Origin of the sequence: Mesorhizobium sp. B2-4-7 (assembly GCF_006442685.1) — a bacterium.
Classification (GTDB): domain Bacteria; phylum Pseudomonadota; class Alphaproteobacteria; order Rhizobiales; family Rhizobiaceae; genus Mesorhizobium.
The window spans coordinates 313,175-428,517 of the sequence record NZ_VFVH01000003.1 but is presented as its reverse complement, the minus strand read 5'-3'; the positions used below and the strand labels follow the sequence as shown (position 1 = coordinate 428,517).

The window sequence follows — 115,343 nt, the reverse complement described above, 5'->3', positions numbered from 1 at the left end:
CCCAGCGCCCCGAAAACGCTTTCGGCACTGACGATCACGGCGGCGTGGCTGGCCGGCGTGAAGCGCAGGGCAACCGTCTGTATGCCGAAGGCTATCGCGGTGGAGAAGACGCCGAGTATCGCCAATTCCGGACCGGCTGCGAATGCGGCGGCCAGCGACAGGTTGCCTTGCAGTGCCCCAAGCGGCAGGGCGAAGACTGCGGCGCCGAGGAATTGTGCGGCGGCGGCGGTGAACGGCCGCGCATGGGCCTGCATGTGCCGGCCGAGCTCGACCGCCCAGAGCGCATAGCAGGCAGCCGACAGGATGGCGGTGAGATCGCCGCTGCCGAGGCCGCCGATCCCATCCGACAAAAGCAGGGCTCCGACCAGGGTCAGCCCGGCAGCGATCGTGAGGCCCGCTGTCGGACGCTCGCCGACGAGCAACCAGGCGGCCAGAGGTGTCATTACGGTTGCCGTGCTCACCAGAAAGCTTGCATTGGTGACCGAGGCTCCGACATAGCAAAGCTGCTGAAGCGTGATGGAGATGGCGAACAGCGCGCCCACCCTGGCCAGGCTCGGAAAATAGCCCGCCCCGATCGCCACTCGCCTTTCGGTCAAGACAAAGGGCAGCACCAGCAGCCCGCCGATCAGGCAACGCAGACTTACCGCGCTCATGGCGTCGAGATGGACCAGCACCGTCTTTTGCGAGACGTTGCCGAAGCCCCACAATGCGGCTGCAAGGAGCAGCAGCAAATTGGCTCTTGTTCTGGACACGCGCCCCCCTTGAACCAAGCATTGCGTTGACTTGGCCGCCTAATTTAGCGAAGTCTAAATGACCCGCCGTCACGGGGGCGCTTGAAGCGCGGTGACGGACGATTGCGGAACGTTAGATTTGCGTTAGAATTTCGTCAGGCTGAGGCAGCAGATGCAAAGTGACGACGGCGGCGCTGCAAATAGAATCTCACTCTTCGGCGGCTTCCGTATTGAAACAACTGGCCCGCTTCGACTGGTCGGGAAACGCGGCCCGGCAATCGTTGCTTATCTGGCCCGATGTCCGGGCATGGCAGCAACGCGGGAGAAACTGGCTGACCTGCTATGGGGCGACAGCGATGGCGAACATTCGCGCAACAGTCTTCGCCAAACCCTCAGCGTCCTGCGCCGCGATCTCTCGGGTGTCGATCTTATCCATTCCACCGGAGAGTTGATCCGCCTCAGGCCAGAGGCGTTTCGGGTCGATGTGGAGGAGTTCGAGACGGGTCTATCGGCCCGCTCCGCGCAGGAACTCGAAAAGGCCCTGGCGAACTACACCGGCCCGTTCCTCGACGGGCTCCATGTGGGAAGCAATGGCTTCGACGACTGGGTCGCGTCGGAACGCGACAGGTTGCTCGGTCGTGCGCTTGAATCGTTCGAGAAACTGGCTCGCCTCGTCGACGCTGAAGCGGGCCTCGTCCTGGCCGATCGCGTCCTGGCTATGGATCCGGCGCGGGAAGAATCCTATCGGCTCAAGATGGAATTGCTCCTTGCTTGTGGTCAACGCGACAAGGCGCTCAGGACATACGAGGCTTGCAGAAGCATGCTGAAGAAGGAGTTCGGCGTCGAAGCCGGCCCAGAGACGCGGGCACTATGGCAGTCCCTGCTGCTTATTTCCGACACGGCGCCACACGCGCCGTCGGCAAGTGGTGTTGCGGCCAGCCATCGCCTCGGACACCCCTCCATTGGCGTTGCCGACTTCACCAATCTGACCGGAAAACAAGGCGACAATTTTTTCTCCAAGGGACTGGTCCAGGACATCACGACAGCCCTTTCCGAGGTGGCCGACTATGTCGTGCTCTCCGCTGTTCCCCCGACAGATAAGGTCGGCCCGCGCCAGGAAGGTAAAGCGCCGGGAGCGCTACGCCCACAATATGTGCTCAGCGGCAGCATCCAGAGATCCGGCAATGGGCTGAGGGTGAACATCCAGCTTGTCGATGCCGTCGGCGGTCATCATGTCTGGGCCCAGAAGTTCGACGGCCACTCCGAGAATGCGCTCGAATTCCAGGACAGGATCGCCCAGTCCGTCGTTCTGGCGGTGATCCTCGAACTTCAACTGACCAACTGGAAGGTCCGCGACAAGAGTCCGCCTGGTCCCCCTGAAGTGCGCAGGTTGGTGAACGAGGCGCTCATGAAATATTTTGAGATGACCCACGACTCGCTGCTGGTCGGGATGGAACTTGCGACGAAGGCGCTCTCGACAGGGCCCGACAACGCCCGTGCGAAGCGGACGCTCTCGATCATGATTTCCATGGGCATCGCGTTTGGCGCGCTGCCCCGCGAGCAGGGCAATATCGAGTATACGCTGGCGCTCGCCGAGGCCGCGGTGCGGGCGGTGCCGGACGATGAAATTGCCCGGTGCATCTTGTCATTCGCTCTCGAAAGTTGCGGTCGTATCGACGAGGCGATCGTCGAATGCCGGCACGCGATCAGCCTCAACCCAAATTATCCGAGCGGCCACGGCGACATTGCGATGCTCTTCGCGCTGCGCGGACAGGTCAGCGAAGCCGTGCGCGAGGCGAACGAGGCGATCCGGCTGGGAACCCATGATGTCATCGACTACTGGCGTCACCACGGGCTCGTTATGGCGTTGTTTGCCGGCGGAGACGATCAACGGGCGCTCGAGGTCGCGCGCAAGGTGGTCAGGACAAAGCCGGGCTTCGTTCGTGGCGCGCTTTATTGGGCCGCAGCCGCGGCCGCAACCGGCAATCGCGATGAAGCGTCGCGGGCCATCCATCATTGCCTGTCACAACTTCCGCATCTCAATCTGAGCAATGTCTGCCCTGGCTTTGTGCCGCGCTATGTGAAGGATCATCACCATTCCCGGTTCCTTGAAATGCTGTCGAGGGCCGGTCTTCCCCCGTCCTGAAGCCCCTCGCGTTCGAACGGATTCGGGCGAGACGCTTTCTGCCGGTCGTTCTCCCAAAACCGGAAGCCACTTTTTAAGCGACATGCGTTGTTGAAAATCTGGCTACGCGGCTGGATACAGAGAACCCTGACCTTGCTCCCTCCCCCCGCAAGCCTGCCACAAGCTTGTTGAGGCATGGTCTGGCCAAGGAAAACCGATAAAAAGGCGGACTTTCTTGGCGATCTCTCCACCCAGCGACATCGTGATGGATGTTGCCCGAGCAGCCGAGCCGGCGGATCTCGCGGCCGCGCGCGCCGCGCTGACCAGGCATGCGGGCGGCGTTGCCGGCAGCTTTTCGGTCGATGCCGCTTCGGCCGGGACGATGCTGTCGCGCGCCACCGCCGACCAGGCCGTGGCGGCCGATCCATCCAAGAAGTTCAAGAAATTCGAAGCCATGGTGCTCCAGACCTTCATCCAGAACATGATGCCCAAGGACACCGAGGGCGTGTACGGCAAGGGCCTGGCCGGCGACATGTGGAAATCGCAGCTCGCCGAGCGCGTCGCCGACGTCATGGCCGAGCGCGGCGGCATCGGCATCGCCAAATCGCTGCTCGCCGACCATTATCTCGAAGGCAAGCGCAAGGTGCCGATCGGCCCGGTCTCCGGCGGGTCTGAAAAGACCGAGATCGACCGGCAGAGCCGTCTGTCCACCTCGCTCGTCCAGGAACTGCAGCGCAAGGCCGCCAGGTCCATGACCGGCGATGAAACGACCACAAAGACAGACATCAAGATCTAGACTGGGAAACGCCATGGCCGACTTTTCGGAATTCACCGCCAACCTGCCGGCGCGCACGGCCACATCGGAAGCCCCGGTCGCACTCGCGCGGCCCGGAAACCTTGCCGCCATCATCGGCCGCATCGAGGAAGTCGTCGAGCAAGAAACGGCCGGGCTGCGCAGCGACACCGGCTACGACCTCAAGGCATCGAACGCGCGCAAGAGCCGCTATCTCTATGAACTGACCCGTGCCATGCGCGGCGGCAGCGAAGCCGAGTTCCTCGAACAGCACCGCGAAGGTCTTGTCCGGCTTCGCCAGAAGCTGGCGAAGAACGAGGCGGCGATCCTGGCGCATCTGAGCGCCGTCAACGAGGTCGCAGGCCTGTTGCGCACCGCCATCCAGCGTGCCGAAACCGACGGCACTTATTCCGCCGGCGAGTTCGGCCGGGCGCGCGGTTAGCGCGCGGTGGTCGCCGGCTCGGGTGCCTGAATGGTTAAGGTCATCGCCATCGCGGTATGGATCTGCGTCGCCACGCTCGGCGCGGTGTTCTATTCGTTCCAGGCCGCCGGCGAACGCGGCGTCGGCGAAAAGCCGAAGCCGATGCTGGGCGGACTGGACTACGTCAAGACCGAGGTCATCTCGGTGCCGCTGATCCGCAACGCCAGGATCGACGGTTATTTCCTGACCAAGTTGGTCTACACGGTCGAACCCGAGCAGATCAAGAAACTGTCGATCCCGGCCGAGGCGCTGATCACCGATCAGGTCTATTCCTACCTCTATTCCAATCCGCAGATCGACTTCACCAAGAAGGAGACGATCGACCTCGACGCCTTCCGCGCCGCAATCCGCGATACCGTCAACACACGCGTCGGCGCCACACTGGTGCATGAGGTTCTGGTCGATCAGGTCAATTTCCTGAGCAAGGATGAGATACGCGACAACTGGCTGCGCCGCCGGCAGGAAGCCGGCGCCACGGCGTCCGAGATGACCAAGGCCTTCAAGTCGCATTGAGCCCCCGGCATGCCACTGGCCAAGCGCGGTGATCCGGTCCCTCGCCGGTGCGGCGATAGGAACCAGGCCCTGCAATTCGCGTTGACGTAAACGTCAATCCAAAGCTATATGCGGCAGCGACCGTGGCCGCGAAAAAATGCATGGCTCTCGGGCGGATCATGCCGTGGCGCGACAGATGCAACCAGATAAGCAGATGCAACCGAACAGGCAGATGCAACCAGACAGGAGAATAGCGTGAGCGTTCAGGAGATTGCCGACAAGATCAGGTCGCGCGTGGCCAGCAGCGGGTTCGATCGTTCCGTGAAATTCGACACCGGCGGCGACGGCGTCATCGTCATCGACGGCGCCGATGTCTCGACCACCGATGGCCCCGCCGACTGCACCATCAAGCTCTCGCTCGACGATCTGGACTCGCTGATATCGGGCGATCTCAACCCGACCATGGCGTTCATGACCGGCAAGATAAAGGTCGAAGGCGACATGTCTGTCGCCATGGCGCTCAGCCAGTTGATCGGCTGAGACAGAAGACCGCCGAGACTGTTCTCGGGACGAAAACGCCGCCGTTTCGGGCGGCGTTTTTCGTTCGTTTGGGGCTCAGCGCCTCAGGCCGCCAGCGTCGGCGCCTTCAGCTTGCGCCCCGCGGCCTTCAGCGTGCCATGGACGCCGTCGAGCGCGCCCTCCACCAGTTCCACCGCGAGCAGCCGATGCCGCTCATACGGGCCCGGCATGGCCAGCGAACCGGTCTTTGCGGCTGAGAAGCCGAAGCGGCCGTAATAGGGCGCGTCGCCGACCAGCAGGATCGCCGCGTGGCCGAGACGCGCGGCTTCGGCGACCGCATGGCGCATCAGCGCCGAGCCGATGCCGGCACTCTTGAGCGAAGGGGCGACCGCCAGGGGCCCAAGCAACAGTGCTGCCGGACCGCCCTCGCCCAGCGTGACGTCCCAGAGCCGCACCGTGCCCATCACGGCGCCCGATGCGTCGCGCGCGACGAAAGCCAGGCCTTCGGAGGGCCGCCGGCCCCGCCGCAGCTTCTCCGACGACTTCGTCTTGCGCTTCGGCCCCATGGCGGCATCGAGCAACGCCTCCCGCGCCACGATGTCATCAGGCGTTTCGGCAACGATGGCGAAAGCACGGGCACTCTCCCCCCTCGAGGGGGAGATGTCGCCGAAGGCGACAGAGGGGGTCGCCGCGCGTGAAGCGCTAGCCTCATGCGGTCCAAGAGACGTCGAGGCGGCTGAGACAAACCCCTCCGGCCACTTCGTGACCATCTCCACCTCAAAGGGGGAGATGTCGCGCGCAGCGCCTTCGACAACGAAATTTGCAATGTCCATTTCCGCGATCCCTTCACGAGCGGAGACTGTTCCACAGGCGAGCCCGGATGGGCGACAAACGCCCACCTGGGATGATCTGACGGTTCTTTCGAACCGTCAGATCACGTAGGATCGGAGAGGCTCGAAGCCGTTGAAGGCGACCGCCGAATAGGTGGTCGTGTAGGCCCCGGTGCCTTCGATCAGCACCTCGTCGCCGATGGTCAGCGACAGAGGCAGCGGATAGGGCGTCTTCTCATACATCACGTCCGCCGAATCGCAGGTCGGGCCGGCGAGCACGCAAGGCGCGGTTTCCGAGCCGTCATGCGCGGTCACCAGGGGATAGCGGATCGCCTCGTCCATCGTCTCGGCCAGGCCGCCGAATTTGCCGATGTCGAGGAACACCCAGCGCACATTGTCGTTGTCCGCCTTCTTCGAGATCAGCACGACTTCCGACTTGATGACGCCGGCATTGCCGACCATGCCGCGGCCCGGCTCGATGATGGTCTCGGGAATGGCGTTGCCGAAATGCTTGCGCAGCGCCGAGAAGATGGCCTGGCCGTAAGCCTGGGCCGCCGGCACGTCGCGCAGGTAGCGCGTCGGGAAGCCGCCGCCCATATTGACCATCTTCAAGACGATGCCTTCCTCGGCGAGCGTCGAAAACACGGTCTTGGCGTCGGCCAGCGCGCGATCCCAGGCCGCCAGGTCGGTCTGCTGCGAGCCGACATGGAACGACACGCCATAGGCGTCGAGCCCGAGCGCCTTGGCATGGCGCAGCACGTCGACAGCCATCGCCGGCACGCAGCCGAACTTGCGCGACAGCGGCCATTCGGCGCCCTCGCCATCGGTCAGCACGCGACAGAACACGCGGGCGCCTGGAGCGGCGCGGGCGATCTTCTCGACCTCCTCGACGCAGTCGACGGCGAACAGCTTGATGCCGAGCTGGTAGGCGCGCGCGATGTCGCGCTCCTTCTTGATGGTGTTGCCGAAGGAGATGCGGTCCGCCGGCGCACCGGCGTCCATCGCCATCTCGACTTCGGCAACGGAAGCGGTGTCGAAGGACGAGCCCATCGCAGCAAGGAGGCGCAGGATTTCCGGCGCCGGGTTTGCTTTCACCGCATAGTAGATCCTGGAATCGGGCAGCGCCTTCTCGAAGGCGCGGAAATTGTCGCGCACGACATCAAGGTCGACGACGAGGCAAGGACCGGTCGGACGTCGGGTGGCGAGGAAGTCGAGGATGCGCTGCGTGGCCATCGGGTTTCTCCATCACGCCTTTCGGCGCGCACAAGGGTGCGGACGCGGGCTGTCGGCCTCGCGAACACGCGGTGGACAAAGGCGGGACGGAAATCCATGGAACCAGCCGGTGGAGACCCCGGAACCATGAAACGCCGTCTCGCGGCGATGAACCTTGGCCTTGCCCGGCTTCGGTTCGCTTTGTCTGCCTTGGCTTGGACTGGGAGAACCCCGTTCCGCACTGCCGGCAATGATGGTGTGCCTCTTCAGTAACCCCGGTCTTTGGACAACCGGCAGAGAACCAGAAAGGCCCGCACCGTCGTTGCTTCAAGGTGTCCTCGGTCTGGCGGTTGGCCGCTAAACCGACTGGAGGGGTTGGCTCCAGTTACCTTACCGATTTCCCTCACCATTCAGAGGGTCGGCGGACACCCACAGGCACGTGCGACTTTGGGCAAGCGCGATATAGGGGCAGAGAGATTCACAATCAATAAAAATCGTATCGCAGGTTGTAAAAATTCCGGCATCGAACAATGTTGGTTTCACCGTATCCGGATATCGAACGATGACAGGCACGCACGCCCCTCTCGACGCCCTTCGGCACCCTCGCAAGCTATCGGTGGTCGGGCCTGTCGCTGGCCCTTCCGGCGGCGACATTGCCCTGATACGGCTCGGCCGAAATCTCGATGCCGCACGAAAGGCCTGATTCATGGACACACTGACCCGCATGCGCGCCTTCATCGACGTGGTCGAGGCCGAGGGCTTTTCGGCGGCGGCGCGCAAGATCGGCCGCTCCAAGGCGCTGCTGTCGAAATATGTGCGCGAGCTGGAGGACGAGCTCGGCGCGCTGCTGCTCAACCGCACCACCCGCCAGTTCTCGATGACCGAGGCCGGCCACACCTATTATCGCCGCGCCTCCGAGATCGTGCGCGAGGTCGACAGTCTTGCCGACGCCGTGCGCGAATCCTCCGGCGATGTGCGCGGCAGGATCAAGCTGTCTGCGCCGCGCACCTTCGCCGACGCGCCGATCGGCCAGTCGCTGATCGACTTCGCCAAGCAATATCCCGACATCGTGCTCGACATCCAGCTGGACGACCGCTTCGTCGACCTCGTCGAGGAAGGCTTCGATCTCGCGGTGCGCATCTCGCGCCTGGAGAACTCGTCGCTGATCGCCAGGCGTCTGGCGCCGTTCTCGACGCGGCTGTGCGCATCTCCCGAACTCATCGCAAAACATGGCATGCCGGTACGGGCGCAGGATCTCGGCCGCATGCCCTGCATCGTCGACACCAATGGCCGCGGCCTGAACAACTGGCAATTCAAGGGAGACGGCGAGGATACGGTGAGCGTCTCGGTCTCCGGCCCGATCGAAGTCAACAGCCCGATGGCGGCGCGGGCTGCTGCCCTGTCGGGGTTGGGATTTGCCATCCTGCCGGATTTCATCGCCGTGCCGGATATTGCGAGCGGCCGGCTGGTGACGGTTCTGGATGACCGCACCCTGTCGGGCGCCGGCATTTTCGCCGTCTATCCGCACCGGCGCTATTTGCCCGCCAAGGTGCGTGTCTTCGTCGATTTCCTGGTCCAGTGGTTCAGGACGCGCGAAACCGCATGACCGCCTTCAATTGCGGCGCGGTCCCATTTTCGCCCCCTTTCTGGTAACTGTCGACTTCTCTCCGAAGCCAAGGGAATCGCGACCGCGAATGCATCTAAGACGGCACGCAATCATGCTGGCTTCGGCCCTGGCGGCGACATTGGCCGCCGTTGGACCGGCAGAGGTGCATCCGCACGTTTTCGCCGAGGCCCGCCTCGACGTGATCCTCTCCCCGGATCACCAAAGCGTGAAAGCGCTGCGCCATCTCTGGCGCTTCGACGATCTGTTTTCCAGTACTGTCATGATGGAGTTCGACAAGAATTCCGACCTGAAGCTTGACGACAAGGAGTTGAAGGAGGTCGCCGACACGGTCCACGCCTCGCTGGCCGAATTCAACTACTTCCAACTCGTCACCCAGGACGGCAAAGACGTGCCGATGACACCGCCGCCGCATCTGATGGCCAATTTCGACAACGACCAGCTGATCATCCTGTTCGAGTCCGAACCGAAGGCGCCGATCAAGCTCGCCGGCAAGATCGATATCGGCGTCTACGATCCGACCTTCTACACGGCGATCGATTTCACCGAGGACGCCAACATCACGGTCGAGGGCCTGCCCCCGAACTGCACCGACAAGGTGGTCCGCCCCGACCCGGATGAGGCCATCAAGGAAAACCAGAAGACCCTGACGGACGCCTTCTTCAACGACCCGACAGGCACCGACATGAGCAAGATTTTTGCCACCAAGCTCGAACTGACCTGTCAGCCAGAAGGATGAACCCGGTGATGAGACCATCCCTGCGTTTGGCATTCGGCCTGTTGGCCATCAGCTTCGCGATGGTGCATTTCGCCGGCTCGGCTCATGCCCAGAGCTCGCTCGGCATCGGCGTCAACGATGGCATGGCGCCGACCACCGGCCCGTTCGCCCACATCCTGATGTGGATCAATCTGCGGCAGCAGGAATTCTATCGCGCGCTCGCCACGGCGATGAAGGCGATGCGCCAGGACAACAGCAAGCTCTGGGTGCTCATCGGCCTGTCCTTCGCCTACGGCATTTTCCACGCCGCCGGCCCCGGCCACGGCAAGGCGGTGATCTCGTCCTACATGGTCGCCAACGAAGTGGCGCTGCGGCGTGGCATCCTGTTGTCGTTCGTCTCGGCCCTGCTGCAGGGCCTGACCGCGGTCGCGGTCATGGCAGTCGCCTATTTCGTCCTGCGCGGCACCGCCGTCTCGATGACCGACGCGGCCTGGTTCATGGAGATCATGAGCTTCGTCTTCGTCACCCTGTTCGGCGCCTGGCTGCTGTGGCGCAAGCTCGGCCCCTCCGTCCTGCGCCTGTTCGGCAGAGGTCCCGCCTACAGCCTGTCGGCGGCTCACGCGGGGCATTCCCATGCGGGCCATTCGCATGCCGGTCATACAGGTCACACGGGCCATTCGCATGCCGCTCACAGCCATTCGGCGAACGCGCTGCATGGGCATGAACATCACGACCATGGGGATGACCATTCGCACGATCACCATGACCACGGCGCGCATGACCATCACCACGATCATGGCGCGCACGATCACGCGCACGCGGCGGGCGAGGTCTGCGAGACCTGCGGCCACTCGCATGCGCCAGATCCGGCGCTGCTGTCCGGCGACCGCTTCGACTGGCGCACCGCCTGGACGGCGGTGGCCGCGGTCGGTATCCGCCCCTGCTCCGGCGCGCTGATCGTGCTCAGCTTCGCCCTGCTCAATGGCCTGTGGCTCGGCGGCCTGCTGTCGGTGCTGGCGATGTCGATCGGCACCGCCATAACCGTCTCGGCGCTGGCCACGATCGCGGTGACCGCAAAGAACTGGGCGGTGTATTTCGCCGGCGACGGCCGCATGGGCAACCGCATCCATTCGATCGTCGAGATCGGCGGCGCCGCCTTCGTGTTCCTGTTCGGACTGCTGCTGCTGTCGGCGAGCCTGACGGGTGGCGTTTGACCCGGAAGTAGCGCCCCAAGGTGTGTTGAGATTCAGGTCAGGCCGTGCCGAGAACGGTTGATATCGAGAACCGGAGCGGAGCGTACTTAAAGTACGTGAGCACCGGAAGCGCAGGTATCAGCCGTTCGCAGGCCGGCATCACCTGAATATCAATACACCTTGCCGCCGAGTTCATCCTCGATATGAGCGCGGATAATCTCGTCAAAGCTCTTCTCGGCACTGAAGCCGAGTTCCCTTGACCGCCGCGCCTCGAACCGCGTCGGCCAGCCCTTGACGATCGCCCAGATCGTCTCGTCCGGCTCCTCGCGGATCAGGCTCACCGCCTTCGGCCCGGCGATGCGTTCCAGCGCCTCGATCTGCTCGCCGACGGTGACGGCGACGCCTGGCATCGTCAGGTTGCGGCGCGGCCCGACGGCGGCGCCGTCGATCCCGGCCGCATGGATCAGGAAATTCACCGCCGAGCGTGGGCTGGCGTGGGTATGGACGACGGTGCGCGGCACCGGCAGGATCGCCTCCTGACCGTTCAGCGGCTCGCGGATGATGCCGGAGAAGAAGCCGGAGGCCGCCTTGTTCGGCTTGCCCGGCCGCACGCAGATGGTCGGCAGCCGGATGCCGATGCCGTCGAAGAAGCCGCGCCTGGAATAGTCGGCCAGCAGCGCCTCGCTCATCTGCTTCTGCGTGCCGTAGGAGGTCAGCGGCGTAGTGTGGAATTCATCGGGAATGACGTCCGGGAACGGCGCGCCGAACACCGCGATCGACGAGGTGAACACGACGCGCGGCGCAAACCCAGCCAGGCGGACGGCATCGAACAAGGCGCGCGTGCCGTCGAGATTGACGCGGTAGCCGAGATCGAAATTGGCTTCCGCCTCGCCCGATACGATGCCGGCGAGATGGAACACGACGTCGGGCCGCGACGCGACCAGCCTCTCGGCGGCGCCCGCCTCGGCGAGATCGCCGGTATGGCTGTGGATGCTGACGCCATCGATGGCCGGCGCCTGTGGCGGTACGATGTCGTGCAGGTCGAGCGCGGAGATCTTCTGGCCGCGCAGCCTGCCGTCCTTTGCCAGCCGTGCAATGAGCTTGCGGCCGACCATGCCGGCGGCGCCCGTGATCAGAATGCGCATGTCGAACTTCCCTTATTTGCTCTGATTTTTGCGTTGGCTGCGCGCGCGCAGCCAGAACACCAAGAAAAACGCCAGCACGAACGCGGTGCCGAAGATGCCGGCGAGCACGGTCGAAAGGCCGCCGAGGGCCAGCATGATGTTTGGCAGGAAATAAACGGCAATGCCGAACAGCAGCATGATCGACAGCGCGGCGATGGCGGCGTTCTTGGTATCGCGATCCATTATGCTGTCCCGGCGTGGCCAGGGGTCGTCGAGCTCGGATTCAAGGCGCTTGGGTTCCCTGCGTCAGTGATGGTGGCCATGATGCAAAGCCGCGTCATGCCCCTGGTGGTGATCATGGTCATGACCATGGTCGTGCTCGTCGCCGTCGTCGGCGCACTGGCCGAATTCAGGTTCCACCGTGGCATGGCTGATGCCATGCTCCGACGCAAGCCGCTTCTTGATCGCGCTGACCGCCTTGTGCGCGTCCACGCCCTCGTTGAGGCAGGCATGCAGCGTCGCCATGCTGCTGGTGCCGTCGATCGACCAGATATGCATGTGGTGCACCTCGCGCACCCCCTGGACCGTCGTCGCGATGTCGCTGGCGATCAGGTCCCGGTCGAGGCTCGGCGGCACCCCTTCGAGCAGGACGTGGGCGGCCGCGCGCATCAGCGACCATGCCGTGGACAGGATCAGCAGCGAGACCAGCACCGACAGGATCGGATCGATCGGGGTCCAGCCGGTGGCCAGAATGACGATCGCCGCCACGATTGCCGCGGCCGAGCCGAGCAGGTCGCCGAGCACATGCAGGATGGCGCCGCGCATGTTGAGGCTCTCACGGTCGCCGCCATGCAGCACCAGGAAGGAGCCGATGTTGACCAGCAGGCCGAGGATCGCCACCACCAGCATCGGCCCGCCCAGCACCGGCGCCGGCGTCTGCAGGCGCTCCCACGCCTCGTAGACGATCCACAGCGCGATGACGAAGATGGCGATGCCGTTGGTGTAGGCCACCAGCGTCTTGACCCGGCCGAAGCCATAGGTCAGGCGGACGGTCGCCGGCCGGTCCGCAAGATGAAACGCATACCAGGCCAGGCCGAGCGCAATGGCGTCGGCAAGCATGTGGCCGGCATCGGCCAGCAGCGCCAGAGAGCCGGTGAAGAGGCCGCCAAGCGCCTCCGCCACCATGAAGCCCGCCGTCAGGCAGGCCGCGATCAAAACGCGCTTCTTGTCGGTCGAGCCATGACTATGCGCGCTGTGGCCGTGCCCGCTGTAGCCGTGCCCGCTGTGGTCGTGCCGGCTGCCGTCGTGCCGGCTGTCGTCGTCACTGTGCGCCAATGGCAAACTCCCATGCCCGGATTCAGCTCAGGCGCCGAATTCCGCGCGAAAATCCTCGAGCCGTCGTTTCTGCTGGCCGGCACCGTCGAAATTGGCCGGATCGAGCCACGCCTCGTAGGCTTTGCGCAAGGCCGGCCATTCCTTATCGATGATCGAATACCATGCGGTGTCGCGGTTTTCACCCTTGACGATCAGGTGCTGGCGGAAAATGCCCTCGAACTTGAAGCCGAACCGTTCCGCGGCGCGCTTCGACGGCTCGTTGCGGTTGTTGCATTTCCATTCGTAGCGGCGATAGCCGAGCTCGTCGAAAATGTATTTCATGAACAGGAACTGCGCTTCCGTCGCCGCCGGCTTGCGCGCGATGAGCGGCCCCCAATAGATGTTGCCGATCTCGATGACGCCATAGGCTGGATCGATGCGCATCAACGTCTGGCGCCCGGCGACCTTGCCGCTCGCTTTGTCGATGACGGCGAAGAACAGCGGATCCTCGCTCGCCTCCACCTTGTCCAGCCAGGGTTGGAAGGCGGCGCGGGTTTCCGGCGGATAGTCGGGCAGCCAGGCGAAGCGGCCATCGACGTCGGCCACGGAAGACGCTTCATAGAGGCCATCGCCGTGCTTGGCGGCGCTCAGCGGCTCAAGCCTGACATAGCGGCCCTCCAGCACCTTGCGCTCCGGGCGCGGACGCGGTTGCCAGTTCTTGAGATTTTCCGACACCGAAAGCTCCAATCCGTTTGACTTTTGCGGGCCGAAGCTCACAAAAACGCAACCGCATAGCAAGAACCACACGGACGGGAAAAATGCTCCACACGATTTCGGCCTTCGATCGTCTCGGCGAGGAAAACGCCTTCGCCGTGCTCGCGAGGGCCACGGCACTCGCCCAGCAAGGCCGCGACATCGTCAATCTCGGCATCGGCCAGCCCGACTTCAAGACGCCGCAGCACATTGTCGAGGCGGCGATCAAGGCGCTGCGCGACGGCCACCACGGCTACACGCCGGCGAACGGCCTGTTGGCGACGCGCGAGGCGGTGGTGCGCCGCACGCTGACCACGACCGGGGTCGAGGTATCGCCCGAGGCGGTGATGATCCTGCCCGGCGGCAAGCCGACCATGTTCGCCGCCATCCTGATGTTCGGCGAGCCCGGCGCCGAGATCCTCTATCCCGATCCCGGCTTTCCCATCTATCGCTCTATGATCGAGTTCACCGGTGCGGCACCCATCCCCGTGCCGATGCGCGAGGAGAACGGCTTTGCCTTCTCGGCCGAGGAGACGCTGGCGCTGATCACCTCTAAGACGCGGCTCCTGATCCTCAACTCGCCGGCCAACCCGACCGGCGGCGTCACACCGCGCGCCGAGATCGAGAAGTTGGTCAAGGGACTGGAGGCACATCCGCGGGTGGCCATCCTTTCCGACGAAATCTACGACGTGATGACCTATGATGGCGAAAAACACTGCTCGCTGCTCGAGTTTCCCGAAATCCGCGACCGGCTGATCGTGCTCAACGGCTGGTCGAAGACCTGGGCGATGACCGGTTGGCGCATGGGCTGGTCGATCTGGCCGAACGGCGACAAGGGTGCCCATCTCTACGACAAAGTGCGCAAACTGGCGGTCAATTGCTGGTCCTGCGTCAACGCGCCGAGCCAGTTTGCCGGCATCGCGGCCATCGACGGGCCACAGGACGACGTCGACAAGATGATGCGCGCCTTCGACCGCCGCAGGAAGATCGTGGTCGAGGGACTGAACGCCCTGCCAAAAATATCCTGCATCACGCCCAAGGGCGCCTTCTATGCCTTCCCCAACGTGTCGAAGACCGGCTGGAAGGCGAAGCAACTGGCCTCGGCCCTGCTTGACGACGCCGGCGTGGCACTGATCGGCGGCCCCGATTTCGGCATTCTCGGCGAGGGCTATGTCAGGCTCTCCTACGCCAATTCCGAGGAGAACATTTTGCGCGCGCTGGACAGGATCGGAGCGTTCCTGGCCAAGTGAGGCCTCCGGCGTTCGCCGCGAGCCCGCATCGATTGCCGCTGGCGGCATGGCAATGTCATGATGCGTCGGGAGGCGCATGGCCAAAGACTGTGCCTGCGTGCGGGGAGCCGCTACGATCGTTGGATCAGGATCGAAATGGGGTGCCTCGATGTTTTATGCAATTCTTGCCTATCACGTGGAAGACGCGATCAAGGCACTGACGCCGCAGGAAGATGCGGCACTGATGACCGACCTGCTCAATATCCACGACGGGCTCTATGCGAACGGCAGCCTCGGCCCCTCGGCGCGGCTTGGAGCGACCCAGTCGGCCTGCACCTTGCGCGGACCCGGCGACGGGATCGTCATCGACGGCCCCTTCGCCGAGACCAAGGAACAGCTTCTCGGCCTCTATGTCGTCGATTGCGCCAAGCGCGATGACGCGATCGCCATCGCGCGCGATCTGCGCCGCGTCAACCCGACCGCCGTCTACGAGATCCGCCCGATCGCGCTCTATCTGCCGGGCGTGGCGCTGGCAGGCACCTAAAGCAACTCCAGAAAGCGCGTAGAGGTTTCCCGGGAAAAGCGCGTAGCGCTTTCCCTTGGGAATTGCGCAAAAATAAAGGCTTGGTCAGCCTCTGCCCACGAACGGCATCTTGGTCGCCATCACGGTCATGAACAGCACATTGGCCTCGAGCGGCAGGCTGGCCATGTGGACGACGGCGTCGGCCACGTGCTGGACGTCCATCACCGCTTCGGCGGCAATGGAGCCGTTGGCCTGTGGCACGCCGACCGTCATCGGTTGCGCCATGTCGGTCAGCGCATTGCCGATGTCGATCTGGCCGCAGGCGATGTCGTAGGGGCGGCCGTCGAGCGCCAGCGTCTTGGTCAGCCCGGTGATGGCATGCTTGGTCGCGGTATAGGGCACCGATCCCGGGCGCGGCGCGTAGGCCGAGATGGAGCCGTTGTTGATGATGCGGCCGCCCATCGGTTTCTGCTTGCGCATGGCGCGGAAGGCCGCGCGGGCGCACAGGAACGAACCGGTGAGATTTACGCCCACAATATCGTTCCACACCTCGACCGGGATCTCGTCGATCGGCGCCGACTTGTAGCCCATGCCGGCATTGTTGAAGAGCAGGTCGACGCGGCCGAACGCCTCCGCCACCGTCTCGAACAAATCATCGACCTCGCCGGGCTTGCTGATGTCGCAGGCGACAGCCAGTGCCTTGGCATCCGTCTGCCCGGCCGCGGCGATCGCCTCGTCCAGCAGCGCCTTCCGGCGTCCGCAGAACACGGTGTTCCAGCCGGCTTTGAGCAGCGCGGTGGCGACGCTCTTGCCGATGCCCGTGCCGGCGCCGGTGACGATGGCGGTTTTTTCGGTCATGGCAGATATCCTCCGGCTGCGCCGCGTTTTGCTCGACTGATTTTCAGGTGGTCCAGGGACAAAAGGCATCGCAAATGACGGCGGCGATGGCAAGCGGGACACTGGTATCCAGGGCAACGAATCCAAGCTGACAGGTCTCTTCGGGCCTTCGACCCCGCGCTGTCGAGGGAGCATTGAACGGAAAACCCGCCTGCGGCGAGTCCCTGGCGCAACTCAGCACCATAACCAAATATCTACCATAGTTGCCGTCACCCCGTCAAGGAAAAAATTCCTATCAAGGGTTCGGAGCCTGGCCGGGTACCGAAAAGCGCAATTCGTTTTTGGGAGAAGCACGGAGGGCCGACAAAAAGGGCGGTCATTGGCGACCGCCCTGATCTGGACCGGACTTGGGAGGAGGAAAGCCGATCCGACTGTCTAGAATCATGCGCTTCCTGGGTTAACGAGAGGTTAACGCCACGAAGGCCCGCCTGTTCCGTTTTGGCCTACCAGCGTGGATTGGGTGAGGTCCCGGCCTTGGCAGCCGGCACTTTGACCGCCGAAACCGTTGCCTCGACATGGTCGATCAGCGCATCCGGCAGGCCGAGCCGGCCCGCGAGCAGATCGAGATAGCCGCGCTCGGCGCGTGTGTCGGGATCGATTGTAAGGCGCGACGCGGTGTAGAGCTCAAGCTTCTGCGCGTCGGTCTTGGCGCCGGCCACCAGCGTGTCGAGGTCGAGCGGGTTCTCCAGCTCCGCCATCAGGAATTTTTCCGCATCGGAACCGATCCCCGCGAGGCTCAGCTTGCCGGCGATCTTCTTGCGCTCCTCATCGTCGACATGGCCGTCGGCCTTGGCCGCCGAGATCATCGCCCGCACCAGGGTCAGCGTGAATTCGTCCTCGCCCTGCGGCGCTTGCGACGGGTGGAACGCAGTGTCCTTCGGCGGCGGCAGCAATTCCGGTTCGCCGGCCGCCGGCGCCTGCTCGGGTGCATTGCCGGCCTTGTAGTTCTGGTAGGCCTTGTAGGCGAGGCCACCGATCGCTGCCAACCCACCGAGCTTGACGGCGGCACCGGTGACCTGGCGCCCGGCGCCGGTTCCAAGCAGCACCGCGGCCAGCGCGCCCGCCGCAAGAGGATTGTCCTTGGCCATCTGCACCGCCTGTCCGGCCTTGTCGCGGACCGTGCCGCCGGTGCCGGGAATCTGCGAGCCGAGCAGATCGTCGAGAAGCTTCTTGGGATCGAACATCAATGCCTCCAGGATTGCCCGGCCGAACGGGCAGGTTTCGAACGCCGAAGACGTAGGTCCCTAAACCTGGCATTGCAATGACGGGCGGCCGCTTTGCCCCGGCCCAGGCGCCTTGATCAGGACCCGATATGCGGTCCCCTGCCCCGCGCCTGCGCCAGCTCGACCTGCCGCTGGCGCTCGGCATAGCGCTGGCGGTCGTCGTCCGACCGAGCGTCGAAACAATGCGGGCAAGAAACGCCGGCGGCAAATTTCGGCGATGTCAGCTCGTCCAAGGTCAGCGGATGGCGGCAGGCGCGGCACAGCTTGGCGTCGCCCTCGGCGAGGCCGTGCGACACCGAAACCCGTTCGTCGAAGACGAAGCATTCGCCTTGCCACAGGCTTTCCTCGGCCGGCACTTCTTCGAGATATTTCAGGATGCCGCCCTTGAGATGGAACACCTCCTCAAGGCCGAGCGACCTGACATAGGCCGTCGCCTTTTCGCAACGTATGCCGCCGGTGCAGAACATGGCGATCTTGCGGCCTTCCAGCTCCGCGCGGTGCTCTTCCACCCAGGCCGGGAATTCGCGAAAGCTCGCGGTCGCCGGATCGATGGCGCCCTTGAAGGTGCCGATCGACACTTCGTAGGCGTTGCGCGTGTCGATGACGATCGTGTCGGGTTGCGAAATCAGCGCGTTCCAGTCGGCCGGCGCGACATAGGTGCCGGCACTCTTCGCCGGGTCAATGTCTTCGACACCCATGGTGACGATCTCGCGTTTCAGCCGCACCTTCATGCGGTGGAAGGGCATTTGCGCGGCGCTGCTGTATTTCACCTCGAGGCCGGACAGCCCGTCGATGGCTTCGAGATGTTCGATCAGTTCGGCAATCGCCGCATCGCTGCCGGCGACCGTGCCGTTGATGCCTTCATGCGCCAGAAGCAGCGTACCCCTGATGCCGCGCCCACAGCAGAAGGCAGCCAGCGGCGCCCGCAGCGCCTGGAAGGCGTCGAGCCGGGCAAATTTGTAGAGCGCGGCGACGCGGACAGGCTGGGATGGCGCGGACGGTGTCATTGCCAGAGCAACTAGACGCTCGTAAAAGCCGTTTCAAGGTGAAACGGGTTGGACGGCCTGCCATGGCCCTGTTCCGGAAGAGCCCGTAAGCTACCCGGCGTGCGTGACATCACGACACGCCCGGTTGCGTGGACAGGAAAATACCCGTCTGCTAATCGGTTGAATTGACAACGATATGGAGAAGAAGATGCCCAGCAAGACCGAAAAACTCCTGTCGTTGCTCAACGGTCAGCCGGTCATCCCGGTGTTGAAGATCGCTGATGTTGCCAATGCGGTGCCGTTGGCCCGCGCCCTGGCGCGCGGCGGCCTGCCGGCGATCGAGATCACGCTCAGGACCGCGGATGCGCTGGAAGCGATCCGGCGCGTGGCCGGCGAGGTCGAGGAAGCCATCGTCGGTGCCGGCACCATTCTGGATGCCCGCCAGTTCGATGAGGCGGCCGCCGCCGGCTCGCAATTCATCGTCAGCCCGGGCATAACCCGCGAGCTTCTGGCAGGCGCCGCCGACAGCGAGGTTCCGCTGCTGCCCGGCGCCATCACCCCCGGCGAGATCATGGCCGCGCGCGAAGCCGGGCTGCGCTTCCTGAAGTTCTTCCCGGCCGAGCAGTCCGGCGGCATCGCCTCGCTGAAGGCATTCGCCTCGCCGCTCGCCGACGTGAAATTCTGCCCGACCGGCGGTATCACCGGCAAGAACGCGGCCGACTATCTCAGCCTGCCCAATGTCATCTGCGTCGGCGGCTCCTGGGTCGCCCCCGACGACATGGTCAAGGCCGGCAGGTGGGACGAAATCGAAGCTCTCGCACGCGCCGCGAGCAAGCTCGCCGGATAAGCGCTTTCGCGTTCACCAGCGCAGCGGGCCATTCTCGTCGAAATAGCCGGCGGTCGGACCATCGGCATCGAGCGTCGCCAGGCGCACGATGATCTCGGCTGCCTGCTGCACCGTGCGACCGCCCCTGTGCCCGTTGAGATCGGTCGCGGTGTAGCCGGGAGCAGCGGCATTCACCTTGATGCCGCGCGGCGCGAGCTCCCTGGCGAACGCCACCGTGATGGCGTTGAGCGCCGTCTTGGAGCTGCCATAGCCCATTATGTTGGGCGACTGGTTTTCGCCTGTTGCGTCCTGCGCGCGGGCGATCGAGCCGATATAGCTGCTCACCATGACGATGCGGCCGGCGGGCGATGCCAGCAGAAGCGGCAGGAATGCCTGGGTGACGCGGACCGGGCCGAAGACGTTGACATCATAGGTGGCCTTGATGTCGGCGATATTCTCCCGGCTCGGCGGCAACTCATACCGCCCGTTCGAGCCGAGCGCGTCGACATATCCAGGAGCAATGCCGGCATTGTTGACCAGCACGTCGAGGCTGGCTACCCGCGCCGCGACGGTCCTGGCGGCGGCCGCCACGCTTTCGTCATCGACGACGTCGAGTTCGAGCCACTCGACGTCGAGCCCTTCGCTGCGCAGCGCCTGTGCCGCTGCGGTGCCGCGTGCGGCGTCGCGGGCGCCGAGCCAGACCTTGAATCCCGTTGCCGCCAGGCGCCGTGCGGTCTCCAGGCCGATGCCCTTGTTGGCGCCGGTCACCAGTGCGCGCTTCGATGTCGTCATATCCAAATCTCCTTTGTGGAGGCCTGACGCCTGTCGCCTGGAAGTGGCCCGGTCCGGGAGAACGACATGCATAAAACAAAGGCCCAAGACGCGTCGCCAAACGCGACGCGCCTTAGAGATGGCGGATTGCGGCCCGCCTCGCGCGCCGAAAACTCTCTTGCTCTTGCCTGATCCTCTCACCTGGTTGCGCGGCCCACGCGGATCGGCAATGCTGAAACGATGAGAGAGGCGCTGCTGGAATTGATCGCCATCGCCGGCCGCCATGCGCATGGGCGGCGGACAAGGACGGCGATCCCTCGCGTTACGATCGGCCGCAGCGAGGTCCCGACGCCGCCGATGCCCGAGCTTTGTCAGCCGACGGCGCTGTTCGTGCTGCAAGGCACGAAATCGGTGCTGATCGGCGAGCGCACGCTTCGTTATCAAGCCGGCAGCTATTTCGTCTACGCGGTCGAGACACCCGCCACCAGCCAGCTGATCGAGGCGAGTATCGCGCATCCCTATGTGGCCATCGGTTTCGCCCTCGATGTCAAGGCGATCGCAGCCCTGCTCATCGAGCACGAGCCGGCCGTCGGTGGCGACGATTTCATGACCTACCTGGCCAATGACGACCTGCTCGACGCGTGGCGCCGGATGCTGCGGCTGCTCGACAGGCCCGCCGAGATTCCCGTGCTCGCTCCCCTGCTCGAGCGCGAGATATTGTTTCGCCTGTTGCAAGGCCCGCAAGGCGCGAAGTTGCGCCAGCTCGCCGGCGCCGACAGCCGCTTGTCACAGATCCGCCGGGCGACCGCCTGGATCCGGGCTCACTATGACGAGCCTATCGAGGTGCGGCGGTTGGCCGAGCTCGCCAATATGAGCAGCGCTGCGTTTCATCGCCACTTCAAGGCGGCGACGGCGATGAGCCCGATCCAGTACCAGAAGCAGGTCCGCCTGCTGGAGGCCCGCCACCTGCTGCTGGCCCAGCCGGGAAACGCCGCGCGGGTTGCCTTTACCGTGGGCTATGAAAGCGCTTCGCAGTTCAGCCGGGAGTATGCGCGTCAGTTCGGGTTGCCGCCTGCACGCGATGCCGCGCGGCTTCTGGCGCGGGGCGAAGCGGCCGCGCTGGACATCGACTGAACCATCCCGGGCGGCACGAAAAAGCCCGGCCGGCTTGCGCCGATCGGGCTAGTCTGGTGCCATGATAGTCAGTGGTGTCTTGGCGGTCAGTTGCAGACCCTGACCTTCTCGACCGCCTTGTGGCGATGCTTCCAATGCGTGACCATCTTGGTCCGGCAGTGATGCTTGCCATTTTTGATGATCACGGTTTCGGCTTGCGAGGGAGCAAAAGCCGCCGATGCCGCCACCAGCGCCAGGACGGATGCCAACAGGATCTTCTTCATGAATATTCCCGGGGTTGGAACGCAGCCATTCTAGCCGGGAAACAGGCAGCTTTTACCTTTTCACGAGAAGTTCAGGCACCCGTGATCCCGCGGGGCCGGGGCCGGCTTCATGCATGCCGGTTGTGCCCGCACACAGCCGGCTGACAACGAAAAGCCGCGCCGGTTGCCCGGCGCGGCTTTCGGAATGCCCGGTCTTTACTTCGTCTGGAAGCGCGCGACGGACAGGAATTTTACGGCATTGCCGGTGAAACGGTTGGCATCCGCCATCTGGTCGCCCTGCTGGAAGCCGGCCGTGTAGACCTCGCTCGGCGGCGTGTGGACCACGTTGTAGGCGTAGCCCGGCGCCGTCGTGGCGCTCGAAACCGTCGCGACATTCTCGCCGCTGGTCAGCGCCCAGCGGGCGGCCTGCGGTGCGGCGGCAACCACGATGGCCTTGGGACCGGGTTTCAGGTCGCGGGCGGTGGCTCTGGCCTCCTTGCGGGTCGTCTTCACGCCGGCGCCGATCGCGGCGACCGGATCGGAACCGGCAGCGCGGGCGACGACGGCCTCGCGCGGCGATGCGGCATCGACGCCGGACGGGTCGTTGAAAGCCGAACGAGGCTCGGACAACGACGCAACCCGATAATAGTCAGCCTGCACGGGAAGCGCCTCGGCCTCGTCGAGCACGGCCTTGACCGCATCGGGCTTGACCGCATCGGGCTTGGCCGCATCGATATTGGTCATATCCGGCCGCGCGCTCGGCAGCACCGAGAAGGCATCGGTCGCGGTCTTGCCACGCTCGGCCGTCTCGGCCAGCGCCATCAGCACATCCTTGCTGGGCGCAGGCGCCAGCACCGCCGGCAACGTGTGTTCGGGGCGCCATGTCGGCAAAGGTATGTTGTTGGCGGCAACCTGCGCTGCATCGGCGGCGACCGCCGAGGGATCAGCCTTGCCGAAAGGCATATTCGCCGGCGTCTGCACGGTTGCCACGGTCTGTTCGGTGCTGGCCGTCGCATCCGCCATGCCGAAGGGAACATTTTCAGGCGGCTGCGCGCCGACATCGACTTTCGGCCGCGGCGCGAAATCGGGCAGCGGGATGCTGCGTGCCGGCAACGCCGCGATGATCGTCTCGGGCGTATCCTTTTCCGGCTCCGGGGCCTCCTCGGCGACCTGCGGGATCTCGGCGCGCTTGGCGTTCTCGGGCGCCACGATCGCGATCCCCGGCAGGGTGTCGCTCTTGGCGGTGCTCGCCGGTGCCGGCTTCACGCTTCTCGGCTTGGGCGCCGGCTCCGCGGATGCGACATCGGCGCTGTCGTCGGCCTCGTCGTCGCCGCCGCCGAAAAAGGCAGCCAGCAGTCCGCCGGACCTCTTGGAACCGCCGCCGGCGCTGGCCAGCTCGATGGCGGCGCCGCCGGAACCCTTGCGTGCCTTGTATGAGGCAAGCGCCTGCTCAAAGCCGGGCAGCGGCCGGCCGTCGCTCGGCACGTGCAGCGTCTTGCCGTTCGGGAACAGGCTCACCAGCTCCTGTCGGCTGATGCCGGGCCAATGGCGCACATTGCCGACGTCCATGTGGACGAACGGCGAACCGGATCTCGGATAGTAGCCGACGCCGCCGCCCTGCATCTTGAGCCCGATATTGCGCAGCTTCTTCAGCGGCACGCCCGGAATGTAGAAGTCCATCGCCTTGCCGAGCATGTGCTGGCTCTTCTCGGCGACGCCCTTGCTGCGGCTGCGCAGCATCGAGTTCGTCGACGGCGAGCGATAGCCGCAAACCACCTGGATATAGTCGGTGGCGCCGCTTTCCCGATAGGCTTCCCAGACCAGGTCCAGCAGGCGCGGGTCCATCTTGGTCGGCTCGTTGCGGCGCCAGTCGCGCAGGATGATGTTGATCTTCCTCAGCCCGGCCTGATCGTAACGGCCGTTGCGCTTGTAGACGATCTCCGCCTTCTCGTGCGTGTGGAGGTGGTAGAGCTTCAGAGAACGGACTTCGGCGCTGGCGCCGGTTGCGGCAGCGGCAAGAAAACCAAATGCGACAATCATGGCCGCCAGCCACTTCGGCCAGACGCTCAAATGATAGTGCCGCCCGTTTGTGTGTCGTTCGATTCTGTTCAAATCAAAAGGCCTTGCAGGCTGCCGTTTGTCCCCGGATTTGCCCAAACGGACGTGTCGTTGTCACATCCGAATATCGATCCTAATGGTTAATCATCGCTTATTGAAGCCGAAATGCGGTAAGACCGTGGCGATATCCCGCCAAAAATTGTCCACAAGGTTTCTTGGTAAACCGCTGGTTTAGATCATGATTCCTCGTTTGGCCGAAACACGATCTGTTACCGTTAGCCTTAATGCGTGAACGGGACCGTCGGGGACGTCGCCATCGGCGCGCCACACTCCGGTCCAGTCAATGCACCGGCGACATGATGGCAGCGCAAGCTGGTCCCGGCCTTGCGTGACCGCACTCGGGCCGACCGCTCTCAGGCCGAACATCGGGCGGCTGTGCGCGATAGCGCCCTCAGGAAGCGAGCCGGTCGAGCCTGCCGGTTTCCGGATCGATGCCGTATTCCTTGAGCTTGCGGTAAAGCGTCGAGCGGCCGATGCCGAGGCGGCGGGCGACTTCGCTCATCTGGCCGTTGTAGTGATCGATGGCGAGCTTGATCATCTCCAGTTCGACATCCGCCAGCGCGCGCACATTGCCGCGCTCGTCGAGCGCGCGCAGCGTGCCGAAGCGTGGCTGAAGCCGCGTCGGCGATTCGGGTTCGGCAACCGAAACGCCCTCGCCGGCCAGCGCCGGCTCATCGCGCGGTTCTACGGCCAAAGCCGGGCCGGTCGGCGCGATGTCCACATCGAGACGGACCGTGCCCTCCACCTGGGCGCGGATTTGCGGGAAATCCTCGACGCCGAGCACATCGCCTTCGCACAGCACCGAGGCGCGGAAGACGGCATTTTCCAGCTGCCGGATGTTGCCGGGCCAGTCATAGGCCTGGAGCACGGCGAGCGCCGCCGCCGAAATGCCCCGCAGGCGATGGCGCGGGTCTGCCGGAGCCACCTTCTCCATGAAATGTGCGACCAGATCGGGAATGTCGTCGCGGCGGTCGCGCAAGGGCGGCACATAGATCGGATAGACGTTGAGCCGGTAGAACAGGTCCTCGCGGAACTTGCCGTCCTTGACCTGCTGCAGGAGATTGCGGTGCGTCGCCGAAATCAGCCTGATGTCGACCCGGACCGTGGCGCGGCCGCCGACCGGATCGACCTCGCCATCCTGGACGGCGCGCAGCAGCTTGACCTGCACGTCGAGCGGCAGGTCGCCTATCTCGTCCAGAAACAGCGTGCCCGAATGCGCTTCGACGAATTTGCCGGTGTGCTTCTCCGTGGCTCCGGTGAACGAGCCCTTCTCATGGCCGAACAGGATCGATTCGACCAGATTGTCGGGAATGGCGCCGCAATTGACGGTGACGAAAGGTTTCGAGCGGCGGTCGCCGCTGCCTTGTATGGCGCGCGCCACCAGTTCCTTGCCGACGCCGGATTCGCCCTCGATCAGGATCGGGATGTTGGATGCCGCCGCTTTCTGGCCGAGGCGGATCACCTTGTCCATGGCGGGACTGTGCGTGATCATGTCCCTGAAGGTCAGCAGCCCGCCGCGCCGGCGCGACGTGCGCTTGACCTCGCCTTCGACAGCCTCAACCTTGAGCGCGTTGGCGATCGAGGCCTGCAGCCTGTCGGGAGAGGCCGGCTTGACGACGAAGTCGAAGGCGCCGTGGCGCATCGCCGAAACCACGGTCTCGATGCCGCCCTGGGCGGTCTGCACGATGACCGGGATGGTGATGCCGCGCTCGCGCATCGCCTTGAGCACGCCGATGCCATCGAGATCGGGCATGACCAGGTCAAGGATGACCACCGACACGTCGCGGGCGCCGGGTCCGTCGAGGGCGTCGAGGCCGGCAGCGCCCCCGTCGACCACGATTGCGGTGTGGCCGAACCGCGTCACCGCCGCCTCGAGCAGCCGGCGCTGCACGGGATCGTCATCGACTATGAGTATGGAACCTGTCATGACTGTCTTGAGCCGCCCGCCTGATATCCCCATGGACCATCTTGGCACAGGGTTCTAAATAAGGTTTCAAAAAACCCGGTGAACGAATTCCTTAGGATTTGACCGGCTTCTCCGTTCTCCTTGATTCTGGCCCTGGGCCGGCCACTCGATTCAAAGAAGGTATTGTCGATGCGCGTGATGTTTGATCGGCGGCCTGCGGCGCCAGCTTCCGGTCAGGGCGCCGCCGAGCTTGGCGATCTGCCGGAATGGAATCTTGCCGACCTCTATGCGGGCATGGAGGCGCCGGAGCTGAAGCGCGACATCGCCAAAGCCGCCGCCGATGCGGTCGCCTTCGAGAGCCGCTGGAAGGGCACGCTGTCCGCCGAGGCCGAGCGCGGCAGCGCAGGCAGGCTGGGCGAAGCGCTTGTCGCCTATGAGGCCCTGGAAGAGCTGATCGGCCGTATCGTCTCCTATGCCGGCCTCATCTACGCCGGCAACACCGCCGATCCGCAGCGCGCCAAGCTCTATGGCGACATCCAGGAGAAGATGACCGACGCCAGCGCGCATCTTCTGTTCTTCGCGCTCGAACTGAACCTGATCGACGACGCGGCGATCGAGGGCGCGCTCGCCGCCGACCCCGCCTTCGGTCACTACCGGCCCTGGGTGCTCGATCTGCGCCTGGACAAGCCCTATCAGCTCGAGGATCGCGTCGAGCAGCTCTTCCACGAAAAATCGATCACCGGGCGCGGTGCCTGGAACCGGCTGTTCGACGAGACGATGACGGACTTGCGCTTCGACGTCGACGGCGAGGAGCTGACGTTGGAACCGGCCCTGAACCGATTGCAGGATGCCGACGGCGAGGTGCGGCGCCGCGCCTCCGAGGCGCTCGCCCAGACCTTCCGGAGGAATTTGCGCACCTTCACGCTGGTCACCAACACGCTGGCCAAGGACAAGGAAATCTCGGACCGCTGGCGCGGCTTCGAGGACATCGCCGATTCACGCCATCTCGCCAACCGCGTCGAGCGCGGTGTGGTCGATGCGCTGGCTTCGGCGGTGCGCGAGGCCTATCCGCGCCTGTCACACCGCTATTACCGGATGAAGGCGCGCTGGCTGGGCATGGAGGTGATGAACCACTGGGACCGCAACGCGCCGCTGCCGGAGACGCCGCAGGCGGTGATCGGCTGGGACGAGGCCAGGAACACGGTGCTGTCCGCCTATCAGCGCTTCTCGCCCGAGATGGCCGAGATCGCGCGGACTTTCTTCGACCGCAACTGGATCGACGCGCCGGTGCGCCCAGGCAAATCCCCCGGCGCCTTCGCCCATCCGACCGTGCCTTCGGCGCACCCCTACGTGCTGCTCAACTACATGGGCAAGCCGCGCGATGTGATGACGCTGGCGCATGAGCTTGGCCATGGCGTGCACCAGGTGCTGGCCGGCGGCCAGGGCGCGCTGATGGCCTCGACGCCGCTGACGCTGGCCGAGACGGCGTCCGTTTTCGGCGAGATGCTGACCTTCCGCTCGTTGCTCGAGCAGACCACCGACAGGCGCGAGCGCAAGGCCATGCTCGCCCAGAAGGTCGAGGACATGATCAACACGGTCGTGCGCCAGATCGCCTTCTACGAGTTCGAGCGCAAGGTGCATGCGGAGCGCCGCAACGGCGAACTGACATCCGACAGGCTCGGCCAATTCTGGCTGGAGGTGCAGGCGGAAAGTCTGGGCCCGGCGATAAAGTTGCGCGACGGCTACGAAGTGTTCTGGACCTACATCCCGCACTTCATCCATTCGCCCTTCTACGTCTACGCCTATGCGTTCGGCGACTGTCTGGTGAACTCGCTCTACGCGGTCTACCAGAACGCCGAGCGCGGCTTCCAGGACAAGTATTTCGAGATGCTGCGCGCCGGCGGCACCAAGCATCATTCGCAGCTTCTGGCGCCTTTCGGCCTCGATGCCACCGATCCCGCCTTCTGGCAGATCGGGCTTGGCGTGATCAGCGGCTTGATCGACGAGCTGGAAGCGCTCGACAACTGAGGCGTCTTCTGTACGTCGTCCCCACCTGCTCAGAACAGTTTAGCCGGAATGCATATTGGGCCCACACTATTCTTGGTCTAAATATCTGTTCTTGAATAACTCTCTTTCGTAGTTTTCCCATAGCTTTCCGTAAGCTCTATGATAGCCTCCCCGCCAAGCTCAGCCGGAGCATACGGGTCGGGCGGGGAAGTCTCAGCCGACCGCGGCGTTCCGGTGCACGCGACGACGGCCATTGGCCATGGCTTGCAAAGCCGACGCCGACGGCTCGACTGAGGCCGGCTGTTCGGCAGGCGGTCGAACCATCATCGAGTAGTCCTTCGCCGAAGGTCATTAAGTCCAATGCCGCGGCAGACGGATCTGACTGGAGAGAGAGACAATGGGCACTTTTTTCTACATGCTCCTGGCGTTCCTTGTGGGTGTGCTGGTTGGCTGGTTCATCTGGGGACGCCTGCGCGGTGAGTTCGACAGCTTGCGCGGCGACCTCGACCGCACACGCAGCGAGCGCGACCGGCTGCGGGCCGACAGCGATCGCCTGACCGGCGAGTTGGATGCCTGTGGGCGCACCCGCGCCGACCTCGAGCGCCGGCTGCGCGAGGCCTCGACCGGCTCCGGTCCGGCAAAAGCGGCGACCCCGGCGCCGGCCGCCTTGATGTCGACGCCCACCCCTGCCAAATCCGCTCCGGCGGCCAAGCCGGCGCCCAGGAAGCCGGCTGCGGCCAAGGCCGCTTCCAGCGCCGCGAAGACCGGCGCGCCGAAGGCCGCTGCCGCCAAGGCGGCACCCAAGGCCAGCGCGGCGCCCAGGAAGGCGGCACCGGCGAAGGCCGCGCCGGCCAAGGTGGCTTCCGGCAAACCCGACAATCTGCGCCGGCTGATCGGTATCGGCCCGGTCAACGAGAAGCTGCTCAGGGCACAAGGCGTCACCAGCTTTGCCCAGATCGCCGCCTGGACAGCCGCTGATATCAAGCGGATCGAGGACGTCATGAATTTCGACGGCCGTATCGCGCGCGAGCGCTGGATCGAGCAAGCCAAGCTGCTCGCCGCCGGCAACGAGGCGGAATTCGCCAGGCAGTTTCCGTCGGCCGGAACCGCCAGCAACACCTGAGCGACAGGGCAGATCCGACGATTGCGGCCGGCGGCGCGAACGAAGCGTCGCCGGTTTGTTTTTGGCCGCAGGTCTGTCCACAGGTCGGGCCAAAGGTGGGGCCAGAGGTCGGCTTTAAGTGGCAAGGTGCCGCTCCCTCGATTGCGCGCGGCTGGCCCCCCATATAGAGCCATCATTGGCTTCATCGATCCACGCGCCGAGTTCCATGCCCCTGCCCGCCGCAATTTTCCGCAATGACGAAAGCGCGCGCCAGCTCGTTTTCGATCGACCGGACGACATCATCACGGCGCACGAGGCCCGGGATTTCTCGGCCGCGCTGCAGGCGGCCCAGGCCGCGCATGACGCCGGCAAATGGCTTGCCGGCTATTTCTCATACGAGGCGGGCTACCTGCTGGAGCCGAAGCTGGTTCCGTTGCTGCCGGCCGGGCGCCGCGCCCCGCTGGTCTGCCTGGGCGTCTTTGACGCGCCGGTGCAAGAGCCGGTGCCGCCCCGCAAGGCGGCGGCGACCAACGGCCCGATCTTCGATGCAAGGGCGACATGGTCGTTCGAGGACTACGAGAAGCGGTTCTCGCGGCTGCACCGGCACATCAGGCAAGGCGACTGCTACCAGGGCAACCTGACCTTTCCGGTGCATGCGCAATGGTCGGGCGATCCGCTCGCCGCCTTCGACGCGCTGACCGAACGCCAGCCGGTGAAATATGGTGCCCTGGTTTCGCTTGGCGATCCGGTCGTGCTGTCGCGCTCACCCGAACTGTTCTTCGAGATCGACGCGCAGGGCATGGTCGAGACGCATCCGATGAAGGGCACGGCGCCGCGTGGTGCGACGGAAGCCGACGACGAGCGCCAGAAAACCTTCCTGCGCAATGACGAGAAGAACCAGGCCGAGAACCGGATGATCGTCGACCTGCTTCGCAACGACATCTCGCTGATCAGCGAGGTCGGTACGCTGGAAGTGCCAGAGCTGTTCCGCATCGAGACCTATCCGACCGTCCACCAGATGGTAAGCGACGTCAGGGCGAAGCTGCTGCCGGGCCTCACGATCCGCCAGATTTTTGCAGCGCTGTTTCCCTGCGGCTCCATTACCGGCGCGCCGAAAATCCGCGCCATGGAGATCCTGCATGACCTTGAAGGCACGCCCCGCGATGTCTATTGCGGCGCCATCGGCTGGATCGCGCCCGGCGGCACGATGCGCTTTTCCGTGGCGATCCGCACAATCTCGCTCTTTCCCGGCGGCGAGGCCGTCTACAATGTCGGCGGCGGCATCGTCTTCGATTCAACCGCGCAGGAGGAGTATCAGGAGTGTCTCTTGAAAGCCCGCTTCGCGACGGGAACGCCGCCGGTTTCGAATTGATCGAGACCATGCGCTGGGAGCCGCCCATGGGCTTCCTGCGCTTCGAGCGGCATCTCGCGCGCCTCTATGGTTCGGCGGCCGAACTCGGTTTTGCCTGCGACCCGCAAAGGATCGGCGACGTGTTGGGCAAGGCTGTCGATGGCGCGCGCAACGCCTTGCGCACGCGCCTGGCTTTGGCGCGCAGTGGCGACGCGGCCGCCTCGGTCCAGCCCTATGAGCAGCTCGCCGCCGATAAGGTCTGGACGCTGCGGCTGGCGCGCACGAGGCTCGATTCGAACGATATGCTGCTGCGCCACAAGACCAGCCGCCGGCAGGTCTACACGCATGCCCGCGCCGAATATCTCATCACCCAGGCCGACGAAGTGCTGTTGGTCAACGAGCGTGGCGAGATGTGCGAGGGCACCATCACCAATGTCTTCGCCGATTTCGGCGACGGCATGCTTTTGACGCCCCGCCTCGATTGCGGGCTGCTGCCTGGCGTATTGCGCGGCGCGTTTCTGGATGAAGGCCGCGCCCGCGAGGCGATCTACAGCTTTGACGACTTGAAATCCGCCAGGGCGCTCTATGTCGGCAATTCGCTGCGCGGCTTGATCCCGGCAAAACTGATCTGAAGCATGACATCCCTGCCCACCCACACGCCATATGATGGCTCGTCCAAGCTGTTTACCATCGGGCTGAAGCCGCTTGCCCTGGCCGACTGGATCGAAGTCGACGAACATCTCCTGCCGTTCCTCGCCGAGAAGCAGCGGCTCTATGCCGAAATGCCCGGCACCGTGTTCGTCGAGGAAGACGGCACGCGCGATGCCCAGCGCGAAGTGCTCGACCTGCTCGAAGCGCACTTGCCGCGGGCATTTCCCGAGACCCATCGGCGTGCCAGTGGTGGGGTCGAGGTGATCGGCGCCGCCGGCAATCCCGAGGGCGACTTCGCCAAGGCGCCGCTTGTCGCGGCCTCGCTGCTCGTCCAGGAAGACCTGATCCTGATGCGCCGCGGCGAAGACGGCTGGCGGCTCGCCGCCGGCTCGCTCTGCTTTCCCTCGTCCTGGTCGCTGCTCGAAAAATTCGGCAAGCCGTTGCAGCAGATCCATGCGCCTGTGCCGGGTTTTGGCCCTGGCACGCGGCCGGCCGAGCTGATCAACCGCATGTTCGACGGCCTCCAGGGCCAGGCCGTGGAGCGCTACAACTGGTCGATTCAATCGGGCGATGCGCTCTACCACCCGCTGTCCAATGTCGAGCGAATCGAGCGCGCCGCCAGCCGCCCGTCGCGATTTGCCGATGGCGACGCCAATGCCCACGCCTTCATCCGCGTCGAGCGGCAGACGCTTCGAAAACTGCCCGTCTCGGGCGACATCCTGTTCACCATCCGCATTCATCTCGACCCGCTGGCGGCGTTGGCGCATCACCCCGACCGGGCGACGCTGGCTCCGGCTTTCGCTGCCCAACTCGAAGCGCTCGACATCGCCCAGCTCGATTACAAGGGCTTGACATCAGACCGCGACCGGCTGGTCGGCGTCCTTAACCAAATGGCGAACGCCGCCTGACCGGCGGTTGGCGCTTTTCACTGGTTTATGACAATGATCTGTGATGTAGCGCATGCCCGTTGGGCGAGAATGCCCGGGTTTGCACCTGTCTGAAGGAGTGCTCGATAAAATGGCGAATGAAAACTGGCCCGTTTACGGTGAGATCACCGGCCCTGTGGTGATGATCGGCTTCGGCTCGATCGGACGGGGCACGCTGCCGCTGATCGAGCGCCATTTCAAGTTCGACAAATCGCGCATGACGGTCATCGACCCGCTCGGCACCGACCGCGCGCTGCTCGACGAGCGCGGCATCACCTTCATGCAGGATGCGGTGACCGAGAAGAATTACAAGAAGCTCCTGACCCCGCTTCTGACCAATGGCGGCGGCCAGGGTTTTTGCGTCAACCTGTCGGTCGACACCGGCTCGGTGGATCTGATGCGACTCTGCCGCAAGCTCGGCGTGCTCTACATCGACACGGTCGTCGAGCCATGGCTCGGTTTCTATTTCGATGCCGAGGCCGACAATGCCAGCCGCACCAACTATGCGTTGCGCGAGTCGCTGCTCAAGGAAAAGCACGACAAGCCCGGCGGCGCGACCGCGGTCTCCACCTGCGGCGCCAATCCAGGCATGGTCTCGTGGTTCGTCAAGCAGGCATTGGTCAACCTGGCCACCGATCTCGGCCTCGAGTTTTCGGAACCCGCGCAGGAAGACCGCGAGGGCTGGGCGAAGCTCATGAGGAAGGCGGGCGTCAAAGGCATCCACATCGCCGAGCGCGACACCCAGCGCACCAAGAAGCCGAAGCCGATGGACGTGTTCTGGAACACCTGGTCGGTCGAGGGCTTCATCTCCGAGGGCCTGCAGCCCGCCGAACTCGGCTGGGGCACGCATGAGAAATGGATGCCCAAGAACGGCAAGAAACACAAACATGGTTCCAAGGCCGCAATCTATCTGGAGCAGCCCGGCGCCAACACGCGCGTGCGCTCGTGGTGCCCGACGCCAGGTGCCCAATACGGCTTCCTGGTGACCCACAACGAGGCGATCTCGATCGCCGACTTCTTCACCGTGCGGTCCAAAAAGGGCAAGGTTCAGTACCGCCCGACCTGCCACTACGCCTATCATCCCTGCAACGACGCGGTGCTGTCGCTGCATGAAATGTTCGGCGCTGCCGGCAAGGCGCAACCGGTACACCATGTGCTGGACGAAAACGAACTGGTCGACGGCGTAGACGAGCTCGGCGTGCTGCTCTACGGCCATGACAAGAACGCCTACTGGTACGGCTCGCAACTGTCGCTCGCCGAAGCGCGCAAGCTGGCGCCTTACCAGAACGCCACCGGCATGCAGGTCACCTCGGCGGTTCTGGCCGGCATGGTCTGGGCGCTGGAGAACCCCGAGGCCGGCATCGTCGAGGCCGACGAGATGAACTACAAGCGCTGTCTGGACGTGCAGTCGCAATATCTCGGACCGGTGAAGGGCTATTATACCGACTGGACGCCGCTCGATAATCGGCCCGGCCTGTTTCCGGAGGACCTCGACCGGAACGACCCGTGGCAATTCCGCAACATCCTGGTGCGATAGCGTCGCGCCAAGCATGCCTCACTGCCTTGCAATCGCCCGGAAATCGGGCGATTGAAGGATGCGGACGGGAGCAAGCCGCGTCCATCTGGACGCATGAACTACGCTCTTGAAACTTGGATGCATGCACCGTGCTTTCCGAAAGTCGTTTTCCGATTTCGGGCCGACGGGCGAGGAGAGGATTTTTACATGACCATTGCGCGCAAGATTCTTTCGATGAGTGTTGCGGCGGCCACGATGGTGGGGCTGGCCGCTTGTGCAACCAGCGGTCCCGACGAGCCGTCGATAGGGGCCGCGCCGAAGGGCGTCGAAGGCTCCTGGATCGACGCCAAGGGCACCGGTCTTTCGACCTTTGCCGGCGGAACCTTCACCACGGTGGCGACCGACACCGGCCAGAAGTTGTCCGACGGCACCTATACGATGACCGGCGCCACATCGGTCGAGATCCACGGAACCTCGCTGATCCGGCAGACGCCGGTGAGCTTCAATTGCCTGCTGGTGTCCACCAGCCAGCTCAACTGCACCAGCGGCTCCGGCCAGAACTTCGTGTTGACCCGGCGGGCCTGAACCACCAGGCATTCAAACCTCCAAAGGACGGCGGCCAATGGCCGCCGTCCTTTTTTGTGCCCAGCAGGGATCAACGGGATTTTGCCCCGATTTCCCCTTGCATGCTCCGGAACGCGATGGGAACATGGCTGAAAAAGCCGGCTGTTATAGACCGGTCAAGCAAGAGCGTTAAACGGCTCTGATCAGCCTATCCGGGAGACGAAGATGAAGAAGCTTGCCGCCATTGCCGCCCTTTCCGCGTCGACGCTGGGCCTGTCGGCCGGCGCATCTTTTGCCGACTACACGCTGAATATCCTGCACATCAACGACTGGCACAGCCGCATCGAAAGCAACAACAAATACGAATCCACCTGCTCGGCGGACGAGGAGACAAAGGGCGAATGCGTCGGCGGTGCCGGCCGGCTGGTCACGGCGATCGCGCAGGAGCGCAAGAAGCTGGAAGGCCAGAACGTGCTGTTGCTCAGCGCCGGCGACAATTTCCAGGGTTCGCTGTTCTACACGACTTACAAGGGCAAGGCCGAAGGCGAGTTCCTCAACGACATGAAGTTCGATGCCATGGCGCTCGGCAACCATGAATTCGACGACGGCGAAACGGCATTGGCGCCGTTCCTCGACATGATCAAGTTCCCCGTGCTCGGCGCCAATGTGAAAGCCAACGCGCAGTCCAAGCTCGGTGACCGCGTCAAGCCGTCCATCGTCGTCGAGGTCGGCGGCCAGAAGATCGGCATTATCGGCGCCGTCACCAACGATACGCCCGAACTCGCCACTCCCGGCCCCAACATCGCCATCGAGGACGACGTCAAGTCGATCACGGCCGAGGTCGAGAAGTTGAAGGGAGAGGGCGTCAACAAGATCATTGCCGTGACCCATATCGGCTACAACAGGGAGCGCGATGTCATAGCGAAGATCCCGGGCGTCGACGTGGTCGTCGGCGGCCACAGCCATACGCTTTTGTCCAACACCGATCCGAAGGCGGCAGGCCCCTATCCGACCATGGTCGACAATCCGGACGGCTACAAGGTGCCGGTCGTGCAGGCGGCGTCCTATTCGAAATATCTCGGCGAGTTCAAGGTCGTGTTCGACGACAATGGCGTCGTCAAGTCGGCGGGCGGCGACCCGATCCTCCTCGACAAGTCGATCACGCCCGATCCCGCCGTGCTCGCCCGCATAAAGGAGCTCGGCGCGCCGATCGAAGCGCTTAAGAACAAGGAAGTGGCCGAGACGACCGACGTCATCGACGGCAGCCGCGAGAGCTGCCGCGCCCGCGAATGCGCGATGGGCAATCTCGTCTCCGACGCCATCCTCGACCACGTCAAGGGACAGGGCGTCGAGATCGTCATCTCCAATGGCGGCGGCCTGCGCGCCTCGATCGACAAGGGCACCGTCACCATGGGCGAGGTGCTGACCGTGCTGCCCTTCCAGAACACGCTGGCGACCTTCCAGATCTCGGGCAAGGACCTCGTTGCCGGGCTCGAAAGCGGTCTCAGCCAGGTCGAGGACGGCGCCGGCCGCTTCCCGCAGGTGGCCGGCCTGAAATACGCCTTCGACAAATCCGCCCCGGCCAATGCCGGCCGCGTCAAGTCTGTCGAGGTGATGGAGAACGGCGCCTGGACGCCGCTCAATCCCGACAAGGACTATCTGGTCGCCACCAACAACTATGTCCGCCAGGGCGGCGACGGCTACAAGGTTTTCGCCGAAAAGGCCAAGAACGCCTATGATTACGGCCCCGGCCTCGAACAGGTGGTCGCCGACTATCTCGGCGCGCACCGGCCCTACACGCCCAAGCTCGACGGCCGCATCACCGAGATCGCCGCGACGACAGCGGCCGCGCCTGCGGCGGAGCCCGCCAAGCCAGCCGAAGCAATGCCCGATCTGCCTGCCAACTCCGGCGATATCGCCAACACGCCGCCGGCCGTGTCGACCGAGGCCGCGCCTGCGCCCGCACCGGCAACGCCTGCCGCTCCGGCAACGCCAGCACCTGCGGAACCGGCAAAGCCTGCCGAAGCCGCCCCTGCCCCGGCAACACCCGCGCCGGCTGAGCCGGCAAAGCCCGCCGAGGCCGCACCGGCCGAAACCAGCCATGTCATCGTCGCCGGCGATACCTATTGGGACCTGGCAAAGAAGGCCTATGGCGACGGCACCAGGTGGAAAGTCATTTCCGAAGCCAACAAGGGCTACGAGCCGCGCCGGCTTCCGGTCGGCGCCACCTTGACCATACCGCCGAGGTAACCGCCTTCGCCTTTGCGCGCAGGGACACCCGCCCGAAACAGGGCGGGCGTCCTGTTTTTGGTAAGGTGCGGCCAGACGCTGCATTGAAAAGCAGCGCGGCGTCGCTACTTTCGCGCCGTGTTCGGAGACCCGCAATGCCGCCTTCCATCCCTGTCGACGCCAAGCCCGCGAGGACCGTGGGACCGAGACCGGCCGGACATTCGCCGGCCAAGGCGGGCAAGGTCGGCGTCATGCTGGTCAATCTCGGCACGCCGGACGGCACCGATTTCAGGCCGATGTGGCGCTATCTCCGCGAATTCCTGTCCGACCCGCGCGTCATCGAACTCAACAAGGCGATCTGGTATCCGATCCTCTACGGCCTCGTGCTGACCACGCGACCGAAGAAGTCGGGCGCCAACTATGCCAGGATCTGGAATCGCGAGAACAACGAGTCGCCGCTGCGCACCTATACCCGCGCCCAGGCCGAGAAGCTGACCGTGGCATTGCGCGACCTGCCCGACGTGGTCGTCGGCTGGGCGATGCGCTACGGCAATCCCTCGACCGCGAGCGTCGCCGAAAGCCTGGTCGCGCAGGGCTGCGACCGCATCCTGACCTTTCCGCTCTATCCGCAATATTCGGCCACCACCACGGCGACTGCCAATGACCAGTTGTTCCGGGCGCTGATGAAGATGCGTGCGGCGCCTGCCGTCCGCAGCGTGCCGCCCTACTATGCCGAACCGGTCTATATCGAGGCGCTCGCCCATTCGATCGAACGGCATCTGGCCAGCCTCGATTTCGAACCGGAGGTGGTCATCACCTCCTATCACGGCATCCCGAAACCCTATTCCGACAGAGGCGATCCTTACCGCGAGCATTGCCTCGAGACGACACGGCTGCTGCGCGAGAGGCTCGGCTGGGACGAGAAGAAGCTGATCACCACCTTCCAGTCGCGTTTCGGCGCACAGGAATGGCTGCAGCCCTACACCGACAAGACGGTGGAGAAACTGGCCAAGGACGGCGTGAAATCGATTGCCATCGTCAACCCCGGCTTTTCCGTCGACTGCATCGAAACGTTGGACGAGATCGGCCGCGAGGCGGCGGAAACCTTCCATCATGCCGGCGGCGGAAGATTCGCGCACATCCCCTGCCTCAACGACAGTCCCGAAGGCATGGCGGTGATCGAGGCGATGGTGCGGCGCGAACTGTCCGGCTGGATCTGAAACCGGGAACAATGGACGTTCCGGGGCGTTGAGGCGCGCCCTCCGGAGACCATCGATGCCCCGCAAGCTCGACCTCAGAAGCGGCCGGCCAGTCTGGTCCGCCTATCGGGCACCCGCTGTCCCGACAAGCGCTCTGACCCGTGACGCCAAGGCCGATGTGCTGGTGATAGGCATGGGCATCAGCGGCGCCATGATCGCAGAAGCGCTGACGGCGGACGGCCATTCGGTGGTCTGCATCGACCGGCGCGGCCCGCTGAGAGGGTCGACGTCGGCGACCACCGCCCTGGTGCAGTTCGAGATCGACCAGCCGCTGACGGCACTCGGCAGGATGATCGGCAAGGCCTCGGCGGAACAGGCCTGGCGGCGCTCGCGTCTGGCCGTTTCCAACCTTGCCGGCCGCATAGCCGAGCTCTCCATCAACTGCCGCCTGAGCCGCGCCCCCTCCCTCTATCTGGCCGGTACCGTGCTCGGCCCATCGCAGTTGCGTGACGAGACCGAGGCGCGGCGACAGGCGGGCATCGCCGCGACCTATCTCGCCCCTGCGCCGCTGGCTGCGCGATTCGGCATCGAGCGCGACGGCGCCATCCTCAGCCATGGCAACATCGCGCTCGATCCGCGCAAACTGACCGCCGGATTGCTGCTGAAAGCGCTGGAGCGCAAGGCGCGCCTCTACGCCCCGGTCGAGGCGACCACGATCGAAGACAGCGCCAAGGAGGTCGTCGTCGCCACCAGGGGCGGCCCCACAATCACCGCGCAGCACGTCCTGCTCGCGACCGGCTACGAGTTGACCGACATCGTGCCGGCAGCCGCCCACCGCGTCATCTCGACATGGGCCATCGCCACACGCTCGCAGCCGCGAAAGATCTGGCCGGACGCGGCCCTCATCTGGGAAGCGTCGGACCCCTATCTTTATGCAAGGGCGACAGCCGACGGCAGGGTGATCTGCGGCGGCGAAGACGAGGATTTTATCGACAAGGAACGGCGTGACGCGTTGATCGCCGGCAAGAGCCTGAGACTGGCCAGGAAGCTCGGCCGCCTGTTCCCGGATCTGGACACCAGGCCCGATTTTGCCTGGACCGGCTCCTTCGGCACCACAACCACCGGCCTGCCCTATATCGGCGCCATCCCTGGGCATCCGCGCATCCAGGCCGTGATGGGCTATGGCGGCAACGGCATCGCCTTCTCGCAAATCGCATCCGAAATCGTTTCTGCCGCCATCGCCGGATCGGAAGATACGGACGCAAGCCTGTTCGCCTTCAGCCACCGGCAGCAGCGACACAAACAATCCCTCATCACCTGATTGTAACGTTGTTGAAACACACTTAAGTGTTTGCTGAAGCCGGCTGCGGGAGAATGGCTCCCATGGCTTGCCTCTTGAGGGAGAGCCAAATGGATTTCAGTGGTTTCGATATCGCGATTATTGTTCTGGTCGCTCTTGTCGTGCTGGTGCTGTTCAAAGGCATAAAGACAATCCCGCAAGGCTACAATTATACGGTCGAACGCTTTGGCCGTTACACGAAAACGCTGTCGCCAGGCCTCAACCTCATCGTGCCGTTCATCGATCGCATCGGCGCCAAGTTGAACATGATGGAGCAGGTGCTCGATGTCCCGAGCCAGGAGATCATCACCCGCGACAACGCCATCGTCGGCGTCGACGGCATCGCCTTTTTCCAGATCCTCAACGCGGCGCAGGCGGCCTACCAGGTTTCCGGCCTGCAGAACGCCATCCTCAACCTGACCATGACCAACATCCGCACCGTGATGGGCTCGATGGACCTCGACGAGCTGCTGTCGAACCGCGACGCGATCAACGAGCGCCTGCTGCGCGTGGTCGACGAAGCGGCCCATCCCTGGGGCATCAAGATCACCCGCGTCGAGATCAAGGACATCAATCCGCCCGCCAACCTGATCGAATCGATGGGCCGGCAGATGACGGCCGAACGCAACAAACGCGCGCAGATCCTTGCCGCCGAGGGCCTCAAGCAGTCGCAGATCCTCGAGGCCGAAGGCCGCAAGGAAGCCGCCTTCCGCGATGCCGAGGCACGCGAACGCTCCGCCGAAGCGGAAGCCCGCGCCACGCAAGTGGTGTCGGAAGCGATCTCCAAGGGAGATGTGCAGGCGCTCAACTACTTCGTCGCCCAGAAATACACCGAAGCGCTGGGCAAGATCGGTTCGGCCACCAACAGCAAGATCGTGCTGATGCCTTTCGAAGCGTCGTCGCTGATCGGCTCGCTGGGCGGCATCGGCGAGATCGCCAGGGAAGTGTTCAAGGGCGACGGGCCGTCCGGCACGCAGCGGCAGGTCTCACGACCTCCGGTCGTCAGGCCGAGCGACAACTAATGCCTTTGTGAGTGGATCAAAACCATGATCGACCGCATCGTTTCCGAACTCGGCCCGTGGAACTGGATGGTTCTGGGCTTCGTGCTTTTGGCGATGGAAATCATCGCACCGGGCATCTTCATGTTGTGGACCGGCATCGCCGCGCTGATCGTGGGCGCGGTATCGCTGCTGGTCTGGGATGCGGCCAGCTGGACCTGGCAGGTCCAAGTGCTCGTCTTCCTCGCGCTGTCGCTGGTCTCGGCATTGGTCGGCAAGAAACTCATCGGCGGACGCGACGAGCCGACCGACCAGCCGCTGCTCAACCGCCGTGGGGCGCAGATGATCGGCAGGATGGCGACGCTGGCCGAGCCGATCCGCGACGGCCGCGGCCGCATCAAGCTCGGCGACACGCTGTGGCGCGTCTCTGGCCCTGACCTGCCGGCCGGCACCCAGGTGCGCGTCACCGGAGCCGCCGACACCGATCTCGAACTGACCGTCGAGCGAGTGTGAAACCGGCTCCGCGCTAGCGCAATTCCAGGAAAAGTGTGTACGGTTTTCCGTCCGGAATTGTGCAGAAACAAAGAGATAGAGCAGTTCGCCGTTTCCGTGAAACGGTGAACTGCCCTACGCAGCGCCGATGCGCAAAAGATCGTGCAGGTGGACGAGCCCGACGGGCTTGTTGCCCTCCACCACCATCAGGCTGGTGATGGCTGAATTGTTGATCGTCTGCAGTGCGGTCGCCACCAGCGTGTCCGGCGCCGCGGTCTTGGGAGATCTCGTCATCACCTGATCGACGGTCATCGCCGTCAGGTTGCTGCCTATGTGACGCCTGATGTCGCCATCGGTGACGATGCCGATCAGCGCGCCGTCGGCGGCGGTGACCGCCACGCAGCCGAAGCCCTTGCGCGACAACTCCAGGATCGCGTCCTGCATGCCGGTGCCCGAAACGACCAGCGGCAATCTCTCGCCGACATGCATGATCTCGCGGATCTGCATCAGGTTGGCGCCGAGCTGGCCGCCGGGATGGAAGGTGCGGAAATGATCGGGCGTGAAACCCCGCGCCTCGAGCAGGGCGATCGCCAGTGCGTCGCCCATCACCAGTTGCAGCAGTGCCGATGTCGTCGGCGCCAGGCCATGCGGGCAGGCTTCCGGCGCACGCGGCAGCAAAAGCACGACATCGGCGGCGCGCGCCAGCGCCGATGTCTCACCGGACGTGATTGCAATGAGCGGGATGGAGAAGCGCCTGGAATAGGCGACGATGCCCATCATCTCCTTGCTTTCGCCCGACCATGACATGGCGATGATGGCATCGTCCCTGGCGATCATGCCGAGATCGCCGTGATTGGCTTCAGCGGGGTGGACGAAAAAGGCCGGCGTTCCGGTCGAGGCCAGGGTCGCGGCGATCTTCGAGCCGATATGGCCGCTTTTGCCGACGCCGGTGACGATGACCCGGCCTTCGATCCTCGAGATCATGTCGACCGCTTCGGCAAAGGGCTTCGCCAGCCCGTTTTCGAGCGCCTCGGCCAGCGCTGCCACTCCCGCCTGTTCGGTCGCCACCGTTCTTAGCGCCGAAGCGATCGAGGCCTGTCTGTCCAACGGCTTCTTGTCGAGGGATCGCGCATCCATGGCCGATGCGATTAGCGCTTTGTGCCGCGCCTGTCCAACGGAAATGCCTCCCCCGACCGTCTAGGAGAGCGGTTCGAATGAACGAAGCGCAAGGTCACGAATGTCGAGGCCTGGAACAATGAGCGCTTGGAAAAGCAATCGCCCCCCGCCTCAACCCTCCGTTAACCATCCCCATTTACGGTTCGGTAAGTATGGCGCGCGCTCGCGCCGCGCAAGCAGTGGTGGCGATGTCCGGGGCCCAGTCAGAAAAGACGAGAAGGCGAAAGAGCAAGGCTGCCTGCGCCTTGCTGCTGGCGACCAGCATCTTCGGCCTGCCGCGACCGACGCTGTCCTTCGCCCAGGAAACGGAGCTGCGCGGCGAGGTCTCGGAATCGGCGATCCTGTCCGACCAGCAGCGCAAAGCGAGACTGGCCGCCATAGCCGGTCAGGGTCAACAGCAGCCAGCGAATGCCGCCGGTCAGGACGACACGCCGTCGCGCACCTATCTGCCCGCCAGCGCCGGCGCTGCTCCTGACGATAGCGGTGCCGCCTCGCCCACTGGCAGCATCTTCGACCCGCCGGCGGCCGGTGACGACGTGACCGCCGACAATCCGCCTCCGCCCAAACCACGCCGGCCATCGGCCACCGGGCAGGCCAATGCGGACAAGGCCGCCGACAGGGCGAAGACAAAGAAAAAGAACACCACCGCGACGACCGACGCGACCACGACCGCCAGCACGGCCGACGATGCCGACGCCACCGTCACCGGCACCGGCACCGGCACCGACCAGGAGACCGCCAACCGCCGCGCCGTCACGATCGACAGCGTCGACCGGCAGCAGCTCGATCCGGGCGCCGAACGCACCGCTTCCATCGAAGGGCAGAAGAAGAAAATCGAGGACGATCCGTTCGCCGCTCCAGGCATCAAATGGGGCTCCTTCGTCATAAGGCCGACGCTGGAGCAGGGCCTGACCGCCACCTCGAACGGCGATTCCAGCAGTGCCGGCAAAGCGGCGCTGCTGTCCGAGACGGCACTGCGCTTTTCCGCCGCCTCCGACTGGCGCGAGAACTCCGCGACCATTGATGGTTATGGCCTCTTCCGCGAGACCGTCTCGGGCTACCCGGTTCACAATGAGCAAGGCCGCATCGAAGGCCAGCTCAATGTCGACCTCGACAACGAGCAACGCGCCGTCGCCAAGCTCGGTTACGAGGCCGTGCCGGAATCGGCCTCGTCGCCCGACGCCATTGCAGGCGTCAGCAAGCAACCGCTGCGCCAGACCATCGACGGCAGCCTCGGCATCGAAAAGGACGTCGGCAAGGCGCAATACACTTTGACCGGCGCGGTCTCGCACGACTTCTATGGCGATGCCAAGCTTTCTGACGACACCTCGCTGTCGCAGAAGGATCGTAACTCCACGCTTTATACGGCGACCTTGCGCACCGGCTACGAAATCTCCCCTGCCCTTACGCCTTTCACCGAAATCGAGCTCGGGCGCAGGGCCTATGATCAACGCTTCGACAATGAAGGTTTCGAGCGTTCATCAACGCGGCTTGGTGCCCGCGCCGGCCTCGAGCTCGACATGGGCGAGAAGCTCGCCGGCGAGTTCTCGGCCGGCTGGCTGCGGGAAGCGATCGACGACGACCGCCTGGGGGCGATCGCGGGTGCCACCGTGGACGCCGACCTGAAATGGTCGCCCGAACGCGGCACCACGATCGGCCTGACCGGGCGGACCACGGTCGAGCCCACGACCACCGCAGGTGAAAGCGGCGACATCCTCTATTCCGGCCGCCTCACGGCCGAACGCCAGATCCGCGCCAACCTGACCGGCAATGCCGCGCTGGGCCTGGACTGGCGCGATTATATCGGCATAGACGGCCATGACAGGGTGCTGAGCGCCGAAGCCGGGCTGACATGGTGGCTGAACCGCTATGCCGGCCTCACCACCCGCGCCAGGACCGAGAAGCTCACCAGCAACCTGCCTGGCCGCGACTACACCGCCAACAGCATCTATCTCGGCTTGAAGGTGCAGCGGTAAGCGCGGGCCGCTAAGCTGCGTGCCGCATCCGAGACATCGGCCAGACAGCGCCTCCCTTAAAGCGCCGCCACAACGTCCTCCGAAGGCGCCATCTCGTCGAGAAGCCTGCGGATAACGCCGGCCATGCTCTGGTTCATGTCGTTGCGCCAGAGCGCGAAGGCCACATTGGCCTCGACGAACCCTTCCGGCGATCCGCAATCGAAGGTGCGGCCCTGAAAGTGGTAGCCGTAGAAGGGCTGCTGCTTCTCCAGCTTCAGCATTGCGTCCGTGAGCTGGATCTCGTTTCCGGCGCCCTTCTCCTGGCCTTCGAGGATTTTGAAAATCTCGGGCTGCAATATGTAGCGGCCATTGATGTAGAGATTGGAGGGCGCGGTGCCGGTCTTCGGCTTTTCCACCATCTCGGTGATGCGGAAGCCATGATGGGTGGCTTCGCCCCGGCCGACGATGCCGTATTTATGGGTCTCGGCGGGATCGCATTCCTGAACCGCGATGATGTTGTTGCCGGTCTCGGCATAGAGGTCGACCATGTCCCTCATGCAGCTCTTTTCCGACTGCATGATCATGTCGGGCAACAACAGCGCGAACGGCTCGTCGCCGACCAGTTCGCGCGCGCACCAGACGGCATGGCCAAGTCCGAGCGGCACCTGCTGGCGAGTGAAGCTGGTCTGTCCCGGCCCGGGCTGCAGCCGCTGCAGCCTGGCGAGCTGGTCGTCCTTGCCGCGCTGGGCGAGCGTGTCATAGAGCTCGAACTGGATATCGAAGTGATCCTCGATGACCGCCTTGTTGCGCCCGGTGACGAAGATGAAATGCTCGATGCCTGCCTCGCGCGCCTCGTCCACCACGTATTGGATGACGGGCCGGTCGACGACGGTAAGCATTTCCTTGGGGACGGCCTTGGTGGCCGGGAGAAACCGCGTGCCGAGACCTGCGACCGGGAAAACTGCCTTGCGAACTCTCTTCATGCCTTCAATTATCCGTTTGCAGGCCGGCTCCGCAATCCCGCGCCGCGACATTTTCACGCCGGAATTCAGGATTATCGGGCGAATGAAGGGAAACTTGCACCGGTAGAAGCATCGAGGCGCCTTTTCGTTCCAGGGGCGGCCTATGGTAAACCAATTCCTAACCTGGTTCGGCGATGAATGGTCTTTCCCAAGACGGAGAAGGAGGAAAAGATGTCCGTTCGCAATGCCGCAAAGCGTTTAACGAGCGTCATGACGGCCGCCAGCCTCTCGCTCGCCATGCTGATGCCTGCCGGGCCGGCCTTCGCCGATGCCGGCTTCCGGCAATGGGTCGCCGGCTTCCGCGCCACCGCGGTGCAGGGGGGCGTTTCCGGCGCCGTCTATGACCGCGCCTTCAGGGGCATCGACGAACCCGATCCGGTGGTGCTGGAAAAAGCCCGAACCCAGCCGGAATTCACCGCGCCCGCCTGGGATTATTTCGACAACCGCGTCCACGACCAGTCGGTCGCGGTCGGCCAGCAGATGGCCAGGAAATGGAAGCCGTGGCTGGACAGGATCGAGGCGAGGTTCGGCGTTGACCGCAACGTCCTGCTGGCCATCTGGTCGATGGAATCCAACTATGGCGAGATCCTCAAGCGCGACGACATCATGCGCAATGTCGTCCGCTCGCTGGCGACCCTGGCCTATGGCGATCAGAAGCGGTCGAAATATGCCCGCACGCAACTGGTCGCCGCACTGAAGATCCTCCAGACCGGCGACATCGACGAGAGCCACCTCATGGGTTCCTGGGCGGGCGCCATGGGCCAGACCCAGTTCATCCCGACCAGCTACCAGCACTATGCCGTGGACATGGACGGCAACGGCAAGCGCGACATCTGGAATTCCATTCCCGATGCGCTGGCGACATCAGCCAATCTGCTCAAGAAGAATGGCTGGCAGGCCGGCAAGACCTGGGGCTACGAGGTGGCCTTGCCGGCCGGCAAGCTGCCCGCAGGCTCCAGGACGCTGGCGCAATGGCAGGCGCTCGGCGTGGTCAGGGCGAGCGGCAAGCCGTTCAGGAACCTCAGCGACAAGGCGACGTTGAAAGTACCGGATGGCCGCGGCGGCCCCGCTTTCCTGATGATCAGGAATTTCTCGGTCATCAAGGCCTACAACAATGCCGACAAATACGCGCTCGCCGTTGGCCTTCTTGCGGACGAGATCGCCGGTTCCAGCGGCCTCGTACAGGATTGGAAACGGCCTTTCACCAAGCTGACGTTCGAGGAAAGGCAGGAATTGCAGAAGCGGCTTTCCCAGCACGGCCTTTATGATGGCAAATTCGACGGCAAGATCGGCGACGGGTCGAAGTCGGCCATCATGGCCTATCAGGCAAAGGTCGGCTTGACCCAGGACGGCTATCCGAGCATGGAAGTGCTCAAATGGCTCAGGCAAAAATAGGGCCTGTCATGAACTGAGGAGGAGCGATTGGCTTGGGCTGCGCGCATCGGGACGTTCGTTCCCCGCATGCTGGTGCTGTTCCTGGCCGTCGCCGTGCTCGCCGTCGCCATGGCAGGCGCCTTCCATGCGCCCGCCATGGCGCAGGAGCAGCAAGGCCGCGGCTGGTCATTGCGTGACCTTCTGTTCCCGCGCCGCAGCGAGCGGATCGAGCCGCCGCTGGACATCCAGAAACCAAGGCCCAGGCCCAAGGCAAAAAAGCCGCGCGCGCCGCGTCCGCCCGCGGAACCGGAAATCCCGATCGCCGAGAAGGCGCCGGACGCCCGGGTCGTCCTGGTGGTCGGCGATTTCATGGCGGCCGGGCTCGCCGAAGGTCTCGACACCGCCTTTGCCGAGAATACCGGCGTCAGGATCGTCGTTCGCTCCAATGGCTCGTCGGGCTTCGTGCGCGATGATTTCTACAATTGGCCAGAACAGATCAAGTCATTGGTAGAGACAGAAAAACCCGCCGCCGTGGTCGTGATGCTGGGTTCCAACGACCGCCAGCCGATGAAGGTGGGGGATGTGCGCGAGCAGCCCCGTTCCGAGACCTGGACCAAGGAATACGAGCGTCGCACCGAAGCGTTCGGCAAGGCCATCGCCACGACCAAGGTACCTTTCCTGTGGGTCGGCATGCCGGCGTTCAGGGTTTCGAAGATGACATCCGACATGCTCGCCTTCAACGACATCTACCGTCAGGTGGCCGAAAGCCATGGCGGCGAATTTGTCGATATCTGGGATGGATTCGTCGATGAGAACGGCGCCTTCGTCACCAGTGGCCCCGACATCAACGGCCAGCCCGTGCGGCTGCGCTCCGATGACGGCATCAACATGTCGAAGGCCGGCAAGCGCAAGCTCGCCTTCTATACCGAAAAGCCGTTGATGAAGGTCCTGGGCCTGGCCGCGCCGGGAAGCGTCGCCCCGACCGCTGCTCCTGCCGGCGCGCCGGTCGAGGCGCCGGCGCCGGCCGCCGCTCCCATCGTCATTGACCGCACCGCGCCGATGCTGCTCAGCGATCCGGCGCTCGACGGCGGCACGGAACTGCTCGGCGCCGGACCGCCCGCGAAGGCCAACCCGGGCCTGCCCGGCGAAAAACTGGTAGTCGAGGGCAAGGCGCCGGTGGCTTCGCCCGGCCGCGCCGACGATTTCGCCTGGCCGCCGAAGACAAATCCGGCAGCCGCGGCCGCCAGGGCTGGCACGACGACGGCCATCACTCCTTAGCAACGCGGAGGGCCCGAAACCGTTTTCGGAACTCGCTGCTGCGAGCCATAGGATGGCGTTTTCGAGAACCGGAGCGAGCGTACTTTTTGGGTACGGGAGCACCGGAAGCGCAGAAAACGCCTTATGGCCGCAGCAGTAGAGTTTCCAAACGGGCTCAGCGGGGCAGGACGCTCGAACCCATCAATGCCTCGTCGATCGAACGCGCCGCCTGCCGACCCTCGCGGATCGCCCAGACCACCAGCGACTGGCCGCGGCGCACGTCACCCGCGGCATAGAGCCTGTCGACGCTGGTCCGGTAGTCGCGGTCATTGGCCTCGACATTGCGGGAGCGTCGGCTGTCGGTGACGATCTTCATATCCCCTTCGAGCTCCGACACCACGCCGGCCATGGCCGGCCCGGCAAAGCCGATGGCGATGAAGGCGAGATCGGCGCGGATGACGAACTCGGTGCCGACGATCGGTCGGCGCTTATCGTCGACCTCGCAGCATTTGACACCGGTCAGCTGGCCTTCCTCGCCGATGAATTCGAGTGTCGCCACCTGGAATTCGCGCTCGGCGCCCTCGGCCTGCGAGGAGGAGGTGCGCATCTTGGTCGCCCAGTAGGGCCAGACGGCGAGCTTGTCTTCCTTCTCCGGCGGCTGCGGACGGATGTCGAGCTGCGTGACGCGCACGGCGCCTTGGCGGAAGGCGGTGCCGACGCAGTCGGAAGCGGTATCGCCGCCGCCGACGACGACGACATGCTGGCCGCTGGCGATGATCGGGTGCGACGGCCACGCCACCGACTGGATCGGCTCGCCGCCGACACGCCGGTTCTGCTGCACGAGATAGGGCATCGCGTCATAGACGCCGCCGAGATCGTCGCCGGGGATATTGGCCGCGCGCGGGGTCTCGGATCCGCCGCAATAGAGCACCGCGTCATGCTCGGCGAGCAGTTCGGCCACGGGCTTGTCGATGCCGACATTGACGCCGCAATGGAAGGTCACGCCTTCGCCCTGCATCTGCTCGATGCGACGATCGATATAGTGCTTCTCGATCTTGAAGTCCGGAATGCCGTAGCGCATCAGCCCGCCTGGCCGGCTTTCGCGCTCGTAGACATGGACATCATGGCCGGCGCGGCCGAGCTGCTGGGCGGCGGCCATGCCGGCCGGGCCGGAGCCGATGACGGCGACGCGCTTGCCCGTCTTCCTCTCCGGCGGATAGGGCCTGATATGGCCGGTCTCGTAGGCCTTGTCGGCGATCGCCTGCTCGACCGTCTTGATGGCCACCGGAATGTCCTCGAGGTTCAGCGTGCAGGCTTCCTCGCAAGGCGCGGGGCAGATGCGGCCGGTGAATTCGGGGAAATTGTTGGTCGAATGCAGGTTGCGGATCGCATTGTCCCAGTCCCTGTTATAGACGAGGTCGTTCCAGTCCGGGATCTGGTTGTGGATCGGGCAGCCGGTCGGCCCGTGACAGAACGGGATGCCGCAGTCCATGCAGCGCGCGGCCTGTTTCTCGACCTCCTTGTCCGACATCGGCAGCGTAAACTCGCGGAAATGCCGGATGCGGTCGGAGGCCGGCTGATACTTGTGCACCTGCCGGTCGATCTCGAGAAAGCCTGTTACCTTGCCCATAGTCCAGTTCCTGCTGTCCAGATGGTGCGGTTTTCGCCGCACCCGTTAACCTCTTCAGGCAGCCGTGGCAACCTTCCGCGAGAGGTCAAATTATCAGTGACATGGAGCCGGGAAGCCTGGGCTTCCCGGCCTTTGCGAAGATCTATTCGGCCGCCACGCTCATGCGCATGCGTTCCATCTCGATCAGCGCGCGGCGGTATTCGACCGGCATGATCTTGCGGAATTTCGGCCGGAACGCCGCCCAATTGTCGAGGATCTCGCGGCCGCGCACCGAACCCGTATAGTGCACGTGGTTCGAGATCAGCTGATAGAGCCGCTCCTCGTCATGGCTGGTCATGTCACCCGAGACGTCGACGCGGCCCTTGTGGTCGAGGTCGCCGCCATGATGCAGCAGCTTTTCCATCAGGTCGTCTTCTTCCGGCACCGGCTCCAGCTCGACCATGGCCATGTTGCAGCGCTCGGCGAAATCGCCCGCCTCGTCCAGCACATAGGCAACGCCGCCCGACATGCCGGCGGCGAAGTTGCGGCCGGTCTTGCCGATGACGACGACGATGCCGCCGGTCATGTATTCGCAGCCATGGTCGCCGACGCCCTCGACGACGGTGACGACGCCCGAGTTGCGCACCGCGAAGCGCTCGCCGGCGACACCGGCGAAATAGGCCTCGCCTTCGGTAGCGCCATAGAGCACCGTGTTGCCGACGATGATGGACTCGGCCGCGACGATCTTGGCTTCATCCGGCGGCCGGATGACGATGCGGCCGCCCGACAGGCCCTTGCCGACATAGTCGTTGCCGGCGCCGACCAGCTCGAAGGAGATGCCGCGCGCCAGGAAGGCGCCGAAGGACTGGCCGGCGGTGCCGGTCAGCTTCACCTGGATCGTATCCTCGCGCAGGCCCTTGTGCCTGAAGCGCTTGGCCACCTCGCCCGACAGCATGGCGCCCGCCGAACGATCGACATTGCGGATGTCGACCTCGATCTTGACCGGCTGCTTGGCCTCCAGTGCCGGCTTGGCCAGCTCGATCAGCTTGCGGTCGAGCACGTCGTCGATCGGGTGCTTCTGCCGCTCGGTCCAGTGCACCGCCTCATGTGGCGCATCGGGCTTGTAGAACATCCTCGAGAAGTCGAGCCCGCGCGCCTTCCAATGCTGGATCACGTCGCGCTTTTCCAGGAGATCGGCGTCGCCGATGATCTGGTCGATATGGGTGAAGCCCATTTCGGCAAGCAGTCCGCGCACCTCTTCAGCGACATAGAAGAAGAAGTTGATGACGTGCTCGGGCGTGCCCTTGAAGCGCTTGCGCAGCACCGGATCCTGCGTCGCCACGCCGACCGGGCAGGTGTTGAGATGGCATTTGCGCATCATGATGCAGCCGGCCGCGATCAGCGGCGCGGTCGAGAAGCCGAACTCGTCGGCGCCGAGCAGCGCGCCGATGATGACGTCGCGGCCTGTGCGCAATCCGCCATCGACCTGCAGCGCCACGCGCGACCTGAGACCGTTGAGCACCAGCGTCTGGTGCGTCTCGGCAAGGCCCATCTCCCACGGGCTGCCGGCATGCTTGAGCGATGTCAGCGGCGAGGCACCCGTGCCGCCATCGTAACCCGAGATGGTGATGTGGTCGGCGCGCGCCTTGGCGACGCCCGCCGCGACCGTGCCGACCCCGACCTCCGACACCAGCTTGACCGAAATGTCGGCCGCCGGGTTGACGTTCTTCAGATCGTAGATCAGCTGCGCCAGATCCTCGATCGAATAGATGTCGTGATGCGGCGGCGGCGAGATCAGGCCGACGCCGGGCGTCGAGTGCCGGACCTTGGCGATGGTGGCGTCGACCTTGTGGCCGGGCAACTGGCCGCCCTCGCCGGGCTTGGCGCCTTGCGCCACCTTGATCTGCATGACGTCGGAGTTGACGAGATATTCGGCCGTCACGCCGAACCGTCCGGAAGCGATCTGCTTGATCGCCGAACGTTCGGGGTTCTTGCCGCCGCCGGGCAGCGGCAGATAGCGGTCTGCCTCTTCGCCGCCCTCGCCAGTGTTCGACTTGCCGCCGATGGCGTTCATGGCGCGCGCCAGCGTCGTATGCGCTTCCCTGGAGATCGAGCCGAACGACATCGCGCCGGTCGAGAAACGCTTGACTATCTCGGCCGCCGGCATGACGTCGTCGAGACGGACCTTCTTGCGGCCGGTATCTTCCGCCAGCTTGATCTTGAACAGGCCACGAATGGTCTGCGCGCGCGCCGTCTCGCTGTCGATCTGCGCGGAATACTCCTTGAAGGTCTCCCAGGACCCCTGGCGCACGGCGTGCTGCAAGGTGGCGACCGCGTCGGGCGACCACATATGCGCCTCGCCACGCATGCGGAACAGGTATTCGCCGCCCACATCCAGGCTGTTGCGCAGCACCGGATCGTTGCCGAAACCATCCGTATGACGCCTGAACGTCTCCTCGGCGATCTCGTCCAGCCCGACGCCTTCGATCAGCGTGGCGGTGCCGGTGAAATACTTCTCCACGAAATCGGTCTTCAGCCCGATCGCGTCGAAGATCTGCGCGCCACAATAGGACTGGTAGGTCGAGATGCCCATCTTCGACATCACCTTGAGGATGCCCTTGCCGATCGACTTGATGTAGCGCGACACGACTTCGTAGGCGTCGACCTCTTCCGGCAATTCGCCGCGCTTGTGCATGTCGAGCAGCGTGTCGAAGGCGAGATAGGGATTGATCGCTTCGGCGCCGTAGCCGGCAAGACAGCAGAAATGATGCACTTCGCGCGGCTCGCCGGATTCCACGACGAGCCCGACCGAAGTACGCAGCCCCTTGCGGATCAGATGATGATGCACCGCGGCCGTGGCCAGAAGCGCGGGAATGGCGATGCGGTCCGGCCCGAGCTGGCGGTCGGACAGGATGATGATGTTGTAGCCGCCGGCGACCGCCGCTTCCGCCCGCTCGCACAGCCGATCGATGGCGCCCTGCATGCCGGCCGCGCCCTCGATCGAGGCATAGGTGATGTCGATCGTCTTGGTGTCGAACCGATCCTCGGTGTGGCCGATGGAGCGGATCTTTTCGAGATCGCCATTGGTCAGGATCGGCTGGCGCACTTCCAGCCGCTTGCGGCGCGAACTGCCGACCAGGTCGAAAATGTTGGGCCGCGGGCCGATGAAGGACACCAGGCTCATCACCAGTTCCTCGCGGATCGGATCGATCGGCGGATTGGTGACCTGGGCGAAGTTCTGCTTGAAATAGGTGTAGAGCAGCTTCGATCTGTCCGACATTGCCGAGATCGGCGTGTCGGTGCCCATCGAACCGACGGCTTCCTGGCCTGTGGTGGCCATCGGCGACATCAAGAGCTTGGTGTCTTCCTGGGTGTAGCCGAACGCCTGCTGGCGGTCGAGCAGGCTGACATCCTTGCGCAGCGCGCGCGGCTCGACCGGCTTCAGGTCCTCCAGGATGAGCTGCGTATTGGCGAGCCAGGTCTTGTAGGGATGCCTGGTGGCGATCTCCGACTTGATCTCCTCGTCGGAAACGATGCGGCCCTTGGCAAGATCGATCAAGAGCATGCGGCCGGGCTGCAGCCGCCACTTCTGGACGATCTTTTCCTCCGGCACAGGCAGCGCGCCGGCCTCCGACGCCATGATGACCCGGTCGTCGTCGGTGACGATGTAGCGCGCTGGCCGCAAGCCGTTGCGGTCGAGCGTGGCGCCGATCTGGCGCCCGTCGGTGAAGGCGACCGCGGCGGGCCCGTCCCACGGCTCCATCAGCGCCGCGTGGTATTCGTAGAAGGCCTTGCGGTCGGCGTCCATGAGCTTGTTGCCGGCCCAGGCTTCCGGGATCAGCATCATCATGGCGTGGCTGAGGCTGTATCCGCCCTGGAACAGGAACTCGAGCGCATTGTCGAAACATGCGGTGTCGGACTGGCCCTCATAGGAGATCGGCCAGAGCTTGGAGATGTTGTTGCCGAACAGCTCCGAATCCACCGACGCCTGGCGCGCCGCCATCCAGTTGTTGTTGCCGCGCACGGTGTTGATCTCGCCATTGTGCGCGACCATGCGATAGGGATGCGCCAGCTTCCACGAGGGGAAGGTGTTGGTGGAGAAGCGCTGGTGGACCAGGATCAGCGCCGTTTCGAAGCGCGGATCGGACAGGTCCTTGTAATAGGCTCCGACCTGATAGGCCAGGAACATGCCCTTGTAGACGATGGTGCGCGCCGACAGCGACACGCAGTAGGCGCCGATGTCCTTGTTGTCGTTCTCGGCGTAGATGCGGCCCGATATGACCTTGCGCAGCAGATAGAGCCTGGCCTCGTACTCCTCGTCGTCGGGAATGTCGGCCGTGCGGCCGATGAAGACCTGCCGGTGGAACGGCTCGGATGCCACGATATCCGGAGCCTTGGAAAGCGACGAATTGTCGACCGGCACGTCACGGAAGCCGAGCAGCGGCAGCCCCTCGGACTGCGCCGATTCGGCAATGATGTCCTCGACATGGGCGCGCAGCGCAGCATCCTGCGGCATGAACCAATGGCCGACGCCATACTGCCCCGCCGGCGGCAGCTCGACGCCCTGCGCGGCCATCTCCTCGCGGAAGAAGCCGTCGGGAATCTGCACCAGCACGCCCGCGCCGTCGCCCATCAGCGGATCGGCGCCGACGGCGCCGCGATGCGTCAGGTTTTCGAGCATGGAAAGCCCGTCCTCGACGATCGTGTGCGACTTCGCGCCCTTCATGTTGACGATGAAGCCGACACCGCAGGCATCGTGCTCGTTGCGCGGATCATAAAGGCCCTGGGCGGTCAAACCGGTGCGGCGGGTATTGGCCAGGGTTTTGACGGCTGCCGCTTTCGTCTGCGCGGCCTTGCCGTTCGTCGCAGCGTGCGTCAATTCCGTCATCGTCCTGTCCTCCATTCCGCGTCCTTGCGGGCGCTGGTTTGCCTCGGGAAGCGCATTGCTTCCCCTTCATCCTTACGGCACGTCTTGCGAAATCCTTGCCGAACCATGCGGCTCGCCGCGCGGTTCGCATCCGGTATCGTACAGGCCAGAGCACGGCCGTCCACCTGTCGCTCGCGGCAAAAGCCGGAGAGGCTTAGAATACGCCAATCCAGCCTGTTTTGCGCGACAAAATAAGACAGCACTACTGTCCTAAATTTTTATGGCAGAAAAGCCGGGCGCATACAAGACCGATTCACAAAAAACTTCCGCGTTCCGCGACACAAAGTTTCGTGAAATACCCGCTAAACGCAAGCTTCGGTCCCTGTCGGTTTTCGGCAGCTCGCTGGCTTTACCCGTTTTCTGGCGTCTGGCCCTTGCGAGCCAGCCATGAAACCGGTCAAGGTTGCAGCGATTTTCCCAGCACAGGCAGATGCATGTTCTTCGCTTCCGACAATTGGGCAGGCGCCCACCCCAACATCGCCTCCGGCCTCTCGGCCCACGCCGGCGGCTTTTCCACTGCCTATGGCGATGGCGCGCTCGACCAGGCCGTCTGCCAGCGCTTCAGCGAAATCTTCGAACGCGAGGTTGCGGTGTTCTTCGTGGCCACCGGCACCGCCGCCAATTCGCTGGCGCTGACCGCCTACAACAAGCCCGGCGGCATTTCCTTCGCTCATCGCGAATCGCATGTCATCGAAGATGAGTGCGGCGCACCGGAATATTTCTCCGGCGGCTCGCGGCTGCATGCCGTCGATGGCGCGCTGGGCCGGATCGATCCGCACAATCTGGAAACGGCGATCGGCCGTTTCGCCGGCGAGGTGGTCCATTGGGGCCGGCCGATGGCGGTCTCGATCACCCAGTCGACGGAGGTCGGCACGGTCTACGGCCTGCATGACATCGCCGCGATCTCGGCCATCGCGCGGCAACATTCCGTGCCATTGCATATGGACGGCGCCCGCTTTGCCAATGCACTGGTCGCGCTCGACACGACGCCCGCCGAAATGACCTGGAAAAGTGGCGTCGACATACTGTCTTTCGGCGGCACCAAGAACGGCTGCTGGTGCGCCGAGGCGATCGTGCTGTTCGATCTCGAGCGTGCCCGGGAATTGGCCTTCCTGCGCAAGCGCGCCGCCCAGCTGTTTTCCAAATCGCGCTTTATCGCGGCACAGTTCGAGGCTTATTTCCGCGACGGCCTGTGGCTCGACACCGCCAGGCACGCCAATGCCATGGCTGCCCGCCTTGCCGCGGCGATCGAGGATTCCGAGACGGCGAAACTGGCTTGGCTGCCGCAAGCGAACGAGGTTTTCGCGGTGATGAAAAAGGCTGAAGCCGACAGGCTGCAGGCGGCGGGTGCTGTTTTCTACGACTGGCACAAGCCGCATGGCTTCGAAGGCCATATCGGCGAGGACGAATTGCTCTATCGCTTCGTCACCAGTTTTGCGACGACGTCAGAGGAAGTCGACCGCTTTGGCCATTTGATCGCCGGGTAATTGCTGTTCCCGGCAAATAAAAAAGAAGCGGCGCCTTTCGGCGCCGCTTCCGTCTCGGGAGGAGACTTAGGGATTACGCAGCGGTCTTGGCCTCGATCTGCTTGGCCTTGGCCGGAGCCGACGTGATCGCGATCTTGCGCGGCTTCAGTTCCTCGGGGATGTTGCGCTTCAGGTCGACAAAGAGCAGGCCGTTCTTCAGCGTGGCGCCCACGACCTCGACGTGGTCGGCAAGCTGGAAGCGGCGCTCGAAGGCCCTGGAGGCAATGCCGCGATAGAGCAGTTCGGAACCCTCGCCGGTGCCCTCATCCTTGCGCTCGCCTTTCACGGTCAGCACATTGCGGTGGGCCTCGATCGAGATCTCCTCGTCCGAGAAGCCGGCGACAGCCATCGAGATGCGGTAGGCATCCTCACCGGTGCGCTCGATATTGTAGGGCGGATAGGTCTGCGCGCCATCGGGCTGCGCAAGGGAATCAAGCATGGTGAAGAGACGGTCGAAGCCGACGGTCGAGCGATAGAGCGGGGAAAAATCAACGTGACGCATGGTGTGTTCTCCTGTTGAGCAACAAGGTTTGCGTTTGGCCGGTGCGAAACCCGTGAGCGGCGTTCCGGTTTGACCAGCGGCCCCGACATTGGCGGCCGCAATCCACATTTGGGGAGCGGGCAAAGCCATTTCAAGATTTTGCCTCCCGGCAAAAATCGAGGATGAACGGCAGATGAACCGGCGCTTTTGCGCGCGTTCAGACAGCCGCCGCTAGACTGCTCTCGACATCAAGGACAAGCGGCGCCGGATTTGCATGGACCGGGCGCCGCGACGAGGCCGAACCGGGTGCAACGTCCCTTCCTCCCGGATCGACAGGGGCCGGAAGCGCGCTCATAGCGGCTTCCGGCCTTCCCTGTTGCCGATCCGACGCTCCCGGAATTCCTTTGCTTTTGGCCCATGGACGGCTATCAACCTTGGCGAGGCCGGCCACGACAGGCAGGCATGCGAGACGCCGAGCACGAAGCGCCGAATGACGGATCTCCCTTTTCACGAAACTCCCCTTTTTCATGAAACTGAGGGCAACCCGCGACCGGAAAACGCCACCGGCGGCTTTTTCACCGCACGCGACGGCAAGAAGATACGCTATGGCCTGTTCGCCGCGGTCGCCCGCCCGATGAAGGGCACCGTGGTGCTGCTGTCCGGCCGCAACGAGTGCATCGAGAAATATTTCGAAACCATTCGCGATCTTGCGGCGCGCGGTTTTGGCGTCGCCACGCTTGACTGGCGCGGCCAAGGCGACTCCGACCGGCTGATCCGCGATCGCCAGCGCGGCTATATCAGGTCCTTCCGCGACCACACGGCCGACCTTGAACAGTTCTTCGAGGAGATCGTGCTGCCGGACTGCCGCGGGCCGTACTACATCCTTGCCCATTCGGCCGGCGCCGTGATCACGCTGCTTGCTTCGCCCTCCATGGTCAACCGCGTGCGGCGCATGGTGCTGATCGCGCCGTTCTTCACCTTGCCCGACCTGCCCGTCTCGATCCGGACGGTCCGCCGCGTCTGTTCGCTGTTTTGTGCCCTGGGCCTTGGCCGGCTTTACGCCGCCTGGGGGCCGCGGCCGAAGGTTACCGCTCCCTTCGACACCAACAAGGTAACGACGGATCCGGAACGCTACCGCCGCAACACCAAGATCTACGAGGATCACCCGCAACTGGCGCTTGGCGGCCCGACGATCCGCTGGCTGAGAGCGGCTGCCGAAGCCGCGGAAGCGGTAAGCGATCCCGAATTCATGGCCCGCATCCGGGTCCCCCTGCTGGTCATCGCCGCCGGTGCCGATCAGGTCGTCTCGACCAAGGCCGTGGAAGCCTATGCCAGGCGTCTGCGCCTCGGCTCGCTGCTCATGATCGACGGCGCGCGTCACGAGATCCTGCAGGAGGCCGACATCTACCGCGAGCAATTCCTCGCCGCCTTCGACGCTTTCATTCCCGGCAGCGACGACCCGACGGCCTGAGGGCGCGTATTGCCGAGCCGGCGCCGGTTCCGGCTCATGCTTGGCGAAAACTCCATGATCCGGTTGGTCCCCAGGTCGCTCGCTATCCGCTGACAACGCCCGTTCCCAGCGCCCGCGTCTTGCGCGATCAATGTCGGACGATGATCGCGCCGACGCCTCGGCAATTCTAACGGCTACGCCTGCCTCCTGCTCAACCGGAGGCAACTTGACGCCAGTTCCCGTTCGGGGCCCGAGCGCTAGTTACCGTCCGCAGAGGTCAGTCGACGGATCGGGAGGAGCGGCCATGAACGCATCGGACACGCTGCCACGCCAGGGGCATCGCCTGCTGCAGCTCGGCATCGCCCTCCTGCTGTTTTCGTCAGTCGAAGGGTTCGCCATCCCATACCTCGCCGCACCGCGGCTCGGATTGTCGGTTCACACGCTCGGTGCCTTGCAAGGCGTCCTGCTGCTGGTTTTGGGTCTCGTCTGGTCCAGGCTCAATCTCGGCGTCGCGATGTCGCGGATTGCGTTCTGGTTCCTGATCTATTCAGCCTTGGCCATCCTGGCAGCCTATGTGATGGCCAGCCTCTGGGGAGCCGGCAACGAGACGATGCCGCTGGCGGCAGGAGCCGCGCATGGAAGCGCCTTTCAGGAGTACGCGATCAAAGCCATCGCCTATTCGTCCGCGCCGACCGGCCTCATCGCTTTCGCGCTCATTCTATGGGGCCTGCGTCTCTCGGACGCCTAAAGCGCATCGCGGCGAAACGGATGCTCAGCCGCGCAGGGCCGCCATCGCCGCCGCATGGAGTTCGGGCGTCGCCGCCGCCAATATGTCGCCGCCATTCTCGGCCGGCCCGCCGTCGAAGGTAGTGACCACGCCGCCCGCCTTCTCGATGATGGGGATCAGCGCCACGATGTCATAGGGCTTCAGTCCGGGATCGGCGACGATGTCGACGCTTCCCGCGGCGACCATGGCGAAGGCGTAGCAGTCGGTGCCATAGCGAGCGAGTTGTACCTGCTTCTCGAACTGGTCGTAGCGCAGGCGTGCCTCGCCCTGGAACAGCGCCGGCGTCGTGGTGAACAGCGTTGCTTCAGCAAGGCTCGTCGTCTTGCGTGTGACCAGTTTGCGCGGCCCGCCCGGCCCCTCATAATGGGAGCCGGAGGCGTTGGCGTAGAAGAGCTCGCCGGTGAAGGGCTGCGACATCAATCCGGCAACGGCATCGCCCTCCACCGTCAATCCGACCAGCGTCCCCCACACCGGCAGGCCGGAGATGAAAGCGCGCGTGCCGTCGATCGGATCGATTACCCAGACATGCCTGCTGGAAATATTCTCGCTTCCGTGTTCCTCGCCGAGAATGCCATGGTCCGGATATTGCGCCGATATCAGCGCCCGGATGGCGCGCTCGGCTTCGCGATCGGCTTCGGTGACCGGATCGAAGCTGCCCTTTTCCTTGTTGGCGACCGCGCCCTGGCTGCGGAAGCGCGGCAAGGTTTCCGCCGCCGCCGCTTGCGCGATGCGGCGCATGAAATCGATGCTGATGTCCAACTGATTCTCCCGCATTGCAGCATGGCCGAGCCCACGTGTGCCGCCAGTTCCGCGCCAAGACAAGGGTGTTCCAGGATTTTTCGCCGCGCCGACTGTTGCCAGAATAACACGCCGGCGCCACCGAAGCGCAATTTCCACATCACTCTGAATTAAAAAAGCCGGTAGGTCGCTTGACATTTGTGCAGCGCACCATACCCTTGATCTCGGACAGGGTTTCCTGTCCATGCCCTCCTTGGGCGTTTCCTCCCTAGACTTCGACCGTATCGTGCGAACGATGCGGTCTTTTTTTCGCCGCCAGTTCCAATCCCCGCCAATCCCGATCCATGTCGCCCAGAACTATGCGGCGGTTGTGGATGGCGCCATCAATGAAACCGGGCTCTGTTCACTCCGCGGCCAGCGGCAGATCCATGAAATGGTGGTCGGGCATGGCCATCAGGTCGGCCGAAAATCGCGCCAGGTCGTCGGCCAGCGCATCGAAGCCCGCCGCTTTCTCGAATGTCCGCTCATTCATATAGAGCCCGCGATTGACCTCGATCTGCAGCGCATGGAGATGGCGCGCCGGGCGACCGTAGTGTTCGGTGATGAAGCCGCCGGCATAGGGCTTGTTGTGGGCGACGGTATAGCCCATGGCGTTGAGCAGGCCGATTGCGGTCTCGGTCAATGCCGCGGTGGCCGAGATGCCGAAGCGGTCACCGATGATGAAATCGGGCCGCAGGCCGTTGTCGCCGACGCGGATGCTCGCCGGCATCGAGTGACAGTCGATCAGCACGGCAAAGCCGAAACGCGCGTGGGTTCGCGTCAACAGCCGTTTCAGCGTCTCATGATAGGGTTTGTAGACCGCCTCGATGCGGGCGACCGCTTCGGCCAGCGGAAGGCGGCCGGAGTAGATGTCGAGGCCTTCACCGACCAGCTTCGGAACGGTGCCGAGCCCGCCGGCCACGCGCGCGGAACGGATGTTGCAGAAGGACGGCACCGGCTCGGCGAACATGCGCGGATCGAGTTCCCACGGCTCGCGGTTGACGTCGAGATAGGCACGCGGGAAATTTGCCGCGAGCATCGGCGCGCCAAGCGCCACCGCGCCGCCGAACAGCTCGTCGACATAGCAGTCCTCGGACCGGCGAATGGCGTTGCGGTCCAGCCTCGCCATGGCGAGGAAGCGCTCCGGATAATGTCGCCCGCTGTGGGGTGAGTTGAAGAGGAAGGGGACGCGCTGCTCGGCGCCCGACCGGATTTCGAAGGGGGGAACGACCGAAAAATCCTCGGCTGCCGTCTTCAATTTGAACGAACCCGAAAACACCAATGCATCATAGGATGAAAGTGCCACCTTGAGGGCCGCATGTCCAGCATTTCAGCGCCGGCACCGCCTTTCCGAATGCGGATTATGCTGCGCCTCGTTCACTTGATGTTTACCCTCGCCTCCTCATATACAGGATGGTTAACGGCCCTGCTTTTCGGCAGAGTTCGGGCGGGTGATTCGGACGGGATATCATGGCACGCATTCTTCTGGCGGAAGACGACGACGATATGCGTCGCTTCCTCGTCAAGGCGCTGGAGCGCGCCGGTTACCAGGTCAGCGACTTCGACAACGGCGCCAGTGCCTATGAGCGGCTGCGCGAGGAACCGTTCTCGCTGCTTTTGACCGATATCGTCATGCCGGAGATGGACGGCATCGAGCTGGCCCGCCGCGCCACCGAGATCGATCCCGACCTCAAGGTCATGTTCATCACCGGTTTCGCCGCCGTTGCGCTGAACCCGGATTCCAAGGCGCCGAAAGACGCCAAGGTGCTGTCGAAGCCGTTCCATCTGCGCGACCTCGTCAACGAGGTCGAGAAGATGCTGCAGGCGGCCTGAGCCGTTTTTGCCCAAGGCATCGGCGACTATCGGCCGGTGCGGCAAAACGGAGCCTTCTTTCCCCTTTCCTGCTATTGACGCGCCGGATCAAAAATGGTGTATGCGCGGCTTCGGATGGGCGTGTAGCTCAGCGGGAGAGCACTGCATTGACATTGCAGGGGTCACAGGTTCAATCCCTGTCACGCCCACCATCCTTTCAAAGACTTAGTCTCTTGTGCCGATTGGCACAGAACGGCACAAAACGCCCACTGAGCTCCTGAATGGTGCCCTTGAGTATTCCGATGCGGCCGATCCGTGACAGCTTGTGTGTTACGCCCGATATGGCGGGGTCAAGAAAAAAGCCGAACGGAACAACCAGCGCCGTGAGAAGTTAGCCGGCACGCTTCCCTCCGCCCTCCGTCGGCTCAATAGCCCCGTTTGCGCTCGCGGGGCGGGGTTTCTGCGTTTTGGGCATCTACCTCCAATTGCCGACCGAATCGCTCTTTCGGGTGACTTTCTTAAAGGAGTGAACTGTTCAAATCTGGAGTCTCTCTAAGCGGGAGGAACGGATGGGCAGCGATTTCGAGGCCGCACGACGACACCTGAAGCGCGCGCGTCAGTGCCTTCATGGCGATGATCACGTGAGCAGAGAAACGGTTGAGAGAATCGATGAAATGATCATAGCCCTGGCCGCGGAGGAGTGCTCTTCGTTTGGCTCCCTCTTCCCCTTCGGCCATCGAACGACGCGGAACTCTGAGGCCGCCTCGTCCAAGGCATAGCTCTACCTGCCGAAGGCAAACACTCGCGGTCCGTCGAGGCCCCGCTGGCTCCGTCCGGCCGGCTCTTCTGTAGACTTGATGAAAAGGCCGGAGCCAACAACCGCTCCGGCCCTGTTCCGTCGTCAGTCATTGCAGCTGTCGTCGGCCTTTGCCGCCGCGGTCTTGCCGCCATGCTGCTGCGCCTCGATATCCTGCTGCGATGTTGCGAGATTCTTGTCACCGCCGCCTTCCGCCCCCGCCAACGGCATTGTGCTGCCATCCTTGGCGGCCGGTTTGCCGGCACTATCCTTGGCCTTCGGAGTTTCCAAGGGCGCGTGGGTACCATCTTTCGAAATACCGGCTGTCTGTTGGGTGTCGGCGCCCGTGTTGGCAGCCGACTTGTCCGGACATGCCGCGATTGCAGAGCCCGCAGAAAACGACACCGCAAGCGCGATTACCAAAGCCATTTTCATCATGCTCGTCCTTCTGTTTGAGTGCCCTGCGGGTGAAACTAACGGCGCTTTTCTTTGTTCCGGGCCGGGCCGTATGTCGTCATCGACGCACCACAACCGGCACGTTGATGCCACGGCGACGGCGCCAGATACTCCACGGAAGCGTTCGCCGACTCCCTTGTTATGCGGCCGAAGGGATACTCACCAGGAGTGAATGATGGAACGTCTTCTTCTCGCTTCCGTCGTAATGATTCTTTCCGGCGGCCTTGCCCTGGCGCAATCGACCAATACGACGTCGAGCGGCTCCTCCTCCACGACGACAACGATGCCGACGGATCAGAACACGGACTCGACCACGACCAAGTCGACCAACTCCAACTCCGCCAAGGATTGCGCACCGGGCCAACAGACAGGCAGCGCCAAGGAGTCAGCTCCCGGTCAGCAGGATACCAGCGCCAAGTCCGCGGCCCCTGGCCAGATGGAAATGACGACGGAAGGTTGCTGACCGCATTGCCGCTGATGTCTCGACTCGCAACCTTGGCCTCCAGGTGCCTCGCGTCAGTTGGAACCACCTGCTGGGCTGATAGCCCGTCGGCTTCGGCCGGCGGGCGTCCAATGAATGCGGCTGTGGACTCGGTGACCCCCTACGCAAACGTGACCAAGTTCTCTGAAAAGTGACTGACGATTGTTCGCCTCGACGCGATAACGTTCCTCGACATCAGGAGGAACGCCTTGAAGCTCAATTCGCAGCAGAAGAAAACCGTCCTTGCCTCATTCCTGGGCTGGACGCTCGACGCTTTCGATTTCTTCCTTCTGACATTCCTGCTCACCGACATTGCGTCTGAATTCCAGACCGACGTCCCGGCGGTGTCAAAGGCGCTTTTCCTGACCCTTGCGACGCGCTTCATTGGCGCGTTCTTCTTCGGCACGTTGGCAGACAAATTCGGGCGCAAGCCCATCCTGATGCTCAACATCGTCAGTTATTCCGTGATCGGCGCTTTGGCCGCCTTCTCGCCCAATCTCGGCATATTCCTGGCGCTGCGCGCACTGTTCGGCATCGCCATGGGCGGCGAATGGGGACTTGGCTCCTCGCTTGCCATGGAATCCATCCCGCCCAGCGCCCGCGGCATGGTCTCGGGCATCCTGCAATGCGGCTATCCGGCCGGCTACCTCCTGGCGGCGGTCGTCTATGGCCTGCTCTATCACCAGACGATCGGCGGCTACACGATCGGCTGGCGCGCCATGTTCCTGCTCAGTTTCATCCCGGCCCTGATCGTCCTTTTCATCCGCTCGCATGTTCCGGAATCGCCGGCCTTCGTCGAGGCGCGGAAGACCGCGAGGCCCGGCATGCTGGAGACACTGCAAAAGCACTGGGGCGTCGCCCTCTATGCGGTCGTGCTGATGATGTTCTTCAACTTCTTCAGCCACGGCACGCAGGATCTCTACCCGACATTCCTGAAGAAGCAGCATGGTTTCGACCCGCACACGGTGAGCTGGATCACCATCGTCGCCAACATCGGCGCCATCGTCGGCGGTCTGGCGTTCGGGGCGCTGTCCGAGAAGATCGGCCGCGTCAATGCGATCACGCTCGCCTGCCTGATTGCCTTGCCGTCCATCCCGCTATGGGCCTACAGCTCGACGCCCTTCATGCTGGCCATCGGCGCCTTCGTCATGCAGGTCGCGGTCCAGGGCGCCTGGGGCGTCATTCCGGTGCACCTCAACGAGCTCTCGCCCGGCGCGGTGCGCGCGACCCTGCCCGGCTTCATCTACCAGGCCGGCAATCTCGCGGCCTCCTATGGCGGTCCCTATCAGGCGGGCATAGCCGAGGCTCCCGGAGGCAGCTATGGCTACGCGTTGGCGCTGTTCGCCGGCGTGGTCGCCGTCTGCATCATCATCGTCATCCGCTTCAGTCCGGAACGGCGCGGCCAGGTGATGACCGTGCTGGACCACGACGTCAGCCGAGTCTGAGCGCCACGACGCCGGCGACGATGCTGAGCGCGGCGGCGCCGCGCCAGCCTGTCATCTTCTCGCCGAGCGCGAACACCGAGATCACCATGGCGAACAGGATGGAGGTCTCGCGCAGCGATGCCACCGAGGCGATCGGCGCCTTGGTCATAGCCCACATGACGATCCAGTAGGCAGCGCCGCTGAGCACGCCGGTGAACAGCCCCGCTTTCCAGTCGCGCGCCAGCACCGGCAAGGCCCGCGGGCCACGGAAGATCAGGCACAGCACCAGCGCTCCAAGCGCATCGCACACGAACAGCCAGGCGGCATAGCTCTGCGCCGTGGCCGCCAGCCGCGCCCCGCTGCCGTCGGACAGTGTGTAGCTGGCGATGAAGATCGAGGTCCCCAGCGCAAAGCCCACCGCGCGCAGGTTCAATCGTTCCAGATGCGCGCCGCCGCGAAACGACATCACCAGCGTGCCGGCCGACAGCAAAAGAATACCCAGAATCGCGAGCGGCGCCGGCACTTCGGCGACCACGAACATACCGCCAAGCGCCGCCAGCAAGGGCGCGGTGCCGCGCGCCAGAGGATAGGTCTGGGCGAAGTCGCCGGCCTGGTAAGCGCCGATCAGGAAGGTCCGGTAGCCCATGTGGAAGACGACGGAGGCAATGATATAGAGCCAGACCTCCGCCCTCGGCACCTCGACGAAGGGAAGTGCGAAAAGCGCGGCAAATCCCATGCCAAGCGTCATCAGGGTGATCGACAGGAAGCGGTCGAGATGGACCTTGACCAGCGCATTCCAGATCGCGTGCATGGCGGCTGCGGCAAGCACCGCGAAGAAGACGAAAAGCGTCATTTGGGGCTCATCCGCCTCCGGGGCCGGCGGGCGTTTCGAGATCGATGTCGATCCTGACCGGAAAATGATCGGAAGCCACTTCGCCAATGTCCGAGCTGACCGAGCGCACACGACCGGCAAACAGGCCGCCGACGAAGCAATGATCGAGCCGGCGCTTTGCCAGCCTGCCGTCGATGATCTTCTCATGCGTGTGGAAGTCATCCGCCGGTTCAATCGCCACGGCAGCGGCATCGACGAACCCATCCAGATAGGCGGCACCGCGATGATAGGGCGTGCCGCCGACGATGCGGCGGTATTCGGCGCTGCCCGGCTCCATGTTGAAATCGCCCATCCAGATCGCCGCCAGCGGGTTCTCCGGCTCTGGCTCGCCATTGCTCCAATTGCGCGCCGGCTCGTCGTCGGCGCCGCTCCACGGCCCCCCATCGGAGGGCGCCCGGCGATGCTCGGCAAGCAGATAGTCGATCTGCTCGAGCCGTTCTTCAGCCGCGACATGGGCGAGATGCAATGAAAGCACCCGCACCGGACCCGCCGGCGTGCGGATCATGCATTCGAGCGCCGCGTTGCGGGTGTTGAGCGGCCGCAGTGTGCGGCGCATCGGCAGCGCATGCAGCCGCGACCAGACGATCGGCAGCTTCGACAGCACCATGGTGCCGAACTGCCGGCGCCGGTTGACGATGCGGCCGTCGCGCTGTTCGCTGGCGTCCATGTCGAAGGCCGGGCCGTAGACCCAGTGATAGTCCGGCAGCAGCCGCGAAAGCAGCTCTGGCTGGTCGTCGAAATTGCTGCGCTGCCAGTGCCGCTCGACCTCCTGCAAGGCGATGACATCGGCGCCGGCAACAATGCGCGCGGCGCGCGCCGGATCGTAGAGGCCGTCGCTGCCGAACCCGTATTGGATATTGTAGCTGACCAGCTTCATTGCTCATCCGGCTCAGTTTGGTGACGGCAGTACCGTTTCGACGGCGACCTTGCAATGGACCGCCGCGGCGGCCCGGCTGGGCCACGACGCAAAAGCCCCTCGCCTCGCCTAGGTCGTCAGCGGCTGGAACCGTCCCGCCGGGGAAGCCGCCAGCTCCGACCAGTCGATTTCTTCCTCCAGCCGGTGATAGGCCTCGTCACCGATCGTCCCGTTGCGGCGAAGTTCTTCCAGCGCGTCGCGCTGGCGCTTGATGGCATAGAGCCGCAGCCGGTCGTACTCGGTTGCTGCCTGGGCGTCGTCGGGGTTCTTGGCGACCTTGCGCTGTGCGGCATACTGCTCGCGCACCGCCGCCGCCGCGGTCGAGGTCTTGCCGCTCAATATGTCGAGGGCCGCCTGCATGATGGCGACACGGGCCTGCGCGACCTCGCGGTCTATGGTCTCGTCCGGTTCGAGACGAAGCAGGCGCAGCAACGGCTTCAGGCTCATGCCTTGCAGGACAAGCGTGCCCAGCACCACGCAAAAGGCGGTGAGCACGATCGGATCGCGGCCGGGGAAGTTCGCCGGCAATGCGAAGGCAGCCGCCAGCGTCACCAGGCCGCGCATGCCGCACCAGCCGATCAGCACCCCGCCGCGAAACGACGGCACCTCTTGCCGCTGCTCTGCATTGCCGAAGCGGGCAAGCCCTCGGATCACGGCGCCGCAGCCCAGCACCCAGGCAAGGCGGGAAACGATGACGACGGCCAGGATCGTCCCTGCAAACAGGAACGCCTCGGACTGTCCCTGCTCGGCCAGGCGACCGACGATCAGCCGCGCCTGCAAGCCCATCAGCACGAAAGCCAGCACGTTGAGCACGAACACCGCCGTCTCCCAGACGGAATAGGAGCTGACGCGCTTTCTGGCCGACATGCGCCGCGGTGCGGTGCGCGCGATAGTCATGGCATAGACGACGATGGTGATGATGGCCGAGAGCCCCAGCCTGTCAGCCAGGATCCAGACGCCGAACGTCCCGGCGAACTGCACGACGGTGCCGCTCGCCGCATCTTCGATGCGTCCAAGCATCGCCTGGGACAGGCGGCCGAGCAGATAGCCCGCGGCCAGGCTGCCGATGGTCGACAGCAGGACCATCGGAACGGCACTGCCCAAAAGAACGGGACCGGCGGCGGCAGTGATCGCGATGCGATAGATCAAAAGCGCGGTGGCGTCATTGAGCAGGCTTTCGCCCTGAAGGATGGCCGTGATGCGGTGCGGCACCTTGAACTGCCCGAGCACGGCGCTCGCGGCAACCGCGTCCGGCGGCGCCACGATGGCGCCAAGGGCTATGGCGGCAGCGATCGGCAGGCCGGCCATTTTCCAGCCGACCAGTGCCACGACGGCGGTCGTGAAAACGACCGCGCCAAGCGCCAGCAGCACAAGCGGCAGCCTGTAGCGGTTAAGATCGCGCAGCGATGTGTCGTAGGCCGCGTCGAGCAGCACCGGCGCAATGAACAGCGCAAGCGCCAGTTCCGGATCGATCTCGATCGTCGGCGCGCCGGGCAGGAAGCCAAGGCCGGCGCCCGCCAGCGCCAGCAAGGCGGGGTAAGGAACCTGCAGGCGCCGCGACAGCGCCGTCAGCGCAACGGCGATCAGCAGGAGGACAAGGGTGAGCTCAAATAGCGCCATGGCTCATCGTAGCGGCGAAGCGGAGCTCTTGGCAGTGGCAAAGCCGCAGGATGCTGTTGATTGTCCAAGAGGAGTGCATCGTCCGGCAACTGGACCGGTGACCGGATCGACAGGGCGCTTCGGCCGCGTCAGTGCAGCACCAGCAGGTCGCCCGACGAGAAGGAAATCTCCGCCTTCTCGCCAACGGCCGGCGGTGGCGTCGTCGAACTGTTGAACGTGTCGAGCGAAACGGTGTTGCCGCCGATGCCGACCCGGACCCGGATCACCGAGCCGAGAAAGTGCACTTCGGAAATCTCGCCGGACAGGCTTGAATCGCGACCGGGCTGGCGGCCGAGCGAAATGGCTTCCGGCCGCAGCGCCAATGACAGCGTATCGCCGGACTTCGAGCCGTTGAGCCTGCCCTTGAGCGAGACTTCCTCGGTGTTGACACGAACCTTGCCCGACGCCGCGTCGGTGACGGTGCCTTCCAGCACGTTCAGCGTGCCGACGAAATTGGCGACGAACTTGGTTGCCGGCCGGTTGTAGATCTCGAACGGCGTGCCGACCTGCTCGGCCTTGCCGCCATACATCACCGCGATGCGGTCGGAGATCGACAGCGCCTCTTCCTGGTCATGGGTGACGAAGATGGTGGTGATGCCGAGCTTCTTCTGGATCGAGCGGATTTCCTCGCGCAGCGAGACGCGCACCTTGGCATCAAGCGCCGACAGCGGCTCGTCGAGCAGCAAGAGCTTCGGCTTCGGTGCGATGGCGCGGGCCAGCGCGATGCGCTGCTGCTGGCCGCCCGAGAGCTGATAAGGATAGCGGTCGGCCATCTGCGGCAGCTTGATGATGCCCAGCATTTCGGCGACACGGGCATCGATATCCGCCCTGGACATGCCGGCGACTTTCAGTCCGAAGCCGATGTTCTGCGCCACGGTCAGGTTCGGGAACAGCGCATAGGCCTGGAACACCATGCCGACATTGCGCTGGTTCGGCTTCAACCTGGTGATGTCCTTGCTGCCGACGACGATCTTGCCGGCCGACGGCTCCTCGAAGCCGGCGACCATGCGCAGCACCGTCGTCTTGCCGCAGCCTGACGGGCCGAGGAATGAGACGAACTCGCCCGGTTCGACGTCGAGATTGAAATCCTCGACAACGGTGGTGGCGCCGAAGGATTTTCGCACATGCTGGATGGAGAGGAATGGCTCGGCCATGGCTTTTTCTTTCGGGTCAGTTCGGACGATTAGCCGATTTCGGCGCGAAGCGCGACAGGATCTGGATCAGCGACATGCAGCCCCAGGTGATGACGAAGGCGATGATGGCAAGGGCCGCCGGCTCATAGGCGCGGTTGGCTCCGACATTCTGCAAATAGGGGCCGAAAGCCGGCCGGTTCAGCAGGCTCGCCATCGTGAACTCGCCGATGACGATGGCGAATGTCAGGAAGGCGCCGGACAACACCGCAATCAGCACATTGGGAAGGATGACGCGGGTGATGATCGTGCCCCAGCCGGCTCCGAGGATCTGGGCCGCTTCCGTCAACGTCCGCACGTCGATGGTTCTGAGCCCCGTATCGACGGCACGATACATATAGGGCAGCGCCAAGGTCGCATAGCCGATGACCAGCAAGGCATTGGTTCCCATATCGGACCCGAGGAACGGCAAGGGTGAATTCGAGCCGTACATCCTGATATAGCCGAAGACGATGACGATGGCCGGAATGACCAACGGCAAAAGCGTGATGAACTCGACGATCGGCCTGAGCTGCGGCAGCCGCAATCGGATCCAGTAGGCTGCCGGCACCACGATCAGCACACCCAGAATAATGGTGAAGATGGCGGCGACCACCGAATACAGGAAGGTCGCCTGGAAACGCGCGTCGCCGAGCACGATCCGGTAGGCGTCGAAGGAATAGGCGCCGCGCCGCATGCGCATGGAAAATTCCACCGTCGCGATCAACGGGATGAAGAAATAGGCCGCGCCGAGGATGAAGACCACCCAGGCCCAGAATCTGCCCGACTTCATTTCAGCCACCTCTCGGAACGGGTCCGGAACCAGATGTAGAAGACATTGGCCAGGCCGGTGATGACGATCATGCCGAAGGCGATCGCGTAGCCGAGATGGGCATTGTGCAGCACGTCGCCGCGGATTTGCGCGTAGAGCAGGATCGGCACGATGTTGAGCGACGAGCCGGTCAGCGCATAGGCGGTGGCGATCGCCCCGAAGGCGTTGGCGAAAAGCAGGATCACGGTGCCGAGAAAACTCGGCCAGATCACAGGGATGACCACGATGCGCCAATATTGCGCGGTGGTCGCGCCAAGCGTGGCGGCAGCTTCACCCCATTCCTTCTTCAAGCCATCGATTGCCGGCGTGATGATGACCACCATCAGCGGTATCTGGAAATAGACATAGGTCAGCGTCAGGCCCCAGAAGGACAGGATGTTGAAGCCGTGGGCATAGATGTTGAGGCCGAACACGGTGTTCAGGATCACCGTGGCAAGACCGAGCCGGCCGAGCGTGGCGAGGAAGGCGAAGGCCAGCGGCACGCCGGCGAAATTGGAGGCGACGCCGGAAAAAGTCAGGGTGGCCGAGCGTATCCAGTCCGGCAGCCCGCCGCGCACGATGGCGATGGCGATGGCCAGGCCCGCGAAAGCGCCGATCAGCGCCGAGGCCAGGCTTACCTTGATCGATATCCAGTAAGCGGCAACGATCGACGGCTGCGCCAGAGCGACAATGTTCTCGAGCGTGAACTCGCCGGCATCATTCTGGAATGCGCCCAGCATCAGATAAAGCGTGGGCAAAATCAGGAACATGATGGCGAAGATGAAGAACGGAGCGACGCCTAGCCATTGCGTCGGCAATCGCAACGCGCGTGCCTCCGCGGGCGGCGCGGTCTTGCCTGCGGTATCGTGACTGGAAAGCGAGAGATCGGTCATGCGCCGGCTACCGTCTTCGAGGGGGAACCGGGCGGCCGCGAAGCCGCCCGGTGGATTCAACTGTTACTTGACGTTGGCACCGACAACGGAGTCCCAGTTCTTGGTGACGGCTTCCTTGGCCTTGCCCTGCTCGTCCAGCGTCGGGAACACCGCCGAAGCATAGGCTTCCGCCGGCGGCAGCTTGGCCAGGACGTCCGCCGGGATCTTGCCGTTCTTGGCGAGATCGTTGAAGCGGATCGGGTGGCAATAGCCCTTGAGCCAGCCGATCTGGCCTTCGTCTGAATAGAGGTATTCCATCCAGAGCTTGGCTGCGTTCGGATGCGGCGCATAGGCGCTGATCGCCTGCACGTAGACGCCGGCGACGACGCCGGTCTTCGGCACGACGACGTCGACCGGCGGGTTGCCCTTCAGCGTGTCACGGCCGGCGAGCGCGTTGTAGTCCCAGTTGATCAGGATCGGGGTCTGGCCCTGGGCGAGTGTCGCCGGCTTGCCGATGACCGGTACGAAGTTGCCGGCGGCATTGAGCTTCTTGAAGAAGTCGAGGCCGGCGGTGCCCGCGGCTTCGCCAGCCGCGGCTCCACTCGAAAGGCCAGCGGCATAGACCGCCTGGATGGCCTGGTTCGAAGCGCGCGGATCACCGGCGAGAGCCACCGAATTGGCGAATTCCGGCTTCAGCAGATCGGCCCAGTCAACAGGCGATTCCTTGACCAGATCCTTGTTCACCATCATCGCCAGAACGCCGTAGTAATCACCGTACCAGGCGCCGTCGGCATCCTTGGCGCTGTCGGGGATCGAGTCCCAGGTCGACACCTTGTAGGGCATCAGCAGGCCGTCGGCCTTGGCGGTCGGGCCGAAGGACAGGCCGACGTCGATGACGTCGGGCGCCTGCGGGCCCTTATTGTCCTTGTTGGCCTTGATCGCCTCGACCTCGTCGCCCGAGCCGGCGTCGGGGTTGAGCTCGTTGATGGTGATTTCCGGATATTTCGCCTTGAACCCGGCGATGACGTCGCCGTAACCGCACCAGTCATGCGGCAAAGCGATGGTGGTGAGCTGGCCTTCCGTCTTCGCGGCCTTGACGAGATCGTCCAGCGGAGCCGCGGACGAAATCACCGTCGACGCAAACAGCGCCGCGGCCGAAAGGGAAAGCACTTTCCCCGTGAATTTGAACATGTGTTCTCTCCGTTGAACTGACGCCGTTGGACGCCTGCGATGCGGTATCGTTTTCGTGTGACAGCCAGATGAAAGCTTTATGAAACCCCACCGCTGGCAGCACGAAAGTTAACTCCTTTTAATCGACTGTAGCAATTAGCCATCACTTAATTTTCCGGCTAATTACTTTTTGCTTTGCACTTCACCCTTTCCCCTTGGTTGCCCCTGATTTTCCAGATCAATTGTACCCTTAAAGCGGTATCACACCGTCCCGGCGATTGCATTTTCGAGCAGCGTCAGCGCTGCTTTCTTGGTCAGCTTGACCGGGTTGCCGCCGGCTGTCGGATCGACCACCGCCATATCGGCGATCAAGGCCTTGCGCTTCTTGTCCATGTCGAGCCCCTTGATCAGGCTTGGCAGCGCATGCGGCACCTTCAATTCCTTGCGAAGCTTGATGACAGCCTTGGCGAAGCCGTCGAAGCCGCCTCTTATGCCGCAATAGGCGGCGAGCCGCGCGATGCGGTCCTCGATCGCCTCGCGATTGAAGGCGAGCACATAGGGCATGAAAACCGCATTGGTCATGCCGTGATGGGTGTCGTAGAGCGCCCCGATGGGATGCGACAGCGAATGGATCGCCCCCAGCCCCTTCTGGAAGGCTGCCGCGCCCATCGCCGCGGCGCTCATCATGTTGGCGCGGGCGACCAGATCCCTGCCGTTGGCATAGGCCTTTGGCAGGTTCTCGAAGACAAGCCTGATGCCTTCCACGGCGATGCCGTCGGCCATCGGATGATAGCCCGGCGCGCAATAAGCCTCGAGGCAATGGGCCAGCGCGTCCATGCCGGTGCCGGCGGTGATGAAGCCCGGCATGCCGACCGACAGCTCCGGATCGGCAATGACGATCGCCGGCAGCAGCTTCGGATGGAAGATGACCTTCTTGGTGTGGGTCGCCTCGTTGGTGATGACGCCGGCGCGGCCGACTTCGGAGCCGGTGCCGGCCGTGGTCGGCACCGCTATGATCGGCGCGATCGCATCCGAGTTGGCGCGCGTCCACCAATCGCCGATGTCCTCGAAATCCCAGACCGGCCGCGTCTGTCCCGCCTGGAAGGCGATCAGCTTGCCGAGGTCGAGCGCCGAGCCGCCGCCAAAGGCGATGACGCCGTCATGCTTGCCCTTCTTGAACACCGCGATGCCGGCGGTGAGATTGGAATCGACCGGATTCGGCTTCACTTCGGAGAAAACGCCGTAGGGCACTTTTGCGTCATCGAGGATTTTCAGCGTCGAAGCGACGACCGGCAGTTTCGCCAGCCCCGGATCGGTGACGAAGAGCGGCCGCTTGATGCCGGTGGCGGCGAGCACCTCGGGCAATTCCTTGATGCGCCCGGCGCCGAAGCGGACGGTGGTGGGGTAGTTCCATTTGGAGATCAGCTTGGACATGTTTGTCTTTCAAAAAATCAGATGGCTTCGCGCAGGTGGAAGGATTTCGGCCGGGTCAGGTTGTCGTAGCCGATGGCGGACAAGCCGGCCCCCTTGCCGGTGTCCTTGACGCCGGTCCAGACCAGCGCCGGGTCGAGGTAGTCGCAGCGGTTCATGAACACCGTGCCGGTCTCGACGCGGTCGCCGATCGCCACCGCATGCTCGGTGTCGCGCGTCCAGATCGAGGCGGTCAGGCCGTAGGGGCTGTCGTTCATCAGCGCGATCGCCTCCTCGTCGTTGCGCACCTTCATGATGCCGACGATCGGGCCAAAACTTTCCTCGCGCATGACGCTCATCTGGTGGTCGACGTCGGTCAGTACTTCCGGCGCCAGATAGGGCGAGCCGGCCTTGTCTTGAGCCACCTTCATGTTGATATGCGCCTTGGCGCCCTTGCGCAGCGCCTCGGCCTTCTGCTCGCGGATCAAGTCGGCGAAACGGGCCTGCGCCATCGGCCCCATCGTCGTCGCCTGTTCGAGCGGGTTGCCGACGACATAGTGTTTCGTCTCGGCGATGAAGCCTGCGACGAATTCGTCATAGACCTTCTCATGCACATAGACGCGCTCGATGCCGCAGCAGCACTGGCCGGAATTGTAGAAGGCGCCATCGACCAGATTGGCGACTGCATGGTCAATCTTGGCGTCGGGCAGCACATAGGCAGGATCCTTGCCGCCAAGCTCCAACCCGAGCGTCATGAAGGTGCCGGCCGCTGCCTTTTCGATGGCGCGGCCGCCGGCGACCGAGCCGGTGAAATTGACGTGGTCGATCTTGCCCGAGCCAAGCAATTTTTCTGTCTGCGCGTGGTTCAGCACGATGTTCTGGAACACGCCCTTGGGCAGGCCGGCTTTGTCGAAAGCCTGTTGGAAACGCTCGCCGACAAGCAGCGTCTGCGCGGCGTGTTTGAGGATGACGGTGTTGCCGGCCATCAGCGCCGGCACGATCGTGTTGACCGCGGTGAGGTAAGGATAGTTCCACGGCGCGATCACCATGACCACGCCGAGCGGATCCTTCTTCACATAGCGGCGGAACCCGTCCTTCGGATTGGAAGCCGGGACCGATTTCAGCGCCGCCTCGGCGATCTCGACCATATAGCTGGTGCGTTCCTTGACGCCGCCGAACTCGCCGCCATAGCGCACCGGACGCCCCATCTGCCAGGCAATCTCCGGCACGATTTCGTCGGTCATGGCGACCAGCGTTTCGAGCATCGCCAGCATGTACTTGCCGCGCTCGACGATCGGCGTCCCGGCCCACTTCTCCTGCGCCGCTTTGGCGCGCTCGACAGCGGCATTGACCGCCTGGTCAGTGGCGATCGGACGCTCGGCATAGACCGAACCATCGATAGGGGATTTGAGTTTCACGATTTCCAAGAAGATGTCTCCATATCGAAAGGCAAAGCGTCAGCAGGCAAGGGCGCGAACATGCCCCGCTCTCGCATAATCCAGTATCGACTGATCGCGCGTCACGAGCGTCAGATCGAACGCCCGTGCCGTCGCGATCAATATTCTATCTGCCGGATCGCCGTGAAGCGATCCGGGCAAGAAGGACGATTCAATCAATAAGCCCGGCGAAAGAGCCTCTACCTTGATGCCTGGCGTGGCGATCACTTCCCCAAAAATGCTTGTTGGCGACTTTGCTGCCGCCAATCGGCCGTTGGCGCTCAGCAGGCCCAATTCCCAGGCCGATATGGGGGAAACCCGGATCTTCTCGTCAACAGCCGCGGCGGTATTGATCGCAGTCTTGGCTTCCGGCCTGATCGGCTCGTTCAGCGCTATCCATATGATCGCGCACGTGTCGAGCAGCAGCCTATGCGTCACGGCTGCACATCAGGCTCAAAAGCCGGCCTAGTGTAATCATGCCCTGGGCAAAGCGTAACCTTGCCTGTCCATATGCCGAAAAGCGGATGGTCGATATTTTCCCGTGGAAGTTCGTAGCTGGCCTGCGCTGGCTCCGCCATTCCCGGAGGAGTCTTGTCCATGGTAGCCATGTTCGGCTTTCGATAGCCCTCGGGCCATCCCTCCAGTTTAAAATCCACGCGTTCGTTCGCAAGGTCGACATGGGACGCCCGATAGTTTGCGCGCAACCAGGCGCGCGCCTGGCTGTGCCCGCTCGGGCTGTTCGCCCACCATTCCTGCCGCTGTCGCGCCGACGGTGGCAAGCGGCCGCCTATTACTTGCTCGATCTCCGCGAAGCTCATGGACATACGGCCTTGGCCCGAGAACAGAAGATGCTCGAAAAGCGGATGGTATTTGGTTCCGTCGGTCATTGTACAAATTTAGCCCAATCCGCGTTTCCGATCAAGGTAAAGATAGTAATATACTATCTTCTAATATCGCTCGAACCCACGATGCAGTTCCCAATCCGTAATGCGGCGGTCGTATTCGAACTGCTCCCATTTAGCGGTGTGGACGTAGTGTTCGAGCACGTCCTCGCCGAGCGCCTGTTTCAGCATCTTGGACTTGGCCAGCGTGTCGGTGGCGTCGCGCAGCGTCTTCGGGATCTCCGGCAGGCGCGAGGCCTGATAGGCGTCGCCGACGAAGGGCTTCTGCAGCTCCAGCTTCTCGTCGATGCCGGCAAGGCCGGCGGCGATCAACGCCGCGAAGGCGAGATAGGGGTTCAAGTCGGCGCCGCCGATGCGGCACTCCATGCGGATGCCCTTGGTGCCCTCGCCGCACAGGCGGAAGCCGGCGGTGCGGTTATCTTCGCTCCACATGATCTTGGTCGGCGCGAACGTGCCGGCCTGGAAGCGCTTGTAGGAATTGATGTAGGGCGCCAGGAACCAGGTGAACTCCTTGGCGTATTTGAGTTGACCCGCCGCCCACTGCTGGCCGAGGCTCGATAGCGTCCAGTCGGCTTGTCTGTCGAAGAAAAGCGGCGTCTTGCCGTCGGCGCTCCAGAGCGAATTGTGGATGTGGCTGGAATTGCCGGCGAGCCCGTAATTGTACTTGGCCATGAAGGAAATCGCCTTGCCTTCGGATTCGGCGATCTCCTTGGCGCCATTCTTCAGGATGACGTGGCGATCGGCCATGTCGAGGGCCTCGGCATAGCGCACATTGATCTCTTCCTGACCCGGCCCCCACTCGCCCTTCGAGTTCTCGATCGGGATGCCTGCCGCTTCCATTTCGTTGCGAAGCCGTCGCATGACGCCTTCTTCCTTGGTGGTGATGCCGATCTGATAGTCGCCGATATAGGGCGAGGCGGTGTCGAGGCCCTGCCAGTGCTTCTTGCGGGCGGAATCGTAGGTCTCGCTGAAGAGGTAGAATTCGAGCTCGGAGGCGAAATAGCCGATATAACCGCGCTCCGTCAGCCGCTTGACCTGCTTCTTCAGGATGGCGCGCGGGGAATGCGGCAGGTCGTCATGGGTGTGGTGATCGAGCACGTCGCAGATCACGAGCGCTGTCTTTTCCAGCCACGGAATGCGCCGCAGCGTCGCGAGGTCGGGCTTCATGACGAAATCGCCATAGCCCTTCGACCAGCTTGCCGCCTTATAGCCGGGCACCGGCTCCATATCGATGTCGGCGGCCAGGAGATAGTTGCAGCCATGCGTCTCGTCATGCGCGGAATCGACGAAGTACTGGGCCAGGAACCGTTTTCCCGCCAGCCGTCCCTGCATATCGACGATGCAGGCCAGCACCGTGTCGATCTCCCCGCCGGAAACCGCTTTCTTCAACTGATCGAACGAGAAATTTCCGGCCATTCCTTTGGCGCTCCAGTGCTTGTCATTTTGGGCTTGTCGATTTCGAAGGGTCGAAGCCATGGCCGGCGATGCGCGGGCCATGGCTGTGAGATGCTGGCCTCAGTGGCCGGTTTCGCCGACGGCCTGCTCAGCCGCCTTGATCGCCGCTTGGCGCGCCGCGATGATGTCGCCGAGCGGCGGACCCTGGAAGCGGTTGCGCTCGAAGGCAAACCAGACGATCGCGGTCAGGATGAAGAAGCCGACGGTGATGTAGAGCGCCCAGTCGTTCGGCGGCTGGATGCCAATGACGAAGATCAGGATCATCGACACGATCGACAGGACCGCAAACAGCATGAACACGCCGCGCCCCATGTTCCACGGTCCCATCTTGTCCCATTTGGGCGTGCCCCAGGCCAGCATGCCGAGCACGATCGGCACGGTGAAGGACAGGAACAGGAAGATGACGGTGCAGGACACCACGATGGTGTAGGCCGAGGTGCCGGCGACCGAAACCAGCGTCGAACCCCAGACGAACAGCACCGACAGGATCGATGCCGTCCAGATCGCGGCCACCGGCGTGCGGTAGGTCGGGCTGACCTTGGCCAGTGCCGACGAACCCGGCAGGCCGCCGTCACGCGAGAAGGCGAAGATCATGCGCGAGGCTGAGGTGACGGTGGCGAGGCCGCACAGCAGCTGAGCGATGAACACGACGAGATAGACGAACTCCTTGAGGCCAGGGCTGACGCGCTGGTCGAAGGCCCAGAAGAACACGTTCCAACCTTGCTTGGCGGCATCGTCCATGTTCGGGATCATCAGCACGAAGGCGGCCAGGAACAGATAGCCGAAGACCGCCGACCAGATCACCGACATGACCATGGCGCGCGGCACCGAGCTGGCCGCCTTGATGGTCTCCTCGGAGGTATGCGCCGAGGCGTCGTAACCGGTGATGGTATAGATCGGCAGCAGGAGGCCGAGCGCGAACACCCAGGCATTCGAAACCGACGGCCAGACGCCGCCTCCGGCATCGCCGGAGTAGTTATGGAAGGTGAACAGCCGGCTGAAATCCCAGGTTTCGGCGGAAAGCAGGCAGACCACTGCGATCAGGATCGAGCCGAAGAAGATGAGGTAGCCCGAGAAGTCGGTGAGCTTGGCCGTCAGCTTGATGCCGAGATGGTTGATGAGCGCCTGGGCGCCGGTGATAATGACCAGAAAGATCATCTGGTTGGTCAGCGTGCCTTCGATGCCGAGCGCCGGTCCGAAGGCACCGATGAAGAATGTCCAGGTGCCGACATTGATGGCGCCGAGCACGGTGATCAGGCCGAGCAGGTTGAGCCAGGCCGTGACCCAGCCGGTGCCGCGGTTGCCCAGGATCGAGCCCCAATGATAGAGCCCGCCTGCCGTCGGATAGGCCGAGCTGATCTGCGACATGGCGACGGCGAACGTCAACGAGACGAAGCAGCCGACCAGCCAGCCGATGCCGATGCCGATGCCGCCGGCGCCCGACGTTGCCTGCGCCAGCGAATTGATGCCGCCCGACAGGATGCAGATGATGGAGAAGGAAACGGCGAAGTTCGAAAAGCGGCTGAGGCGCCGCTCCAGTTCCTGGGCGTAGCCCATGCTGTGGAGGACCTTGACGTCCTCCGCCTTGTCAACTTCGGTATATCCAGGTGCTGCCATTTTTAGTCCCCTTGCGTTCTCAGCTAGCCGATTGAACTGACTTTCCCGTTGCGTGTTCCCTGGCGCCTCTGGTCTCCTCGGGCTCCAGATCCGAAAAGATGCCTGTGAGCAAATCCGCCCATTTCCGCTGCCCGGTCTCGCCGGAGATTTCATCGTTGCGGATTTCGATCATCGCGCAGGGCAGCCCGCGCGGGCGCGCATGGCGTTCCAGCGTGAAATAGACGCGGTCGGCCGGCGAATAGGGTTCGTTGACGCCGACGGTGATGCCGGCAAGGTGCCGCAGCGCCGATATCAGCGGCGCTGCCAGCCGGCGGTCGTCATCGTGGATGATGCCGATATGCCAGGGCCGGTCTCGGCCTTTGTAGACCGGCGTGAAGGAATGCACCGATACCAGCCGCGTCTCCTGGCCGCGCGCCAGCCTGTCTTCGACAATATGCTCGATGGCGTTATGAAACGGCTGCCAGGACAGGGCGACCCGCGCCGCGCGCTGCTTTTCCGACAGGCCGGTGTTGCCCGGTATGGCTGTGGTTTCGCTGACCGGCGGCACCAGGTCCGGCGCGTCAAGCGGCCGGTTGCAGTCGATGACGAGACGCGAAATGCAGGTTTCGACCAGCGTCGCATCGAGCGACTGCGCCATGCGCAGCGCAACGGGCAGCGCGCCCGGGTCCCAGGCGATGTGACGCGACAGGTCCTCGGCGGTGAGGCCGAGCGTGCCGAATTCGGCGGGCAGGAAATTGGAGGCGTGGTCGCAGGTGAGCACGAAGGGACTCGATCCGCCCGGGTTGGTCACCCTTACGGCATCAGGCGATGCAAGGCTGGCGGGCCGTGCTTTCTCCATAGTCTGCGGTCCCCGGGGAGCGCTGTATCGTATGTTACGTATTTTGCCTCATTGCGTCCCTATGGATGATTTCATACAGTTTGCCCGGCTTTGTCAAATGCGATTTGGGGAAAACACCGTCGGCCGGGCCATGGATGGGAAAGATGATTTCCAGTATTGCCGAATTGATCGCCGACCGCATCGGCACAATGCCGGCCGGCGAGCGGCGCGCGGCCCAGACGCTGATAGCGAGCTATCCGATGATCGGTCTGAAGACTGTCGCCGAATTCTCGTCCGCGGCCGGCGTGTCCTCGCCGACGATCCTGCGTTTCGTCGCCAGGCTCGGCTTCCAGAACTATCCGGAGTTCCAGTCGAGCCTGCAGGACGAACTGGCGGCGCAATTGCAGTCCCCCGCGACCCGCACGCTCAATCCGCCCTTGCCCGGCGGCACGGCGTCGCCGATGCTGGAGGCAACGCTCGACAATATGCGCGAGACGTTCCGGCACCTGTCCGACAAGCAGCTTGCCGACATCGCGTCCCGCCTCGCAGAGCGTCGCGGCAAGACATTCCTGATCGGCGGCCGCTTCACCGATCCGCTGGCGCGCTACATGGCCGCCCACCTTGCCATCATCCAGCCTGACGTCATTCACCTCGCCGGTCAGGAAAGCATGTGGCGCGACAGGCTGATCGACATGGGCAAGCGCGACGTGCTGGTCATTTTCGACATCAGGCGCTACCAGGACAGCCTCATCCGCTTCGCCGAGAAGGCGCATCAGCGTGGCGTGCAGATCGTGTTGTTCACCGACCAGTGGCTGTCGCCGATCGCCCGCTTCGCCCGTCACGTCATCGCCGGGCGAACCGCCGTGCCTTCGGCGTGGGACTCCTCGGCGGCGCTCTTCGTCGTCGCCGAAACGCTGATCGGCGCCGTCACAAGGCAACTCGAGGCCGACGGCGCCCGGCGCATCCGCGAGATGGAAGGCCTGCGTTGATGCAGCCCGGGATAAGTCTGGAACGATTTCGGTCCGAAACTGGCGTCGGGGCGGCATAGCCACCGTTGTAATCTCGAAAGCCCGGCTCGAAGTGAACTAAAAAATCAAAACGGCACGAACACCGGCAACGTTACGCATATTTAATGTGCGCGGACACTGAAGAATTGTCATAAAGGCACGATATCGGGGGCTTGCTTCTTGCCTTAGAATAGCCCCGCTGCGTCTGCTTATTTCGGGAAACCGGTGGACGGAAGGATTGTTTTGCCAACCGGAGTGCCGATGGCCGCCTGGAAACAGATACTTTTCGCCCTTGTGGTGCTGGTGGTGGCGGTTGCCGCCTGGCTGCGCTTTTTCCCGGGCGCGCCGGACGTGCTGGCGCGCTGGGGAATAGACTGGGCCTACGCGGCAACGCCTCCGGCTGAAACCGGCGCCGGCACGAAATCCGCTGGCGGCGAGCGAGCCCGTCAGGTCAACGTCGTCGTCGTGCCCGCTATTTCCGCGACCATAAACGATCGGCTCCAGGCCATAGGCACCGGCCGCGCCAATGCGTCGGTAACGGTCAATCCCTACTCCTCCGGCCGTCTCGCCGAATTGCTGGTTTCGTCCGGCACCCATGTCGACAAGGGACAGGTCATCGCGACTCTTGATTCCGAGACCGAAGTGATCGCCCAGGACCGTGCCCGGCTCGCGCTTCAGGACGCACAGGCCAAGCTCGACCGGGTCAGGTCGCTGCGCGCCTCCAATGCGGCGACACCGGTCGCCGTCGCCGATGCCGAAGTGGTGCTGGCCGGTGCCAAGCTGGCGCTACAGGATGCGGAACTCGCCCTGCACCGCCGGTCTGTTCTCGCCCCGATCTCCGGCACGGTCGGCATCCTGCCGATCTCCGCCGGCAATTATGTGACCAACCAGTCGGCGATCGCCACGCTCGACGACCGTTCCTCGATCCTTGTCGATTTCCTGGTGCCGGAACGCTTCGCGGCCGCCGTCAAGATCGGCGCGCAATTGTCGGCGACGCCGATCGCCAACCCCGGCAACAGCTATACCGGCACGGTTTCGGCCATTGACAACCACATCGACGAGAACAGCCGTACGCTTCTGGTCAAGGCGACGATCGCCAACCCGGCCGATTCGCTGCGCGCCGGCATGTCGTTCGCCATCACCATGAAGTTCCCCGGCGAGACCTATCCCGCCGTCAGCCCGCTGGCGATCCTGTGGGGCTCGGAGGGCGCTTACGTCTGGGCGGTCGAGAACGGCAAGGCCAAGCGGGTGCCGGTGCGCATCATCCAGCGCAACACCGAAACCGTGTTGATCGACGCGGAACTGGACAGTGGCGACATGGTGGTGACCGAAGGCACCCAGAGCGTCAGCGAGGGAGGCGAAGTCCGCATCGCTCGCGGAGAGCAGCGCGCCGCGAACGCGGCCGAAGGCTCATGACCGGAGCCGTCAACGCCGCCAGCGAGACCGGCTTTACCGCCCTGTTCATCCGTAGGCCGGTCATGGCCTTGGTGCTGAATGTCCTCATCGCGGTCGCCGGCGTCGCCGCCTTCTATGGCGTCGAGATCCGCGAACTGCCTGACGTCGACCGCGCCGTCGTCACCGTTTCCACGACTTTCGAAGGCGCGGCGGCCGAAACGGTCGATCGCGAACTGACCGATACCATCGAGGGAGCTGTTGCCCGCGTTTCCGGCGTCAAGTCGATCTCCTCGACCTCCTCCTTCGGCTCGAGCCGCGTCACCATCGAATTCAACGACGGCGTCGATCTCAATGTCGGGGCCTCGGATGTGCGGGATGCCGTCGGCCGCGTCGCCAACCAGATGCCGGAGACGGCCGATCCGCCGCGCATCGTCAAGGCCGACGCCAACTCCGACCCCGTGATGCGCCTGGCCGTCACCTCCGACACCATGTCGGTACAGGACATGACCGTTGTGGTCCAGGACCAGATCGAGGACGAACTGGCTGCCGTTCCAGGCGTCGCGGACGTCCAGGTCTATGGCGACCGCGACAAGATCTTCCGCATCGACGTCGACCAGAACAAGCTCGCCAGCCTGGGCTTCACCGTCGCCGACCTCAGGACCGCCCTTGCCTCGGTCGCCTTCGATTCACCCGCCGGCTCGATCACCACGACCAATCAGGACCTGATCGTTCGCACCACGGCCGATGTGACGACGCCGGAAGAATTCGAGAACATCATCATTGGCGGCACGACGCGCATCCGCGATGTCGCTACCGTCACGCTCGGCCCCGACATCGGCCAGACCACGTTGCGTTCGGACGGCAAGACCGGCATCGGCATCGGCATCATCCGCCAGGCGGAATCGAACACGCTGGATATCTCCACCGGCGTCAAGGCCGCCGTCGAGAAATTGCAGGCAAACCTGCCGGAAGGCATGTCGATCAAGGTCACCAGCGACGACGCGGTGTTCGTCAACGGCGCCGTGCACGAGGTGGAGATCGCGCTCGCGCTTTCCGTCTCCATCGTTCTGGTCGTCATTTATGCCTTTCTTCTCGACTGGCGCGCCACGCTCATTCCGGGCCTGTCGATGCCCGTCGCCATGATCGGCACCATTGCGGCGATCTATCTCGCTGGTTTCTCGATCAACATCCTGACGCTGCTGGCCCTGGTGCTGGCGACGGGGCTTGTCGTCGATGACGCGATCGTCGTTTTGGAAAACATCGTGCGGCGGCGCAATCAAGGCATGGGGCCGCGTGCCGCCGCCGTGCTCGGCGCACAGGAGGTGTTCTTCGCCGTCATCGCCACCACCCTGACGCTGGTTGCCGTCTTCGTGCCGATCTCCTTCCTGCCGGGCCAGACCGGCGGCCTGTTCCGCGAATTCGGCTTCGTGCTCGCCATGTCGGTGCTGTTGTCCTGCGTGGTCGCGCTGACGCTTTGCCCCATGCTTGCCTCGCGCATGCTGTCCAGTGCCGCCCTCCACCACGAGGGCGGCAACGGCGTCGGCGCACGCATCGGCGGCGCGCTGAACGCGGCCTATCGGCGCAGCCTGCATGTCTGCCTCGATGCGCCGTGGATCGTGGTGCTGGTGGCGCTGCTGTTCGCCGGCACCGCATTCGCGCTGTTCGGCACCATCCGCCAGGAATTGACGCCGACCGAGGATCGCGCGGTCGTGCTGCTTCGCATCAGCGCCCCGCAAGGCGTCAGCCTCGACTACACGACGCAGCAGATGCAGAAGATCGAAAAGCTGATCCAGCCGCTGCGCGATTCCGGCGAAATCGTCAGCACTTTCGAGAGTGCTGGCCAGAACGGCGCCTATAATTCAGGCTTCATGGTGATGACGCTGGCGCCGTGGGACGAGCGCAGCCGTAGCCAGCAGGAGATCATGGCCGAGATCAGCCAGCTCACCCGCCAGGTGCCCAGCGTGCGCATCTTCCCGGTGCAGCCCAACAGCCTCGGCATCCGTGGCGCCGGCAACGGCCTGCAGTTTGCGCTGGTCGGCAACGACCGCAAGGCGCTCGGCGACGCGGCCGTCAAGATCATCGCCGAGATGCAGAAGGATCCGCGTTTCCAGACGCCACGCCTTTCCATCGACCCAACGCAACCGCAGCTTTCCGTTGCCATCGACCGCGAGCGCGCCTCCGATCTCGGCATCGACATCACAGGACTGGCCAACACCATGCAGGCCATGCTCGACGGCAACGACGTCGTCGATGTCTACATCGCCGACCGCAGCTACGGGGTGAAGCTGGTTTCGACCACCAACCCGATCAACGATCCGACGGACCTGGAGAACGTCTTCCTGAAGACGGCTGACGGCCGTTTCGTGCCGATGTCGACCATAGCCACGCTGACCGAGCGTGCCGTGCCGCCCTCGCTGTCGCGCGAGCAGCAGCAGCCGTCGGTGGCGATCACGTCCAACCTCGGCGGCGATTTCGCGCTCGGCTCGGCCCTTACGCGCGCCGAGGAGATCGCAACGCCGCTTCTGCCGCCGGGCAGCCGCATCGTGCCGTTGGCCGAGGCGGCGACGCTGGGTGAGACCAACAGCGCCATGGTCACCATCTTCGGTTTTGCCCTGGTCATCATCCTGCTGGTGCTTGCCGCGCAATTCGAGAGCTTCGTCAGCGCCGTTATCATTATGGCGACAGTGCCGCTCGGCCTCGCCTGCGCCATCTTCGCGCTCCTGCTCTCGGGCACCAGCCTCAACGCCTACAGCCAGATAGGCCTGGTGCTGCTGGTCGGCGTCATGGCCAAGAACGGCATCCTGATCGTCGAATTCGCAAACCAGCTGCGTGATCGCGGACTGGGCGTGCGCGAGGCGATCGAACAGGCTTCGACCATTCGCTTGCGCCCGGTGATGATGACCATGATCTGCACCGTGCTCGGCGGCGTGCCGCTGGTGCTGGCGGCGGGCGCCGGTGCCGAGGCCCGTATCGCGCTCGGCTGGGTGATCGTCGGCGGACTGGGGCTGGCCACCGTCTCGACGCTGTTCCTGACCCCCGTCGCCTATCTCTTGCTCGGCCGCTTCGTCACGCCGAAGACCCACGAGGAGGCGCGGCTGAAGCGCGAACTCGAGGAAGCCGCCTACACCGATGTGGAGCCGGCTGAGTAGGGAAATCCAGAAGACCGTGTAGCGGGTCCGGAATTTTCGTGGGGAAACAGCCTGCTATTTCAAGAGACGGCCCTCGATCGACCAGCGCGCGGCGAGGAAATTCAGCACCGCCGCCACAACCACCCCGCCGATCTTTGCCGGCCACACGCCGACGACGCCGGCGAACAGCGCGATCGCAAGGCTGGAGACACCAAGCGAAATCAGCGCGCCGAGCGAGGCGAAGCGAAGAAAGGCATGATGCAGCCGGATGGTCGGATCGCGCTCGAACGACCAGAAGCCGTTGGCCGCGAAGGAGAAGGTGACGGCAATGAACCAGGACGCAACGTTGGCGGGCAGCGGCGGCACGTGCAGCTTGAGCAGCAGAAAGAAACCGGCAAGGTCGATGGCCGTGTTCACCAGGCCGACAATGGCGAAGCGGATAATCTTGTTGCCGGTCGAACGCCGGGACTGATCGGCACTCATGCTGTGCCGTCCATGATGCCGACACGCGCGCGAGCCAGGTTTGCGCCGAAATGATCGGAGGCGAGAACCGCGAATTCGACTTCGCGCACATCTTGCATCGGGTCGCGTGCACGCAACGTCTCGTCGACATGCCCGGGATGGCACATGAACAGTCCCTCTTCCGGCAGGCTTTCAACGGCGGTTTGCAGGGCGGGCGCGAACTTTTCCGGCTGCCGCCAGTCATAGATGCCGGCGAGCGGCGCCCTCACGGTGAAGCCGGCGCGCCGCATGGATCGGTTGAAACCAGTTGCCAGGGCGGCGATCGCCGCAATTTTCGATGCCGCCGCTCCGCTGCCGGCCAGTGCCGGCGCGCCGCGCAGCCACGGTCTGCCGGCATCTCCGGCGAAACGCCCCCGCAGCCATTTGCGCACGACAGGCAGGAAATGCACATGCTGGTGGCCGTCGATGAAATCGGGCCGGCGCCCGAGCGCCTCGACGAAGCGGCCAAATTGGGCGTCGAGCTCGGCATGGACGTCGCAGGTCTCGATGCTGCCGCGCAGGATCGGCAATGCCAGCGAGCGGAGCGGCGGCAGCCGGCCTTCCGGTGCCAGGCTCGACGGGCCGGTCACGGCCGGCTGGTCCGTCAAGGACAGATGCAGGCCGACGGCGACCCGGCCGCACAGCGGCTTGATGCGTTCCGCCTCCCCCGGCCATTCCGCGAAACCGGTCATGCAACCGGTGCCCGTTAGCCGCCCGCGATCGAGCAGGTCGAGGATCGCCGCCGAGACGCCGGGCGCCAGGCCATAATCGTCGGCGATCAGGCGGATGCCGCGCATCATGCCCCGGAAACGCCCGGCGCCGACCTGGCGGGAACATCGCTGCGCACGATATCGCGCACGATGTAGACCGGGCGATCCTTGCTTTCGCTGAGCGTGACCCAGACATATTCACCGATCAGCCCGAGAAGTGTCAGGTTGAGGCCGCCGAGCAGCACCACGGCGACCAGCAGGCTCGGATAGCCTGGAACGGCAATGCCGTAGAACAGCACCTCGAAGAGCACTTTCGCGCCGTAGACCGCGCCGGCAAACGCCGCAAGCAGTCCGCTGAGGCTGATCAGGCGCAGCGGAATCACCGAAAAGGACGTAAACCCCTCTAGCGAAAAGGCGACCAGGTTGAGCCGGCTCCATTTCGACTTGCCGCTGGCGCGGTTTTCCGGCGAATAGGATATGGCCTTCTGGCGGAAGCCGGCCCAGGCGAACAGGCCCTTGTTGAAGCGCCTTTTGTCGCGCAGGCTGGTCAATGCGCGCGCCACGGTGCCGCGCATGACACGAAAATCGCCTGCATTCTCGGGTATATCGAACCGCTGGCTGCTGTTGATCAGACTGTAGAACAGTTTCGCCAACTGGCTGCGCCGCCAGCTTGCCCCGCGCCGGTCGTTCTGCGCGTAGACGACGTCGACGTCCGGATTCTCAGCCAGCTCGACGATCATCTTCAGGCTGGTCTCCAGGGAGTGCTGCAGATCCGCGTCCATGACAAGCACCATGTCGCCCCGCGAGTGGTCGAGGCCGGCGAGCACGGCGACCTCCTTGCCGAAATTGCGGCTGAGGCGCACGATTTCCCAGGATCCCGAAAGTGCCTGCGAAAACCGCCCGGCGCTATCGTCCCGGCTGCCGTCGTCGACCAGGATCTTGTGGACTTGCATGCCGAAGCGGCTCGACACCGCCGCCTCGAGCGCGTCGAGCAATGCCGCGAAAGCCGTCGCCGATTGCGCCTCGTTGAAGAACGGCGCCACGATATCGAGTGTCGGGCGCATCTCAGCCATGGGCGACAGGCTCCGCATTCACCAATTTTTGCCGCGCCTTGGCCCAGAACCACCATATCAGGAAGCAGGCGATGAAAGTGACCGTGATCGGCCGAAACCAGGGATAGAGAAAGTCATGCATGTGGCGCTCGACACCGGTCAAACCTGTCAGGAATAAAGTCATGGACAGCACGCAGGCCAGGACGCCACCTTTTTCTTCGCGCCACAACAGGGCAATGGCAAGGCCGGCGGGTACCGCGATCATCGCATAGGTGTTGGGCTCGACGCGCGGGTTGAAGACGCACATGTAGAAGGCGGCCGCCAGGAAGATCGCGAGTCCGGCCGCTCCTTGTTCGAGCTTGCGGTCGAACCAGAGCACGATCGAGAGCGTCAGCAGGCCGATCACGACGCGCACCGCCGTGGCAGCCGAGTCCGGAACGGGCAGCCCCATCTCGATAAAGGGCGCGGTGAAATCGGTAGGAACAAAATGGCTGGTCTTGTCGACGGCCATCGACGTCAGCATGCGGGCGAAATCGCCATACTGCTCGTTCAGGTAGCCGGCGGGAGCGAAAGCGTAGGGTATGGCGAGCACGAACAGCACCGCCAGCACAAGGGCCGGTATCAGCCGCGGGCGCAACGCCCCCACCAACAGCAGCATGATGATCGCGGTCGGCTTGGCCGTTATGGCAAGCGAGGCCCAGAAAAACGTCTCCGCACGCCGTCCTTCCAGTGCCGACAGGGTCAAGAGCCAGCAGGCGCCGGTCAGCAGGATTGTCGCCTGCCCGTTGCGGATGGCGCCCAGCGTCATCGGCAAAGCGAGGAAGAGGCCGAAGGAAAGCAGCCAGGTCTGCTCCTGTCCGCCCAGCTCGCGCACCTGCCGCGCCGCGGCAAGGGTGAGAACGGCGAAACCGAGGGCATGCCAGACCAGCCCGCCAAGATGCGGTCCCAGATTCAAGAACGGAATATAGAGCGCGGCGAAGGCGGGCGTGTAAAGGTATCCCATCTCGGACTCGAGGTCGTAGAGCGGCCGGCCGGCGAGAAACTCCACACTGCCATATCTGTAGGCGTGCAACACGGTGCGCGCATCGGGCGACCACAGGACCAGGCCAAGCACGACCGCGAATGCCCCGATCCACAGGCCAAGCCCCAGACGGTCGAAAACCGGCTTGGAAATCCTCATCAAGCACCCCACACCAATCCGGAACAGGCCCGGTCCAGCACTGTTCCAGCGTTCATTGGCGGCGGCATATCACGGACAAAGCGGGGTGGCATAGGGGGATCGAACGGCGTGGCCGCCGATGACATTGAACGATCGCAGCCAAAAAACCACCGTCTTTCCGGCCCTCGAAAGTGATCGCAACTCTGCTCTGGATGGACCGGAATGCAGTTCAACCGCACACCCCTGCTTTACGGCCGAATGAACACCTTGCCATTGGGCTTGGCCAATTCCGCCGGCACGCGCGCCATCGCCTCGGCCAGCGGCACCACAGCCGTCACGTCGGTCGTCCAGCGCCCGTCGGAAAAGCGCTTCTGCGCCTCGAGGATCGCAGGACCGCGGCGGTCCTTATGCTGCCGCATCCATTCGCTCAGCCAGAAGCCCTCTATGTGCTTGTGCTGGAAAATCAGCTGGCCGGGTTCGCGGATGATCGTGGCTTCGGGATCGAGGCGTCCATAGATGATCCAGCGCGAGCGCTTCGGCATGGCGTTGAAGATGGCCGAGGCCAGTGGCCCGGTCACCGCATCGAGGAAGATGCGCGGCTGTTCGGCCTTTATAACTTCGCGCAGCGAGGCTTCGAAATCGGGAGACTTCTCGTTGAGCACATGGGCGGCGCCGATTTCCTTCAGCAGCGCGATCTGCTCGTCGCGGCGCACGGTGACGATAGGCCGGAATCCTTCCTCACTGGCCAGCCCGATGATCAGCTTGCAAAGCTGGCTGGCGCCGGCGGTCAGGATGAAGGCCCTTTCGCCCTCTCGGCTGACGATGTCGAACATGGCGATCGCGGTGAGCGGATTGACGATCATGGCAGCCCCATCCTCGTCGCGCACGGTGTCGAGGAGCGGAATGCAGGCGGCGGCTTCGGCAACGGCATAGTCGGCCCACGAGCCCCAATTGGAGAGCCCGGTGGCGAAGGCAACGCGCTTGCCGACGAGGCTCTTGGGATAGGGCTCGTCGCCGCCGGCAACGACCACGCCGACGCCTTCGAAGCCGGCCGGCCGGCCCTTGACCCGCGGCTGGCCGTACTGGCCCTTGATGAAGGCGACATCGGACGGATTGATCGAGGCAAGGCTGACCCTGATCAACACTTGGCTCGGTCCCGGCGCCGGCACTGCGATACTGCCTGGCTCAAGATAAGGCTCCATCGCCTCCAGCACGCTGCCGCTCGGCGTCCTGGTGTAGCCGTCGCCGACCAGCAGCAGCGCCTTCATTTCGGACGGGATGCTCATCGGCTTTCTCCCCGCTCGGACCGGGCCATCTCAGACCTTCTCCTGCGTGTATTTCTTCAGCTCCGCCCGCGCCACTTGGCGGCGATGCACGGCATCCGGCCCGTCGGCGAGGCGCAGCGTTCTGAGATGCGTCCACGAGCGCGCCAGCGGCGTGTCCTGGCTGATGCCTTGCGCGCCGAACATCTGCACCGCCTCATCAGTGACCTTCAGCGCCACGCGTGGCGCGACCACCTTGATCTGGCTGATCCAGGGCGCGGCGGCGCGCGCGTCGCCCTGGTCGATCATCCACGCCGCTTTGAGGCAGAGCAGGCGGGCCATCTCGATCTCCATGCGGCATTCGGCGATGATGTCGAAATTGGCGCCGAGTTTCGCCAATGGCTGGCCGAACGCTTCGCGGCGGACCGAACGCTGGCACAGCAGCTCCAGCGCCATCTCGGCCTGGCCGATGGCCCGCATGCAGTGATGGATGCGGCCGGGGCCGAGGCGGCCTTGCGCGATCTCGAAACCCCTGCCCTCGCCGAGGATCAGGTTCGACGCCGGCACCAGCACATTGTCGAAGCGAAGATGCATGTGGCCGTGCGGCGCGTCGTCGTCGCCATAGACCTGCATTGGACGCAGCTTGCTGACACCCTTGGTGTCCGCCGGCACGAGGATCATCGAATGCCGCCTGTGCTTCGGCTCTCCATCGGAGGTCTTCACCATGACGATATAGATGGCGCAGCGGGGATCGCCGGCACCAGAGGCCCACCATTTCTCGCCGTTCAGCACATAGCCGTCGCCGCGCCGTTCGCAGCGCATCGAAATGTTGGTGGCATCCGACGAGGCTACGTCCGGCTCGGTCATCAGATAGGCCGAGCGGATCTTTCCGTCGAGAAGCGGCTCCAGCCAAGCCTTCTTGTGCTCCGCCGAGCCGTAGCGCTCCAGCACCTCCATGTTGCCGGTGTCGGGCGCCGAGCAGTTGAAGGTCTCGGCGCCGAGATGCGCCTTGCCCATCTCCTCGGCCAGATAGGCGTATTCGACGGTGGAAAGACCGTAGCCGCGTTCCGAGCCGGTCAGCCAGAAATTCCAAAGGCCGCGCTCTCTTGCGGTCGTCTTCAGCCCTTCGAGGATCTCGGTCTGGCGCCGCGTGTATGTCCAGCGGTCGCCCGCCTTGCCGACTTCACCGAGGAATTCCTTGTCGAGCGGCATGATCTCGTCGCGCACCATGGCCGCGACGCGCGCGTGGATCGGCCTCAGCCGCTCCGTCATGCCGAGATTCATCTCCGTCATCGGTTGCTAACCCTTCATTCAGGCCGGGCATTTTGTCAGTGGCAAGGATGACCGTACTTCGGATAGCCTTGTCAACGCGAACGCTTTCCCCGATCCGCCGATGAAAGGCGCAGGAGTTCGATGAGCTATCTCGACGATCTTTTTTCGGTGGCCGGCAAGACCGCGCTGGTCACGGGCGCGGCGACCGGCATCGGCCGCATGGCGGCGACGGGCCTCGTCAAGGCCGGCGCAACGGTGATGATCGCCTCGCGCAAGGGCGAGGACTGCATCAAGGTCGCCGAGGAATTGAACGGGTTCGGCGCGCCGGGCCGGGCGGAAGGCTTTGCCGGAGACGTTTCCAGCGAGGCCGGCATTGCCGCCTTGGTCGGCGAGGTCAAGACGCGGGCCGAACGGCTGCATATCCTGGTCAACAATGCCGGCGTGTCCTGGGGAGCGCCGCTGGAGAGCTTCCCCTATCATGCCTGGGCCAAGGTGTTCGGCGTCAACGTCACCGCCGTCTTCCACGTGACCCGCGAACTGCTGCCGCTGCTCGAAGCCGCCGCCAGCGACGAGGATCCAGCCCGGGTGATCAATCTGGGCTCCGTGATGGGCACGCAGCCGCTGGCCGACGACGCCTACTCCTACACCGCCTCCAAAGCGGCCGTTCATCACCTGACGCGCACCCTGGCGCTGGAATTCGCCGGCCGCCGCATCACCGTCAACGCCTTTGCCCCTGGGCCCTTCCAGAGCCGGATGACGGCGTTTGCCACCGCCACTGAGGAACAGGCCAGGCATGTCGGCAGCCACGTTCCGATCGGCCGTATCGGCGCCCCGGATGACATTGCCGGCGCAACGCTCTATTTGTGCAGCCGTGCAGGCAGCTATGTCACCGGCGCCATCCTGCCGATTGACGGCGGACAGTCGGTGCAGCATGGGCTGACCCTGTTCAAGGAATGACATGTCCGGCCGGGGAAGCCGGGGATGAAACTGGAGGACATCCGCGTGGAACCGATCAGTCTCGATGTGCTTCTGGCCAGCGTCGGCAAGGAGGTGGGCGTCTCGCCATGGCGGGTGGTCACGCAGCGCATGATCGACCAGTTCGCAGACGCCACCGACGACCACCAGTTCATTCATTGCGATCCGGAGCGGGCCAAGCGCGAGACGCCATTCGGCGGCACCATCGCGCATGGCTTCCTGTCGCTGTCGCTGTTGTCGGCAATGACGTTCGAGACCATGCCGCCGCTGGAAAACGGCAAGATGGGCGTCAACCACGGCTTCGATTCGCTGCGCTTCCTGGCGCCGGTGAAGACCGGCGCGCGCATCCGCACCCGTTTCGTGCTGGCTGACGTCAAGGTCAGGCCCTCAGGTTGGGTGCAGACGGCCCATGACGTGACGATCGAGATCGAGGGCTCGAAGAAACCGGCGCTCACCGCCCGCTGGCTGACGCTGACCCTGATCGAACGCCAGCCAGAGACCGCATGAGCGACCCGAACGCGCTCGACCAGGCAGCGCTTTCGCCCTATCTCGAGGCGCGGATCCCCGGCTTTGCCGGACTTTCCTCCGTCGAAAAATTCAAATCCGGCCAATCCAACCCGACCTATCTGCTGACGGCGGCCAGCGGCCGCTACGTGCTGCGCGCCAAGCCGCCGGGGCAGTTGCTGAAATCGGCACACCAGGTCGACCGTGAATTCAGGGTGATGAGCGCCCTTTCGGGCACCGCCGTGCCGGTGCCGCGGATGCTGCACCTCTCAGCCGAGAACTCACCGATCGGCCGCATGTTCTACATCATGGATTTCATCGACGGCCGCATCTTCTGGAACCCGGCACTGCCGGAAGCGCGCGACAATGGCGAGCGCGCCGCCATCTACGATGCCATGAACGCCACGCTCGCCGCCCTGCACGGCGTCGATATCGAGGCCGTGGGTCTCGGCGATTTCGGCCGGCCGGGCAACTATTTCGAGCGCCAACTGGCGCGTTGGACCAGTCAGTACCGCGCCTCGGAGACCGGTGCCATTGCCGACATGGACCGGCTGATCGACTGGCTGGAGACGCACAGGCCCGCCGACGACGGCCGTGTCTCGCTGGTGCATGGTGACTATCGGCTGGACAATCTGATATTCGCGCCGGACCGGCCGAAGGTGATGGCGGTGCTCGACTGGGAACTGTCCACATCAGGCCATCCATTTGCCGATATCGCCTACCAGTGCATGCAATGGCGCCTGCCGCATAGCTCGGGCTTTCGCGGCCTGGGCGGTATCGACCGCGCCGCGCTCGGACTGCCTTCGGAAGAGGACTATGTCGCCACCTATTGCCGGCGGCGCGGGCTCACCGGCATCGGCGACTGGACGTTCTTCCTCGCCTTCTCCTTCTTCCGGCTGGCCGCGATCTGCCAGGGCGTCTACAAGCGCGCGCTGGACGGCAATGCCTCGAACCCGGAAAAGGCCAGGACCTATGGCGAGGCGGTGAAACTGCTTTCGCACCTCGCCGCGAAACTGATCGACCGAAACTGATCGACGAGAAATAATCGATGGGCCGCTTCGACGAAAAACGGTGTTGATCACGGGTGCCGCGGGCGGGCTTGGCCGCGGCGCGGCCAAAGCTTTTGCCGCCGAAGGCGCGCGGCTGGTCCTCTCCGACCTCGATGAACCAACCTTGAGGAGCTTTGCCGAAACGCTCGATGCCGAGACGGCGGTCCTGGCCGGAAACATCGCCGACGAGACGCTGTCGCAGGCGCTGGTGGCTCTGGCGGTCGAAAGATTCGGCCGGCTGGATGTCGCGGTCAACAATGCCGGCATCGTGCAGAGTTTCGTGCGTTTGCCGCAGGTCGCCTCGGAGGAGGCGCGCCGGGTGATCGAAATCGATCTGCTCGGCGTCTTCTATGCCATGAAGCACCAAATCCCGCAGATGGAGCGGCAGTTCAAGGCGGACGGCAAGGGCGGCGCCATCGTCAACATCGCCTCCGCCGCCGGACTGGGTGGCGCGCCGAAGCTTTCGATCTATGCCGCCGCCAAGCACGGCGTGGTCGGGCTGACCCGGTCGGCGGCAATTGAATACGCCAGCAAGGGCCTGCGCATCAACGCGGTCTGTCCGGCGCACACGAGAACGGCGATGGTCGACAGTTTCGTGCGCGTCTCCGGCGCTCCGGAAGCCGACGCCCTGGCCGAACTGACGCGCGGCGTGCCGATGAGGAGGGTGGCCGAAGTGGATGAGATCACCACGGTGATCCTGTTCGCCGCCGACCCCGCCAACTCCTTCATGACCGGCCACACATTGGCCGTCGACGGCGGCGTCGGCGCCATCTGACGCCTGCCGCCTGGGAACCTGCGACGGGAACCAGCGACGCCCTTGTCCGTTTCCGTACAGCGTATATAATTCAGTTGGCCCCCAACCAGCAGAGGCAGGCGATATTGCCGGTGAGCGCCCAGACACGCCGCGAGAAACAAAAGGCCGAACAGCGTTCCGAACTTGTGGAGGCCGCGCACAAGCTCGTGCAGGAGGAAGGCTATGAGGGCCTGACCATCCGCAAGCTGGCCAAGCGCGTCGGCTACGCGCCGATGTCGGTCTATTCCTATTTCGCCGACAAGCAGGACATATTGTTCGCGCTGGCCGAGGATGCGTTCGAGACGCTTGCCCGGCGCATCGAGGAGCATCCTTCCGACGATCCGATCGAGGCGCTGCAAGCAGTGATGACGGAATACGCCGCGTTCGGACTTGGCAATCCCAATGAATACCGCACCGTCTTCATGACCGAAAAGACCAAGCTGCCGGCAGGCCGGAGCTACGAGGACATGGAAGAAAGCAACCCGGCGATGAAGGTGCTGATCAGCAGGGTCGAGGCCTGCGTCGCCGCGGGGAAGTTGCAGGGTGATCCGCGCGCCATCGCCACCATGCTGTGGGCGGTCGGCCACGGCACCATCTCGCTGCTGATCACCTTCCCCTTCTACCCTTTCGGTGATCCGCAGGCTTTCGTGAAACGGATGTGCGATTTCACCCTTGCCACCCTCAGCACGCAGAACGTGCCCCCGCTGACCGAGACACCGGTCAACTGCTGAACGATATCTCCTTGCGTTTCCACGCTTCATCGCCGCTCCGCGTTTTACGTGCCAAGCGGGATGGATTTTCTTGGTTAACAAAAATTTCCGTACGCGTACGATTCTGGCTTGAACTCCGCGATCAGTGGGCGTATTTGTACGGAATACCGTACATGTACGAGAACAAATTCACCCATCGAACCCGGAGACGGACAATGAAAAAGACCCTCCTCACCCTCGCCGCCGTGCTGGCACTTTCGGGCTCGGCCCTTGCCGCCAACACGACCCACCCGGTCAAGCACGTGCCCGCCGCGACCTGCGTCGACACCAAGGCCAATGTGAAGCTCGATTGCGCATCGACCGGCTCGCTCGAGAAAAAGGGCGTCACGGAAACCACCGCTGAAGGCAAGGGCCCGCGCCTCGGCATCAGCATCAATCCCTGGATCGTGCCGAGCGCGTTCTGATAGCGGCAACACACGCCTGGCTGGTGCAGCCGGCCAGATGTGATTCAGGCGATCGTGACCGGCAGTCTGGACGACGAACTCTCGAAGGCCGCGTCGATCAGCCTCTGCATGTCGGCGGCGCGACGGAAGGATGGATCGCCGTTCCTTCCCCTATCGAGCGCTTCGGCGAAACGCAGCGCGTTGCGCTTCACATCCGGCAGCGCCAGTGTCCGCCAACGTTGCTGGTCGATGTCCTCGCCCAGGCAGGCCGACAGGCGCGAAACCTTGCCGTCTGTTTTGACCTTGATGGCGCCCTTGGTGCCATGCATGGCCAGCGACAGGTCGTTGGCGTGGCCGGTCATGTAGCGGCTGGCGACGATCGTCGCGAGCGCCCCGCATTTGAACCGCGCCGTCATTGCGACACTGTCGTTGGCATCAAGCACATAATCGCCGATCCGATCGCCTTCGGCCTTGGGAAACGTCACCAGGTCGGCGTGCAGGGTGGCGATGTCCTGGTCGGCGCCATAGCTTGCGAAATCCAGAATGTGGATACCGACATCGCCGAGCACGCCCGTCGAGCCGTGCCGGTTGGACAGGCGCCACAGCCATTTGTCCTCGATGCGCCAGTCGCCCCATGACTTGCTGACCAGCCAGCTCTGTTTGTAGCTCGCCTCGACATGGCGCAATGCGCCGATCTCGCCGGCCTGCACCATGCGTCGCGCTTCCTCGATCGCCGCCGAGTTGCGGTAGGTCAGGTTGACCATGTTGACGACCCCGGCCGCCTCGGCCGCTTCCGTCATTGCAAGCGCGTCGGCATGGTTCGGCGCCAGCGGCTTTTCGCAAAAGACGTGTTTCCCCTGGGCAAGCAGCGCCAGCGTCGTGGCCTTGTGCACGCCATCCGGCGTCGCATTGATGGCCGCATCGAACGCACCCCAGCCGATCGCCGCTTCCAGGCTCTCGAAAGACTGGCTGATCTTGTTGGCGGCGGCGAACATCGCACCGCGGCCCGGCACCTGGTCGACGCAGGCGACGATTGTGCATCCTGGAATCCTGGCGAACTCCTCGACGTGATGTCCGGCAATGCCACCGGTGCCGAGCAGAAGGAGGCGGTGCATCTTCAACTCACGCCTAACTCAGGCCCTTGTCGCCGTCGGCATGCAGGCGCAGGCCCTTCTGGACGATCTTCTCCTTGGCCTGGTCTGTCGGCACGTTCGGCGCATTGATGATGCCGGACCATGCGGGTGCGGGATTGTGCGCCCAATGCACGGCGTTGCGCAGCACCTGCTGCACGCCTTCATTGTGGTAGATCGGGTAGGTCTCGTGGCCGGGCGAGAAATAGAAGATCCGTCCGGCGCCGCGCTGATAGGTCAGCCCCGACCGGAAGACTTCGCCGCCTTCGTACCAGGAGACGAACACCGTCTCCAGCGGCTCCGGCACCGCGAAGGGCTCGCCATACATCTCCGTCTCGCCGATCTCCAGGCACTCGCCGATGCCTTGCGCGATCGGATGGCTGCGGTTGATGGCCCAGACGCGCTCGCGCTCGCCCGCTTCGCGCCATTTCAGCGAACAAGGCGTGCCCATCAGCCGCTTGAAGATCTTCGAATAGTGTCCGGAATGGAGCACGATCAGACCCATGCCTTCCCAGACCCGTTTCTGCACGCGCTCGACGATCTCGTCCTTGACCTCGCCATGGGCGGCATGGCCCCACCAGAGCAGGACATCGGTGGCAGCCAGCCGGCTTTCGCTCAAGCCGTGCTCCGGCTCCTGCAAGGTGGCGGTGGTCGCCTCGATGCCCTTATCCTGGTTGAGCGCGGCTGCGATGGTCCCATGCATGCCCAATGGATAAAGGCCGCGCACGGCGGCATTGGTCTGCTCATGGACATTCTCGCCCCAGACGACGGCTTTTACCGGCATTTTACGATCTCCCAAAGCGCTTTGAATATCCCACTTGGCGCCGTCTTGGAAAGATGGCTCCTCAACCGAAGCTGGGGAAATCAGCGCGGTTTGCGTCCGGGAACGGTCTTGGCTTTGCCCGGCCTTGCGGGGGCGCCGGGGATAGCCGTCCCCGTGATCGACACAGGATCGCTGGCCGGGAACGTATCCTCGAGGCCTTCCTCGAGTTCCTCTTCGGCGTCGGCGCCGTGATGCCGCTCATGCTCCAGGGAGCGCACGGCCGAGCTTTTCCCGGGCGACTTCGGCGTGGACTTCGATGGCATCGGCATTCTCCCTCGACCTGTTGCCGCAAATGGGCGCGGGCGGCAAACGTTCCGGGATCAGGCCGCCGCGTCGCGTGCTCCCTCGGAGAGGAAAGTAAAGACATAATCCGAGAAGGAACGCCAGCACTCGACCCGGAAAGCGTCTTGCGCCGTGCGCAGCAGAACGATCTCGGCCTTGCCGAGAATGGTACGCGAGGCGGCACCCACCGGGAAGGCTTCGAGCGACAGATCCTGCGGGCAGCCCGAATTGATTGCCGCGGCCGCGGCCGGACCGGCGACCGATATCGCAACGTTGCGATGCGAGATGCCGACAGCGGAATGCAAGGCGGAAATCTTTGCACAATCGGCGAGCGGGTCTTTGCCGGCCTCGTCGATGATCATCCATTCATCCGGCCCAAGCCACAGCGCGGTGCGCCCGCCTTTCGACACGGACGTCTTCGGCTTTTTCGGCATGGTCACGCCGAGCGCCTTCGACAAGGCGGCAAGCGACGCCTCCGGAGCGCGCAGCGAGATCCGTTCGGCCGGCGGCAGCACCTCTACCTTGACGCCGGCGGCGGAGATAGCGCGCCCGGCCAGCGCCGGACGGCGCTCGGCCGCCGGCGATGCGGCCGAAGCCGTCTTTTTCGCGACTGCCTTAGCCATTGAGGCGGCCTCCCGTTTCGTCGAAGAACACCATGCCGGAAACCTCCACTTCGATCGTCCCGCCAGGCATCGGCACGTAGAGCGTGTCGCCCGTGCGTGCGCGACCGCCGGCGACCAGCGCCAGAGCGATCGAGCGGCCGCAATTCTGCGACCAATAGCTCGACGTGACATGGCCGATCATCTTCATCGGGATCGCCTGCCTGGGATCCTCCACGATCTGCGCGCCTTCCTCCAGCACCACCTTGGGATCCTTGGTCTTGAGGCCGACCAGTTGCTTGCGGCCCTTGGCGACCAGGTCCCGCCGCGTCAGGCCGCGAATGCCGACGAAATCAGCCTTCTTCTTGCCGACGGCCCAGTCGAGGCCGGCATCATTGGGCGTCACCGTGCCGTCGGTGTCCTGGCCGACGATGATGTAGCCCTTCTCGGCGCGCAGCACGTGCATCGCCTCGGTGCCGTAGGCGGTGGCGCCATGCTTCTGGCCCTCGGCCCACAGCGCTTCCCAGACGGCCTGGCCGTAATCGGCCGGCACATTGACCTCGAAGCCGCGCTCGCCGGTGAACGACATGCGGAACAGCCTTGTCGGCACGCCGCAGATCTTGCCCTCGCGTACCGACATGTGCGGCAGCGCCTCGTCCGACATGTCGATGCCTTCGACCAGCGGCGCGATGATGTCGCGAGACTTCGGCCCCTGCACGGCGATGACAGCCCATTGCTCGGTGATCGAGGTCAGCCAGACATTGAGATGCGGGAACTCGGTCTGGAGATAGTCCTCCATGTGGTTCATGACGCGCGGCGCGCCGCCGGTCGTCGTCGTCACATGGAACCGGTCGGGCGCCAGCCTGCCGACGACGCCGTCATCATAGATGAAGCCATCCTCGCGCAGCATGATGCCGTAGCGGCAGCGGCCGGGCTCCAGCTTTTCCCACGGATTGGTGTAGAGCAGTTCCATGAACTTGGCCGCATCGGGACCGACCACCTCGATCTTGCCGAGCGTCGAGGCGTCGAACAGGCCAGCCGTGTTTCGAACCGCGACGCACTCGCGGTCGACCGCCGCATGCATGTCCTCGCCACCCCTGGGGAAATACCAGGCGCGCTTCCACTGCCCGACATCCTCGAACACGGCGCCTTGGGCTTCAGCCCAGGGATGGATCGCCGTCTTGCGCGTCGGATCGAACAGCGGACCGCGCGCATGGCTGACGATGGCGCCGAAGGTCACCGGCGTATAGGGGGCGCGGAACGTGGTGAGGCCCACCTCGGGGATTGGCTTGCCAAGCGTCTCGGCGGCAATCGCCAGGCCGTGCATGTTCGAGGTCTTGCCCTGGTCGGTCGCCATGCCGTTGGTGGTGAAGCGCTTGACGTGCTCGATCGAGCGCATGCCCTCATGCACCGCCTGGCGGATGTCCTTGGCGGTGACGTCGTTCTGGAAATCGACGAAGGCCTTCACCGTCGTATCCGGACCGGCGCCGGGGGCGGCGCCCAGCATGCCACGCGACCAGCTTTCCGAGGCGTCGACTTTTGGCTTTGTACCCTTGGCAGTCTTTGCGCCGGCGTCCTTTGCCGCCTTGGCCCCTGCCGCATAGGCCTCGTCGAGGGTCGCCGACAGGCCGTCCGTGCCGTTGCAGGCGCCGACAGAGACGCAGTCCTGCGCATAGGTGCCGGGCACGAAGCGCTTGGTTTCGTCGTTGAAGGCGACCTTGCCGCGCGACTGCGAGAACAGGTGCACCGACGGCGTCCAGCCGGCCGACATCAGGATCGCATCGACCGCAATGGTGCGCTCGCCGCCACCATTCTTCGGCTGCACCGTCATCGACGAGACGCGCAGCTTGCCGCCGGCGCGGATCACCGCGCGACCGAAATTGATCTCGATGCCGAGCGTCCTTGCTTCATCGATCACCGGCCCGGTCGGATTGTCGCGCAGATCGACGATAGCCGCGATGTTGACGCCGGCCTTCTTCAGGTCGATCGCCGCCGCGTAAGCGGAATCATTGGCGGTGTAGACGCCGACGTTTTTTCCGACCGCGACGCCATGGTGATTGAGATAGGTGCGCGCGGCCGAGGCCAGCATGATGCCCGGCCGGTCGTTGTTGGCGAACACCATGTGGCGCTCGATGGCCCCGGACGCCAGCACCACGCGCCTGGCGCGCACCTGCCACAGCCGCTCGCGCGGCAGGTCGTGGCCGGGATTTTGCAAATGATCGCTGACCCGCTCGACCAGGCCGACGAAGTTCTGTGCGTAGTAGCCGAAGGCAGTCGTGCGCGACAGCACGCGGACATTGTCCATGCCTTTCAGCCTGGCGATCGCCGCCTGCGCCCAGGCAAAGCCGCCCTGGCCGTCGATTTTCGCGCCGCTCTCGAAGCGCAGGCTGCCGCCGAATTCGGCCTGCTCATCGGCCAGAATGACCCGCACGCCGGTTTCAGCCGCTGCCAATGCAGCCGCGATGCCGGCCGCACCGCCGCCCAGCACCAGCACGTCGCAATGAGCGTAACGCGACGAATAATGGTCGGGGTCCGGCCTGTCGGGGGACACGCCAAGCCCGGCGGCTTCCCGGATCTTGGGTTCGTAGAGGCTCTTCCAGGCCGCCTTCGGCCACATGAAGGTCTTGTAGTAAAAGCCGGCCGAAAACAGCGGCGACGCCAGATCGTTGACCGCGCTGACGTCGAAGGACAGCGACGGCCAGCGGTTCTGCGAGTTGGCGGCGAGTCCGTCATAGAGTTCCTGCACGGTCGCGCGAACATTCGGCGTTTTGCGCGCGTCGTCGCGCACGATCTGCACCAGCGCGTTGGGCTCCTCCGCGCCGGCCGACAGCACGCCCCGCGGCCGGTGATATTTGAACGAGCGGCCGACCAGGTGCACGCCGTTGGCCAGCAGCGCCGAAGCCAGCGTATCGCCTTCGATGCCGATGAAGGACTGACCGTCGAAGCTGAAGCGGGCGGTCTTGGCCTGGCTCAGGCGGCCGGCGCTCGGTATGCGGAACGCGCCGCTCATTTGGCAACCACTTCGCTGGAGTTCTTGGGCAGCTTGGAAGGCTTCGGCTCGCCGGCCTTGTAGGTCATGACGAACTTGTCGGTGACGGTGTCGCGCACGGCGTTGAAGAAGCGCGCACAGCCATGCATGTGTCGCCAGCGCTCATAGATGATGCCTTTGGGATTCGAGCGGATGAAGAAGAATTTTTCGAAATCCTCGTCGCTCTCGCCTGACATGTTGGCCGAGCGCGCGATATGCGCCTCGCCGGCGTTGCGGAACTCAAGTTCCGGACGCTCTTCCTCGCAATAGGGGCAGCGGATGAGAAGCATGTTTTCGTTCCTACAGCTCAGTCATCGTCAATGCGCCACCGCCGCAGCCGCCGCCTCGTCGATCAATCGGCCGGTGCGGAAACGCTCGATGGTGAAGGGCGCGTTGATCGGATGCGGATCGTCCCTGGCGATGGTGTGGGCAAAGACATGGCCGGAGCCGGGTGTCGCCTTGAAGCCGCCCGTGCCCCAGCCGCAATTGACGTAGAGGCCGGGCACCGGCGTCTTGGCCAGGATCGGCGAGCGGTCGGGCGTGACGTCGACGATGCCGCCCCAGGAGCGCAGCATCTTCATGCGCGTGAAGATCGGGAACATCTCGCAGATTGCGTCCAGCGTATGCTGTAATATGTGGAGGCCGCCGGTCTGCGAGTAGGAGACGTACTGGTCGGTGCCGGCGCCGATCACCAGTTCGCCCTTGTCGGACTGCGAGATATAGGCATGCACCGTGTTCGACATCACCACGCAGGGAACGACAGGCTTGACCGGCTCCGACACCAGCGCCTGCAGCGGGTAGCTTTCCAGCGGCATGCGCACGCCGGCCATGTTCATGATGACCGAGGAGTGCCCGGCGGCGACGACGCCGACCTTTTTGGCGCCGATAAAGCCACGCGTCGTCTCGACACCGGTGACCGCGCCATTGGCCGCACGCTTGACGCCGGTGACCTCGCAATTCTGGATGATGTGCACGCCCCGCGCCGAGGCGCCGCGCGCATACCCCCAGGCGACCGCGTCATGGCGCGCCGTGCCGCCGCGCCGCTGCAAGGCGGCACCGACGACCGGGTAGCGCGCATCCCTGGAAATATTGAGCGGCGGGCAGAATTCCTTCGCCTGCTCGGGTGTGAGCCATTCATTGTCGATGCCGTTCAGCCGGTTGGCGTGGACATGGCGCTTCAGCACCTGGATGTCGTGCACATTGTGCGCCAGCATCATGACGCCGCGTGCCGAATACATGACGTTATAATTGAGCTCCTGGCTGAGCCCGTCCCACAATTTCAGCGCATGGTCGTAGATGCCGGCGCTCTCGTCATAGAGATAGTTGGAGCGGATGATGGTGGTGTTGCGGCCGGTATTGCCGCCACCGAGCCAGCCCTTCTCCAGCACCGCGACATTGGTGATGCCGTGCACGGTGGCGAGATAATAGGCGGTAGCCAAGCCATGGCCGCCGGCGCCCACGATGACGACGTCGTATTCCTTCCTCGGCTCCGGCGAGGACCATTGCTCCTCCCAGCCCTTGTGGCCGCGCATGGCCTCACGCGCGATGGCGAATACAGAGTATTTCTTCACGTTCCAGCCTCGCGCCAAAGTCTCGCGGATTTGCGGCCGGGCTAGCAATTTCTCCCGGCGCGCGAGGTGTATCACTAGCGAAACAGCGCTGCCACCCTTGCGCTGTTTGCGACGGCTCTTGCCGTTTTGCGCCGCAACCGGCCGCGGCGTGCGAGGCCAGGGAAAATCGGCGGGTTCGCAGCTTTCGGGTGGCTGCGGCCATGCTCATTTGCGACGACGCATCCGACCGCCGGCAAGGCCGGCTTAGCGGAAGGATGACAGAAACATGCTCGCACTCGCCAACAAGATCGCCATCGTCACTGGCGCCAGTTCCGGCATCGGCCGCGCCACTGCAAAGCTCTTTGCCGAGGAAGGAGCCAAGGTCGTCGCCGCCGCGCGCCGCCAGGCCGAGCTCGATAGGCTTGTCGAGGAGATCGTGGAAACCGGCGGCACTGCGATCGCTCTTGCCGGCGACGTCAGGGACGAAGCCTATGCGAAGGCGCTGGTCGATCTCGCGACCGGTAGCTTCGGTGGTCTCGACATTGCATTCAACAATGCCGGCGCTGTCGGCATGATGGCGCCGCTGCCGGACCTGCCGCCGGCGTCGTGGCATGACACGATGGATACCAATCTGACCAGCGCCTATCTGGCCGCCAGGCATCAGATACCGGCGATGCTGGAGCGTGGCGGCGGATCGCTGGTCTTCACCTCCAGCTTCGTCGGCTATACCGCCGGCATGCCAGGCATGGCGGCCTACGCCGCGGCCAAGGCCGGCCTGATCGGCCTGACGCAAGTGCTGGCCGCCGAGTACGGGCCGAAGGGGTTGCGCGTCAACGCACTGCTGCCAGGCGGCACAGACACGCCCGGCGCGACCACAACCACGCCCGAGGCCCGCACGTTCGTCGAAGGCATCCATGCCTTGAAGCGGATGGCCCGGCCGGAAGAGATCGCCCGCTCGGCGCTTTATCTTGCCTCCGAGGCGTCGAGCTTCACCACCGGAACCGCACTGTTCGCCGACGGCGGCGTGTCGATCAACCGGACGTGAGCGGTTTCGGCGCCGGCATGCGGATCAACGCGGGCCGCGATGTCGCAATCCGGGCTTGCATTTGGGCTCGAATTGACGATTCCGTTCTCTCCTTGGAAACGGGCCGGAACCATGCTGCTGATCAAAACCTATGTCGCCCAAAGCGCAATCGAGGGCGTCGGCGTGTTCGCCGCCGAGCCAATCAGGAAAGGCGCCTCGATCTGGCGGCTCGACCCGGATTTCGACCGGCTGATCCCGCTGGAAAAATACCAGGCGGCACCCTCGCATCTCAGGGAACTGCTCGACCGCTACGCCTATCCCAGTCCCGACCGGCCCGGCTTCGTGGTCTATGAGGTCGACAATGGCCGCTTCATGAACCATTCGGCGACGCCGAACACGGACTTTTCGCAATATGGCGGGGCAACCGCGACCCGCGACATAGCGGCGGGCGAAGAGATAACCTGCGACTATGGCGAATTCTTCGAGGATTTTGAGCGGTTGCATCTGGCCACCGCGTAGTTGGCTGCCTATCTTGCGAGCGCCCGCTGGGCGAATTGGCCGCCTCCGTTCATTTCGGCTGTGGACAGCGCGGCGTGATTCTGCTATCAGCCGCCACAATTCGTGGTGTAAATCGCCGCGGAGGCTAGTGGCTATGGCCGCTTGCCTGTTGATATCAAACCCGAAAGACAGGATTGCCCGTGCAGGTACTCGTCCGCGACAACAATGTTGATCAGGCGCTTCGCGCTCTCAAGAAGAAGATGCAGCGCGAAGGCATCTTCCGCGAAATGAAGATGCGCGGTCACTACGAGAAGCCTTCCGAGAAGCGCGCCCGTGAAAAGGCCGAAGCCGTTCGCCGCGCCCGCAAGTTGGCCCGCAAGCGCGCACAGCGCGAAGGCCTGCTGCCGATGACGCCGCGTCCGGTGGCTGCCGGCGGTGCCGCCGGTGCAGCGCGTCCGCCGCGCTGATTAACGCCTATATTTCGTCCTTTTCGAAGGATACCAGGGGTGGCGCGATGCGGAATCGCCGCCACCTTTTTATTTTGATGTGACCCGGCCCGGAGGGGGGATCCGGACCTGAATGACGCGGCAAGTGAGGACAGGGCAGACATGAACGCAATCAGCGTGGAGAGCAAAACCACATTTCGTGGCTTTGCCCTGGCGACAGCCCTGCTTTCCGGATTGATGCTTGCCGGCTGCCAGACCTCGGGCCCGACCGGCGAGTTCAACAACATCGACAAGGCGCAAGGGTCGAGCGAGAACATCTCATCGCTGTCGGCGGTGATTCAGCGCAATCCGCAGGATCCTGAAGGCTACAATGTGCGTGGCTCGGCCTATGGCCGGGGCGGCCAGTACCAGGCGGCGCTCAAGGATTTCAACCAGGCCATCCAGCTTAACCCGAATTTCTACCAGGCCTATTCGAACCGTGCGCTCATCCAGCGCTTCCTCGGCAATCAGGAAGCAGCGCTGGCGGACTACAACCGCTCGATCCAGATCAACGGCAACTACGATGCCGCCTATATCGGCCGCGGCAATCTCTACCGGAAGGCCGGCCGCACCCAGGAAGCCTTCAACGATTTCCAGAAGGCGATCCAGCTCGACACGACCGATGCCCGCGCCTATCACAATCGGGGCCTGATCTATCAGAGCCAGGGCCAGCACAAATTCGCTATCGAGGATTTCTCGACCGCCATCTCGCTGGCCCCGGACGCCGCCGAGCCGTATAATGGCCGCGGCCTTTCCTACCTCGCCACCAATGACGAGGACAATGCCTTCTCCGATTTCAACATGGCCATCAAGCTCGACGGCAAGAACGCCGAGGCCTGGTCCAACCAGGCGCTGATCTACGAGCGGCGCGGCGACAAGGCCAAGGCGGCCAAGTCCTACCGCGAAGCCGTTCGGCTCGATCCCACCTACCAGCCTGCCAAGGATGGCCTCGCCCGCGTCAGCTGAGATCAGGCAAGGCCGGCCAAGCCCACACGCGTCGGATGCGTGTCCGAAAGGACACGTATCGCCGCAGATCGCCATCAATCCGGCACCCGCGCGCTGACCCCGCTGCAAGCCGTGATCGCCTGCCTTGTTCGCGCCAAGGTTTCAGCGGAACGGTCTGGCCACCCAGCCGTTACTTTGAAGCGTTTTGCGAAAGGACCTCCCATGACCAAGAAACTCGTCTGCGCCGCTGCGCTCGCCACGACCATGTTCGCTGTTGCACCGGCAAGCGCCGGCAGATTGCAGCTCGGCACGCTCGACTGCACCATCGACGGCGGCACCGGCTACATCGTGACATCCAACAAGGGCGTGTCCTGTGTCTTCCGCCCCTATCATCACGGTCCGGCCGAGATTTACACCGGCGTCATCTCCAAGCTCGGCGTCGATGTTGGCAAGACGCACCAGGGCCAACTCGCCTGGGCCGTGTTTGCCGCGACCCGTGACCGCGACGCGGGCGACCTTGCCGGCAGCTATTACGGCGTCAATGCCGAGGCGAGCGTCGTGACCGGCGGCGGCGCCAATCTGCTGGTCGGCGGCTTCGACAGCGCCTTCATGCTGGAGCCGCTCAGCGTCCAGGCGCAGACCGGCGTCAACCTGGCCGTTGCCGTGACCTCGCTTGAGCTGATCCACTCTCTCAAGTAACGGCACGTTGATCTTCTCGGCACGGACGGCAACCGCGCGATGATCAAAATAGCGCGCGGTGGACTTGGTTCCGCCGCGCGCTTTGCATTTGCGAACTGCTGTGACCAGGCCAAGCTAGCAGATCGAAATTATTGCCGATGGAAGACTTGCTCGTTCTGTGCTACCAACCGGAAATGTTGCTGGCTCTGCGCGAAAATGCGCGCGAGCTCCGGCAGATGTAAAGACATCGTCGAATGCAATTTTGTTGCAGCTGCCGGAGGCCGTGATGGATTTCATCGAGCAGTTATTCGGATTTTCGCCCGATGGCGGGTCGGGATCCTTCGAACTTCTTCTGATACTCGCACCATTCTTGATTGCCGCTGTCTGGTTTTTCATGCGTCGACAGCGACGTTGACGAAATGGCCGCGGACTGGCCATGAACCCGCTCCCCAAAGTACTGGATTTCCTGAACGCGCTCGCCGACGCGTTCACCGAGTGGCCATCGAACCTGCGCCAGATCGCTGCTCGGATCTGCGCCCTCGCCAGATTGCTCTGCGAAAGAATGAAGCTCCCCGATCGGTTGGACCGAAGCGGGCCGCAACGTTGCGTCAAGATCAGCGACCCCGCCTATAAACGCCCGGATCCCCTGATCTACGCGCAGTATTATTTGATGGGCCAGGGCCTCGCCGTCACATGGGACAACCCCGACATCGAGATCCGAAGCGGTGGCAATCCTGTCGCACCACATATGCTGGCGCCCGACACCGAATATGAAATCGTCGCCCGTATCTGGAACAACTCGACCGAGGCCCCGGTCGTCGATCTGCCGGTGAAATTCTCCTATCTGAGTTTCGGCATCGGCACGGTGTCGCATTGGATCGATGAGACCAGGACCGATCTCGGCGTCAAGGGCGGGGCCAACCATCCGGCTTTCGCGTCGGTCAAATGGCGAACTCCGGCAGCGCCTGGTCACTATTGCATCCAGGTCCTGCTCGACTGGCTCGACGATGCGAACCCGAACAACAACCTAGGCCAGGACAACACCACCGTCGGTGTCGCCCATTCGCCCGCAAGATTTGAATTTCGCCTGCGCAATGGCGAGCGGGAGAGGATGGGATTTCGTCTCGAGGCCGATGCCTATTCCATTCCTGAATTGCCGGTCTGTGAGCCGCGCCCTCGCCCGAGGCCGCGTCGCCGGCCCTTGCGCACCTTCCCCGGCACCATCGCGGCAGTGCCTGTCGGCCACACCCGTCAATCGCATCCTTTGCCCGCCGGCTGGCTTGTCACGTTCGAGCCCGCACAAGCGGACCTTGCCCCGGGTGAGGAAATCCCCGTCACTGTCAATATTGAACCGCCAGCCGGTTTCACCGGCCGTAAGGCAATCAACGTTCATGCTTTCTCGGCCCGCGGCCTCGCCGGCGGCGTGACGCTCTATGTCGAGCGATAGGGGGTCGCCATGGCTTATCGGCACTACACCAAATGCGTATCGGTCGGAAATCACCACGGCAAACAATACGGGCAGATGATCATTGCGGCGGCCGTGGTCGCTTTGCCGCTCATCCTTGTGGGCGCCCTTCCCGGACCGGCCGCCATGCTGGTGGCGCTTGCGGCCATATTGGCCTATTGCCGCTGGTGGCTGTACGACCGGCTGATCTGTCTCGGTGGCGACGAATGCGCGGTGGGCTGGCTGCTCAAGGTCGATCCGCCGGAGGAGAAGTCGGGACTGGACCGGTTCGACACCGACTACAGTCTCAATCTGGTGCCGGGCAATGTCGTCGAATTCACCAACCAGGCAACGGCCGAAAAGATAGCGCCGTTTGGACGCCTGATCGCCAACACGCCTGCGATCCAGGGCGCGGGCCTCGACTGGAAAGGTCAGGAAGCGCGCCAATGGGCCAATGACGACCCGACCGCGGTGCTGCATTGCGAGTTCGAAGGCGCCGGCGTCTACGACCTCATGATAGCCTGCCTTGCCGCAATTCCAGTCGCCACGGCCGCCGCGGTTGCTTGCGCCATTCCCTTCTTCGGCTGGATCGCCTGCGCGGTCCTGTCGCTCATCGCGGCGGTCATCGTCATCATAGGCGGCATAGTCGGCCTGCTCGACACAGCCAATCCGACGGATCTCGACGAGAATCTCGGCGATCTTCACGTCAACGATCCGACGCGCCGCGGCGCGGACATCCTGTTCGTCAAGGGAACGTGGGTCTACGATTCGGCACATGACGGCTGGAACGAAATCCATCCCATCAAGCACTGTCAGAAGATCGGCACCTGGAACGGCAGCTGGAACGAATCCCCGGTTCCCGACGGCAGCCCCGCGCGCTGGTGTGAAGCCGTTGAGACGGCAGGATCGCCATTGACCGTCGCATCCCAGCAGGAGCCTCAGAACCAGTGGACGATACATCCCGCCATAGACGGTTGCCGGCCAAAGCCCGACGATCACCGACCGGACCCCGTGCACTGACCTGGCATCCTTCGCTCGCGAAGCAGTGTCATCTGCTCCTCAAAGATGGCTGCAGCGAATGCACGAGGGGCCCATGACACGCAAAATGATCCTTGCTGCCATCGTTGCCATTGCCAGCCCCGCCTTGGCCCAGGCACAGGACCAGGGCATCGAGCTCGGCACACTTGAATGCGCCATATCGGGCGGCACCGGCTTCATCTTCGGCTCGAGCAAGGATCTGAGCTGCACCTTCACCCCTGCCGACAAGACTTTCGCGCCGGAAGCCTATTTCGGCGCGGTCAACAAATACGGCCTCGACATCGGCACGACCAAGCAGGCGGTGATGCGATGGCTGGTGCTGACGCCGCTGAAGAACATCTACGCGCCGGGCGCATTGGCCGGCGACTATGTCGGCGCCAGCGCCGAGGTGACGGCAACCGTCGGCGCCGGGGCCAATCTGCTGGTTGGCGGCTCCTCGCAGTCCTTCACCTTGCAGCCGCTCAGCCTGCAGACCCAGACCGGCATCAATTTCGCCATCGGTGTCAGCCAGTTCCAGCTGCGCAGCACGGAGAACTGATTGGCCGGCGATGCCGGCCAGCCAGGGGTGCGGGCATCCACGAACATGTCCAAAAAAATCGCTTGAGCTCAAGCTTGGTTGAGGTTCTACAAACCCATCCGACCATGGTCCTGCCGGACCCCCGAGCTGGCTCCTGGCGCCATGCGTTTGATCGGGATATGAAAATTCGAGGGACCGAAGTGACCGACATCAGCACAAACAGGGTCGACTGGCGCGCATTGTGGGCGAGCGGCGATCTCGCGCGCTTCTGCTTCATCAGCCTCGGCATCCTGCTGCACGCCACCAACGAGACGATGGTGGCGACCGTCATGCCCGCCATGATCGGCGAACTGGCGGGCGTGCAACTCGTCGGCTGGTCGCTGGCGATCTATGAACTGGGCGCCATCGTCGCCGGTGCCGCGGCCGGACGGCTGGTCAGCTATGTGGCGCTGCGCACCAACATGGTGGTCGCGGCGCTGCTTTACGCGGCCGGCGCGCTGATCTGCGCCACCGCGCCCTCGATGCAATTGTTCCTGGCCGGGCGCCTGATCGAGGGCCTGGGCGGCGGCGCGCTGGTGTCGCTGGCTTTCGTCTCGGTGGAGCGCCTGTTTCCGCGGGCCATCTGGCCGCAGCTTTTCGGTATCATGTCGGCGATCTGGGGCGTCGCCGCCTTCAGCGGGCCGATGCTTGGCGCGATCATGACAGAGCTTCTGTCATGGCGCTGGGCGTTCGGCATCTTCGTGTTCGGCGGTGCGGCGATGGCGCTGGCGAGCTTCGTCGTGCTCGACACGCCGGAAGCGACGAGGCCGAGCGCCGGCGCGGGCAAGGCACCACCCTTCCCGCTCATAGCGCTTGGCTGCCTTGCCGTCGCCGTCGTGCTGATCGCCTCGGCGGGGGTCGATATCGCCCTTCTGCGCTCGTCGCTGCTGATGGTGCTCGGCCTGATCGGCCTTGTGCTGTTCTTCCGTATCGATGCGCTGAAGCCGAAATCGCGGCTTTTCCCCTCGCGGCTGTTCTCGTGGCGCACGCCGGTCGGCAGCGGCATGACCATGGTCGCCGCCTTCTCGGTGGCGACCTGTTCCTTTGCCATTTACGGCCCGCTGCTTCTGACCACGCTGCACCACGTTCCGCTCCTGACCACCGGCTACATCATCGCCGCCGAATCGATCGCCTGGTCGATCCTGTCGATCCTTGTCGCCAACGCGCCACAGGAGCGTGAGAGATCGATCATCGTCATCGGCGCCCTGATGATCGCCACCGGCCTCGCTGGTTTCGCCTACACCATCCCGGCAGGCTCGATCCCGCTGATCCTGGTATGCGCCCTTTTGCAGGGTGGCGGCTTCGGCGTTGCCTGGCCGTTCCTGACGCGCGTCATCGTGGCCTCCGCGCCGGGTGATGAGCAGACCATCGCCTCGGCCGCGGTGCCGACCATGCAACGCATCGGCTATGCGGTGGGTGCCGCCCTTGCCGGCATCGTCGCCAATGCCAGCGGCTTTTCGCAAGGCCTGAACCGGGACGCGGCGGCTGATGTGGCGACCTGGCTATTCCTCGCCTTCGTGCCGCTCGGCATCATTGGCTGCCTCGCCGCCTTGCGCACATCGACGGCCGCGAACCGGCTGCCGGAAGCTGTCGGCTAATCAGGCCAGGCAACGCTTATTCTACCTCGCGCAGGCGGTAGCCGACGCCGGTCTCGGTGGTGATGTAGCGCGGCTGGTCCGGCGTCTTCTCGATCTTCTGCCGCAACTGCCGGACATAGACCCGCAGATACTGCACGTCGGTCGAATCGTTCCACACCTGCTTCAGCAGGAACTGGTGCGTGAGAACCTTGCCCGCATACTGCACGAGAATGCGCAGAATGTCGTATTCCTTGGGCGACAGCTTTACCTCCTTGCCCCCGACCTTGACGATGCGCTTGACCAGGTCGACGCTGAGATCACCGGTTTGGAACACCGGCCTCTCGCCCTGCTGCTGGAACTTGTGCCGCAGTGCCACGCGGATGCGCGCCACCAGCTCGTTCATTCCGAACGGCTTGGTGATGTAGTCGTCGGCGCCGAGTTCGAGCGCGTCGACGATGCCGGCCTCGTCGGCGCGGCTGGAGAGAATGACCACCGGGATATCGAGGCCGTCGTCGCGCCATTTGCGCAGCAGTTCATGGCCGCTCATGCCGGGCAGGCCAAGGTCGAGCAGCACGAGATCCGGTTTTTCCTGCACCATCAGCTCGATAGCCGCCTTGGCGTTCGGCGCCTCGCTGACCGCGTAGCCCTGGCTGGCGAGGCCGACCCGGAGCAACTTGCGGATCGGCGGCTCGTCATCGACGACCAGTATCCTGACGTTCGAATTGGTCATCGAGGCTGATCCGCGCTGGAGCCGATGCGATTGCCGGACAGTTCCGCCGGCACCGGCATCCTGATGGTGAAGGCAGCACCCGAACGGTCGGTCCGGTTGGCGGCCGAGATCGTGCCGCCCATCGCCTCGATGAAGCCGCGGCAGATCGACAGGCCGAGCCCGGTGCCGGCGCGCACCTGGTCGCCCTTGCGCACCCGGTAGAAAGTATCGAACACGCGCTCAAGATCCTGCGGAGGGATGCCCAATCCCTCATCCATGATCTGAAGCACGACGGAGCCGATGTCGGTCCAGCCCTGCAGGCGGATCGTCGAGCCGGGCGGCGAATATTTCGACGCATTGTCGAGCAGATTGAACAGGACCTGCTCGAACAACACAGGGTCGAGCTTCAGCATCGGCAGGTCGGGCGGAATATCGACCTCGATCTTGTGCTCGCTGGTGATCTTGCGGGCGCGATCGAGCGCGGTGCCGACGACGTCGCCGACATAGTGCAGCGCATAGTTCGGCTCCATCGCACCGGATTCGATCTTGGTCATGTCGAGCAGATTGGCGATGAAGCGGTTCAGCCGTTCCGCTTCGTCGACCACCGTCGACAGCAGCTCCGTCCGGTCCTGTTCGGGCAGATCAGGTGCGAACTCCCTGAGAGTGCCGGCCGCGCCCATGATGGCGGCGAGCGGCGTCTTTAGATCATGGGAGATGGAGGTCAGCAGCGCCGAGCGCAGCCTGTCGGCCTCGGCCGCGAGCTTGGCACGGTCAACATCGGCGACGAGCTGGATGCGCTCGATGGCGACCGCCGCCTGGTCGGCCAGCGCGTCGAGCAGCCGCTGCTGCTCGGGCGTCAGCAGCGGACCCTGCTTGTCGTTGTCGAGACCGACCACGCCGACCGCCGTGCGCCCGGTGCGCAGCGGCAGATAGAGCCGCTTCGCACCGGGCAGCGTATCGGCGCCGCGGCCGGCGGCGCGGTCGTGCTCCCAGGCCCAGCGGGCCGCGGCGATATCGGCCTCGGCCAGCGTATCGTCGGGCGGATAGCCCGCCTTGACGGTGATGGCGCCGTTTTCGGGCAAAAGCAGCACGACCCGCAATTTCAGCATGGAGGCGATCTGGAAGGCCGTGACCCACAGGACGTCGTCGAGCGTACCGGCGCCAGCCAGTTTCTTGGAAAACAGGTAGATGTCCTCCGTGGCCCGCGCGCGTGAGCGGGCGGCGACGGCCTGGCGCTGCACGCGCGCCGTCAGGTTGCTGGCGATGACGGCAACGACGAGGAAGACGGCAAACGCAACGATGCTCTCGGGATCCCTGATCGTCAGCGTGTAGCGCGGCTCGAGGAAGAAGTAGTTGAAGGCAAGGGCGCTCAGGAAACAGGCGTACAAGGCCGGCCAGAGTCCGAACGTCACCGCCGATGTCAGCACCGCCAGCAGCAGCACGATCGCCAGATTGCGCACGTCGAGGAACTGATCGAGAACCGTGCCGACGGCCAGCGAGCCCGCGACATAGGCCGTGGCGAACAGATACGGCCATATCTGGAACGGCCGCTGCTCGGCCGCCGTCCTGACCTTTCTCGATGCTGCGTCGGTATCGCGCTCGGTTCCCGAGATGACATGGACGCTGATGTCGCCGGCATTGCGGATCAGATCATAGGTGAGCGAGCCCTCGATCAATTCCCGCCAGCGCGACCGGGTCGGCCTGCCGACCACGATATGGGTGAAATTGTTCGCCGTCGCATGGCGCACGATGTCCTGCGCGACGTTCTGGCCCGGAATGGTCGTCACCTCGGCGCCGAGTTGCTCGGCGAGGCGCAGATGGTTCGCCAGCCTGTCCTTCTCTTCTTCCGACATGGCGGCCGAACGAGGCGTGTCGACATGAAGCGCCGTCCATGGCGCGCGGAGCCGGTCGGCCAGCCTGCGCGCATAGCGCACGCGCGCCGCCCCGCCCGGACGCGCGTCGAGGCAAACGAGCACCCTTTCCCCCGCCGCCCATGGGCCCTGGATGGCATGGGACTGCATGTGGTTGAGCAGTTGTTCGTCGACACGCTGGGCGGTGCGGCGCAGCGCCAGCTCGCGCAGCGCCGTAAGGTTGCCGGGCGAGAAATAGTTCTCGATGGCGCGCTGGGCGGTATTGGGGAAATAGACCTTGCCTTCCTCCAGCCGCTTGATCAGGTCGTCGGGTGTCAGATCGATGATTTCGACGTCGTCGGCCCGGTCGATGATGGAATCGGGAACCGTCTCGCGCACCCTGACCCGCGTGATCTGGGCGACGACGTCGTTCAGGCTTTCGACATGCTGAATGTTGAGCGTCGTGTAGACGTCGATACCGCGCGCCAGGATTTCCTGCACGTCGAGATAGCGCTTGGGGTGACGGCTGCCGGGCGCGTTTGTGTGGGCGAGTTCGTCGACCAGGACCAGTGCCGGGCGGCGTGCCAGGATGGCGTCTATGTCCATCTCGTCGAGGGTGCGTCCCTTGTATTCGACCGGGCGGCGCGGAATGACCTCGTAGCCCTCGACGAGGGCCAGGGTTTCCTTGCGGCCGTGCGTCTCGACCACGCCGATCACCACGTCGATGCCGTCGGCCAGCCTGGCGCGTCCCGACATCAGCATTTCATAGGTTTTGCCGACGCCCGGTGCCGCGCCCAGAAAGATGCGCAGACGCCCGCGGCCCTCGCGCTCGGCATGCTCGAGCAGCGCGTCGGGGGAAGGTCTGTTTTCGACGTTGCTTCTCTCGTCCGGCATCGGCATCCAGTTTGAACGGCGCCGGGGACGGTGTCGATCCCCGGCGCTGTCCTTCATTGCTTGGCTGTGTCGTCCAATGCGAGGTTGAGGGCCAGCACATTGACCACCGGCTCGCCCAGGACGCTGAGCTCCCGGTCCTCGACATGGCTGTCGACGAGCGCCTTGACCTTGGCTTCATCGATGCCTCTGGCCTTGGCGACACGTGGAATCTGGAAATAAGCGTCGTCGGGGCTGATATCAGGATCGAGCCCGCTGCCCGATGTCGTGACCAGGCCCATCGGAACCGGCGCATTGGGGTTTTCGGCCTTCAGCGCGCCGGCGTCTCCCTTGATGCGCTCGATCAGCTTGGGATTGGTCGGGCCGAGATTCGAGCCGCTGGAGGCGCCGGCGTCGTAGCCATTGCCGGCGGCCGAGGGCCGGCCGTGGAAATAGCGGTCGCTGGCGAAGGCCTGGCCGATCAGTTCCGAACCCACCACCTTGCCGTCCTTCTCGATCAGGCTGCCATTGGCCTGTTTCGGGAACAGCGCCTGGGCGACGCCGGTCATGCCAATGGGATAGATGAGCCCGGTCAGCACGGTGAAGAAGACGATCATGACGATCGCGGGTCTGATTTGCTTGAGCATCGGAATGATCCCTTATGCAAGACCGAGGGCCGTGACGGCCATGTCGATTATCTTGATGCCGACGAACGGCACGATGATGCCGCCCAGGCCGTAGACGAGCAGGTTGCGGCTGAGCAGGGCCCCGGCGCCGATCGCCCGGTATTTGACGCCGCGCAGCGACAGCGGGATCAGCGCGATGATGATCAGCGCGTTGAAGATGATGGCCGACAGGATGGCGCTCTGCGGCGTCGCCAGATGCATGATGTTGAGCGCCTGCAGCGGACCTGTGGTGTGGCCGGGTGCGACGTAGAACACGGCGAACATGGCCGGGATGATGGCGAAGTACTTGGCCACGTCATTGGCGATAGAGAAGGTGGTCAGCGAACCGCGCGTCATCAGCAGCGCCTTGCCGATCTCGACGATCTCGATCAGCTTGGTCGGATCGCTGTCGAGGTCGACCATGTTGCCGGCCTCCCGCGCCGCCACCGTGCCGGTGTTCATGGCGACGCCGACGTCGGCCTGGGCAAGGGCCGGCGCGTCGTTGGTGCCGTCGCCGCACATGGCGACCAGCTTGCCCTTGGCCTGCTCGTCGCGGATCAGTTTCAGCTTGTCCTCCGGCGTCGCCTGGGCAAGGAAGTCGTCGACGCCGGCTTCGGCCGCGATGGCCGCCGCCGTCATCGGATTGTCCCCTGTGATCATCACCGTGCGTATGCCCATGCTGCGCAGCTCGGCGAAGCGCTCGCGGATGCCGCCCTTGACGATGTCCTTGAGGTGCACGATGCCGAGCAGGCGTCCGTCGCGCTCGACCGCAAGCGGCGTGCCGCCCGATTTGGCGACCTCGTCGGCGATCGCCTGGAGATCCCTGATCGTATCGCTGTTCGGGCGCGTTGCGTGGCTGGCTGATGTCGTCTGGTTGACATGGGCGAGCACGGAATCGACCGCGCCCTTGCGCACGGAGGAGCCGTCTATGTCGACGCCGCTCATCCGGGTCTGCGCGGTAAAGGGCACGAAGGTGGCGTGCAGTGTCGCCATGTCGCGGGCGCGGATGGCGTATTTCTCCTTGGCCAGCACGACGATCGAGCGGCCTTCCGGCGTTT

The 115,343-nt window shown here is 64.1% G+C and carries 104 protein-coding genes and 1 tRNA gene (2 of these 105 running past the window's edge); 52 read left to right on the top strand and 53 right to left on the bottom strand.

Annotated elements, in window-relative coordinates; all coding sequences use genetic code 11:
* On the bottom strand, positions 1-752 hold the 5' portion of the coding sequence (locus FJ946_RS12185) for a DMT family transporter (RefSeq protein ID WP_140566232.1). The gene continues 247 nt to the left of window position 1, outside the view; 752 of the gene's 999 nt are visible here — the first part of the coding sequence; it begins with the start codon at positions 750-752; the stop codon falls past the left edge of the window.
* A 151-nt stretch (positions 753-903) separates the two neighbouring features.
* On the opposite strand from FJ946_RS12185, the gene FJ946_RS12180 reads away from it, so the two are divergent.
* The 5 genes from FJ946_RS12180 to FJ946_RS12160 all read left to right on the top strand — a co-directional run bounded on the left by FJ946_RS12180 (position 904) and on the right by FJ946_RS12160 (position 5,162).
* Positions 904-2,877 (top strand): BTAD domain-containing putative transcriptional regulator, encoded by a 1,974-nt coding sequence (locus FJ946_RS12180; protein WP_140566229.1) that lies wholly within the window; start codon positions 904-906, stop codon positions 2,875-2,877.
* A 214-nt stretch (positions 2,878-3,091) separates the two neighbouring features.
* Positions 3,092-3,652, top strand: coding sequence for a rod-binding protein (locus FJ946_RS12175; protein ID WP_181167713.1), 561 nt, complete (start codon positions 3,092-3,094; stop codon positions 3,650-3,652).
* Positions 3,653-3,665: 13 nt separating this feature from the next.
* Positions 3,666-4,091: a hypothetical protein gene (locus FJ946_RS12170; protein WP_140496250.1), complete on the top strand. Its 426-nt coding sequence runs from the start codon at positions 3,666-3,668 to the stop codon at positions 4,089-4,091.
* A gap of 30 nt (positions 4,092-4,121) precedes the next feature.
* On the top strand, positions 4,122-4,643 hold the full coding sequence (locus FJ946_RS12165) for a hypothetical protein (RefSeq protein WP_140496251.1): 522 nt from the start codon (positions 4,122-4,124) through the stop codon (positions 4,641-4,643).
* A gap of 234 nt (positions 4,644-4,877) precedes the next feature.
* A complete protein-coding gene (locus tag FJ946_RS12160) occupies positions 4,878-5,162 on the top strand; it encodes an SCP2 sterol-binding domain-containing protein (protein WP_140522358.1) in 285 nt (94 codons plus the stop codon).
* A gap of 83 nt (positions 5,163-5,245) precedes the next feature.
* Here FJ946_RS12160 and FJ946_RS12155 read toward each other — a convergent pair whose 3' ends face one another.
* Positions 5,246-5,803 (bottom strand): N-acetyltransferase, encoded by a 558-nt coding sequence (locus FJ946_RS12155; protein WP_246673090.1) that lies wholly within the window; start codon positions 5,801-5,803, stop codon positions 5,246-5,248.
* A gap of 267 nt (positions 5,804-6,070) precedes the next feature.
* Complete coding sequence (gene odc2, locus FJ946_RS12150) at positions 6,071-7,204, bottom strand: ornithine/lysine decarboxylase (protein WP_140566226.1); 1,134 nt, start codon at positions 7,202-7,204, stop codon at positions 6,071-6,073.
* A 685-nt stretch (positions 7,205-7,889) separates the two neighbouring features.
* On the opposite strand from odc2, the gene FJ946_RS12145 reads away from it, so the two are divergent.
* From FJ946_RS12145 to FJ946_RS12135, 3 genes are all read left to right on the top strand, one after another.
* Positions 7,890-8,789, top strand: a complete 900-nt coding sequence (locus FJ946_RS12145; RefSeq protein ID WP_140496254.1) for a LysR family transcriptional regulator — start codon at positions 7,890-7,892, stop codon at positions 8,787-8,789.
* A gap of 88 nt (positions 8,790-8,877) precedes the next feature.
* Entirely contained in the window at positions 8,878-9,546 is a 669-nt protein-coding gene (locus FJ946_RS12140; protein ID WP_140496255.1) for a DUF1007 family protein, read from the top strand.
* The gene (locus FJ946_RS12135) at positions 9,543-10,739 is read left to right on the top strand and encodes a nickel/cobalt transporter (protein WP_140556582.1); all 1,197 of its coding nucleotides are present in this window, start codon (positions 9,543-9,545) and stop codon (positions 10,737-10,739) included. The genes FJ946_RS12140 and FJ946_RS12135 overlap by 4 nt, the downstream gene beginning before the upstream one ends.
* Positions 10,740-10,888: 149 nt before the next feature.
* Here the strand turns inward: FJ946_RS12135 and denD are convergent, their stop codons facing one another.
* From denD to FJ946_RS12115, 4 genes are read right to left on the bottom strand one after another with little or no spacing between them, the layout of a single operon-like run.
* Positions 10,889-11,863, bottom strand: a complete 975-nt coding sequence (denD, locus tag FJ946_RS12130) for a D-erythronate dehydrogenase (protein ID WP_140513663.1) — start codon at positions 11,861-11,863, stop codon at positions 10,889-10,891.
* Positions 11,864-11,875: 12 nt separating this feature from the next.
* Entirely contained in the window at positions 11,876-12,088 is a 213-nt protein-coding gene (locus tag FJ946_RS12125; RefSeq protein WP_140513664.1) for a hypothetical protein, read from the bottom strand.
* Positions 12,089-12,148: 60 nt separating this feature from the next.
* On the bottom strand, positions 12,149-13,177 hold the full coding sequence (locus tag FJ946_RS12120; RefSeq protein WP_140556580.1) for a cation diffusion facilitator family transporter: 1,029 nt from the start codon (positions 13,175-13,177) through the stop codon (positions 12,149-12,151).
* 27 nt (positions 13,178-13,204) lie between these two features.
* The gene (locus FJ946_RS12115; protein WP_140566223.1) at positions 13,205-13,891 is read right to left on the bottom strand and encodes a GNAT family protein; all 687 of its coding nucleotides are present in this window, start codon (positions 13,889-13,891) and stop codon (positions 13,205-13,207) included.
* Between the two features lie 83 nt (positions 13,892-13,974).
* On the opposite strand from FJ946_RS12115, the gene FJ946_RS12110 reads away from it, so the two are divergent.
* Together FJ946_RS12110 and FJ946_RS12105 are read left to right on the top strand one after the other, a co-directional pair.
* Positions 13,975-15,159, top strand: a complete 1,185-nt coding sequence (locus FJ946_RS12110) for a pyridoxal phosphate-dependent aminotransferase (protein WP_140566220.1) — start codon at positions 13,975-13,977, stop codon at positions 15,157-15,159.
* A gap of 148 nt (positions 15,160-15,307) precedes the next feature.
* On the top strand, positions 15,308-15,682 hold the full coding sequence (locus FJ946_RS12105; protein ID WP_140566217.1) for a YciI family protein: 375 nt from the start codon (positions 15,308-15,310) through the stop codon (positions 15,680-15,682).
* An 84-nt stretch (positions 15,683-15,766) separates the two neighbouring features.
* On the opposite strand, the gene FJ946_RS12100 is transcribed toward FJ946_RS12105, so the two are convergent.
* The 3 genes from FJ946_RS12100 to FJ946_RS12090 form a co-directional block, all read right to left on the bottom strand.
* Positions 15,767-16,519, bottom strand: coding sequence for an SDR family oxidoreductase (locus FJ946_RS12100; RefSeq protein WP_140566214.1), 753 nt, complete (start codon positions 16,517-16,519; stop codon positions 15,767-15,769).
* A gap of 482 nt (positions 16,520-17,001) precedes the next feature.
* Entirely contained in the window at positions 17,002-17,742 is a 741-nt protein-coding gene (locus FJ946_RS12095; RefSeq protein WP_140513669.1) for a tellurite resistance TerB family protein, read from the bottom strand.
* Positions 17,743-17,858: 116 nt separating this feature from the next.
* A complete protein-coding gene (locus FJ946_RS12090; protein ID WP_140566211.1) occupies positions 17,859-18,788 on the bottom strand; it encodes a rhodanese-related sulfurtransferase in 930 nt (309 codons plus the stop codon).
* A 187-nt stretch (positions 18,789-18,975) separates the two neighbouring features.
* Here FJ946_RS12090 and FJ946_RS12085 point away from each other — a divergent pair, with 187 nt between their 5' ends.
* Positions 18,976-19,614, top strand: coding sequence for a 2-dehydro-3-deoxy-phosphogluconate aldolase (locus FJ946_RS12085; RefSeq protein WP_140566208.1), 639 nt, complete (start codon positions 18,976-18,978; stop codon positions 19,612-19,614).
* Positions 19,615-19,626: 12 nt separating this feature from the next.
* Here FJ946_RS12085 and FJ946_RS12080 read toward each other — a convergent pair whose 3' ends face one another.
* Positions 19,627-20,385, bottom strand: coding sequence for an SDR family NAD(P)-dependent oxidoreductase (locus FJ946_RS12080; RefSeq protein WP_140566205.1), 759 nt, complete (start codon positions 20,383-20,385; stop codon positions 19,627-19,629).
* Between the two features lie 219 nt (positions 20,386-20,604).
* Here FJ946_RS12080 and FJ946_RS12075 point away from each other — a divergent pair, with 219 nt between their 5' ends.
* Positions 20,605-21,498 carry an AraC family transcriptional regulator gene (locus tag FJ946_RS12075; RefSeq protein WP_140556570.1) on the top strand — a complete coding sequence of 298 codons (894 nt, stop codon included), beginning with the start codon at positions 20,605-20,607 and terminating at the stop codon, positions 21,496-21,498.
* Positions 21,499-21,584: 86 nt separating this feature from the next.
* On the opposite strand, the gene FJ946_RS30750 is transcribed toward FJ946_RS12075, so the two are convergent.
* The 3 genes from FJ946_RS30750 to FJ946_RS12065 form a co-directional block, all read right to left on the bottom strand.
* The gene (locus FJ946_RS30750; RefSeq protein WP_181165230.1) at positions 21,585-21,761 is read right to left on the bottom strand and encodes a hypothetical protein; all 177 of its coding nucleotides are present in this window, start codon (positions 21,759-21,761) and stop codon (positions 21,585-21,587) included.
* Positions 21,762-21,956: 195 nt separating this feature from the next.
* Positions 21,957-23,780, bottom strand: coding sequence for a DUF882 domain-containing protein (locus tag FJ946_RS12070; protein WP_181167712.1), 1,824 nt, complete (start codon positions 23,778-23,780; stop codon positions 21,957-21,959).
* A gap of 469 nt (positions 23,781-24,249) precedes the next feature.
* Complete coding sequence (locus FJ946_RS12065; protein WP_140566199.1) at positions 24,250-25,785, bottom strand: sigma-54 dependent transcriptional regulator; 1,536 nt, start codon at positions 25,783-25,785, stop codon at positions 24,250-24,252.
* Between the two features lie 168 nt (positions 25,786-25,953).
* Here FJ946_RS12065 and FJ946_RS12060 point away from each other — a divergent pair, with 168 nt between their 5' ends.
* From FJ946_RS12060 to FJ946_RS12005, 12 genes are all read left to right on the top strand, one after another.
* The gene (locus tag FJ946_RS12060; protein WP_181165232.1) at positions 25,954-27,792 is read left to right on the top strand and encodes a M3 family oligoendopeptidase; all 1,839 of its coding nucleotides are present in this window, start codon (positions 25,954-25,956) and stop codon (positions 27,790-27,792) included.
* 376 nt (positions 27,793-28,168) lie between these two features.
* On the top strand, positions 28,169-28,894 hold the full coding sequence (locus tag FJ946_RS12055; protein WP_140566196.1) for a proton-conducting membrane transporter: 726 nt from the start codon (positions 28,169-28,171) through the stop codon (positions 28,892-28,894).
* A 205-nt stretch (positions 28,895-29,099) separates the two neighbouring features.
* Positions 29,100-30,245: an aminodeoxychorismate synthase component I gene (locus tag FJ946_RS12050; RefSeq protein WP_140513676.1), complete on the top strand. Its 1,146-nt coding sequence runs from the start codon at positions 29,100-29,102 to the stop codon at positions 30,243-30,245.
* Positions 30,194-30,856, top strand: a complete 663-nt coding sequence (locus FJ946_RS12045) for an aminotransferase class IV family protein (RefSeq protein WP_140560309.1) — start codon at positions 30,194-30,196, stop codon at positions 30,854-30,856. Before FJ946_RS12050 ends, FJ946_RS12045 begins: the two co-directional genes overlap by 52 nt.
* 3 nt (positions 30,857-30,859) lie before the next feature.
* Positions 30,860-31,783 carry a DUF3445 domain-containing protein gene (locus FJ946_RS12040; RefSeq protein ID WP_140522392.1) on the top strand — a complete coding sequence of 308 codons (924 nt, stop codon included), beginning with the start codon at positions 30,860-30,862 and terminating at the stop codon, positions 31,781-31,783.
* Between the two features lie 109 nt (positions 31,784-31,892).
* Positions 31,893-33,338 carry a homospermidine synthase gene (locus tag FJ946_RS12035; protein ID WP_140522394.1) on the top strand — a complete coding sequence of 482 codons (1,446 nt, stop codon included), beginning with the start codon at positions 31,893-31,895 and terminating at the stop codon, positions 33,336-33,338.
* A gap of 186 nt (positions 33,339-33,524) precedes the next feature.
* Positions 33,525-33,902: a hypothetical protein gene (locus FJ946_RS12030; RefSeq protein ID WP_140496275.1), complete on the top strand. Its 378-nt coding sequence runs from the start codon at positions 33,525-33,527 to the stop codon at positions 33,900-33,902.
* Between the two features lie 204 nt (positions 33,903-34,106).
* Entirely contained in the window at positions 34,107-36,131 is a 2,025-nt protein-coding gene (locus tag FJ946_RS12025; protein WP_140566194.1) for a bifunctional metallophosphatase/5'-nucleotidase, read from the top strand.
* Between the two features lie 134 nt (positions 36,132-36,265).
* Positions 36,266-37,330: a ferrochelatase gene (gene hemH / locus FJ946_RS12020; protein ID WP_140566191.1), complete on the top strand. Its 1,065-nt coding sequence runs from the start codon at positions 36,266-36,268 to the stop codon at positions 37,328-37,330.
* A gap of 55 nt (positions 37,331-37,385) precedes the next feature.
* A complete protein-coding gene (locus FJ946_RS12015; RefSeq protein WP_140513682.1) occupies positions 37,386-38,630 on the top strand; it encodes an FAD-binding oxidoreductase in 1,245 nt (414 codons plus the stop codon).
* An 89-nt stretch (positions 38,631-38,719) separates the two neighbouring features.
* Complete coding sequence (locus FJ946_RS12010; RefSeq protein WP_140513683.1) at positions 38,720-39,670, top strand: SPFH domain-containing protein; 951 nt, start codon at positions 38,720-38,722, stop codon at positions 39,668-39,670.
* A 24-nt stretch (positions 39,671-39,694) separates the two neighbouring features.
* Complete coding sequence (locus FJ946_RS12005) at positions 39,695-40,159, top strand: NfeD family protein (RefSeq protein ID WP_140496280.1); 465 nt, start codon at positions 39,695-39,697, stop codon at positions 40,157-40,159.
* Positions 40,160-40,273: 114 nt separating this feature from the next.
* Here FJ946_RS12005 and FJ946_RS12000 read toward each other — a convergent pair whose 3' ends face one another.
* Positions 40,274-41,275 carry a KpsF/GutQ family sugar-phosphate isomerase gene (locus FJ946_RS12000; RefSeq protein WP_140496281.1) on the bottom strand — a complete coding sequence of 334 codons (1,002 nt, stop codon included), beginning with the start codon at positions 41,273-41,275 and terminating at the stop codon, positions 40,274-40,276.
* A gap of 227 nt (positions 41,276-41,502) precedes the next feature.
* Here FJ946_RS12000 and FJ946_RS11995 point away from each other — a divergent pair, with 227 nt between their 5' ends.
* Entirely contained in the window at positions 41,503-43,290 is a 1,788-nt protein-coding gene (locus tag FJ946_RS11995; RefSeq protein WP_181167716.1) for an outer membrane beta-barrel protein, read from the top strand.
* Positions 43,291-43,346: 56 nt separating this feature from the next.
* On the opposite strand, the gene galU is transcribed toward FJ946_RS11995, so the two are convergent.
* The gene (galU, locus tag FJ946_RS11990) at positions 43,347-44,261 is read right to left on the bottom strand and encodes a UTP--glucose-1-phosphate uridylyltransferase GalU (RefSeq protein WP_181165245.1); all 915 of its coding nucleotides are present in this window, start codon (positions 44,259-44,261) and stop codon (positions 43,347-43,349) included.
* Between the two features lie 201 nt (positions 44,262-44,462).
* On the opposite strand from galU, the gene FJ946_RS11985 reads away from it, so the two are divergent.
* Both FJ946_RS11985 and FJ946_RS11980 read left to right on the top strand, forming a co-directional pair.
* The gene (locus tag FJ946_RS11985; RefSeq protein ID WP_140513685.1) at positions 44,463-45,686 is read left to right on the top strand and encodes a lytic murein transglycosylase; all 1,224 of its coding nucleotides are present in this window, start codon (positions 44,463-44,465) and stop codon (positions 45,684-45,686) included.
* 27 nt (positions 45,687-45,713) lie between these two features.
* Entirely contained in the window at positions 45,714-46,943 is a 1,230-nt protein-coding gene (locus FJ946_RS11980) for a DUF459 domain-containing protein (protein WP_140513686.1), read from the top strand.
* A gap of 154 nt (positions 46,944-47,097) precedes the next feature.
* Here FJ946_RS11980 and FJ946_RS11975 read toward each other — a convergent pair whose 3' ends face one another.
* Both FJ946_RS11975 and gltB read right to left on the bottom strand, forming a co-directional pair.
* Entirely contained in the window at positions 47,098-48,552 is a 1,455-nt protein-coding gene (locus tag FJ946_RS11975; protein WP_140496285.1) for a glutamate synthase subunit beta, read from the bottom strand.
* Between the two features lie 142 nt (positions 48,553-48,694).
* Positions 48,695-53,419 carry a glutamate synthase large subunit gene (gene gltB, locus FJ946_RS11970; RefSeq protein WP_140513687.1) on the bottom strand — a complete coding sequence of 1,575 codons (4,725 nt, stop codon included), beginning with the start codon at positions 53,417-53,419 and terminating at the stop codon, positions 48,695-48,697.
* Positions 53,420-53,892: 473 nt separating this feature from the next.
* On the opposite strand from gltB, the gene FJ946_RS11965 reads away from it, so the two are divergent.
* Positions 53,893-54,945: a low specificity L-threonine aldolase gene (locus tag FJ946_RS11965; RefSeq protein WP_140566189.1), complete on the top strand. Its 1,053-nt coding sequence runs from the start codon at positions 53,893-53,895 to the stop codon at positions 54,943-54,945.
* Positions 54,946-55,018: 73 nt separating this feature from the next.
* Here FJ946_RS11965 and FJ946_RS11960 read toward each other — a convergent pair whose 3' ends face one another.
* Positions 55,019-55,486, bottom strand: coding sequence for an Hsp20 family protein (locus tag FJ946_RS11960; RefSeq protein ID WP_140496288.1), 468 nt, complete (start codon positions 55,484-55,486; stop codon positions 55,019-55,021).
* Between the two features lie 469 nt (positions 55,487-55,955).
* On the opposite strand from FJ946_RS11960, the gene FJ946_RS11955 reads away from it, so the two are divergent.
* Positions 55,956-56,936, top strand: coding sequence for an alpha/beta hydrolase (locus FJ946_RS11955; RefSeq protein WP_140566186.1), 981 nt, complete (start codon positions 55,956-55,958; stop codon positions 56,934-56,936).
* 283 nt (positions 56,937-57,219) lie between these two features.
* Positions 57,220-57,663: a hypothetical protein gene (locus FJ946_RS11950; protein ID WP_140560301.1), complete on the top strand. Its 444-nt coding sequence runs from the start codon at positions 57,220-57,222 to the stop codon at positions 57,661-57,663.
* A 24-nt stretch (positions 57,664-57,687) separates the two neighbouring features.
* Here FJ946_RS11950 and hisN read toward each other — a convergent pair whose 3' ends face one another.
* Together hisN and FJ946_RS11940 are read right to left on the bottom strand one after the other, a co-directional pair.
* Positions 57,688-58,461 (bottom strand): histidinol-phosphatase, encoded by a 774-nt coding sequence (gene hisN / locus FJ946_RS11945; RefSeq protein WP_140496291.1) that lies wholly within the window; start codon positions 58,459-58,461, stop codon positions 57,688-57,690.
* Positions 58,462-58,843: 382 nt separating this feature from the next.
* Entirely contained in the window at positions 58,844-59,785 is a 942-nt protein-coding gene (locus FJ946_RS11940; protein ID WP_140556542.1) for an N-formylglutamate amidohydrolase, read from the bottom strand.
* Between the two features lie 164 nt (positions 59,786-59,949).
* On the opposite strand from FJ946_RS11940, the gene FJ946_RS11935 reads away from it, so the two are divergent.
* Entirely contained in the window at positions 59,950-60,312 is a 363-nt protein-coding gene (locus FJ946_RS11935) for a response regulator (RefSeq protein ID WP_006199474.1), read from the top strand.
* Between the two features lie 116 nt (positions 60,313-60,428).
* A tRNA-Val gene (locus tag FJ946_RS11930) sits at positions 60,429-60,503 on the top strand.
* Between the two features lie 689 nt (positions 60,504-61,192).
* Here the strand turns inward: FJ946_RS11930 and FJ946_RS11920 are convergent.
* Entirely contained in the window at positions 61,193-61,525 is a 333-nt protein-coding gene (locus FJ946_RS11920; protein ID WP_140496294.1) for a hypothetical protein, read from the bottom strand.
* Positions 61,526-61,718: 193 nt separating this feature from the next.
* Here FJ946_RS11920 and FJ946_RS11915 point away from each other — a divergent pair, with 193 nt between their 5' ends.
* Both FJ946_RS11915 and FJ946_RS11910 read left to right on the top strand, forming a co-directional pair.
* Entirely contained in the window at positions 61,719-62,006 is a 288-nt protein-coding gene (locus FJ946_RS11915) for a hypothetical protein (RefSeq protein WP_140566183.1), read from the top strand.
* Between the two features lie 227 nt (positions 62,007-62,233).
* A complete protein-coding gene (locus tag FJ946_RS11910) occupies positions 62,234-63,469 on the top strand; it encodes an MFS transporter (RefSeq protein ID WP_140513694.1) in 1,236 nt (411 codons plus the stop codon).
* Here FJ946_RS11910 and FJ946_RS11905 read toward each other — a convergent pair.
* The 14 genes from FJ946_RS11905 to FJ946_RS11840 all read right to left on the bottom strand — a co-directional run bounded on the left by FJ946_RS11905 (position 63,456) and on the right by FJ946_RS11840 (position 78,595).
* Positions 63,456-64,301: an EamA family transporter gene (locus FJ946_RS11905; protein WP_140496297.1), complete on the bottom strand. Its 846-nt coding sequence runs from the start codon at positions 64,299-64,301 to the stop codon at positions 63,456-63,458. The genes FJ946_RS11910 and FJ946_RS11905 overlap by 14 nt on opposite strands.
* Before the next feature lie 7 nt (positions 64,302-64,308).
* Positions 64,309-65,217, bottom strand: a complete 909-nt coding sequence (locus tag FJ946_RS11900) for an endonuclease/exonuclease/phosphatase family protein (protein WP_140496298.1) — start codon at positions 65,215-65,217, stop codon at positions 64,309-64,311.
* A 108-nt stretch (positions 65,218-65,325) separates the two neighbouring features.
* Positions 65,326-66,876 (bottom strand): sodium:proton antiporter, encoded by a 1,551-nt coding sequence (locus tag FJ946_RS11895; RefSeq protein ID WP_140496299.1) that lies wholly within the window; start codon positions 66,874-66,876, stop codon positions 65,326-65,328.
* Positions 66,877-67,004: 128 nt separating this feature from the next.
* Positions 67,005-68,069 carry an ABC transporter ATP-binding protein gene (locus FJ946_RS11890; protein ID WP_140496300.1) on the bottom strand — a complete coding sequence of 355 codons (1,065 nt, stop codon included), beginning with the start codon at positions 68,067-68,069 and terminating at the stop codon, positions 67,005-67,007.
* 16 nt (positions 68,070-68,085) lie between these two features.
* The gene (locus FJ946_RS11885) at positions 68,086-68,877 is read right to left on the bottom strand and encodes an ABC transporter permease (protein WP_140513696.1); all 792 of its coding nucleotides are present in this window, start codon (positions 68,875-68,877) and stop codon (positions 68,086-68,088) included.
* Positions 68,874-69,788, bottom strand: a complete 915-nt coding sequence (locus FJ946_RS11880) for an ABC transporter permease subunit (RefSeq protein WP_140513697.1) — start codon at positions 69,786-69,788, stop codon at positions 68,874-68,876. Before FJ946_RS11880 ends, FJ946_RS11885 begins: the two co-directional genes overlap by 4 nt.
* A 63-nt stretch (positions 69,789-69,851) precedes the next feature.
* Positions 69,852-70,958, bottom strand: a complete 1,107-nt coding sequence (locus tag FJ946_RS11875) for an ABC transporter substrate-binding protein (protein WP_140566180.1) — start codon at positions 70,956-70,958, stop codon at positions 69,852-69,854.
* 240 nt (positions 70,959-71,198) lie between these two features.
* Positions 71,199-72,371 (bottom strand): iron-containing alcohol dehydrogenase, encoded by a 1,173-nt coding sequence (locus tag FJ946_RS11870; RefSeq protein WP_140556534.1) that lies wholly within the window; start codon positions 72,369-72,371, stop codon positions 71,199-71,201.
* Positions 72,372-72,388: 17 nt separating this feature from the next.
* Positions 72,389-73,774, bottom strand: a complete 1,386-nt coding sequence (locus FJ946_RS11865) for an aldehyde dehydrogenase family protein (protein WP_140556532.1) — start codon at positions 73,772-73,774, stop codon at positions 72,389-72,391.
* Positions 73,775-73,804: 30 nt separating this feature from the next.
* On the bottom strand, positions 73,805-74,221 hold the full coding sequence (locus FJ946_RS11860) for a type II toxin-antitoxin system VapC family toxin (protein WP_140522425.1): 417 nt from the start codon (positions 74,219-74,221) through the stop codon (positions 73,805-73,807).
* The gene (locus FJ946_RS11855; protein WP_140522427.1) at positions 74,218-74,670 is read right to left on the bottom strand and encodes a hypothetical protein; all 453 of its coding nucleotides are present in this window, start codon (positions 74,668-74,670) and stop codon (positions 74,218-74,220) included. The genes FJ946_RS11860 and FJ946_RS11855 overlap by 4 nt, the downstream gene beginning before the upstream one ends.
* A 60-nt stretch (positions 74,671-74,730) precedes the next feature.
* The gene (locus tag FJ946_RS11850; protein WP_140496308.1) at positions 74,731-76,101 is read right to left on the bottom strand and encodes a glutamine synthetase family protein; all 1,371 of its coding nucleotides are present in this window, start codon (positions 76,099-76,101) and stop codon (positions 74,731-74,733) included.
* A 99-nt stretch (positions 76,102-76,200) separates the two neighbouring features.
* Positions 76,201-77,757: an amino acid permease gene (locus tag FJ946_RS11845; protein ID WP_140496309.1), complete on the bottom strand. Its 1,557-nt coding sequence runs from the start codon at positions 77,755-77,757 to the stop codon at positions 76,201-76,203.
* A 19-nt stretch (positions 77,758-77,776) separates the two neighbouring features.
* Entirely contained in the window at positions 77,777-78,595 is an 819-nt protein-coding gene (locus tag FJ946_RS11840; RefSeq protein ID WP_140556530.1) for an N-formylglutamate amidohydrolase, read from the bottom strand.
* Between the two features lie 143 nt (positions 78,596-78,738).
* Between FJ946_RS11840 and FJ946_RS11835 the strand changes: the two genes are divergently transcribed.
* From FJ946_RS11835 to FJ946_RS11825, 3 genes are all read left to right on the top strand, one after another.
* Positions 78,739-79,563, top strand: a complete 825-nt coding sequence (locus FJ946_RS11835; RefSeq protein WP_140496311.1) for a MurR/RpiR family transcriptional regulator — start codon at positions 78,739-78,741, stop codon at positions 79,561-79,563.
* 279 nt (positions 79,564-79,842) lie between these two features.
* Complete coding sequence (locus FJ946_RS11830; RefSeq protein ID WP_140496312.1) at positions 79,843-80,997, top strand: efflux RND transporter periplasmic adaptor subunit; 1,155 nt, start codon at positions 79,843-79,845, stop codon at positions 80,995-80,997.
* Positions 80,994-84,125, top strand: a complete 3,132-nt coding sequence (locus tag FJ946_RS11825; protein WP_140566178.1) for an efflux RND transporter permease subunit — start codon at positions 80,994-80,996, stop codon at positions 84,123-84,125. The genes FJ946_RS11830 and FJ946_RS11825 overlap by 4 nt, the downstream gene beginning before the upstream one ends.
* Positions 84,126-84,179: 54 nt before the next feature.
* Here FJ946_RS11825 and FJ946_RS11820 read toward each other — a convergent pair whose 3' ends face one another.
* The 6 genes from FJ946_RS11820 to FJ946_RS11795 form a co-directional block, all read right to left on the bottom strand.
* Positions 84,180-84,587, bottom strand: coding sequence for a GtrA family protein (locus FJ946_RS11820; protein WP_140556527.1), 408 nt, complete (start codon positions 84,585-84,587; stop codon positions 84,180-84,182).
* Positions 84,584-85,405 (bottom strand): ChbG/HpnK family deacetylase, encoded by an 822-nt coding sequence (locus FJ946_RS11815; RefSeq protein WP_140566175.1) that lies wholly within the window; start codon positions 85,403-85,405, stop codon positions 84,584-84,586. Before FJ946_RS11815 ends, FJ946_RS11820 begins: the two co-directional genes overlap by 4 nt.
* On the bottom strand, positions 85,402-86,388 hold the full coding sequence (locus FJ946_RS11810) for a glycosyltransferase family 2 protein (protein WP_140566173.1): 987 nt from the start codon (positions 86,386-86,388) through the stop codon (positions 85,402-85,404). The genes FJ946_RS11815 and FJ946_RS11810 overlap by 4 nt, the downstream gene beginning before the upstream one ends.
* Positions 86,381-87,547, bottom strand: a complete 1,167-nt coding sequence (locus FJ946_RS11805; protein ID WP_140566170.1) for a glycosyltransferase family 87 protein — start codon at positions 87,545-87,547, stop codon at positions 86,381-86,383. The genes FJ946_RS11810 and FJ946_RS11805 overlap by 8 nt, the downstream gene beginning before the upstream one ends.
* 227 nt (positions 87,548-87,774) lie before the next feature.
* On the bottom strand, positions 87,775-88,812 hold the full coding sequence (locus tag FJ946_RS11800) for a zinc-binding dehydrogenase (protein WP_140566167.1): 1,038 nt from the start codon (positions 88,810-88,812) through the stop codon (positions 87,775-87,777).
* 30 nt (positions 88,813-88,842) lie between these two features.
* On the bottom strand, positions 88,843-90,081 hold the full coding sequence (locus tag FJ946_RS11795; protein WP_140566164.1) for an acyl-CoA dehydrogenase family protein: 1,239 nt from the start codon (positions 90,079-90,081) through the stop codon (positions 88,843-88,845).
* Positions 90,082-90,201: 120 nt separating this feature from the next.
* Between FJ946_RS11795 and FJ946_RS11790 the strand changes: the two genes are divergently transcribed.
* From FJ946_RS11790 to FJ946_RS11765, 6 genes are all read left to right on the top strand, one after another.
* Positions 90,202-91,017, top strand: a complete 816-nt coding sequence (locus FJ946_RS11790; protein WP_140566161.1) for an SDR family oxidoreductase — start codon at positions 90,202-90,204, stop codon at positions 91,015-91,017.
* Positions 91,018-91,041: 24 nt separating this feature from the next.
* Complete coding sequence (locus FJ946_RS11785) at positions 91,042-91,542, top strand: MaoC family dehydratase (protein ID WP_263483366.1); 501 nt, start codon at positions 91,042-91,044, stop codon at positions 91,540-91,542.
* Positions 91,539-92,570, top strand: coding sequence for a phosphotransferase family protein (locus FJ946_RS11780; RefSeq protein WP_140513711.1), 1,032 nt, complete (start codon positions 91,539-91,541; stop codon positions 92,568-92,570). Before FJ946_RS11785 ends, FJ946_RS11780 begins: the two co-directional genes overlap by 4 nt.
* A 40-nt stretch (positions 92,571-92,610) precedes the next feature.
* Entirely contained in the window at positions 92,611-93,363 is a 753-nt protein-coding gene (locus FJ946_RS11775; protein ID WP_246673087.1) for an SDR family oxidoreductase, read from the top strand.
* A gap of 104 nt (positions 93,364-93,467) precedes the next feature.
* Positions 93,468-94,112 carry a TetR/AcrR family transcriptional regulator gene (locus tag FJ946_RS11770; protein WP_140496323.1) on the top strand — a complete coding sequence of 215 codons (645 nt, stop codon included), beginning with the start codon at positions 93,468-93,470 and terminating at the stop codon, positions 94,110-94,112.
* A gap of 194 nt (positions 94,113-94,306) precedes the next feature.
* A complete protein-coding gene (locus FJ946_RS11765; protein ID WP_140496324.1) occupies positions 94,307-94,555 on the top strand; it encodes a DUF680 domain-containing protein in 249 nt (82 codons plus the stop codon).
* Between the two features lie 44 nt (positions 94,556-94,599).
* Here FJ946_RS11765 and FJ946_RS11760 read toward each other — a convergent pair whose 3' ends face one another.
* The 7 genes from FJ946_RS11760 to FJ946_RS11730 form a co-directional block, all read right to left on the bottom strand.
* Positions 94,600-95,649, bottom strand: a complete 1,050-nt coding sequence (locus FJ946_RS11760) for a Gfo/Idh/MocA family oxidoreductase (protein WP_140513713.1) — start codon at positions 95,647-95,649, stop codon at positions 94,600-94,602.
* A gap of 13 nt (positions 95,650-95,662) precedes the next feature.
* Positions 95,663-96,448 (bottom strand): ThuA domain-containing protein, encoded by a 786-nt coding sequence (locus FJ946_RS11755; protein WP_140513714.1) that lies wholly within the window; start codon positions 96,446-96,448, stop codon positions 95,663-95,665.
* A gap of 80 nt (positions 96,449-96,528) precedes the next feature.
* Positions 96,529-96,750: a hypothetical protein gene (locus FJ946_RS11750; RefSeq protein WP_140496327.1), complete on the bottom strand. Its 222-nt coding sequence runs from the start codon at positions 96,748-96,750 to the stop codon at positions 96,529-96,531.
* A gap of 57 nt (positions 96,751-96,807) precedes the next feature.
* On the bottom strand, positions 96,808-97,392 hold the full coding sequence (locus tag FJ946_RS11745; protein WP_140522448.1) for a sarcosine oxidase subunit gamma: 585 nt from the start codon (positions 97,390-97,392) through the stop codon (positions 96,808-96,810).
* On the bottom strand, positions 97,385-100,378 hold the full coding sequence (locus FJ946_RS11740; RefSeq protein ID WP_140566156.1) for a sarcosine oxidase subunit alpha: 2,994 nt from the start codon (positions 100,376-100,378) through the stop codon (positions 97,385-97,387). Before FJ946_RS11740 ends, FJ946_RS11745 begins: the two co-directional genes overlap by 8 nt.
* Entirely contained in the window at positions 100,375-100,686 is a 312-nt protein-coding gene (locus FJ946_RS11735) for a sarcosine oxidase subunit delta (RefSeq protein WP_140496330.1), read from the bottom strand. Before FJ946_RS11735 ends, FJ946_RS11740 begins: the two co-directional genes overlap by 4 nt.
* Positions 100,687-100,713: 27 nt before the next feature.
* Positions 100,714-101,967, bottom strand: coding sequence for a sarcosine oxidase subunit beta (locus FJ946_RS11730; protein ID WP_140496331.1), 1,254 nt, complete (start codon positions 101,965-101,967; stop codon positions 100,714-100,716).
* Between the two features lie 265 nt (positions 101,968-102,232).
* Between FJ946_RS11730 and FJ946_RS11725 the strand changes: the two genes are divergently transcribed.
* The 9 genes from FJ946_RS11725 (at position 102,233) to FJ946_RS11685 (ending at position 110,212) form a co-directional block, all read left to right on the top strand.
* A complete protein-coding gene (locus tag FJ946_RS11725) occupies positions 102,233-102,991 on the top strand; it encodes an SDR family oxidoreductase (RefSeq protein WP_140566153.1) in 759 nt (252 codons plus the stop codon).
* A gap of 111 nt (positions 102,992-103,102) precedes the next feature.
* Positions 103,103-103,489, top strand: coding sequence for an SET domain-containing protein-lysine N-methyltransferase (locus FJ946_RS11720; RefSeq protein ID WP_140496333.1), 387 nt, complete (start codon positions 103,103-103,105; stop codon positions 103,487-103,489).
* A 179-nt stretch (positions 103,490-103,668) separates the two neighbouring features.
* Positions 103,669-103,935, top strand: coding sequence for a 30S ribosomal protein S21 (gene rpsU, locus FJ946_RS11715; protein WP_010911429.1), 267 nt, complete (start codon positions 103,669-103,671; stop codon positions 103,933-103,935).
* Positions 103,936-104,076: 141 nt separating this feature from the next.
* Positions 104,077-104,919 carry a tetratricopeptide repeat protein gene (locus tag FJ946_RS11710; RefSeq protein ID WP_140496334.1) on the top strand — a complete coding sequence of 281 codons (843 nt, stop codon included), beginning with the start codon at positions 104,077-104,079 and terminating at the stop codon, positions 104,917-104,919.
* 201 nt (positions 104,920-105,120) lie between these two features.
* Positions 105,121-105,597 carry a DUF992 domain-containing protein gene (locus FJ946_RS11705; RefSeq protein WP_140522452.1) on the top strand — a complete coding sequence of 159 codons (477 nt, stop codon included), beginning with the start codon at positions 105,121-105,123 and terminating at the stop codon, positions 105,595-105,597.
* A gap of 415 nt (positions 105,598-106,012) precedes the next feature.
* Entirely contained in the window at positions 106,013-107,023 is a 1,011-nt protein-coding gene (locus FJ946_RS11700; RefSeq protein ID WP_140566150.1) for a hypothetical protein, read from the top strand.
* A 9-nt stretch (positions 107,024-107,032) separates the two neighbouring features.
* On the top strand, positions 107,033-108,040 hold the full coding sequence (locus FJ946_RS11695; protein ID WP_140496337.1) for a hypothetical protein: 1,008 nt from the start codon (positions 107,033-107,035) through the stop codon (positions 108,038-108,040).
* Between the two features lie 73 nt (positions 108,041-108,113).
* Positions 108,114-108,596 carry a DUF992 domain-containing protein gene (locus FJ946_RS11690; RefSeq protein ID WP_140513722.1) on the top strand — a complete coding sequence of 161 codons (483 nt, stop codon included), beginning with the start codon at positions 108,114-108,116 and terminating at the stop codon, positions 108,594-108,596.
* 179 nt (positions 108,597-108,775) lie between these two features.
* Positions 108,776-110,212, top strand: a complete 1,437-nt coding sequence (locus tag FJ946_RS11685) for an MFS transporter (protein ID WP_140560273.1) — start codon at positions 108,776-108,778, stop codon at positions 110,210-110,212.
* A gap of 16 nt (positions 110,213-110,228) precedes the next feature.
* On the opposite strand, the gene FJ946_RS11680 is transcribed toward FJ946_RS11685, so the two are convergent.
* The 4 genes in view from FJ946_RS11680 to kdpB are tightly spaced (at most 53 nt apart) and all read right to left on the bottom strand, a layout consistent with a single transcriptional unit that may run on beyond the window.
* Positions 110,229-110,921, bottom strand: coding sequence for a response regulator transcription factor (locus tag FJ946_RS11680; protein ID WP_140560272.1), 693 nt, complete (start codon positions 110,919-110,921; stop codon positions 110,229-110,231).
* Positions 110,918-113,644, bottom strand: a complete 2,727-nt coding sequence (locus FJ946_RS11675; protein WP_140566148.1) for a sensor histidine kinase KdpD — start codon at positions 113,642-113,644, stop codon at positions 110,918-110,920. The genes FJ946_RS11680 and FJ946_RS11675 overlap by 4 nt, the downstream gene beginning before the upstream one ends.
* A 53-nt stretch (positions 113,645-113,697) precedes the next feature.
* Positions 113,698-114,267 (bottom strand): potassium-transporting ATPase subunit KdpC, encoded by a 570-nt coding sequence (gene kdpC, locus FJ946_RS11670; protein ID WP_140566145.1) that lies wholly within the window; start codon positions 114,265-114,267, stop codon positions 113,698-113,700.
* Positions 114,268-114,279: 12 nt separating this feature from the next.
* A protein-coding gene (kdpB, locus tag FJ946_RS11665) for a potassium-transporting ATPase subunit KdpB (protein WP_140566143.1) crosses the window boundary here: on the bottom strand, positions 114,280-115,343 show its 3' portion. The gene runs 1,030 nt beyond the window's last position; 1,064 of the gene's 2,094 nt are visible here — the last part of the coding sequence; the start codon falls outside the window, past its right edge; its stop codon occupies positions 114,280-114,282.

Bases quoted from the DNA above. Each gene is read 5' to 3' on its own strand.
- FJ946_RS12180 (WP_140566229.1), top strand. From the start codon at position 904: ATGCAAAGTGACGACGGCGGCGCTGCAAATAGAATCTCACTCTTCGGC.
- FJ946_RS12170 (WP_140496250.1), top strand. From the start codon at position 3,666: ATGGCCGACTTTTCGGAATTCACCGCCAACCTGCCGGCGCGCACGGCC.
- FJ946_RS12165 (WP_140496251.1), top strand. From the start codon at position 4,122: ATGGTTAAGGTCATCGCCATCGCGGTATGGATCTGCGTCGCCACGCTC.
- odc2 (WP_140566226.1), bottom strand. From the start codon at position 7,204: ATGGCCACGCAGCGCATCCTCGACTTCCTCGCCACCCGACGTCCGACC.
- FJ946_RS12145 (WP_140496254.1), top strand. From the start codon at position 7,890: ATGGACACACTGACCCGCATGCGCGCCTTCATCGACGTGGTCGAGGCC.
- FJ946_RS12140 (WP_140496255.1), top strand. From the start codon at position 8,878: ATGCATCTAAGACGGCACGCAATCATGCTGGCTTCGGCCCTGGCGGCG.
- FJ946_RS12135 (WP_140556582.1), top strand. From the start codon at position 9,543: ATGAACCCGGTGATGAGACCATCCCTGCGTTTGGCATTCGGCCTGTTG.
- denD (WP_140513663.1), bottom strand. From the start codon at position 11,863: ATGCGCATTCTGATCACGGGCGCCGCCGGCATGGTCGGCCGCAAGCTC.
- FJ946_RS12110 (WP_140566220.1), top strand. From the start codon at position 13,975: ATGCTCCACACGATTTCGGCCTTCGATCGTCTCGGCGAGGAAAACGCC.
- FJ946_RS12105 (WP_140566217.1), top strand. From the start codon at position 15,308: ATGTTTTATGCAATTCTTGCCTATCACGTGGAAGACGCGATCAAGGCA.
- FJ946_RS12100 (WP_140566214.1), bottom strand. From the start codon at position 16,519: ATGACCGAAAAAACCGCCATCGTCACCGGCGCCGGCACGGGCATCGGC.
- FJ946_RS12095 (WP_140513669.1), bottom strand. From the start codon at position 17,742: ATGTTCGATCCCAAGAAGCTTCTCGACGATCTGCTCGGCTCGCAGATT.
- FJ946_RS12090 (WP_140566211.1), bottom strand. From the start codon at position 18,788: ATGACACCGTCCGCGCCATCCCAGCCTGTCCGCGTCGCCGCGCTCTAC.
- FJ946_RS12085 (WP_140566208.1), top strand. From the start codon at position 18,976: ATGCCCAGCAAGACCGAAAAACTCCTGTCGTTGCTCAACGGTCAGCCG.
- FJ946_RS12080 (WP_140566205.1), bottom strand. From the start codon at position 20,385: ATGACGACATCGAAGCGCGCACTGGTGACCGGCGCCAACAAGGGCATC.
- FJ946_RS12075 (WP_140556570.1), top strand. From the start codon at position 20,605: ATGAGAGAGGCGCTGCTGGAATTGATCGCCATCGCCGGCCGCCATGCG.
- FJ946_RS30750 (WP_181165230.1), bottom strand. From the start codon at position 21,761: ATGAAGAAGATCCTGTTGGCATCCGTCCTGGCGCTGGTGGCGGCATCG.
- FJ946_RS12070 (WP_181167712.1), bottom strand. From the start codon at position 23,780: ATGATTGTCGCATTTGGTTTTCTTGCCGCTGCCGCAACCGGCGCCAGC.
- FJ946_RS12065 (WP_140566199.1), bottom strand. From the start codon at position 25,785: ATGACAGGTTCCATACTCATAGTCGATGACGATCCCGTGCAGCGCCGG.
- FJ946_RS12060 (WP_181165232.1), top strand. From the start codon at position 25,954: ATGCGCGTGATGTTTGATCGGCGGCCTGCGGCGCCAGCTTCCGGTCAG.
- FJ946_RS12055 (WP_140566196.1), top strand. From the start codon at position 28,169: ATGGGCACTTTTTTCTACATGCTCCTGGCGTTCCTTGTGGGTGTGCTG.
- FJ946_RS12050 (WP_140513676.1), top strand. From the start codon at position 29,100: ATGCCCCTGCCCGCCGCAATTTTCCGCAATGACGAAAGCGCGCGCCAG.
- FJ946_RS12040 (WP_140522392.1), top strand. From the start codon at position 30,860: ATGACATCCCTGCCCACCCACACGCCATATGATGGCTCGTCCAAGCTG.
- FJ946_RS12035 (WP_140522394.1), top strand. From the start codon at position 31,893: ATGGCGAATGAAAACTGGCCCGTTTACGGTGAGATCACCGGCCCTGTG.
- FJ946_RS12030 (WP_140496275.1), top strand. From the start codon at position 33,525: ATGACCATTGCGCGCAAGATTCTTTCGATGAGTGTTGCGGCGGCCACG.
- FJ946_RS12025 (WP_140566194.1), top strand. From the start codon at position 34,107: ATGAAGAAGCTTGCCGCCATTGCCGCCCTTTCCGCGTCGACGCTGGGC.
- hemH (WP_140566191.1), top strand. From the start codon at position 36,266: ATGCCGCCTTCCATCCCTGTCGACGCCAAGCCCGCGAGGACCGTGGGA.
- FJ946_RS12015 (WP_140513682.1), top strand. From the start codon at position 37,386: ATGCCCCGCAAGCTCGACCTCAGAAGCGGCCGGCCAGTCTGGTCCGCC.
- FJ946_RS12010 (WP_140513683.1), top strand. From the start codon at position 38,720: ATGGATTTCAGTGGTTTCGATATCGCGATTATTGTTCTGGTCGCTCTT.
- FJ946_RS12005 (WP_140496280.1), top strand. From the start codon at position 39,695: ATGATCGACCGCATCGTTTCCGAACTCGGCCCGTGGAACTGGATGGTT.
- FJ946_RS12000 (WP_140496281.1), bottom strand. From the start codon at position 41,275: ATGGATGCGCGATCCCTCGACAAGAAGCCGTTGGACAGACAGGCCTCG.
- FJ946_RS11995 (WP_181167716.1), top strand. From the start codon at position 41,503: ATGTCCGGGGCCCAGTCAGAAAAGACGAGAAGGCGAAAGAGCAAGGCT.
- FJ946_RS11985 (WP_140513685.1), top strand. From the start codon at position 44,463: ATGTCCGTTCGCAATGCCGCAAAGCGTTTAACGAGCGTCATGACGGCC.
- FJ946_RS11975 (WP_140496285.1), bottom strand. From the start codon at position 48,552: ATGGGCAAGGTAACAGGCTTTCTCGAGATCGACCGGCAGGTGCACAAG.
- gltB (WP_140513687.1), bottom strand. From the start codon at position 53,419: ATGACGGAATTGACGCACGCTGCGACGAACGGCAAGGCCGCGCAGACG.
- FJ946_RS11965 (WP_140566189.1), top strand. From the start codon at position 53,893: ATGTTCTTCGCTTCCGACAATTGGGCAGGCGCCCACCCCAACATCGCC.
- FJ946_RS11960 (WP_140496288.1), bottom strand. From the start codon at position 55,486: ATGCGTCACGTTGATTTTTCCCCGCTCTATCGCTCGACCGTCGGCTTC.
- FJ946_RS11955 (WP_140566186.1), top strand. From the start codon at position 55,956: ATGACGGATCTCCCTTTTCACGAAACTCCCCTTTTTCATGAAACTGAG.
- FJ946_RS11950 (WP_140560301.1), top strand. From the start codon at position 57,220: ATGAACGCATCGGACACGCTGCCACGCCAGGGGCATCGCCTGCTGCAG.
- FJ946_RS11935 (WP_006199474.1), top strand. From the start codon at position 59,950: ATGGCACGCATTCTTCTGGCGGAAGACGACGACGATATGCGTCGCTTC.
- FJ946_RS11920 (WP_140496294.1), bottom strand. From the start codon at position 61,525: ATGATGAAAATGGCTTTGGTAATCGCGCTTGCGGTGTCGTTTTCTGCG.
- FJ946_RS11915 (WP_140566183.1), top strand. From the start codon at position 61,719: ATGGAACGTCTTCTTCTCGCTTCCGTCGTAATGATTCTTTCCGGCGGC.
- FJ946_RS11905 (WP_140496297.1), bottom strand. From the start codon at position 64,301: ATGACGCTTTTCGTCTTCTTCGCGGTGCTTGCCGCAGCCGCCATGCAC.
- FJ946_RS11900 (WP_140496298.1), bottom strand. From the start codon at position 65,217: ATGAAGCTGGTCAGCTACAATATCCAATACGGGTTCGGCAGCGACGGC.
- FJ946_RS11895 (WP_140496299.1), bottom strand. From the start codon at position 66,876: ATGGCGCTATTTGAGCTCACCCTTGTCCTCCTGCTGATCGCCGTTGCG.
- FJ946_RS11890 (WP_140496300.1), bottom strand. From the start codon at position 68,069: ATGGCCGAGCCATTCCTCTCCATCCAGCATGTGCGAAAATCCTTCGGC.
- FJ946_RS11885 (WP_140513696.1), bottom strand. From the start codon at position 68,877: ATGAAGTCGGGCAGATTCTGGGCCTGGGTGGTCTTCATCCTCGGCGCG.
- FJ946_RS11880 (WP_140513697.1), bottom strand. From the start codon at position 69,788: ATGACCGATCTCTCGCTTTCCAGTCACGATACCGCAGGCAAGACCGCG.
- FJ946_RS11875 (WP_140566180.1), bottom strand. From the start codon at position 70,958: ATGTTCAAATTCACGGGGAAAGTGCTTTCCCTTTCGGCCGCGGCGCTG.
- FJ946_RS11870 (WP_140556534.1), bottom strand. From the start codon at position 72,371: ATGTCCAAGCTGATCTCCAAATGGAACTACCCCACCACCGTCCGCTTC.
- FJ946_RS11855 (WP_140522427.1), bottom strand. From the start codon at position 74,670: ATGACCGACGGAACCAAATACCATCCGCTTTTCGAGCATCTTCTGTTC.
- FJ946_RS11850 (WP_140496308.1), bottom strand. From the start codon at position 76,101: ATGGCCGGAAATTTCTCGTTCGATCAGTTGAAGAAAGCGGTTTCCGGC.
- FJ946_RS11845 (WP_140496309.1), bottom strand. From the start codon at position 77,757: ATGGCAGCACCTGGATATACCGAAGTTGACAAGGCGGAGGACGTCAAG.
- FJ946_RS11840 (WP_140556530.1), bottom strand. From the start codon at position 78,595: ATGGAGAAAGCACGGCCCGCCAGCCTTGCATCGCCTGATGCCGTAAGG.
- FJ946_RS11835 (WP_140496311.1), top strand. From the start codon at position 78,739: ATGATTTCCAGTATTGCCGAATTGATCGCCGACCGCATCGGCACAATG.
- FJ946_RS11830 (WP_140496312.1), top strand. From the start codon at position 79,843: ATGGCCGCCTGGAAACAGATACTTTTCGCCCTTGTGGTGCTGGTGGTG.
- FJ946_RS11825 (WP_140566178.1), top strand. From the start codon at position 80,994: ATGACCGGAGCCGTCAACGCCGCCAGCGAGACCGGCTTTACCGCCCTG.
- FJ946_RS11820 (WP_140556527.1), bottom strand. From the start codon at position 84,587: ATGAGTGCCGATCAGTCCCGGCGTTCGACCGGCAACAAGATTATCCGC.
- FJ946_RS11815 (WP_140566175.1), bottom strand. From the start codon at position 85,405: ATGATGCGCGGCATCCGCCTGATCGCCGACGATTATGGCCTGGCGCCC.
- FJ946_RS11810 (WP_140566173.1), bottom strand. From the start codon at position 86,388: ATGGCTGAGATGCGCCCGACACTCGATATCGTGGCGCCGTTCTTCAAC.
- FJ946_RS11805 (WP_140566170.1), bottom strand. From the start codon at position 87,547: ATGAGGATTTCCAAGCCGGTTTTCGACCGTCTGGGGCTTGGCCTGTGG.
- FJ946_RS11800 (WP_140566167.1), bottom strand. From the start codon at position 88,812: ATGAGCATCCCGTCCGAAATGAAGGCGCTGCTGCTGGTCGGCGACGGC.
- FJ946_RS11795 (WP_140566164.1), bottom strand. From the start codon at position 90,081: ATGACGGAGATGAATCTCGGCATGACGGAGCGGCTGAGGCCGATCCAC.
- FJ946_RS11790 (WP_140566161.1), top strand. From the start codon at position 90,202: ATGAGCTATCTCGACGATCTTTTTTCGGTGGCCGGCAAGACCGCGCTG.
- FJ946_RS11785 (WP_263483366.1), top strand. From the start codon at position 91,042: ATGAAACTGGAGGACATCCGCGTGGAACCGATCAGTCTCGATGTGCTT.
- FJ946_RS11780 (WP_140513711.1), top strand. From the start codon at position 91,539: ATGAGCGACCCGAACGCGCTCGACCAGGCAGCGCTTTCGCCCTATCTC.
- FJ946_RS11765 (WP_140496324.1), top strand. From the start codon at position 94,307: ATGAAAAAGACCCTCCTCACCCTCGCCGCCGTGCTGGCACTTTCGGGC.
- FJ946_RS11760 (WP_140513713.1), bottom strand. From the start codon at position 95,649: ATGCACCGCCTCCTTCTGCTCGGCACCGGTGGCATTGCCGGACATCAC.
- FJ946_RS11755 (WP_140513714.1), bottom strand. From the start codon at position 96,448: ATGCCGGTAAAAGCCGTCGTCTGGGGCGAGAATGTCCATGAGCAGACC.
- FJ946_RS11750 (WP_140496327.1), bottom strand. From the start codon at position 96,750: ATGCCATCGAAGTCCACGCCGAAGTCGCCCGGGAAAAGCTCGGCCGTG.
- FJ946_RS11745 (WP_140522448.1), bottom strand. From the start codon at position 97,392: ATGGCTAAGGCAGTCGCGAAAAAGACGGCTTCGGCCGCATCGCCGGCG.
- FJ946_RS11740 (WP_140566156.1), bottom strand. From the start codon at position 100,378: ATGAGCGGCGCGTTCCGCATACCGAGCGCCGGCCGCCTGAGCCAGGCC.
- FJ946_RS11735 (WP_140496330.1), bottom strand. From the start codon at position 100,686: ATGCTTCTCATCCGCTGCCCCTATTGCGAGGAAGAGCGTCCGGAACTT.
- FJ946_RS11725 (WP_140566153.1), top strand. From the start codon at position 102,233: ATGCTCGCACTCGCCAACAAGATCGCCATCGTCACTGGCGCCAGTTCC.
- FJ946_RS11720 (WP_140496333.1), top strand. From the start codon at position 103,103: ATGCTGCTGATCAAAACCTATGTCGCCCAAAGCGCAATCGAGGGCGTC.
- FJ946_RS11710 (WP_140496334.1), top strand. From the start codon at position 104,077: ATGAACGCAATCAGCGTGGAGAGCAAAACCACATTTCGTGGCTTTGCC.
- FJ946_RS11705 (WP_140522452.1), top strand. From the start codon at position 105,121: ATGACCAAGAAACTCGTCTGCGCCGCTGCGCTCGCCACGACCATGTTC.
- FJ946_RS11700 (WP_140566150.1), top strand. From the start codon at position 106,013: ATGAACCCGCTCCCCAAAGTACTGGATTTCCTGAACGCGCTCGCCGAC.
- FJ946_RS11695 (WP_140496337.1), top strand. From the start codon at position 107,033: ATGGCTTATCGGCACTACACCAAATGCGTATCGGTCGGAAATCACCAC.
- FJ946_RS11690 (WP_140513722.1), top strand. From the start codon at position 108,114: ATGACACGCAAAATGATCCTTGCTGCCATCGTTGCCATTGCCAGCCCC.
- FJ946_RS11680 (WP_140560272.1), bottom strand. From the start codon at position 110,921: ATGACCAATTCGAACGTCAGGATACTGGTCGTCGATGACGAGCCGCCG.
- FJ946_RS11675 (WP_140566148.1), bottom strand. From the start codon at position 113,644: ATGCCGGACGAGAGAAGCAACGTCGAAAACAGACCTTCCCCCGACGCG.
- kdpC (WP_140566145.1), bottom strand. From the start codon at position 114,267: ATGCTCAAGCAAATCAGACCCGCGATCGTCATGATCGTCTTCTTCACC.